96 protein-coding genes and 3 pseudogenes (1 of these 99 running past the window's edge) are annotated in these 115,343 nt (G+C 50.1%); 45 read left to right on the top strand and 54 right to left on the bottom strand.

Features of this window, described 5'->3' with window-relative positions; genetic code table 11:
• On the bottom strand, positions 1 to 2,503 hold the 5' portion of the coding sequence (locus A1332_RS05595; protein WP_064007570.1) for a type I restriction endonuclease subunit R. It extends 647 nt beyond the left edge of the window; 2,503 of the gene's 3,150 nt are visible here — the first part of the coding sequence; its start codon is at positions 2,501 to 2,503; the stop codon falls past the left edge of the window.
• Between the two features lie 77 nt (positions 2,504 to 2,580).
• Between A1332_RS05595 and A1332_RS25595 the strand changes: the two genes are divergently transcribed.
• Positions 2,581 to 2,739 (top strand): hypothetical protein, encoded by a 159-nt coding sequence (locus A1332_RS25595; RefSeq protein WP_197491401.1) that lies wholly within the window; start codon positions 2,581 to 2,583, stop codon positions 2,737 to 2,739.
• 216 nt (positions 2,740 to 2,955) lie between these two features.
• Here A1332_RS25595 and A1332_RS05590 read toward each other — a convergent pair whose 3' ends face one another.
• The 8 genes and pseudogenes from A1332_RS05590 to A1332_RS05555 all read right to left on the bottom strand — a co-directional run bounded on the left by A1332_RS05590 (position 2,956) and on the right by A1332_RS05555 (position 10,899).
• Positions 2,956 to 3,153, bottom strand: coding sequence for a hypothetical protein (locus A1332_RS05590; RefSeq protein ID WP_064007569.1), 198 nt, complete (start codon positions 3,151 to 3,153; stop codon positions 2,956 to 2,958).
• The gene (locus A1332_RS05585; RefSeq protein ID WP_419865988.1) at positions 3,150 to 3,626 is read right to left on the bottom strand and encodes a zeta toxin family protein; all 477 of its coding nucleotides are present in this window, start codon (positions 3,624 to 3,626) and stop codon (positions 3,150 to 3,152) included. Before A1332_RS05585 ends, A1332_RS05590 begins: the two co-directional genes overlap by 4 nt.
• Positions 3,627 to 3,783: 157 nt before the next feature.
• Positions 3,784 to 4,191, bottom strand: a complete 408-nt coding sequence (locus tag A1332_RS05580; protein ID WP_064007567.1) for a four helix bundle protein — start codon at positions 4,189 to 4,191, stop codon at positions 3,784 to 3,786.
• On the bottom strand, positions 4,191 to 5,612 hold the full coding sequence (locus A1332_RS05575) for a restriction endonuclease subunit S (protein WP_064007566.1): 1,422 nt from the start codon (positions 5,610 to 5,612) through the stop codon (positions 4,191 to 4,193). Before A1332_RS05575 ends, A1332_RS05580 begins: the two co-directional genes overlap by 1 nt.
• A gap of 145 nt (positions 5,613 to 5,757) precedes the next feature.
• Positions 5,758 to 6,276: pseudogene (locus A1332_RS26490) on the bottom strand (REP-associated tyrosine transposase).
• Between the two features lie 97 nt (positions 6,277 to 6,373).
• Positions 6,374 to 8,785, bottom strand: coding sequence for a type I restriction-modification system subunit M (locus A1332_RS05565; protein WP_064007565.1), 2,412 nt, complete (start codon positions 8,783 to 8,785; stop codon positions 6,374 to 6,376).
• A gap of 41 nt (positions 8,786 to 8,826) precedes the next feature.
• The gene (locus tag A1332_RS05560) at positions 8,827 to 9,066 is read right to left on the bottom strand and encodes a hypothetical protein (RefSeq protein WP_064007564.1); all 240 of its coding nucleotides are present in this window, start codon (positions 9,064 to 9,066) and stop codon (positions 8,827 to 8,829) included.
• A 294-nt stretch (positions 9,067 to 9,360) separates the two neighbouring features.
• Positions 9,361 to 10,899 (bottom strand): PAS domain S-box protein, encoded by a 1,539-nt coding sequence (locus tag A1332_RS05555; RefSeq protein WP_064007563.1) that lies wholly within the window; start codon positions 10,897 to 10,899, stop codon positions 9,361 to 9,363.
• 504 nt (positions 10,900 to 11,403) lie between these two features.
• Between A1332_RS05555 and A1332_RS05550 the strand changes: the two genes are divergently transcribed.
• The 6 genes from A1332_RS05550 to A1332_RS05525 all read left to right on the top strand — a co-directional run bounded on the left by A1332_RS05550 (position 11,404) and on the right by A1332_RS05525 (position 19,971).
• On the top strand, positions 11,404 to 11,787 hold the full coding sequence (locus A1332_RS05550) for a hypothetical protein (protein WP_064007562.1): 384 nt from the start codon (positions 11,404 to 11,406) through the stop codon (positions 11,785 to 11,787).
• A 598-nt stretch (positions 11,788 to 12,385) separates the two neighbouring features.
• Positions 12,386 to 13,039 (top strand): TetR/AcrR family transcriptional regulator, encoded by a 654-nt coding sequence (locus A1332_RS05545; protein ID WP_064007561.1) that lies wholly within the window; start codon positions 12,386 to 12,388, stop codon positions 13,037 to 13,039.
• On the top strand, positions 13,036 to 14,541 hold the full coding sequence (locus A1332_RS05540; protein WP_197491400.1) for an efflux transporter outer membrane subunit: 1,506 nt from the start codon (positions 13,036 to 13,038) through the stop codon (positions 14,539 to 14,541). The genes A1332_RS05545 and A1332_RS05540 overlap by 4 nt, the downstream gene beginning before the upstream one ends.
• The gene (locus A1332_RS05535; protein WP_064007560.1) at positions 14,538 to 15,665 is read left to right on the top strand and encodes an efflux RND transporter periplasmic adaptor subunit; all 1,128 of its coding nucleotides are present in this window, start codon (positions 14,538 to 14,540) and stop codon (positions 15,663 to 15,665) included. The genes A1332_RS05540 and A1332_RS05535 overlap by 4 nt, the downstream gene beginning before the upstream one ends.
• 137 nt (positions 15,666 to 15,802) lie before the next feature.
• Entirely contained in the window at positions 15,803 to 18,907 is a 3,105-nt protein-coding gene (locus A1332_RS05530) for an efflux RND transporter permease subunit (RefSeq protein ID WP_064007559.1), read from the top strand.
• A gap of 338 nt (positions 18,908 to 19,245) precedes the next feature.
• Positions 19,246 to 19,971 (top strand): glutathione S-transferase family protein, encoded by a 726-nt coding sequence (locus A1332_RS05525; RefSeq protein ID WP_064007558.1) that lies wholly within the window; start codon positions 19,246 to 19,248, stop codon positions 19,969 to 19,971.
• Here the strand turns inward: A1332_RS05525 and A1332_RS05520 are convergent.
• Positions 19,968 to 20,888 carry a LysR family transcriptional regulator gene (locus tag A1332_RS05520; protein WP_064007557.1) on the bottom strand — a complete coding sequence of 307 codons (921 nt, stop codon included), beginning with the start codon at positions 20,886 to 20,888 and terminating at the stop codon, positions 19,968 to 19,970. The two genes, A1332_RS05525 and A1332_RS05520, sit on opposite strands and share 4 nt — an antisense overlap.
• 305 nt (positions 20,889 to 21,193) lie before the next feature.
• On the opposite strand from A1332_RS05520, the gene A1332_RS05515 reads away from it, so the two are divergent.
• Entirely contained in the window at positions 21,194 to 21,676 is a 483-nt protein-coding gene (locus A1332_RS05515; protein WP_064007556.1) for a tautomerase family protein, read from the top strand.
• Between the two features lie 259 nt (positions 21,677 to 21,935).
• Here A1332_RS05515 and A1332_RS05510 read toward each other — a convergent pair whose 3' ends face one another.
• Entirely contained in the window at positions 21,936 to 22,856 is a 921-nt protein-coding gene (locus A1332_RS05510) for an NAD(P)-dependent methylenetetrahydromethanopterin dehydrogenase (protein WP_064007555.1), read from the bottom strand.
• Between the two features lie 274 nt (positions 22,857 to 23,130).
• Between A1332_RS05510 and A1332_RS05505 the strand changes: the two genes are divergently transcribed.
• On the top strand, positions 23,131 to 23,613 hold the full coding sequence (locus tag A1332_RS05505; protein WP_064007554.1) for a cupin domain-containing protein: 483 nt from the start codon (positions 23,131 to 23,133) through the stop codon (positions 23,611 to 23,613).
• A 106-nt stretch (positions 23,614 to 23,719) separates the two neighbouring features.
• Here the strand turns inward: A1332_RS05505 and A1332_RS05500 are convergent, their stop codons facing one another.
• Complete coding sequence (locus A1332_RS05500; RefSeq protein ID WP_064007553.1) at positions 23,720 to 25,441, bottom strand: DUF885 domain-containing protein; 1,722 nt, start codon at positions 25,439 to 25,441, stop codon at positions 23,720 to 23,722.
• A 604-nt stretch (positions 25,442 to 26,045) separates the two neighbouring features.
• On the opposite strand from A1332_RS05500, the gene A1332_RS05495 reads away from it, so the two are divergent.
• From A1332_RS05495 to A1332_RS05445, 11 genes are all read left to right on the top strand, one after another.
• On the top strand, positions 26,046 to 26,702 hold the full coding sequence (locus tag A1332_RS05495) for a thiopurine S-methyltransferase (RefSeq protein ID WP_064007552.1): 657 nt from the start codon (positions 26,046 to 26,048) through the stop codon (positions 26,700 to 26,702).
• Between the two features lie 665 nt (positions 26,703 to 27,367).
• Positions 27,368 to 27,610, top strand: a complete 243-nt coding sequence (gene cydP, locus A1332_RS05490) for a cytochrome oxidase putative small subunit CydP (RefSeq protein WP_064007551.1) — start codon at positions 27,368 to 27,370, stop codon at positions 27,608 to 27,610.
• A complete protein-coding gene (locus A1332_RS05485; RefSeq protein ID WP_064007550.1) occupies positions 27,600 to 29,156 on the top strand; it encodes a cytochrome ubiquinol oxidase subunit I in 1,557 nt (518 codons plus the stop codon). The genes cydP and A1332_RS05485 overlap by 11 nt, the downstream gene beginning before the upstream one ends.
• Positions 29,157 to 29,180: 24 nt before the next feature.
• Positions 29,181 to 30,320 (top strand): cytochrome d ubiquinol oxidase subunit II, encoded by a 1,140-nt coding sequence (gene cydB / locus A1332_RS05480; RefSeq protein WP_064007549.1) that lies wholly within the window; start codon positions 29,181 to 29,183, stop codon positions 30,318 to 30,320.
• 11 nt (positions 30,321 to 30,331) lie between these two features.
• Positions 30,332 to 30,487: a cytochrome bd-I oxidase subunit CydX gene (gene cydX, locus A1332_RS26415; RefSeq protein WP_020481307.1), complete on the top strand. Its 156-nt coding sequence runs from the start codon at positions 30,332 to 30,334 to the stop codon at positions 30,485 to 30,487.
• On the top strand, positions 30,484 to 30,696 hold the full coding sequence (locus tag A1332_RS05470; RefSeq protein WP_064007548.1) for a YgaP family membrane protein: 213 nt from the start codon (positions 30,484 to 30,486) through the stop codon (positions 30,694 to 30,696). Before cydX ends, A1332_RS05470 begins: the two co-directional genes overlap by 4 nt.
• Positions 30,697 to 30,737: 41 nt before the next feature.
• Positions 30,738 to 32,009, top strand: coding sequence for an NAD(P)/FAD-dependent oxidoreductase (locus tag A1332_RS05465; protein WP_064007547.1), 1,272 nt, complete (start codon positions 30,738 to 30,740; stop codon positions 32,007 to 32,009).
• Positions 32,010 to 32,131: 122 nt separating this feature from the next.
• Entirely contained in the window at positions 32,132 to 33,469 is a 1,338-nt protein-coding gene (locus A1332_RS05460; protein ID WP_064007546.1) for a TolC family protein, read from the top strand.
• 10 nt (positions 33,470 to 33,479) lie between these two features.
• Positions 33,480 to 34,577, top strand: a complete 1,098-nt coding sequence (locus A1332_RS05455) for an efflux RND transporter periplasmic adaptor subunit (protein ID WP_064007545.1) — start codon at positions 33,480 to 33,482, stop codon at positions 34,575 to 34,577.
• Entirely contained in the window at positions 34,574 to 37,849 is a 3,276-nt protein-coding gene (locus A1332_RS05450; protein WP_064007544.1) for an efflux RND transporter permease subunit, read from the top strand. Before A1332_RS05455 ends, A1332_RS05450 begins: the two co-directional genes overlap by 4 nt.
• A 98-nt stretch (positions 37,850 to 37,947) precedes the next feature.
• A complete protein-coding gene (locus A1332_RS05445; RefSeq protein ID WP_064007543.1) occupies positions 37,948 to 38,346 on the top strand; it encodes a cupin domain-containing protein in 399 nt (132 codons plus the stop codon).
• 183 nt (positions 38,347 to 38,529) lie between these two features.
• On the opposite strand, the gene A1332_RS05440 is transcribed toward A1332_RS05445, so the two are convergent.
• From A1332_RS05440 to A1332_RS05430, 3 genes and pseudogenes are all read right to left on the bottom strand, one after another.
• On the bottom strand, positions 38,530 to 40,092 hold the full coding sequence (locus A1332_RS05440) for a hypothetical protein (protein ID WP_064007542.1): 1,563 nt from the start codon (positions 40,090 to 40,092) through the stop codon (positions 38,530 to 38,532).
• Between the two features lie 101 nt (positions 40,093 to 40,193).
• Positions 40,194 to 40,723 (bottom strand): annotated as a pseudogene (locus A1332_RS05435) (REP-associated tyrosine transposase).
• A gap of 255 nt (positions 40,724 to 40,978) precedes the next feature.
• Positions 40,979 to 42,259 carry an NAD(P)/FAD-dependent oxidoreductase gene (locus A1332_RS05430; protein WP_064007541.1) on the bottom strand — a complete coding sequence of 427 codons (1,281 nt, stop codon included), beginning with the start codon at positions 42,257 to 42,259 and terminating at the stop codon, positions 40,979 to 40,981.
• A gap of 121 nt (positions 42,260 to 42,380) precedes the next feature.
• On the opposite strand from A1332_RS05430, the gene A1332_RS05425 reads away from it, so the two are divergent.
• The gene (locus A1332_RS05425) at positions 42,381 to 43,580 is read left to right on the top strand and encodes a cation:proton antiporter (RefSeq protein ID WP_064007540.1); all 1,200 of its coding nucleotides are present in this window, start codon (positions 42,381 to 42,383) and stop codon (positions 43,578 to 43,580) included.
• Positions 43,581 to 43,731: 151 nt separating this feature from the next.
• On the opposite strand, the gene A1332_RS05420 is transcribed toward A1332_RS05425, so the two are convergent.
• From A1332_RS05420 to A1332_RS05385, 9 genes and pseudogenes are all read right to left on the bottom strand, one after another.
• A complete protein-coding gene (locus A1332_RS05420) occupies positions 43,732 to 45,285 on the bottom strand; it encodes a phytoene desaturase family protein (RefSeq protein WP_064007539.1) in 1,554 nt (517 codons plus the stop codon).
• Between the two features lie 477 nt (positions 45,286 to 45,762).
• Positions 45,763 to 47,514 (bottom strand): diadenylate cyclase, encoded by a 1,752-nt coding sequence (locus A1332_RS05415; protein ID WP_064007538.1) that lies wholly within the window; start codon positions 47,512 to 47,514, stop codon positions 45,763 to 45,765.
• Positions 47,515 to 47,519: 5 nt separating this feature from the next.
• Positions 47,520 to 48,149 carry a hypothetical protein gene (locus A1332_RS05410; RefSeq protein ID WP_157203947.1) on the bottom strand — a complete coding sequence of 210 codons (630 nt, stop codon included), beginning with the start codon at positions 48,147 to 48,149 and terminating at the stop codon, positions 47,520 to 47,522.
• Between the two features lie 178 nt (positions 48,150 to 48,327).
• Positions 48,328 to 48,717, bottom strand: a complete 390-nt coding sequence (locus A1332_RS05405; protein WP_064007537.1) for a type II toxin-antitoxin system PemK/MazF family toxin — start codon at positions 48,715 to 48,717, stop codon at positions 48,328 to 48,330.
• Complete coding sequence (locus A1332_RS05400) at positions 48,711 to 48,965, bottom strand: AbrB/MazE/SpoVT family DNA-binding domain-containing protein (RefSeq protein WP_064007536.1); 255 nt, start codon at positions 48,963 to 48,965, stop codon at positions 48,711 to 48,713. The genes A1332_RS05405 and A1332_RS05400 overlap by 7 nt, the downstream gene beginning before the upstream one ends.
• 342 nt (positions 48,966 to 49,307) lie before the next feature.
• Positions 49,308 to 49,505 (bottom strand): annotated as a pseudogene (locus A1332_RS25915) (type II toxin-antitoxin system RelE/ParE family toxin); the annotation flags it as partial.
• Positions 49,506 to 49,600: 95 nt separating this feature from the next.
• A complete protein-coding gene (locus A1332_RS05395; protein ID WP_064007535.1) occupies positions 49,601 to 49,846 on the bottom strand; it encodes a type II toxin-antitoxin system ParD family antitoxin in 246 nt (81 codons plus the stop codon).
• A gap of 227 nt (positions 49,847 to 50,073) precedes the next feature.
• Entirely contained in the window at positions 50,074 to 51,357 is a 1,284-nt protein-coding gene (locus A1332_RS05390) for a DUF2130 domain-containing protein (RefSeq protein ID WP_064007534.1), read from the bottom strand.
• A 145-nt stretch (positions 51,358 to 51,502) separates the two neighbouring features.
• Positions 51,503 to 53,101, bottom strand: coding sequence for a SulP family inorganic anion transporter (locus A1332_RS05385; protein WP_082879545.1), 1,599 nt, complete (start codon positions 53,099 to 53,101; stop codon positions 51,503 to 51,505).
• A gap of 329 nt (positions 53,102 to 53,430) precedes the next feature.
• Here A1332_RS05385 and pgaB point away from each other — a divergent pair, with 329 nt between their 5' ends.
• The 9 genes from pgaB (at position 53,431) to A1332_RS05340 (ending at position 63,022) form a co-directional block, all read left to right on the top strand.
• Positions 53,431 to 55,350 (top strand): poly-beta-1,6-N-acetyl-D-glucosamine N-deacetylase PgaB, encoded by a 1,920-nt coding sequence (pgaB, locus tag A1332_RS05380; RefSeq protein WP_064007532.1) that lies wholly within the window; start codon positions 53,431 to 53,433, stop codon positions 55,348 to 55,350.
• Positions 55,351 to 55,357: 7 nt separating this feature from the next.
• Positions 55,358 to 56,704, top strand: coding sequence for a poly-beta-1,6-N-acetyl-D-glucosamine synthase (pgaC, locus tag A1332_RS05375; RefSeq protein WP_197491399.1), 1,347 nt, complete (start codon positions 55,358 to 55,360; stop codon positions 56,702 to 56,704).
• Positions 56,701 to 57,138 (top strand): poly-beta-1,6-N-acetyl-D-glucosamine biosynthesis protein PgaD, encoded by a 438-nt coding sequence (gene pgaD, locus A1332_RS05370; protein WP_064007531.1) that lies wholly within the window; start codon positions 56,701 to 56,703, stop codon positions 57,136 to 57,138. The genes pgaC and pgaD overlap by 4 nt, the downstream gene beginning before the upstream one ends.
• 78 nt (positions 57,139 to 57,216) lie before the next feature.
• Entirely contained in the window at positions 57,217 to 57,741 is a 525-nt protein-coding gene (locus tag A1332_RS05365; RefSeq protein WP_064007530.1) for a glycine cleavage system protein R, read from the top strand.
• 4 nt (positions 57,742 to 57,745) lie between these two features.
• Positions 57,746 to 58,216, top strand: coding sequence for a peroxiredoxin (locus A1332_RS05360; protein WP_064007529.1), 471 nt, complete (start codon positions 57,746 to 57,748; stop codon positions 58,214 to 58,216).
• A gap of 190 nt (positions 58,217 to 58,406) precedes the next feature.
• Complete coding sequence (locus A1332_RS05355; RefSeq protein ID WP_036274151.1) at positions 58,407 to 58,646, top strand: OadG family protein; 240 nt, start codon at positions 58,407 to 58,409, stop codon at positions 58,644 to 58,646.
• 53 nt (positions 58,647 to 58,699) lie between these two features.
• Positions 58,700 to 60,505 (top strand): sodium-extruding oxaloacetate decarboxylase subunit alpha, encoded by a 1,806-nt coding sequence (gene oadA / locus A1332_RS05350; protein WP_064007528.1) that lies wholly within the window; start codon positions 58,700 to 58,702, stop codon positions 60,503 to 60,505.
• A gap of 144 nt (positions 60,506 to 60,649) precedes the next feature.
• Positions 60,650 to 61,777 carry a sodium ion-translocating decarboxylase subunit beta gene (locus A1332_RS05345; RefSeq protein ID WP_064007527.1) on the top strand — a complete coding sequence of 376 codons (1,128 nt, stop codon included), beginning with the start codon at positions 60,650 to 60,652 and terminating at the stop codon, positions 61,775 to 61,777.
• Between the two features lie 24 nt (positions 61,778 to 61,801).
• A complete protein-coding gene (locus A1332_RS05340) occupies positions 61,802 to 63,022 on the top strand; it encodes a glycosyltransferase family 4 protein (RefSeq protein ID WP_064007526.1) in 1,221 nt (406 codons plus the stop codon).
• Positions 63,023 to 63,050: 28 nt separating this feature from the next.
• Here A1332_RS05340 and A1332_RS05335 read toward each other — a convergent pair whose 3' ends face one another.
• The 20 genes from A1332_RS05335 to A1332_RS05235 all read right to left on the bottom strand — a co-directional run bounded on the left by A1332_RS05335 (position 63,051) and on the right by A1332_RS05235 (position 84,420).
• On the bottom strand, positions 63,051 to 64,175 hold the full coding sequence (locus A1332_RS05335) for an FAD-dependent oxidoreductase (RefSeq protein WP_064007525.1): 1,125 nt from the start codon (positions 64,173 to 64,175) through the stop codon (positions 63,051 to 63,053).
• Complete coding sequence (locus A1332_RS05330; RefSeq protein WP_064007524.1) at positions 64,172 to 65,272, bottom strand: glycosyltransferase; 1,101 nt, start codon at positions 65,270 to 65,272, stop codon at positions 64,172 to 64,174. Before A1332_RS05330 ends, A1332_RS05335 begins: the two co-directional genes overlap by 4 nt.
• A 79-nt stretch (positions 65,273 to 65,351) precedes the next feature.
• Positions 65,352 to 65,795: a hypothetical protein gene (locus tag A1332_RS05325; protein WP_064007523.1), complete on the bottom strand. Its 444-nt coding sequence runs from the start codon at positions 65,793 to 65,795 to the stop codon at positions 65,352 to 65,354.
• Positions 65,792 to 66,076: a nucleotidyltransferase domain-containing protein gene (locus A1332_RS05320; RefSeq protein WP_064007522.1), complete on the bottom strand. Its 285-nt coding sequence runs from the start codon at positions 66,074 to 66,076 to the stop codon at positions 65,792 to 65,794. Before A1332_RS05320 ends, A1332_RS05325 begins: the two co-directional genes overlap by 4 nt.
• The gene (locus tag A1332_RS05315) at positions 66,067 to 67,446 is read right to left on the bottom strand and encodes a glycosyltransferase family 2 protein (protein ID WP_064007521.1); all 1,380 of its coding nucleotides are present in this window, start codon (positions 67,444 to 67,446) and stop codon (positions 66,067 to 66,069) included. Before A1332_RS05315 ends, A1332_RS05320 begins: the two co-directional genes overlap by 10 nt.
• Positions 67,447 to 67,453: 7 nt before the next feature.
• The gene (locus A1332_RS05310; protein WP_064007520.1) at positions 67,454 to 69,436 is read right to left on the bottom strand and encodes an HAD family hydrolase; all 1,983 of its coding nucleotides are present in this window, start codon (positions 69,434 to 69,436) and stop codon (positions 67,454 to 67,456) included.
• Positions 69,437 to 70,672, bottom strand: coding sequence for a glycosyltransferase (locus A1332_RS24655; protein WP_197491398.1), 1,236 nt, complete (start codon positions 70,670 to 70,672; stop codon positions 69,437 to 69,439).
• 5 nt (positions 70,673 to 70,677) lie between these two features.
• Positions 70,678 to 71,637: a glycosyltransferase family 2 protein gene (locus tag A1332_RS05295; protein ID WP_157203946.1), complete on the bottom strand. Its 960-nt coding sequence runs from the start codon at positions 71,635 to 71,637 to the stop codon at positions 70,678 to 70,680.
• Positions 71,638 to 71,776: 139 nt separating this feature from the next.
• Positions 71,777 to 72,949, bottom strand: a complete 1,173-nt coding sequence (locus A1332_RS05290) for a glycosyltransferase family 4 protein (protein WP_064007516.1) — start codon at positions 72,947 to 72,949, stop codon at positions 71,777 to 71,779.
• A 148-nt stretch (positions 72,950 to 73,097) separates the two neighbouring features.
• On the bottom strand, positions 73,098 to 74,180 hold the full coding sequence (locus A1332_RS05285; RefSeq protein WP_064007515.1) for a glycosyltransferase family 2 protein: 1,083 nt from the start codon (positions 74,178 to 74,180) through the stop codon (positions 73,098 to 73,100).
• The gene (locus tag A1332_RS05280) at positions 74,165 to 75,091 is read right to left on the bottom strand and encodes an alpha-1,2-fucosyltransferase (protein ID WP_082879543.1); all 927 of its coding nucleotides are present in this window, start codon (positions 75,089 to 75,091) and stop codon (positions 74,165 to 74,167) included. Before A1332_RS05280 ends, A1332_RS05285 begins: the two co-directional genes overlap by 16 nt.
• A 20-nt stretch (positions 75,092 to 75,111) precedes the next feature.
• Complete coding sequence (locus A1332_RS05275) at positions 75,112 to 75,783, bottom strand: FkbM family methyltransferase (protein WP_064007514.1); 672 nt, start codon at positions 75,781 to 75,783, stop codon at positions 75,112 to 75,114.
• Positions 75,784 to 75,791: 8 nt separating this feature from the next.
• Positions 75,792 to 77,072, bottom strand: a complete 1,281-nt coding sequence (locus A1332_RS24650) for a polysaccharide ABC transporter ATP-binding protein (protein WP_082879542.1) — start codon at positions 77,070 to 77,072, stop codon at positions 75,792 to 75,794.
• Positions 77,073 to 77,091: 19 nt separating this feature from the next.
• Positions 77,092 to 78,078, bottom strand: a complete 987-nt coding sequence (locus A1332_RS05265; protein ID WP_231890217.1) for an ABC transporter permease — start codon at positions 78,076 to 78,078, stop codon at positions 77,092 to 77,094.
• 58 nt (positions 78,079 to 78,136) lie between these two features.
• Positions 78,137 to 80,248 carry a YgiQ family radical SAM protein gene (locus tag A1332_RS05260; protein WP_064007512.1) on the bottom strand — a complete coding sequence of 704 codons (2,112 nt, stop codon included), beginning with the start codon at positions 80,246 to 80,248 and terminating at the stop codon, positions 78,137 to 78,139.
• Entirely contained in the window at positions 80,245 to 81,048 is an 804-nt protein-coding gene (locus A1332_RS05255; RefSeq protein WP_064007511.1) for a spermine synthase, read from the bottom strand. Before A1332_RS05255 ends, A1332_RS05260 begins: the two co-directional genes overlap by 4 nt.
• Positions 81,049 to 81,269: 221 nt before the next feature.
• Positions 81,270 to 81,890, bottom strand: a complete 621-nt coding sequence (locus A1332_RS05250; protein ID WP_064007510.1) for a glutathione S-transferase family protein — start codon at positions 81,888 to 81,890, stop codon at positions 81,270 to 81,272.
• 28 nt (positions 81,891 to 81,918) lie between these two features.
• The gene (locus tag A1332_RS05245) at positions 81,919 to 82,380 is read right to left on the bottom strand and encodes a hypothetical protein (RefSeq protein WP_064007509.1); all 462 of its coding nucleotides are present in this window, start codon (positions 82,378 to 82,380) and stop codon (positions 81,919 to 81,921) included.
• A gap of 16 nt (positions 82,381 to 82,396) precedes the next feature.
• Complete coding sequence (locus A1332_RS05240; protein WP_064007508.1) at positions 82,397 to 83,509, bottom strand: flavin monoamine oxidase family protein; 1,113 nt, start codon at positions 83,507 to 83,509, stop codon at positions 82,397 to 82,399.
• A complete protein-coding gene (locus A1332_RS05235) occupies positions 83,485 to 84,420 on the bottom strand; it encodes a hypothetical protein (RefSeq protein ID WP_064007575.1) in 936 nt (311 codons plus the stop codon). Before A1332_RS05235 ends, A1332_RS05240 begins: the two co-directional genes overlap by 25 nt.
• A gap of 342 nt (positions 84,421 to 84,762) precedes the next feature.
• Between A1332_RS05235 and A1332_RS05230 the strand changes: the two genes are divergently transcribed.
• The 5 genes from A1332_RS05230 (at position 84,763) to A1332_RS05210 (ending at position 88,843) form a co-directional block, all read left to right on the top strand.
• Positions 84,763 to 85,086: a hypothetical protein gene (locus tag A1332_RS05230; RefSeq protein ID WP_157203945.1), complete on the top strand. Its 324-nt coding sequence runs from the start codon at positions 84,763 to 84,765 to the stop codon at positions 85,084 to 85,086.
• Between the two features lie 107 nt (positions 85,087 to 85,193).
• Complete coding sequence (locus A1332_RS05225; protein ID WP_064007506.1) at positions 85,194 to 85,451, top strand: hypothetical protein; 258 nt, start codon at positions 85,194 to 85,196, stop codon at positions 85,449 to 85,451.
• Between the two features lie 383 nt (positions 85,452 to 85,834).
• Positions 85,835 to 86,221 carry a hypothetical protein gene (locus A1332_RS05220; RefSeq protein WP_064007505.1) on the top strand — a complete coding sequence of 129 codons (387 nt, stop codon included), beginning with the start codon at positions 85,835 to 85,837 and terminating at the stop codon, positions 86,219 to 86,221.
• A gap of 133 nt (positions 86,222 to 86,354) precedes the next feature.
• On the top strand, positions 86,355 to 86,999 hold the full coding sequence (locus tag A1332_RS05215) for a DUF2760 domain-containing protein (RefSeq protein ID WP_064007504.1): 645 nt from the start codon (positions 86,355 to 86,357) through the stop codon (positions 86,997 to 86,999).
• A complete protein-coding gene (locus A1332_RS05210) occupies positions 86,996 to 88,843 on the top strand; it encodes an Hsp70 family protein (protein WP_064007503.1) in 1,848 nt (615 codons plus the stop codon). The genes A1332_RS05215 and A1332_RS05210 overlap by 4 nt, the downstream gene beginning before the upstream one ends.
• A 47-nt stretch (positions 88,844 to 88,890) precedes the next feature.
• On the opposite strand, the gene A1332_RS05205 is transcribed toward A1332_RS05210, so the two are convergent.
• A complete protein-coding gene (locus A1332_RS05205) occupies positions 88,891 to 89,814 on the bottom strand; it encodes an OmpA family protein (protein ID WP_064007502.1) in 924 nt (307 codons plus the stop codon).
• Between the two features lie 447 nt (positions 89,815 to 90,261).
• Here A1332_RS05205 and A1332_RS05200 point away from each other — a divergent pair, with 447 nt between their 5' ends.
• The gene (locus A1332_RS05200) at positions 90,262 to 90,453 is read left to right on the top strand and encodes a hypothetical protein (RefSeq protein WP_064007501.1); all 192 of its coding nucleotides are present in this window, start codon (positions 90,262 to 90,264) and stop codon (positions 90,451 to 90,453) included.
• Positions 90,454 to 91,261: 808 nt separating this feature from the next.
• On the opposite strand, the gene A1332_RS05195 is transcribed toward A1332_RS05200, so the two are convergent.
• Positions 91,262 to 91,663: a hypothetical protein gene (locus A1332_RS05195; RefSeq protein WP_064007500.1), complete on the bottom strand. Its 402-nt coding sequence runs from the start codon at positions 91,661 to 91,663 to the stop codon at positions 91,262 to 91,264.
• A 36-nt stretch (positions 91,664 to 91,699) separates the two neighbouring features.
• Between A1332_RS05195 and A1332_RS24645 the strand changes: the two genes are divergently transcribed.
• Positions 91,700 to 93,967, top strand: coding sequence for a PAS domain S-box protein (locus A1332_RS24645; RefSeq protein ID WP_082879541.1), 2,268 nt, complete (start codon positions 91,700 to 91,702; stop codon positions 93,965 to 93,967).
• 16 nt (positions 93,968 to 93,983) lie between these two features.
• Entirely contained in the window at positions 93,984 to 96,476 is a 2,493-nt protein-coding gene (locus tag A1332_RS05185; RefSeq protein ID WP_064007499.1) for an EAL domain-containing protein, read from the top strand.
• Between the two features lie 440 nt (positions 96,477 to 96,916).
• Here the strand turns inward: A1332_RS05185 and A1332_RS05180 are convergent, their stop codons facing one another.
• From A1332_RS05180 to A1332_RS05165, 4 genes are all read right to left on the bottom strand, one after another.
• The gene (locus A1332_RS05180; RefSeq protein ID WP_064007498.1) at positions 96,917 to 99,079 is read right to left on the bottom strand and encodes a CHASE2 domain-containing protein; all 2,163 of its coding nucleotides are present in this window, start codon (positions 99,077 to 99,079) and stop codon (positions 96,917 to 96,919) included.
• 108 nt (positions 99,080 to 99,187) lie between these two features.
• The gene (locus tag A1332_RS05175) at positions 99,188 to 99,706 is read right to left on the bottom strand and encodes a hypothetical protein (RefSeq protein ID WP_064007497.1); all 519 of its coding nucleotides are present in this window, start codon (positions 99,704 to 99,706) and stop codon (positions 99,188 to 99,190) included.
• Positions 99,707 to 99,754: 48 nt separating this feature from the next.
• Entirely contained in the window at positions 99,755 to 103,135 is a 3,381-nt protein-coding gene (locus A1332_RS05170) for a FecR domain-containing protein (protein ID WP_064007496.1), read from the bottom strand.
• Positions 103,136 to 103,288: 153 nt separating this feature from the next.
• A complete protein-coding gene (locus A1332_RS05165; RefSeq protein ID WP_231890216.1) occupies positions 103,289 to 103,993 on the bottom strand; it encodes a Crp/Fnr family transcriptional regulator in 705 nt (234 codons plus the stop codon).
• 240 nt (positions 103,994 to 104,233) lie between these two features.
• On the opposite strand from A1332_RS05165, the gene A1332_RS05160 reads away from it, so the two are divergent.
• From A1332_RS05160 to A1332_RS05130, 7 genes are all read left to right on the top strand, one after another.
• Complete coding sequence (locus A1332_RS05160) at positions 104,234 to 104,674, top strand: hypothetical protein (protein WP_064007495.1); 441 nt, start codon at positions 104,234 to 104,236, stop codon at positions 104,672 to 104,674.
• A gap of 298 nt (positions 104,675 to 104,972) precedes the next feature.
• Positions 104,973 to 105,158, top strand: coding sequence for a hypothetical protein (locus A1332_RS05155; RefSeq protein WP_064007494.1), 186 nt, complete (start codon positions 104,973 to 104,975; stop codon positions 105,156 to 105,158).
• Between the two features lie 29 nt (positions 105,159 to 105,187).
• Positions 105,188 to 105,481, top strand: coding sequence for a hypothetical protein (locus A1332_RS05150; RefSeq protein WP_064007493.1), 294 nt, complete (start codon positions 105,188 to 105,190; stop codon positions 105,479 to 105,481).
• A 7-nt stretch (positions 105,482 to 105,488) separates the two neighbouring features.
• Positions 105,489 to 105,923, top strand: a complete 435-nt coding sequence (locus A1332_RS05145; RefSeq protein ID WP_064007492.1) for a hypothetical protein — start codon at positions 105,489 to 105,491, stop codon at positions 105,921 to 105,923.
• 45 nt (positions 105,924 to 105,968) lie between these two features.
• Positions 105,969 to 107,216, top strand: a complete 1,248-nt coding sequence (locus A1332_RS05140; protein WP_064007491.1) for an HlyD family secretion protein — start codon at positions 105,969 to 105,971, stop codon at positions 107,214 to 107,216.
• A 2-nt stretch (positions 107,217 to 107,218) separates the two neighbouring features.
• Entirely contained in the window at positions 107,219 to 109,348 is a 2,130-nt protein-coding gene (locus A1332_RS05135; protein ID WP_231890215.1) for a peptidase domain-containing ABC transporter, read from the top strand.
• 160 nt (positions 109,349 to 109,508) lie between these two features.
• Positions 109,509 to 109,853, top strand: a complete 345-nt coding sequence (locus A1332_RS05130; protein ID WP_064007490.1) for an FUN14 domain-containing protein — start codon at positions 109,509 to 109,511, stop codon at positions 109,851 to 109,853.
• Positions 109,854 to 110,027: 174 nt separating this feature from the next.
• Here the strand turns inward: A1332_RS05130 and A1332_RS05125 are convergent, their stop codons facing one another.
• The 4 genes from A1332_RS05125 to A1332_RS05110 all read right to left on the bottom strand — a co-directional run.
• Positions 110,028 to 110,690 carry a phage tail protein gene (locus A1332_RS05125; protein WP_197491397.1) on the bottom strand — a complete coding sequence of 221 codons (663 nt, stop codon included), beginning with the start codon at positions 110,688 to 110,690 and terminating at the stop codon, positions 110,028 to 110,030.
• 32 nt (positions 110,691 to 110,722) lie between these two features.
• Positions 110,723 to 111,673, bottom strand: coding sequence for a PEP-CTERM sorting domain-containing protein (locus tag A1332_RS05120; RefSeq protein ID WP_064007488.1), 951 nt, complete (start codon positions 111,671 to 111,673; stop codon positions 110,723 to 110,725).
• A 583-nt stretch (positions 111,674 to 112,256) separates the two neighbouring features.
• Entirely contained in the window at positions 112,257 to 113,519 is a 1,263-nt protein-coding gene (locus tag A1332_RS05115; protein WP_064007487.1) for a PepSY-associated TM helix domain-containing protein, read from the bottom strand.
• Between the two features lie 91 nt (positions 113,520 to 113,610).
• On the bottom strand, positions 113,611 to 115,343 hold a 1,733-nt coding region (locus A1332_RS05110), incomplete at its 5' end, for a TonB-dependent siderophore receptor (protein ID WP_064007486.1).

Genomic DNA, 115,343 nt, shown 5'->3' with positions numbered 1-115,343 from the left:
CACGCACTTTTTCGTAATGCGCCACTTCCGCACGAATCTGCTCGGCTTCAACACTGGTAAATCCGGCTTGCGGCAGTTCGTTAGCAATATTGGCAAACGCCCGAATCAGCTTGGCCACGTTTTGATACAGGGTTAGACGCAACGCTTCTTTCTCACTCAGCGCGTCCGGGTTAACCCCAGATTCACCGCAAAAATAATGAATGTAATCTTGGGTAGCGCGTGGCGCTTTAACCGGCTCGCACAAGGCACGAACCATTTCTAAGGCATTGTCCAAATCCAGTCGAGCCTGTTCCAGCCGGTCTTTCAGCAGTCCGGCGACATCTTCTTGGTCGTAGCCATCAAAAGCACCTTGGGTATAGTTGGTAATAGCCTTATCCAACGAACGGAACAAATCCTTGTAATCGACGATGTAACCGTATTCCTTATCATCGCCGTCCAGCCGGTTAACTCGGCAAATCGCCTGGAACAAGTTGTGATCGGCCATTTGCTTGTCGATGTACAAATAGGTCGCAGAGGGCGCATCGAAACCCGTCAGCAATTTATCCACCACAATCAGCAAACGCATTTGCCCCGGCTCTTCGATGAAGCGCTTTTTAACCGCCTTTTCAAACTCTTCAACTCGACTCGCTGCTACATCTTCCGGCTGCTCAAAGTAGTCGGCCAGCATCTTGCGATAGATGTCGTATTTGAATAACTTCTCGGTCAAACCCTCGCCGGTTTCTTCGCCACGGATACTGGTAGCGGTGGGCTGGAAGCTGGTGACAATCGCCACCTTACCGGCTAAATCCGACTGGCTGAACATTTCATAGGCCTTACACGCCTGATAGACACTGGCGCACACCAACATGGCATTGCCATAGCCGTCCATCAACCGAGGCTTGGTGTCCATGTCTAGTAAGATGTCATTGACGATCTGTTGCAAGCGCGACTTGCTGGATAACACCTTTTGCAAAGTGCCCCATTTTTGCTTGAGCTGGGTTTTGGCGATATTGGATAAGCCACGGGTTTTAGCTTCAAACCACTCATCGACTTTCTTTTGCGAGGTGATGTGCTGATCGATGTCCCGCGCCTCATAACGCAAATCCAGCACCACGCCATCGGCCACCGCCTCATCGAATTTGTAGGTGTGGATATACGGCCCGAACACCTCCACGGATTTTTTCTTGTCCTTTTTCATCAGCGGTGTACCGGTAAAGCCGATAAACAGCGCATTGGGCAAAATGGTCTTCATGGCTTCATGCAATTTGCCGGACTGGGTGCGGTGACACTCATCGACAAACACGAACAAATCACCTTTGACCTTGAAATCGTTGGGCAGGGATTTTTTCAATTCTTCGATAAAGGCATCCGTGGCACCTTCATCTTCACCTTCGGATTGCCGACCGAATTTATGTACCAACGAACACACCAGCCAGGGATTAGGCTGATTTAACGTGGCAACCAGATCAGAACCGCTTTTGCTGCGGTAAATGGCTTCATCGACACCGGTAAAGACTTTTTCAATCTGCTCATCCAGCTCGGTGCGGTCGGTGACGATCAACACCCGGCTATCTTTCACATTCTCTCGAATCCACTTCGCCAGCCACACCATGGTCAAGCTTTTACCCGAACCCTGGGTGTGCCAAATGATGCCGCCTTCTCGGCGGGCCACATGTTGCTTGGCGGCCTCGATACCAAAAAACTGGTTATGCCGACAGGTTTTCTTCACACCGGCATCAAACACCATAAAGTCGTGAATGATCTGCAAGAAGCGCTGTTTGTTGCAGATGCGGCTTAAATGAAAATCCAATTTATGTAGGTTGGGCTGAATGCAATGAAGCCCAACATTTTGATTTTGTTGGGCTTCGCTTTGCTCAGCCCAACCTACATTATTTTCTTTCCACTCCAGATAATACTTTTCCGGGGTTTCAATCGGCGCGTAACGCAAGCCCTGCGTATCGTTACCCGCCATCACCAGTTGCTGGGTGGTGAAGAAATTACGGATGAAGTCTTTTTTCTGATTGTCCAGATTCTGGCGTATGCCTTCGGCCACCGACACCGACGAGCGCTTCAGCTCCAGTATGCCCAAAGCAATGCCGTTGACGTACAACACCAAATCCGGGCGCTTTTTGTTTTCGCCCTTGAGCGACACTTCTTCGGCAATAGCAAAGTCGTTGGCTTCCGGGTTATTCCAGTCGATCAACCACACGGTTTGATTTTGCTCACCCGCACCTTCTTTGTCTTTCACGCCATAGCGCAGCAGGCGGTACACATCCTTGTTGGCGTAATACAGCTTTTTGCCTTCGCCTAGAGCCGCAGCCGTATCCAGTTGGCGGATGGCGCGGGTAATCAACGCATCACTAACACCGCGTTTTTGCAGCCAAGCGGTTAGCAAGCCGGTTTCGATGTTTTTGTTGCCTGCGCGATCTTGCCAATCGCCCAGATAACGGTAGCCCAACTCATTTTGAAAGAATGCAACGATACGGTTTTGCGTGGTGCGTTCGCGTTGTCCCACAATGCTCATTTGATACTCCCTGTTCTCATATCGTTATCAGTCCACCGAGCAGTTATAATCAAAAATCATCGTTACTGGTTTAGGTCATGGCAGCACGAAAACCCACTAAGAAAGTCAAAAAAGCCCGTATTTTCCGGGCCGTTGCCAGTTCAAGTGCCATCGAAACAGGGCAGTCTGTGCAGGCTATCGAGCAGGCGCTCAAATCCAATAATCACAAATTCCGCGACTTGGAACTAGCCGATTAAACGCTTGGTTTCCACATAGTTCAAACCAAGCAATCAAAAAACAGTTTAGTCATCAAGCAAAAACTAGAAAGTTTGTCATTTATTTTCAATGATATAACAAAATTATATTTGCTATTCGACCCCGCCAGTCAAGCAACCATCAAGCAAATTACGCCCAATGCGGAATATTGCTCATCCTCGGACTTAAAGCGCAGCTATTTTGATAAGCAACCTATTTCAAAAACTAGGACTGTTGTCTTGCTCTAATGATGGCTGAGCCAAAACAGGGTCACTTTCTGCGCCAATCAACGCTGGCTTCCCGTCTTGCCAAATCACCGCGTAGTGTCCCAAGCGCTTTTTACGCTCCAGTTCCTCGGTAACGGCAAAACGCAAAATATCCAAAATTTCTCGGGCTTGTTGACTGGCTGTAATCATGGGTTGGCCTCCTGTAAAAGCTGGCTATAGAGTGCTTCATCAATAATGACACGCTCTGCGCTGTACTGCTCGAAGACGAGTTCGGGTTGCTCTCCCGTATTGAGAAAGCAAAGGGTTTGATCGACCGCATTACTGAAATGGTAAAACAAGTTATGCAAACTGCGTGGAAATCGTCGAGTAATATCCCGCAAGGAAATAGAATGGCCGCCGTGCGAAACGCGCTCCGCGACACGTCGTTGCGACATTTCCACAGAAGGCAACGCCAGATAATACAACTCAACACGCCAACCTTCAGCCCGCATCCGTTCAATCAATCGTAAATAGATTCGACCCGACAAGGTGGTTTCAAAGGCAAAATCACGGCGGGCCTGAATATGCTGCTCAATTTCGCCCAGAAACAAGCGACTGGCGGCCATGATTTGCTGCTCTGGAGCCAATGGCGATAAACCGGCAGCAATTAAATCGGCATTCACAAAATTCAGGCATTGGGCTTTTGGCAAGAATTTTAGTGCAAAGGTGGTTTTACCCGCACCATTTGGCCCGGCAATGATTCGACAAATCGGTGCTGTTAATCCATTCATAGCAAGAGGATCAATGGAAAATTGAGAATGGAAAGTGAATAGTGGACGTTCATAATGCTGAGCGCTCCCTGGATGTTTTGACGATTGAAACCAGTAGTTTCAATAACTCCTGAATATCCGGTTTGATGGATTGATAGCTTTCCAGGGTGATTTCGCCAGATTGATATAATAACTCAATCCAATAATCGGTTTCGTTTGCTTCCTTAAGGGCAATACTCATTTTGTTGATGAAATCAGCCTTACTCTGCGCATGTTCTGCCTCACGCACCAAAGCCCCAATCGCCGTGCCACTTCGTAACACTTGTTTACTTAACACGTATTCTTTTTTATTGCTTTGCAAAAATTTCGACATCTTTACTACGCGCAAGGCGAAGGCAAAGCTTTTTTCGCTAATGGGATTGCGCTTCGTAAATGGAGAATTGACAGTTGATAATTGAGAATTTTCTTGCTCTTTCATTATCCATTCTCCACTGTCAACTTTCCACTTATTAACCGGATTCTTCCGGTTAATAACTCCTGCATCATGCCTTGTTTGATGTGGCGGGTTTTGCTCAGGCGTTGTTGCAGGGTTTGGATGTCGGCGTCCATGTCTGACAGGATGGTGGCGATGGCGGTTTGTTCTAGTTTACTAGGTAAAGGTAACAGGTAAGCTTTTAATGCCGGAAGCTCCACACCAGTTTGCCCAGATGAGCGCTGAGAAAGCATATCCATTAACGCAAATAGCTTTTCGCTCTTTAATACGTAATATAAATATTCTTGATTGATCGCTTCTTTCGGAGAGGCTTTAATCAATGCCACATTATATGCTCCCTCTATCCCTCTAAGAATTTGGAATATTGGTGGCCCATACCGACCAATCATAATATCGGTTGAATTGCATTTTTTTCTTGCAAACAGCTCAGGTATGTAGGTTTCATATTCAGATGTCTTATAGTCCCGAATTTGAATTAAGCGAATATAACCAGCTTTCGGGCTAGATATAAAAGTGCTTCTAGGTGGCTGTGAACCTCCAGAGAAGTTAGCAACGTCATCAATTGTCATGAGGTTCCAATCCTCCGGAACCTCCCCCAACTCACTCTGCTTATAGCCTTTTTTGAGTTGAGAATTGAGAGTTGACAGTTGAGAGTGGTTGGGGTTTTTTAACTCTCCATTCTCCACTTTCAACTTTCCACTAAACTCCGCCAGGCGTGTCCTGCCGGTGAGGAGTTGCTGCATGGTGGCGGTTTTGATGGCCTGTTTTTTGGCAATCAGTTTTTCCAGCTCGTTAATCAGCGCATCAACATCGGATAGGGCGTTGGCGATGGCGGTTTGTTCATGGTGCGGCGGCAAAAATAACCTGAAGTTTTTGACTAACTCGGTATCTAGTACTCCTGCACTATTTCCAGCAGAACTCACTAACTTTAAGAGTTCGCTTTCCATTCCCAGAATAAAAAATGTTAAAAATCTGGCATCTAAACCTTTAGCTGGAACTAATGCTTTTACATCTTGATTAAACGCCACTGGTTCAACGACCATTCCGGCTCTTATCTCGTTGTGGAGAGCGCTACCTCTTACTAACAATAAAATAGCACCTAATGGAGCCATTTTACTTCCAGCTGTAACTGCCACTTCACTCAGAAATTGATCTGAAGTTGAAATTTCAAAACTTTTAAGCGTTGAACCGCTGATCCACGGAATAGAACCATTCCAGAATTCATCATTGCTTCTACTGGGCGTACCGCCCGACATCCACGTCGTGTAGCTACCAATTGTTGAGAGTTCCCAATCGATTGGTATTACCCCCACTTCCGTCTGCTTATAGCCAGCAGGCAAAGTCTGCCCAGCTGCTTCCGCCAAATACTTAACACTCGCCTCAGCAACTTGATTATTGGCTGTCATGCTGCCGCCAATATCGAAGCCAGTGTAGGGTGGATAAGCGAATGCGCATCCACCAATATTGGCCTAACAATGCACGTTGGCTCGGTGGATGCGCTGGCGCTTATCCACCCTACATTTTTTCTATTTATGTTGTGGATGGAATTGGTCATTCGATCTCCATGTCGCTGATATGGCTTGGCGGTTGTGCGCCCCAATCGGCAGTGTACCAACCTTTTTTTACCGCATTGGCGAACGATGACCACGGCCAATCACTGGGTTGTTTCACCAATCCGTGTTTGACTGGATTGTAATGAATGTAATCCATGTGCCGTTGCCAATCGTGCTCATTACGGATGGTATGTTCCTAAAACCGGCGCTGCCAAATCAATCGCTCGTGTCGGGCGTTGGTGGTGGTATCGATTTGGCGGGAAACGGCTTTTTTTATATCCCTCCAGCGGGATGAATAATCCGCGTCGTTTTGCGGCATTTGCCAGATGCAATGCAGGTGGTCGGGTAACACCACGATGGCGTCGATATGAAACGGTTGTGCTTCCTTGACCTTGCGCAAGGCATCACGGAGCAGTTGAACCTTGTTGTTATCGGTAAATATTGGCTTGCGCCGCCATGTGACGACGGTAAAAAAATAACAGGCGCCGGTGAGGCGCAGGCGTTGATAGTTACTCATGGGGTGTTGAATGGGTGTTCAGTAGATACCCACCGGGGCACAAGTGCGCTGGCGCTTATCCACCCTACAACTACCTGATTGCCAATTGTCATAACGCCTACTCCAAACCCATCGCCTTCAAGTGTCCGGCCACTTTTTCACTCAACACATCAACCGATTGCGTGATGGCAGGCAACGGCTCAGCATAACGCTCTTCCAGCTCTTTTACCCGATTCGCCAATTGCTGGGTGACGCGCTCGATTTCGGCTTGGATATTGGCCTCAAGACAAGCCAGCCATTTGTTTTCGACGATCAGGGTTTTAATCTCGGCTTCGCTCAAGCTGGCGTAGTGTTTGAACACGGCCAAATCCAGTGCTTCCTGCTGTTCCTTGAGGGATTTTTTAGCGTCGGCCTCGGCATCAAAGAGTTTTTGCGCCTGTTGCAGCGCGGCTTTTTCGTCCGGGTCGGTCGCCAGCTTTAAACGGGCTTTGACGCTGGCGGCGGTGACTTTGTCTCTGTCGTTGAGAGCATCGCTGAGCAGGCCATCGTCGTCGCCGTGTTCTTCCAGATAGCTTTCCAGTTCCTGGCTGGCGGCATCCAGCTCGGTCTGGATTTGGTCGATGCGGGTTTGCTGGGCCTGAAAGTAACGCGCCACCAGCAAGGCCGGTGGAATCAGCTCGGCTTTGTATTTGGCTTTGTTGATGATGAGGTCGGGCGTTTCTTTGAGCTTTTCGCCTTTCTGCGCCACCAGTTCGCGCAGGGTTTTACCGGCTGACCAGCCGTCTTGCACCAGCACGTAGACATCGTCCTGCATGACTTCGGCCCAGTAATCCATGAGGATTTGGTAGACGTCGTATTTATTCAGCAAGGCACTGTCGGCGTAGGCTTGTAACAGGTCTTCGCTGATGCGCTGGATGATGAGTTTGGGAAGTTGGCCGATTTCAATAGCGTTTAGCGCAGCCCGGTCACGCCACGCGCTGAACGGTTGCAGGCTTTGCTGTGCAAAGGCAATGAATTCGGGGTGGTTCAATATCGTGGGTTTAACCTGTGCGGTCGAGATCAAGGCTTTGCTGTAGCCGGGGCGGAGTTCGGCAAACAGACTGTGACGCAGGCTGGGGAATACCTGCCAATAGGCTTGCAGCGCGGCGATGTCGCGGTTGGGTATGCCGCCTTGCAAATGGCCGCTTAAGTCGTGCAGGTCTTCGGGTTCGCTGCTGTCGATATAACGGGGAATATTCAGGTTGTAGTCGTTGGCAGCAATTTCGCTTAAGGCCACCATGCGGCTGTAGCGCGGCAACACCAGCTGTTTGGTAAAGGCATCGACGATTTTGTGGATGTCCTGCGCGCGCAGCCGGTTTTTGTTGCCGTCTTTCATGTAGCCTTTGCTGGCATCGATCATGAAGATCCCGCTGCGGTGCGCGGCGTTTTCTTTATCAATGACGATGATGCAGGCCGGAATACCGGTGCCGTAAAACAGGTTGGCGGGCAAGCCGATAATGCCTTTGATGTAGCCTTGCTTGAGCAGGTTTTCACGAATCCGCGCTTCGGCATTGCCACGAAACAATACGCCATGCGGCAGAATCACCGCGCCTTTGCCGGTGGATTTAAGGCTTTTGATAATGTGCAGCAAAAAGGTGTAGTCGCCGTTTTTATCCGGCGGTATGCCCCAGGTGAAGCGCTCGAATTCATCTTCCTGCGGGTTAATGCCGCTCGTCCAGTTTTTGTTGGAAAACGGCGGATTGGCGACCGCAAAGTCGAAGGTTTTGAGTTTGCCGTTGGCGTCTTTCCATTGCGGATCGGCGATGGTGTTGCCTTTCCAGATTTTGGCGGTGGCGTTGTTGTGCAGAATCATGTTCATGCGGGCCAACGCACTGGTGGCGTTATCCATTTCCTGGCCGAAGATGGTTAAGCCGCGCGGTGCTTCGTCGCTGGCTTTTAACAACAAGGAGCCGGAACCGCAGGTGGGGTCGTAAACGGATTGAGACTGATCTGTTTCTGGAGTTATGCCAATGACTTTAGCCAGAATGCGCGAGACTTCCGCCGGGGTATAAAACTGACCTTTGGATTTGCCGGACTCGGTGGCGAAGTGACGCATCAGGTATTCGTAGGCGTCGCCCAACAGGTCGTCACCATCGGCGCGATTAGCGGATAAATCGATGCCTTCAAAAATACCGACCAGCTTGGACAGGCGGTCGATCATGTCCTTGCCTTTGCCGAGCTTGTCTTCCTCGTTAAAGTCGGCAACGTCGATGACGCCTTTGAGGTCGTTTTCTTCGGCCAGCGCACTGATGATCTTGTTAAGCTTTTCTCCGATTTCTTTATCGCCTTTTAATGCCACCATGTCATCAAAGCTGGCGCCTTGCGGCACGACGATCATGCCGTAAGGGTCGCCCTTGTACTTATCGGACACGTACTTCATAAACAGTAAAGTCAGCACATAGTCTTTGTACTGGCTGGCATCCATACCGCCGCGCAGTTCGTCGCAGCCGGCCCAGAGGGAAGAGTAAAGTTCGGTTTTTTTGATAGCCATTTGTAGAAGCGTTTCCGTCGTTTTGTATTCGGTTTATTCCGTTAAAGTAGATCAGTATTGAGTCCTGCCGCTTTTAGACGTTGCGTCAGGTTACGCATCTTGCTGAACTCGGTGCCAAAGCTCTCGCGCAGACCGACCCCTTCACAAAACTCTTTGGCCGTGATGTTTTTCAATGCGTCAGCGTATTTGAGCATCTGTAAATGGAGCTCTACGGTGTACTGGTTACGCGGCGCTTCCGCCAGAGCTTGGTTTATGCGTTGGTAGATTTCACTTTCGTTCATGTTTAGGCCAAAAATGGCTGATATGTTTATATAATTTAGCTAAATTATATAAACATTCCCGATGTGCCGTGACTATTTTGGTAGTTAGAGTCGGCTCCTGGTATTGCCAATCAGAGAAAGAGAACCTGCGCTTTAGGACTAAAAGAGGGTCGATTTCTATCGCGCAGGGTTGATTCAGATTGGTCTCAGGTGAAAAGGAAAAGGTGCTGGAAGACGCTGAAGAAAAAGATTTTCTAAGCGATTACTCTATCTACCGAACGTTTTTGGTTCTGATTGGTGTGCAAGTTCGTGCAATTACGCATATTGCCGCAGCAACTCGCAATCGACCATTAGCAAGGATACGTCGTCATGGGTTTTGTTGGGATCGATAAAATCAACAAACGCTTCACAAAGCTCGGTTGATTTGCTGGGGGCTTTGCACTGGTTTTTAAATAACTCCAAAGTACGTTTCGGCCCGAATCGTTCTCCAGCGGTGTTTTGCGCATCGGTTAAGCCATCGGAATAAGAAAATAGATGTTGCGGATATTGGCTATCCCATTGCCATTCCTGTGTTTTTGCATTGAAATCGTCGGGCGACAAGACGCCTAACGCCGGATGCTCGCCACCGGCCTGTGTCTCGTCAGCGGATTCCACCGTCAAAATTATGAGCGGCGGCATGCCGCCGCTCCAGAACTCGACGCTTCTGTGATGGGTATTTATGCGCAAAATGGTGGCGGAAACGAAGCGGCCACGAGGCATTCTTTCAAACAGCATCCGATTCAGTTTGGCGGCGATAGCCCCGACCATGTGCCCTGAGTGCGCCAAAGAGTAAAACAGATCGCCCAGCGGCAATAGCGGTAAAGCGGCTACCAGGCCGTGGCCCATGGAATCGGCGTGCAATACGTAAGTATGCCCATAACTGGATGCGTGCAGTAATAGGTCGCCGGAGAAATAGCGTTTGCCGGGCAAGTTTTCGCCACGCCAGATAGTCAGGCCCGATTTGTCGGTTTTTTCGGCTTCCCAAAGGCGCTGTAACAGATCGCTAGCCAACTCTTGCTCAAAATCATTGGCGGCCTCGGCTTGCTTGCGCTGGGAAATGTCGCGGATTATGCCCGTGAATATACGCTCGCCGTCCACATCCATTTCGCTGATCGTCAACTCAACCGGGAACATCGAACCGTCCTTGCGTTTACCCATCGCTTCCCGGCCAATGCCTATCACTTTTTTAATGCCTGTTTTCAGGTAGTTATCCAAATGCTGATCATGTTGCTCGGCATGGGGGGAGGGCATCAGCAGACTGATGTTTTTGCCTTGTACCTCGATAGGGGTATAGCCGAACAGGCTGAGCGCTGCGGGGTTTAATGCCTGAATCAGGCCTTTGGCATTAATCAGCACCACGCCATCCACAATGGTCTCGAACAGTGCCCGAAAGCGGTTGTCTTTGCTCAACAAATCCGCCGCTTTACGTTCGGTAATATCCCGAATGATTTTGGCCGCGCCGATAATTTTGCCTTGCGGACACCTTATCGGCGAAACGCTGATACACGCCGGAAACTCGTCATCATTCTTTCGCAGCCGAGTCGTCTCGTAGTGTTGAATTTGATCCCCCTGCAAGATTCTGGCAAGAATCACCTGTTCTTCGTTAATCCGCTGTTTGGGGATCAGTTTTGTTATTGGCTGTCCCAGCATCTCCTGTTCCGTATAACTGAACATCCGTTCGGCCGCCGGATTCCAGCTGGCAACCCGGCCATTCAAATCCTTACCGATAATGGCATCGCCGGACGATTCGATTAGGGCCCGATACCAGCTTTCAGTGTTATTGATTTGGCTGCTTTTTGTAATGCCGCTTTCCATTATTACGACCTCCATGATCCAGTTTTTGAGATTATGATTCCCGACTAGCAAGCTGCTTCAGCTAAACCCAAAAAATCGGCCATGCCCACCGGGATACCCGCTTCCAGGCGGGCATGACAGCATCTTCTTAAATCTGACAAAGTAGAACTAATCAGGATCTTTCTTGATCGGTTAAGACGCAATATTAGATGGTATTTTTTTAAATGTCCCATCATTATCAATGTTAATCACATCGGTGAGTCAGCCTGCTTTTATCTCCGGTAGTTAAGCCGTCATAGGGTTTTCCAATTAGCGTCCCAGATTGGTTGATAGCGCTCGTAGCGTACATTTTCCCCGGCAGATAATCCTGAGCCGTAGCTTGGCGGTTCGAATTTTTGGGGTTTCACGGTAATACTACTGCCCCGGCACTTAAATGTCGCCGCTCCCGCAGTCTCGAACAATATTTATAAAACAAAGTTTTCAAACTTAAATTAAGATGCCGCGACAATTGAAACGAGGATGAATATGACTAAAACCGATGCCATTTTGCACAAAGGTCAGAAGCTCTATGAAGACGATGCCTATATTTTGCTGTGGACGAAATTTTTTGGTTTGAGCCTGCTGGCACTGACCTCTTACTACGTTTATGACAAACAAAAACAGCGGCTGATTAAGCTGATCAGCAAAGAAAAAACCTATCTGATGAGCATCAGCTACTACCTGACCCACGATTATGGCTTTAGCCCTAAAATGGTCTTGGAAGGTATCAGCCTGTTCAAGGATTTTTCGACGGCTATTGCCGATAGAGGCGGCGAGACCTGGAAGGGCTTCTTTGCGGAAACCGCCAAAGATAAAGCCAGAACCTATGCCGTGCGTGGTATCCGTAAGGATAAAAAAGCCAAGACTTGAGTTTTGGGTTTAGTTGCAGCGCTGGGTCTTACTGCCGTTAACCCAGCCTGGGGCCTTGGCGATCAGCTGCGTTTTGCCGGAAGTGGGCGACACATTTAAGAGAGCCCTGTTCACACTCCAGCCGAATGGCGCTGTCCCAATTCTTCTGCATGAGAGCGGATGTTTGCGTCGCCTCTTAAAATTTTTCCACAGTCTTGGCGCTAGTCCTAGTTGTTAAACTGGAAGTAGTGAGTCAAGCCCATCAACAAGGCCAGCAAGCTCCGGGCTGTTTCAAATTTATACCTTTCGCACTTCAAGTTTCGGCACATCTTCTCCCTCGCCCTCCGGGAGAGGGTTGGGGAGAGGGAATCAAAAAATAAAATTTGAAGTGCAACGACTACACCTCATCAGCAATCATGGCTGTTTGCGCAGCTGTAAATATCTTCCGCTTGCTTTCGCTCAGTTCCTGCCGACTAATTTTCGTCACAGCGCAGCTTAAAGCAGTGCCCGAATTTCGGGCTCTACTTTACAAACTTTTACTGTTAGGCACTTGCCTAAAAGCTATTCTTCGAGAATAATAAAAACGAAACGTTTTATTTTTATTTTCCCGGAGCAGACGATGACAGCGGAAACGCCGAACAAACCCAAAGTGGGAAGGCCGAAAGCCGGTACCGAAACCGAGCGCAACGACAATTTGCTGGATCAGGCTCTGGCACTGTTCATGCGCGAGGGTTATGCCAACACCAGCATCGCCAAGGTTGCCGCGGCGGCCGGAGTTTCCACCCGAACCATCTACGAGCGCTATAAAAACAAGGCCGAATTGATGTTGGCCTCGGTCGAACGCCTGGTGGAATCCGATATTTCCCAATTGCAAAGTATCGAGAACCTAGCGCAAATGTCTTGCCGCGACGGCTTGATCGCGCTTGGCGAAAACATGCTGGCTAAAGTCATGCAGCCCGACATGATCTCGTTTTACCGGATGGGCGTCGCCGAAGCGCTGCACTTTCCGGAACTAAGCGAACGGATGGAAACCACCGGACCCAAGCGCATTCAAAATGTGATTGCCGATTACCTGCGTCGACACGGCGCGGCGAACGGTTTGCCGGCACACGACGTCGAACGCGCGGCGGCCTTGTTTTTGGAAATGCTGTTTGCCGAACCGAGAAACAAAGCCTTGTTCGGTTGCCTGGAAGCGGACTGGGATGCTCGCGCCCATGTCTTATTTGTCGTTCAGGTGTTTTTAGACGGCGTCACCGCCCGGAGACTGTCGTGAAAGCGGCAATGTTGGCAATTCTGACCGGTAGCGGCGTTTTGGCCGGTTGCGGCGTTTTGGCCGGTTGCAGCGTGTTTCCCGACTACGTCAGGCCGGCGATCGACACCCCGGCGCAATGGCAAGCGCAACGGAAGGACGCCGGCGGCGCGACTGAATTCACCGATTGGTGGCGTCAATTCGACGACCCGGTATTGACGCGCTTGCAGCAGGCCGCCGAACAAGATAACCCTACGCTGGACCAAGCCGTGGCCAGTATTGCCTCGGCGCGCGCCAGTCTGGCCGGCGCGGAAGCCGGCGGCATGCCCAGCTTGGCCGGTAGCGGGGCTTTTAGCCGCTCCAAGGGCGGCGGCACGTCCGGGGCGAACTCGCAAACCGCTACCGGCAGTGGCACGGGCTTCGGTAGCGGCATTACCCAAATCCTGTCCGGCAGTCTGGATGCCAGTTGGGAGCTGGATTTATTCGGCAAATTCGCCTTCGGCCGGCAGGCCGAGCAAGCCCGCCTGACAGCGGCGGAATTGACTTGGCAGAACGCCAAAATCAGCTTGGCGGCGGAAGTGGCGAGCAACTATGTCAGTTACCGCGCCTGCGAACTGGCGGCGGCTGCCTATCAAAACGCCATCGCTTCGAAACAGGATGCCGCGCACTTGACCGGCGTCCTGGCCCGCGCCGGATTTTCGTCGCCGGCTGACGCGGCATTGGCCGAGGCCAGCCTGCATGCCGGCGAATCCAGTCTGATCGCCCAGCGCGCCGAATGCGACAACACCGTCAAGGCCTTGGTGGCGCTGACCGATCTGGCAGAAGCCGATTTGCGCGAGTGGTTGGCCGGCGGCAGAGGCATACCGACACCTGCGCAATTTCAAGTGGATAGCGTGCCGGCCGACTTGCTGACCCAGCGTCCGGATCTGGCCGCCGACGAGCGCAAGCTGGCGGCGGCCAGCGCCGACATCGGCAACGCGGTCGCCAAGCGCTATCCCAGCGTCAGCCTGACCGGTTCGATCGGCAAGCGCAAAACCGAAACCACCGGCTTGACCCTGAGCAGCAACACCTGGTCGATCGGCCCGACCGTGACCTTACCGATCTTCGACGGCGGCGAATTACGCTCCAAGGTCGATAGCGCCGAAGCCGCTTATGCCAGCGCGTGGGCCAGTTACCGGAGCGATATCCGCGCCGCGATCAAGGAAGTCGAACAAGCCTTGGTCAATCTGAGCGGCGCCGAGCAACGGGAAATCGCCGAAGGCCGCAGCGCCGAGCAATATCGCCAGTATTTTCAAGCGGCCGAGCTGAATTGGCGGGCCGGTGGGCTGAGTCTGCTGTCGCTGGAGGATGCGCGCGGCCAGATGATCGCGCAGCAAATCAGCCACATCACCCAACAACAAAATCGCGTGCAGTACTGGATCGCGCTTTACAAGGCACTGGGCGGCGGTTGGCGCGCCCAGGATACGCAATTGAACGCCGGAACCCCATTGAGTGACGGCAACCGCCGAAGCGAGGAGCAACTATGAACATCAGGCAAAAGTATACTTTACGAACTTGGCTGGTCGGCGTGACCCTGACGGGCCTCGGCATCGGTTTGCTGGTATTTGCCGGTAAACCGGCGCCGGCGGCTGTTGCCGTTAAATCCAAGGTGGTGCTGGCGGTCGAAACGCTGGCGCCGACCCGACAGGATTGGCCGGTGACGATCAAGGTCAACGGCGCGGTAGCGGCCTGGCAGGAAGCCAAAATCGGCGCCGAAATCGGCAGTTTGCGGATCAAGCAGATACTGGTCGACGTCGGCAGCCGGGTCAAACGCGGCCAGGATTTGGCGGTGTTGGCCGACGAAACCGTCGTTGCCGAACTGCACAAGCAACAAGCCAGCGTCGACAAGAGCCGGGCCAATCTGGCCAAGGCCCAGGCCGACGCCGCCCGCGCCCGCGAAATTCAAGACAGCGGGGCCTTGTCGTCGCAGAAAATCGACGAATATTTAATCGCCGAGCAAACCGCGCGCGCCGACTTGGCCTTGGCGCAAGCGGAGCTGGAAAACCAACGGATCCGCTTGAGTCAGACCCATATCGTCGCGCCGGACGACGGCGTCATTTCGGCGCGCGGCGCCGGCCTCGGCGATGTCGTGGCGACGGGGACCGAGTTGTTCCGGCTGGTGCGCCAGGGGCGGGTCGAGTGGCGGGCCGAGGTCAACGCCCAGCAGCTCGCGCAAATCCGCGCCGGCCAAGCGGTCGAATTGAGCTTGCCGGACGGCGGCAACGTGACCGGCACTGTGCGGATGACCGCGCCGACCGTGGACGACACCACCCGCAACGCGCTGGTTTACGTCGATATACCCAACGCCGCGGTCAAGCCGGGTATGTATTTGCAAGGCAGCATCGCCGTCGGCGCGCAAGCCGCCTTGGTCGTGCCGCAGACCGCGTTGGTCTTGCGCGACGGCCGCGATTACGTGTTCGAAATCGCCAAGCCCGCCGGCTCGGTCGAGCAAACCGCCAAGCCGGTGATTCAACGTAGCGTCGTCACCGGCCGCCGGGTGGGCGATTGGGTGGAAATTCGCGAGGGCATCGCCGGTGATGCCAGTTTGGTTGCCGGCGGCGGGGCGTTTTTGAAGGATGGCGACATCGTCAGCGTAACGCCCAAGATCTGAATCGCGCCGAAGCAATCCATTCATTAGAGCGCCCGCGGGCGCCTGCCAACGGCGGCTTTTCAACCACGATGCCGAACGCATCGCCATTTATCAGCGCTCAAGCACCACATCGCGGTCTTGGGCGCGGGAGCAAAATCATGAATTTTTCCGCATGGGCCATCCGCAAACCGGTGCCCAGTTTATTGTTGTTCGCGGTGCTGTCGATTCTGGGCGGCATGGGCTTGAAGCAATTGGGCAAACAAAACTTTCCGGACATTGAAGTGCCGACCATCACCGTCGCCGCAACCTTGGAAGGCGCGGCGCCGGCGCAGTTGGAAACCGAAGTGGCGCGTAAGATCGAAGACAAAATCGCCGCCATCGGCGGCGTCGAGCACGTGCGGACCACGATCACCGACGGCTCGGTTTCGATCAAGGTCGAGTTCAACATCGACAAAAACTCCGAAGAGGCGCTGAATCAGGTGCGCAACGCGGTGGACGGCGCCCGCTCGGAATTGCCGTCGGCGATGGCCGCGCCCATCGTCTCCAAGACCACGACGGCCGGCGGTGCGATCCTGACCTACGTGGTCAGCGCCGAAAACATGGACGAAGCGGCTTTGTCGTGGTTCGTCGATAACGACGTCAGCAAGCGGCTGTTGGCGGTGACCGGCGTCGGCAAGGTGACCCGCACCGGCGGCGTCGATCGCGAGGTGCACGTCGATCTGGACCCGGTGCGGATGGCGGGCTTGGGCGCGTTGGTCAGCGAGGTGGCGACGCAACTGAAAAAAGTACAGCAGGACGCGTCCGGCGGACGCGGCGACATCGGCGGCGGCGTGCAATCGGTACGCACCTTAGGACGAGTAGCGACAGCCGGCGAGCTGCGCAACCTGGATATTCCGCTGGCCAACGGCAGCCACATCAAACTGGACCAAATTGCCGACATCACCGATACCATCGCCGAACGTTCCACCTACGCGACCTTGGACGGCCGGCCGGTGATCGGTTTCGACATCGTTCGCAACAAAAGCACCAGCGAAGTGACCGTGGCCGAAGCGGTGCGCGCGGCGCTGGCCGAGTTTGCCGCCGCCAATCCGCAAGTGCGAATCCGCGAAGCCTTCGACACCGTGCAGCCGGTCGAAGACAACTTCACCGGCTCCATGCATTTGCTTTACGAAGGCGCTTTCCTGGCCGTCGTTGTAGTCTGGTGGTTTTTGCGGGATTGGCGGGCGACGCTGGTTGCGGCGGTGGCTCTACCCTTGTCCATTCTGCCGACCTTCGCAGCAATGTGGTATTTCGGCTTCAGCTTGAACATCATCTCGTTGCTGGCCCTGGCCTTGGTGGTGGGGATTTTGGTGGACGACGCCATTGTCGAAATCGAAAACATCGTCCGGCATTTACGGATGGGTAAGAAGCCGCTGCAAGCGGCGATGGACGCTGCCGACGAAATCGGCTTCGCGGTGATCGCCACCACTTTTACCCTAGTGGCGGTGTTCTTGCCGACCGCGTTCATGGGCGGCGTAGCGGGCAAATTCTTTCGCCAATTTGGCGTGACCGCCGCAGCGGCGGTATTGGCGTCGTTGCTGGTGGCGCGTTTGCTGACGCCGATGATGGCGGCCTATCTGCTGAGGCCGCATCCGGAACGCGATAGCGGCGACAGCGCGATGATGCGCATCTATCTGAAGGCGGTGGACTGGTGTCTGAGCCATCGCTTGGCGGTCGGCGTCGGCGTGGTGGTGTTCGTGGCCGGTTCGCTGAGTTTGATGCCCTTGTTGCCCACTGGCTTCGTGCCGGCGGCAGACAATAGTCAAACCAAGGTGGCGCTGGAATTGCCGCCCGGCAGCACGCTGGCGCAAACCCGCCATATCGCCGCCGAAGCCGAACGCCGCTTGCGCGAATTGCCGGACATCACGCAAGTGTTCGCGGCGGGCGGCGTCTCCAGTAGCGGCGGTGGCGGTGCGGATGCCGCGACCACCAACTACGAAGTGCGCAAGGCGACCTTGACCTTGAGCCTGCGCGACCGCGCCGAACGCCCGTATAAACAAGCGGCGGTCGAAGCGGCAATTCGCGAGAAACTGGCCGATTTGCCCGGCGTGCGGGTGGCCGTCGGTGCCGGCGGCAGCGGCGAAAAACTGCAATTGACGCTGGCGAGCGACGATCCACAAGCCTTGCGCCGGGCCGCCGATGCGGTCGAGCTCGAGTTGCGCCAACTGCGCGGTCTCGGGAACATTACCTCCAGCGCCAGCCTGCAACGTCCGGAGATTCAGATCTCCCCGGATTTCGGCAAGGCCGCCGAGTTGGGTGTCACGGTCGAGGCGTTGGCCGAAGTGGTGAGGGTCGCCAGTTACGGCGATTACTCCAACGTGATGGCCAAGCTGAATCTGCCGCAACGGCAAATTCCGATTCGAGTACGGCTGGCCGAGTCGGTGCGCCACAGCTTGGACGAAATCGGCCAACTGCGGGTGTCCGGACGCGGCGGCAGTGTGAGTTTGGCAACCCTGGCCGACATTCGCTTGGCCGGTGGCTTGCAGCAGATCGACCGGCTGGACCGGATGCGCAATACGACGTTTGACATCGAGTTAGGCGAGCGGGCGGTCGGCGACGTGTTGGCCGAGGCCATGCAATTACCGGCCCTGCAAAACCTGCCGGCCGGCGTGCGCACGATAGAATCAGGCGATGCGCAACGGATGAACGAGTTGTTCGGCAGCTTCGGCGGGGCCATGGCGATTGGGGTGTTGTGCATTTACCTGGTGTTGGTGCTGTTGTTCGGCGACTTCAGTCAGCCGGTGACGATCCTAGGCGCGCTGCCCTTGTCGCTGGGCGGGGCCTTCTTGGCCTTGCTGCTGACCGGCGGCAGTTTCGCGATGCCCAGCGTGATCGGATTGTTGATGCTGATGGGCGTAGTGACCAAGAACTCGATCCTGCTGGTCGAATACGCGATGATCGCCCGCCGGGAACGCGGCATGAGCCGGGTGGACGCGGTGATCGACAGTTGCCGCAAGCGGGTGCAACCGATCCTGATGACGACGATCGCGATGGGCGCCGGCATGCTGCCGATTGCGATGGGCCTAGGTGCCGATCCGAGCTTTCGGGCGCCGATGGCGACTACCGTGATCGGCGGCCTGCTGACTTCGACGGCGCTGAGCCTGGTAGTAATTCCGGTGGCCTACACCGCTATCGACGACATTTTGAGTCTTACCCGCCGTATTGTTGCTTTGGCTCGGTTTGGAAACAGCGGCGACGCGTGGCAACACAGCCTGGGGGAATAGGGCCATCTCGGTGCCATGAAAGCCGGCAATCAGGGTGGATGCGCACAGGCTTATCCACCCCGATCACCATTGCCGAATAGATACAAAAAATCTATGAAACAATGCTTGCGTTTGTTTAAACTCGCCCCACGTAGATGGACGAGAATATTTTGAACAAACTACGGGGGCGGGAATAGGTTTGTTGTCGTCATGGTCAAATCCTGTTGCAAATCAGGCCCACCAATTTAACGAGAAGTTTTTGCCATCTAGCGCTTGTGATCCTTGTTTGTGTTTCGAAAGAATGCTTTGATTCAACCACCCTAAATGCAGCACAAATTCGGCGATAAACGAAATACCAGATGATTACGTTGCATCAATTCCCCCGAGCCTGGAATATTCCCAACCCCAGTCAATTTTGCGCAAAGCTGGAAACCTATCTGCGCATGGCGGGCATTGAATATCGCATTGCCGAAACCTTGCCCATCTACGCACCCTTCGGCAAGTTGCCTTTCATAGAAGACAATGGTCAAAAGCTCGCCGATAGCCGGGTGATTATTTGTTATTTGCAACAGCATTACGGCGATAGCCTGGATGGGCATCTGTCGGCCGAGAAAAGCGCCCGATCTCTGGCATGGCAACGCCTGTTGGAAGAACATTTATATTGGGTGTGCATGTATAGCCGTTGGCAATACGGAGCGGAGAATTGGCGCATCAATAAGCGGGCGATTTTTCAGGGTCTGCCGCAGCCCTTGGCGGATTTGGTGGCCGCACGCTATCGGTTGCGGATTAAGGGACAAATGCGCGGCCACGGCATTGGCCGGCTGCCTGCCGCACAGGTTTTCGAATTGGGTCGGCGGGATGTGGCGGCTGTGTCCGCCGCGCTTCATGGCAAAACTTTTTTGTTGGGAGACCGGCCCAGCAGCGTCGATGCTTCGGCCTACGGCGTCTTGATCAATCTTTTAGCCTGTCCGGTTACGTCGCCGGTCAAGGATTATGCGTTAACCCAATCCGCGTTAGTCGATTACTGCCGGCGCATGCAGTTTCGCTATTTTCCCGAGCTGGGCGAACCGCAGTTTGGCGCTTAATGGTCCAGAGCGGCGCAGGCGGCGCGGATTTCAGCGCGTAGCCAGCAGTTGGCGGGATCCTGGTCTTGCAGCGGATGCCAGACCAGGACCATGTCGTAATGCGGTAACTCCAGCGGCAAGGGCACCAACTGTAAAGGCAAAGTCTGAGCAAATTGTTCGGCCGTGCGTTTGGGAGAAGCCATGACCATATCCGTTTGCGCCACGATCAGCGACGCGGACAGAAAATGCGAAACAGTCAGCGCCACACGCCGCTCGCGGCCGTGTTCCGCCAACCAGCTGTCGACCTGCCCGGTACTGGCTCCCGTTCTGGACACCAGAATATGCGGTAGGTCTATATAGTCTTCCAGTGTCAATCCCGCATTCACCAGCGGGTGGCCGATGCGCGCCACACAGACCATGTAATCGTCGAACAGGCGTTCGCAATGTAGATGTTTGGGGGGATTCAACATCACTTCAAATCCCAGTATCAGGTCTATCTCACCTTGTTCCAGCGCATTCAAAGGAAAATGGCTGCTGGTACGCTTGAAATGAATATCCACGCCCGGCGCCTGCCGGGCAATGTGCGGCGCCAGCTTGGGCAACAGCAGGGCTTCCACGTAATCCGTCGCCGCCAGGTTAAAGGCGCGCCGGCAGTTGGCGGGATCGAACGGCGCCGGCGCGCGAATCAAGCCTTCCACCTCTTTAAGCACCGCCGCCACGGGTGCTACCAGGGACAGGGCGCGTGGCGTCGGCGTCATACCCGCCGGGGTTTTCACTAGCAACGGGTCTTCCAGTTGTTGCCGCAAGCGTTGCAGCACATGGCTCATTGCCGATTGGCTAATGAACATTTTTTCTGCCGCCCGCGACACATTGCGTTCCTTCATCAGCAGATCGAAAGCGATCAATAGATTCAAATCAAACGTTCTTAAGTCGGCCATGGCGGGGTTTCCAAAATGTAAACGCGAGCTATGTTAACGAAAACGCCAGGGACGTTCGGCATGGATTATTTTCATAGGCGTATGAATACAAAGCATTTTACCGTTTGCCTTCCCCGGCATAGATTGACCGCCGACGCAGCCGCCGGCGTTTAATTCTCCCCAAGGAATTTGCAAGTTTACGCGGTGGCGCGTCGCCTCACTCTCAATTGTGCATCAAGTGTCGAATTTGGCGGGATGCCAACTGAGAATAACAAGGTGGCTAGTAGGAGCGCCAAAACGTAATTGCAAATTACAGGAGAATCATCATGCCTTTGTGGAAAGTCTATCATCCCAGCGGAGCGTTCAGCGTCGAAGACAAACAAGAACTGTCCGAACGCATTACCAGCATTTATGCCGGTGTGCCCATCCCCAAATTTTACGTCGTGATCGTTTACGAGGAAATTGCGCAAGGCAATTGCTTTGTCGGCGGCAAACTGCATAACAATTTCGTCCGTTTCAAGGTTGATCAGATAGCGCGCACCATCCCCGGCCCCATCCTACGCGAGTGGTGGATTAGAACGCTGGACGAAGTGGTTGCACCGTTTGTGAAAGAACGCGGTTACGACTGGGAAATCTCCATAGACGAAACCCCCTTCGATCTTTGGTCGCTACAAGGCGAATTGCCGCCACCGTTCGAATCGGTGGCGGAGAAACGCTGGGTGGCGGAGAACAAGGCCAGTCCGTACACGCTGCAAGAAAAACTCCCGGTACACATCTTGCTGACACCGGGCGTGACGGATCATCAATAGCCGACGGCCGGCCGGCTCCCAGCGAGCCGGCCAATTTGCCCGAGACCTTGAGGTTTAGTCGATGCCGTTAAGTGAAGAGTTGGACGTGCTGTAGGGTCGAACTTATTCGACCTTTGGCGCCGATAGTGCGAATAAATTCGCAGCTACAAGCGCTTAACTTAGCGGCATGCAGGGTTTAGTTTGGCGGTATTTTGCACAGCTTTGCGACCGGCGAAGTTCTGCCGGTCAGGGTGAGCCGCCAAATAGTTGAACTGACGATTTAAATCGATTTTTCCGGCTTGATCGCTTGCTGTTTCAATACCGACAGCGCAAATTCATACGCTTCGGGAAAATCGATTAACGCCGCGGTACTGCTTTTTTGGATCTGCTCATACAAGCCAAACTGGGTTTTATATTTCAAATTACCGATAGCCATGGGGCCTATGCTCAAAAAACGGGTGCCGGATACCTCCGCGACAACGCCAAGGTCGTTAAGGCCGATGCCGGCTACGCCGCTAGGTGGCACGGCATTGGTATCGGCGGCCAGGATCAGGTTGGCGGCATGCGCCAGGGAGTTCTCCAAAATGCGCACCCCGGCTCTTACCGCACTAACAATGATTTCGGCTTCCCGGACCACTATGTCTTTTTCGTCGTTAGTCTGTGCAGACACCCATTCGACTTGAGTGTTGTAGCGTTCGCAAAAGCGTTGCGCCGATCTTTCGTCGTCGTCGGCAACCAGTTGGCACAGTTTTACCTTCGCACCCTGTTGCGTAGCCAAGATAGCCGTGCATAGACCGACGGGCCCGGTGCCGAATATGGCTACTTTCTTTCCGGATAAGCCATTGCCTGTCTTGTCGTTCAGAACCTGTTCGATCAAGGCGACAATACTTGCGGACGTGGTGTAAGCGCCATTCGGATCGGCGAATACGCCAACCTTGAAAGGTCCGACCATGGCATTTTTGGCATTCTGAAACATGTCGGTCGCCATATGCACATCGCGTCCGCCGATGAAAATGCCGGTGTCGTTAAAGCGGTTGGGTGGGCGACAAAAAATGGCGTCTTGAACCATTGCCGATACTTGTTTAGGTTCGACTTTGGTAAACGGCACCACCATATCGAAGCCGGCATCAGCAGCAATGGTGACATCGAATGGGCTAATGTTGTCGCTTGGCGTTAAAAAGTACAGGATTTTTTTAGTCATGGTCGATTGGTCCGGGTTAAATTTAAGGGCCGTTTTAATATAGTAGATACCGGACTATTTACTGCGGGCTCTTAAAAACTTGTTCTTCGTAGCAAGTAAGGCGGACTCCTCCGCCAACCCAATCAGGGCCGCGAGCGGATAAGCGAAGCGTCATCCGCTGCCTTGGACCGGCGTCTCGATAACTGATGCTATCGCTTATGCGCCGAGGATTGCGTCTTGGATTGCGAATAGTCCATCATATCGACACACTAACGGCACAGAACACGGAGCCCAGATGAGAATTTATTTGATAGCTTTAATAATTGTTTCTTTCGCAAATTCTGTATTAGCTCAGGATAAAATCGATCGTATGCGTGCCGAGGCTATGGAGGCGTTTACGCCGGATACGGTTAAGTGGGCTGACGAACCGATACTTCCCAAGGGTGCTCAAAGCGTAGTTCTGGTGGGTGACCCGAATAAAGCGGGAGTGTTTATCGCTTGGTTGAAATTTCCAGCTAATTATCCAATTCCACCACATATACATCCTTTTACAGAGGTCATTACCGTCCTGCGTGGCAAGCTAGGAAACGGTATGGGCGAGAGCTTGGATACGAAGAAGGGAAAGATGTTTAAAACAGGTTCCAGCTTCGTATTACCCGCTAACCACGCGCATTATGTCTGGACAACTGACGAGGAAACAATCGTCGAGCTGATTGCCACCGGACCATGGGGTATTACTTATATCAATCCCGCCGATGACCCACGCAGGCAGAAATAGCGCTTGGGTAAATTGGCAAGGTAACGGGTATCGCTAGCGCGATTATCGGCTGTTTTTGTGCAAAAACCTCAACATCGCGCGTCTGTCAGCCGCTCTCGATAGGGCATTAAAGATCAGACCCGCTATCGCTTCCCAACATCGCCTGCCGAATCAACGGAATCGGCGGCGCACCGTAAGACAGGAAGGTATCGTGGAAGGATTTCCACGCCGTCCGGCCGCCACGGCTGGCGCTCCAGTCCTCGCGTAGTTTGCGAATCATTAGTTTTCCCAGCGTGTAATTCAGATAACCGGGGTCGAAGGTACCGCGCGCGGCTTGTTGCTTGGCCGTACCTGGGTCGCGGAAGGCCTGTTCCCGGAACATTTTTTCCGACGCTTCCACAGTCATGCCTTGGGTGTGTAAGCCCAGCGCGGACAAAAACCGCACATTGCGGAGCAAGGCATTCAACAATTGGCCGATATGGGTTTGCGCATCGCCCGCATTCAAGCCGGCTTCCCACATCAATTCTTCTGAGTAATGCGCCCAGCCTTCGGAGAACGCGTAACTGCTAAACAATTGTCCTAGCTTTGAAGCAGTGCGGTCGGCATGCAAATGCTGCAAGAAATGGCCGGGCCAGACTTCATGTGCGGAAATAAATAGCAGATTGGCCTTGCTGGGCACATAGGCAGCTTGCTCGGCGGCACTCCAGGCCGGATCGGGCGGTGCCACGTAGTAGATGGAGGGTAGGGCGTGTTCAAAAGGGCCGGGGATGTCGATGTAAGCCGAATTCCAGCGTTTGAACGGCGGCGATTCGGCGACGGTCGCGTCCTCCTGGCTGGGAATCGACAGCAGGTTTTTTTCGGTTAAAAACGCCTTCAATTGCACCAGTTGCCGGTGTGCCTCGGCGACCGCGCCATCGGCGGGCTTTTGTGCTTCGACTTTGGCGACGCACTCCGGCAGCGATGCATTCCGGGCATACTGTTTACACGCTTCTGACAGCGCGGCGAGATTTCGTTCCAGATCGGCGCGGCCCATCTTCTCAAGTGTTTCCAGCGGCACATCAACCCCTTCACTGGCCTTCAGCATCGCCCGGAAACGGTTTGCACCCAACGCAAAATCGTCGTTGGCATTGCCGCGCTGTTGTTCCAACCAGTCGGTCAGTTCCCGCATCGCTTTGGCTGCGGCCGGCACCGCAGTATCGAACTGCTGCTGCAATTCCGGATTGTCCACCGCGGCAAAGGTGGCTTTGGCATCGGTTTCATAGAAAGTCGCCAGGCCGGTGAATATAGTCTTGCCCACGTCGATATAGCTGCGCGGTAACGGCGGTTTTAGATTGGCGCGGATTTGCGCGGCGGCTTTGGGGATGTTGGTAGCGTAATTGATGAAGGCGCGCAGGCGCTGGTCGAGCGGCGCATACGGGCGGGTCAGGTAGACGTTAGGATCTAAGGCCTGCGAATAGAACAGCGGATTTTTCGCGGGCGACTTGGCCGATTGCAGCCAGAACAATTCCTCATCGATTACCGTCAGTAAATGCTTTTGTTCGAAGCGTGCGCTTGGTTTAAGTGATGCATTGGGATATTGGGCGGCTAATTCGCGCTGCACTATCAGCCATTGGCTTTGCCGGGCCAACCCTTCCGGGCTCCAATCCGGAATTTTACCGTCGAATTCATGCCGGCCGGCATTGGCGGCAAAGGCGGGGTGGAGCTGGAAGTACTGTTCGATGAATTCACCGACAAACGCTTCCCAGCTTGGGGTTGATTTGCCGGCGGCAAGCGGTTGTCCGCCGAACAGCAGTAGCGCCAGGATGGCGACAATGGCGCGCGAGCCTTGGAAATTGATGGTGCGTAACATGGTAGCCCCCGTTTTCCGAATGATGACGGCCCATCATATAGCAAGGCAAGGGTCAGTCAACCAGTTTAAACCCAGATCTTGAGGTCACTTTGGCTGAGGTGTTGTAGCAAATCCCCTGTGACAACCGGCTCCTGCCGGCGACGGAGCGGTGGTATTTAGGTCAGGGTCAATGGTGTCCAAGTAAGCGCTGTGCACGCTAAAACCGCTCGTCGGTGCCGCAAATTCCTGTGTCGGTAAAACCAAATCATTTGGCGGTGCCGCCGAGACGTTCAGCGGTGTTCACCAAGGTTTACAGCGTGCCGCCGAGCTACAGGTGAATGCCGTCAAAGCAATGCCGGGCGCAGCTAAACCATACGGCGCAGCCGCTGCATGTTTGGCAGGCGTATACGCGTCGCTTGGGAATATCGCCAGACAGTTTTTCGCACCGGTTTGAGCTGGAGTTGATGGGGGCTAGTAGTAAAATCGCCGGCACGCCCGCAAGCGAGTAAATCATGACCAATAACCTCGATCACCTGCTCTAATTCTGTTGCTAACAATGCCGAGCAGTAAACCGACAAGTCAAATAGAATGGCTATTCGTTCAAAATCAAAAGAGAGGGCAGGCTATGGATCATGATTTCTGGCATCAGCGTTGGCAGCAGAACCAAATCGGTTTTCATAAGCATGAGTTCAATCCGATTTTACAAACACATTGGCCGCGCTTGTCTATCCCGCAAAAAGCCCGGGTGTTTGTGCCGCTGTGCGGGAAGAGCAAGGACTTGCTCTGGCTGTTGGCCATGGGCTATCAAGTGGTGGGTGTGGAATTAAGTCCATTGGCTGTCGAGTCGTTTTTCGCCGATAACAATTTGCAGCCAACCGTGCGGCGCCAGGGCGATTTTTGGGTCAGCGAGGTCGATGGCTTGCAGATTTTCTGCGGGGATTTTTTTGCATTACAAACTGCCGACGTCGGCGAGTTTGATGCAGTTTACGATAGGGCGGCGCTGGTGGCCTTGCCGCCGGATATGCGCATCGATTATGTGATGAAACTGTCCTCCCTGTTGCCGACCAACGTGCAAATGTTGCTGATAGCATTCGATTATCCCCAGCACGAAATGCCGGGGCCGCCATTTAGCGTGCAAGCCGACGAAGTTGAGCGTTTATATAGCCACTGGTGTGAAGTGGAATTGCTGACCAGCGACGATGCCTTGGCGACCGAACTGCATTTTAAAGAGCGCGGCTTAACTAAAATGGTGGAGCAAACCTATAAACTTTTGGTTCGATAGTCGACGAAGCAGATAGTTGCCAGTTGCTTATCAACCCGGCTCTTAAATTTCCTGGATTCGTCATTCCCGCGAAAGTTAAAGTCCTTAGACCGCGCAGCGAAGCGATTTAAGCCGCTGGGCTCTCGCCTTCATGGGAACAGGGACATGTAAGGGCCGGGTTAATAAATCGGCAGATTGTTGCGCAATCGGCGCGACATGTTTCACCTATGTTTCAAATTACCTAATACTGTTTCAATGTTTCATTATGAAACGTCTTTTGCGCTGGATGATAGTGGTCCGGTCCTTGTCTACCTTGATTAATCGGAGAAATTACGCTTGGCACGCAAATTGATATAAAAATATTATTGATTAATTATATTTGTGAAGCGAGCATGTTTTCCTGTCAACTTTCAGAAACAGATATCCCGAGACACAACCATTCGCCGCGAGGCGGTCGCCGCCAAGATACGAGGGCGATGACAAGCGGCGTTCCGGCGCATTTGACTCATATCTCGTTAGCGCGGGTATCGGATTCAATACCAAACTACACTACAAATAAAGCTGGGTTGCCGGGCGCTGTTAACCCTTATATCCGAGCTATCCAGCAGACACTGCTCCCTCGAAATAAGCCGCAGAAGGCCTATTTACCCGCAAGCATTTCCATCACTTTAAAGAAGGAGGCGGCTATGACAGAGACTGCCGATCATTCGGTTCCTGCAAAATCCAGCTTGCTACGCTGGGAAATAGCCGTAGCGCTGTTGATAAAAGTCATCCTGCTCACCGGTCTCTGGTTTCTGATCTTCCGCTGGCAAGAGCGCCCCGCGGTTAAACCGGACATCGCCGCGCACTTTGCTTTGCCCGCCGCGCCGGTCCAAATCAATCCCGATTTTTCTTCACAACCCACCCAGGAGTCTCGCCATGTTCGGTGACGATATAGTCATGCTGTCACGCATGCAGTTCGGGCTAACCGCGCTGTATCACTTTCTATTTGTGCCCTTGACCCTGGGCATGACTTTTATCCTCGGCATTATGGAGTCGGTCTACGTGATGACCGGCAAAGAGGTGTACAAGGACATGGTCAAGTTTTGGGGCAAGCTGTTTGGGATCAACTTTGCCATGGGCGTCACCACCGGCTTGACGCTAGAGTTTCAGTTCGGCACCAATTGGGCTTATTACTCGCATTACGTCGGCGACATCTTCGGGCCAATACTGGCCGCGGAAGGCTGGATGGCATTCTTTCTGGAATCGACCTTTGTGGGTTTGTTCTTTTTCGGGTGGGATAGACTCAGCAAAGTGCAGCATCTCGCCGTCACCTGGCTGCTGGCAGTCGGTACCAGTTTATCGGCTTTGTGGATTCTGATAGCCAACGGCTGGATGCAGTATCCGGTGGGCGCCGAATTTAACTACGAAACCCTGCGCATGGAGATGACCAGCTTTGCTGATGTGTTCTTCAACCCGGTGGCGCAAGTCAAATTTGTGCATACCGTCGCGGCGGGTTATGTGACTGGCTCAATGTTCGTGCTGGGTATCAGTTCCTGGTACTTACTGAACAAACGCGACATTGGTTTCGCCAGACGCTCGTTTTCCATAGCCTCGGCTTTTGGCTTGGCCTCCATCTTATCGGTCATCGTCTTGGGCGACGAAAGCGGTTACACCTCCGGCGAAACTCAAAAAATGAAACTGGCCGCCATTGAAGCGGAGTGGGATACCCACCCGGCCCCTGCTGGTTTCACCGTGTTTGGTTTGCCCGATCAGGACAATCAGAAAACCGATATGGCGCTTAAAATTCCCTACGTATTGGGCCTGATCGCTACCCGCTCCATCGACGAGGAGGTCAAAGGTCTTAAAGATTTGCGCGAAGATAGCGTACAGCGTGTCGAGAGCGGCATGGTGGCTTACGATAATCTGCAAAAGCTGCGCGCCGGGGACAACAGCTCCAGCGTCAAACAGCACTTTGATGAGCACAAAGCCGACCTGGGCTACGGCTTATTGCTGAAAAAATATACCGACAAGGTCATTGACGCCGACGCAGCGACCATCCAAAAAGCCGCCAACGACACGATTCCTAAAGTCGCGCCGCTATTTTGGACCTTCCGCATCATGGTGGCTTGCGGTTTTATCATGCTGTTCATCTTTGCGATGACTTTTTACTACTGCGCCACCCGCGTTGCCGATCAAAAACGTTGGTTACTGCGCATGGCGGTCTGGTGCATCCCACTGCCTTGGATCGCCGCCGAGACCGGTTGGTTTGTTGCCGAAGTCGGCCGCCAACCCTGGACCATCTCGGGTGTATTGCCTACCCACATGAGCGTATCCAGCCTTAGTGCCGGGCAACTGTGGTTCAGTATCGGCGGCTTTGCGTTGTTCTACACGATATTGCTGATCATCGAGATGTATCTGATGTTGAAGTACGTCCGCCTCGGACCCAGCAGCTTGCATACCGGACGCTATTGTCTCGAACAGCAACCCGCCTAAACCATTCGTCAACAGGAGTTCATTATGTTTGATTATGAAACTATCCGCCTGATCTGGTGGGTCTTTATCGGTGTCGTCGGTATTGCGTTCGCATTGACTGAAGGCTTTGATTTCGGGGTTGGCACCTTACTGCCGTTTATCGGTAAAACCGACGTGGAGCGCCGGGTGATTATCAACACCGTCGGCGCCACCTGGGAAGGTAATCAGGTTTGGCTGGTGCTGTTGGGCGGGGCCATATTCGCGATTTGGCCGGCAGTGTATGCCACGCTGTTCTCCGGGCTATACGTGGCGATGCTGTTGGTGTTGTTTTCCTTGTTCTTTCGTCCGGCCGCGTTCGATTACCGCAGCAAGATCGAAGATCCGCGCTGGCGCAACAGTTGGGACTGGAGCCTGTTCATCGGCAGTACCTTACCGCCGGTTTTGCTCGGTGTGTTGGTGGGCAATTTGATACTGGGCCTGCCGTTTCATTTCGACCAAGATCTGCGCTCGTTTTACGACGGTTCATTCTGGGCGCTGTTGAGTCCGTTTGCCTTACTGTGTGGTGTGACGGGGCTGTTGCTAACGACCTTTCACGGCGCATTGTTTTTGAAATGGCGGAGTGAAGGCGTAATTCATCAGCGCGCCGTGAATACCGTTAATGCCTTGGGGCCGATGTTGTTAATCGCGTTAACAGCGGCAACAGTTTGGGTATTCGTCGGCATTGATCGTCCGGAAATTACCCAAATGGCGGCTACCGATGCACCGTCCAATCCCTTGCATAAAACCGTGATTGCCCATGGCGCAAGCTGGTTGCATCATTTCATGACGTATCCCTGGATGTGGCTGGCACCGCTGACTGCGTTTTCCGGTATCGCGCTGGCGTGGCTGTTAGGCAAGGGCGAGTCCAGGACGGGGGCGTTCGTACTCAGTAGCCTGGGCATTACCGGTGTGGCACTGACCGTCGGTTTTGGTTTGTTTCCCTTCCTGTTGATTTCCTCAACCGCTCCCGGTTCCAGTCTGACTTTGTGGGACGGTACCTCCAGCCACAACACCTTATTGCTGGGGTTTTGGATCACCATCATCTTTCTGCCCATCGTGCTGCTCTACACCCGCTTTGTGTACCGGGTGATGTGGGGCAGCGTTACCGAAGCCGCTGTTCTTAAAGACAGCCACACACTTTATTAAGGAGACACATCATGTGGTATTTCGCTTGGATACTCGGCGTCGGTTTCGCGGCGTCCTTTGCCATCATCAACGCCATGTGGCTGGAATCGGTGTGCGACATCGATCATCACGGCATCGATCAATCTTGCGAGAGCTTGGCGCAACGCAGCAAAGAGAGGTTGTCATGACCACAGACCGTATTGTGCGAATCGTCGCCGGCTTATTTGTGCTCCTGTCGCTGAGTCTGGGCGTTGAAGGAAGCCCGCTATTTCAGTCAAGCAACTGGCTTTGGTTTACCGCGTTCGTCGGGGCCAATTTGTTTCAAAGCGGTTTTACCCGATTCTGCCCGTTGGAAATGATTCTTAAAAAATTGGGCATTAAAGAAAGCTGCCAGTAGCGGCCGCAATAAATAATTATCTTTCAATTAGGAGTAGTCTCATGGCAAAAATTGTAATTGTAGGCGCAGGCATCGGCGGTATCCCGATGGCATTGGAAATGAAAGAAAACGCGCGGAAAGAAGACGAGGTAGTGGTGATCGCCGATACGCCGACGTTTCACTTTGTACCGTCCAATCCTTGGGTGGCGGTCAACTGGCGCAAGCCGGAAGACATCAAGGTGGAGTTGGCGCCCATGTTCAAGAAAAAGAAGATCGGCTTCATTCAACAAAAAGTCACGCGCTTTCACCCGGAAAACAATCAAGTGGAATTGGCCGATGGCTCGCAGGTCGATTACGATTTTTTAGTGATCGCCACCGGTCCTAAACTGGCATTTGACGAAGTACCGGGTTTGGGTCCCAACGGCCATACCCAATCGGTGTGCCATGTCGATCACGCCGGCGAGTCGGGTGAGTTTTGGGACAAGTTTGTCGAAGATCCGGGTCCGATCATAGTCGGCGCCGCACAGGGAGCTTCCTGCTTCGGTCCCGCTTATGAATATATGTTCATCGCCGAAACCGACCTGCGCCAGCGTAAAATCCGCGATAAAGTCAAAATGACCTATGTCACCTCCGAACCCTACATTGGCCATTTGGGTTTGGGCGGCGTGGGCGATACCAAAGGTATGCTCGAAGCCGAGATGCGCAGTAAGCACATCAATTGGATCTGCAATGCCAAAATCGACAAGATCGAAGCCGGCATGATGTATGTCACCGAAGTCGATGAAAACGGCCAGGAGAAAAAGAAACATGAATTGCCATTCAAACACAGCATGATTCTGCCGGCTTTTAAAGGTGTCGATGCATTGACTGGTATTGATAAACTGGTCAATCCACGCGGTTTTGTGATTGTTGACGAGAATCAACGCAACCCCACTTTCAAAAATATATATTCGATTGGCGTTTGTATCGCCATTCCGCCACTGGAGCAAACCCCGGTGCCTACCGGTACGCCAAAAACCGGTTACATGATCGAGTCGATGGTCACCGCCACCGCGCACAATATCCGCGCGGAACTGGATGGCAAACAGCCTAAAGAAAAAGGCACCTGGAATGCATTGTGTCTGGCGGACTTTGGCGATTCGGGTGTGGCATTCCTGGCCATGCCGCAAATTCCGCCGCGTAACGTGCAGTGGGCTTCAAGTGGTAAATGGGTGCATTTAGCTAAAATTGGTTATGAAAAATACTTCATGCGCAAAGTCCGCAAGGGAATCAGCGAGCCATACTACGAAAAACTGACCTTAAAAATGTTTGGCATTATGCGTCTGAAAGGCTGACACTGGTTTATGCCGTGCTGGTATGGAATGAAGAACACGGCTGTGCCCTTGGTCTACCAAAGGAACTAAGCGTCTAAGCTTCCATACCACCCCATTTGCCCTAATTGAATGCAGATTACTCAATGACACATCGATATTTTTGGCGGCTGGCCTTCGCACTGATGCTGGTTATAGATACGGCCTTGGCCGATGCTGAACCCAGTCACTACAGCCTGGAGCAAGCCATTGAAACCGCCTTGGCGAACAATCCCGAGCTTGGCATGATGCAAGCCCGTATCGAACAGGCCAATGCGCAGTTGGGCGAATCCTTGGCCAGTTTTTACCCGCAAATCAAAGCCAGCTTGTCTTATCAGCATAGCGATAATCCGGCCCAAGCCTTTGCAATGATCATTGCCCAGCGTCGACTCAGCTTTACGGGCAACGACTTCAATCATCCCGGCGGCGTGGATAACTATCGGCCACAAGTAACGGCGACGTACTCGTTGTTTCGTGGTGGTCAAGATTACTACCGTAAACAGGCCGCGGAACTGGGTATCGAAACCTCGGAACTGGAAAAGGCCGCGACCCGCAATCAGTTGGTCAATAACGTCACAGCGGCTTACTACGGCGAGTTGGCGGCGATGGAAGCGCACGAGATTAATCAACGCTCCATCACAGCAGTGCAAAGCGAGCTGGATCAGTCGCGAATTCGCTTTGATGCCGGCACCGTCTTAAAATCCGACGTATTGTCGCTGGAAGTGCAATTAGCGGAAGCCAAGGACGCGGAAATCCAGGCCGCTAACGCTATTGAGTTGGCGCAGAGTATGTTGAAAACCTTGCTGGGACTACCGACCAACGCCCCCTTTGCCATTAACTCGACGCAGCAAGCCGCATTACCGGCCAACCCTGCGGCTTTCGACGAATTACTCAATCAGGCGCTGAGCAACCATCCCGAATTGCAAGCGGCCGAGAAGCGCGTGGCGATGGCCGAACGTCAGCTTGATGTTGCCCAAGCAGCTCACTTACCCCGCGCTGACGCCTTTGTCAGCTATGGTTCTGATAGTAAAGATCTGGCCTTCAGCAGTAATCGCGATAACGTTACGGCGGGCGTGATGGTGGAAGTGGATGTGTTTTCCGGTTTTGCGACGCAGGAAAAAATCAAGAAAGCAGAGCACGAATTGACTGCCGCTCAAGAGGCCGCCAGGCAGACCCGCTTACGTATTGAACATCAGCTGAAATCGGCGCAAGTCAAGCTACAAGACGCGTTGAGTAGAGCGGAAGTTAGCGCCGTAGCGGTAAAAGCCGCAGAAGAAGCCTTGCGATTAGTCAATGAACAGCGCCAAGCCGGCGTGGTGACGGTGACCCGCTATATCGAAGCCGAAGTGGCGCGCGATAAGGCCCATACCCGACAAATCACCGCGCGTTTCGATGCCTTGCGGGCCGAAGCGGAACTCAAACAAGCCACCGGTTACTGGCAATAAAGGAGTCACGATGACCGAACATTTTTCTGAATCACATTCGCCGAGATGGCTTATCCCCGCGGCTGCAATTACGGCGCTGTTGCTGGTGATTTTATTTGCGCTGGGTATCTTGGGCGGCGAGAAAAAGACCGAACCAGGCAACACCGAACTGCCTGAGAGTAGCTTGCCCGCCGGTGCCCAGACCTTAAAAGTAGGCACACAGACTGCGGAGAACAATTTGTCCTGGCAAGGTGTGGTCAAATCTCGCTTGGCGGCGAAAATTGCCCCAAAGTTAAATGCGCGCATTCTGGAAATAGCTGTTAATCCTGGCGACAAAGTCAAACAAGGCCAGGTCATTGCCCGTCTCGATGATCGCGATTTGCGGGCGGCTTACAATGCTGCCAGCGCGGGGCAGGCGGCGGCTCAGGCCCAGGCGGCCCAGGCCAATGCCGAAGAAAAACGCATTATCGATCTTTACAACAAGCAAGCGGCCACCCGGCAAAACTACGAAACAGTACTGGCGCAAGCGCAAAGTGCCAGAGCCATGGCCAATCAAGCGGCCAGTTCCGCGCAACAGAGTAAAGTGATGCTCGGTGAAAACGTACTCTGCGCGCCTTTCGACGGAGTAGTCGGTGAGCGTTTGCAAGAGCCGGGCGACATGGGCTTTCCTAATCAAGCCATCGTCACTTTGCACAAACCCGATGACTTGCGCCTGGAAGCAGCCATTTCCAGCCACTGTGCCGCAGCCATCAAGTTAGGCATGGAAGTGAAGGTGCGCTTCGATACGCCGCAGCAAACGCTAGCGGCGACGGTAGACGAAATAGCGCCGGAAATCGATCCGCAAACCCGCACTCTGGCAGTAAAAGTCAAGTTGCCCAATATGCCTGGTTTGCAACACGGCCAATTCGGCTGGCTGGAACTGGCTTGCGCCAGCGCGCAGCAAGCTGTGATGATCCCGTCAGCAGCCATTTTGCATTACGGGCAACTGCAAGCGGTTAAAGTGCTGGACGGGCAACGGCTGCTTACCCGACATATTCGCACCGGCAAACAGTATGGTGATCAGGTCGAAATACTCTCCGGACTGCGCGCAGGCGAAACCATCTTGAGTAACGCTGGGTTGGGGCAATGAGTGAGTTGAACAAAACCGTGGAAGCGAAAAAGGACAGCATCACGGTTGCCATCGTCCGCTTATTCACCACTTCGCATTTATCGCTGCTGTTTTTATTGATTTCCCTGTTAGCAGGTGCGGCAGCGCTGACTTTGACGCCGCGCGAGGAAGACCCGCAAATCATCGTGCCGGTCATGGATGTGTTTGTGCATTATCCGGGGGCCAGCAGCGAAGAAGTAGAAAAGCGCGTGACCACGCCGCTGGAAGTATTACTCAAGCAAATCCAGGGGGTGGAATATGTCTATTCTGCCTCCCGGCCCGGCGAGTCGCTGGTGACGGTGCGCTATCGGGTGGGCGAGAGTATCGAAGACAGTTTGATCAAAACCCGCGATAAGCTGCAAGCCAATCTGGACATCATCCCGCCCGGCGTCAGCGATTGGGTAGTCAAGCCGGTGGAAATCGATGACGTCCCGATCTTGCTATTGAGCCTGTCCATGCCCAAGGCTGACGAAGACATTATGGCGGTGCGCCGCATCGCCGAAGAGCTGATTGAACGTTTGCGTGCCATCGACGACGTGGGCAAAAGTTGGGTTATCGGCGCGGCACCGCGCCAGATTTCGGTGTACCCCGATTCCGCCAAGTTGCAAGCCAGCGGCCTGAGCCTGCCGGAAATACAGCAAGCTTTGGCACAGAGCAACGTCAATCTGCCGACCGGGCGTTTGAATCAGCACAACAACGAAATCCTGCTGGAAGCCGGGCCCCATTACGAAACCCCCGAGCAGATTGGGGCGACGGTCTTAAAAAACGTCGCGGGCCGCTTGGTGTATTTGCGCGATGTCGCGCAAATCGTCGATGGCCCGCAAGACACTGAATACTACACCCGCATCGGCTTCGGTCCCGGCGTTGAGCAAATGAAAACGGTAGGGCACAAGGGCGGTCCTTTACCGGTGGCCGGCGAAGAGCGGCAAATGGCTACCATCGCCATTGCCAAGCGGCGCGGCAGCAATGCTGTCGGTGTGGCCGAGCAGGTGCTGGCCTTAACCGAAGAACTACATGGCACGCTGATTCCGGATGAAGTGCTAGTCACAGTCACCCGCAACTACGGTGAAACCGCCGATCACAAGGTCAACGAATTGGTGATGCACCTGAGTATCGCGATTCTGACCATCATCGTCCTGCTGGCGCTGGCGCTGGGTTTCAAGGAGTCGCTGATCGTGTCATTGGCGGTGCCGATGACTTTTGCGATTACCTTGTTATGCGATTTGATCTTCGGTTACACCATCAACCGGGTAACGCTGTTCGCGTTGATTCTGTCCTTGGGCTTATTGGTCGATGACCCGATTGTCGATGTCGAGAACATTCATCGCCATTACAAACTGCGCAAAGAGCCGCCGTTACAGGCATTGTTGACGGCGGTGGACGAAATTCGCCCGCCGACCATCTTGGCAACCTTCGCGGTGATCATGTCCTTCGTACCGATGTTTTTTATTACCGGGATGATGGGGCCGTACATGGCGCCCATGGCCTTTAACGTGCCGATTGCGATGTTGATGTCCTTGCTGATCGCCTTTACGGTGACGCCTTGGGCCAGCTACAAGTTGTTAAAAGGCGATTACGGTAAAGATCACGGACCGGAGTTTCGTCTCCAGGAAACCCGCGGTTTCAAGTTGTACCAAGCCATCATGGCGCCGCTGCTGAACCATAAATCCAAAGCCTTGTGGTTTTTGCTGGCGGTGTTTGTGGCGTTTGTCCTTTCAACCTTGATGGCCGTGACCCGCGTGGTGCCATTGAAATTGCTGCCTTTCGACAATAAAAACGAGCTGCAATTGGTGATCGATATGCCGCGCGGCTCCTCGCTGGAAGCGACCAATGAAGTGGCCACAGCTTTAGGCCAATATCTGTCCACCGTAAACGAAGTCAGCAGCTATCAGACTTATGTCGGTTTGGCATCGCCCATGGATTTTAATGGCTTGGTGCGGCATTACTATTTACGCCAGGGCGCCTATGTCGGCGACCTGCGCATCATCCTCGTTGACAAAACCCGCCGTGAGCAGCAATCCCATGCCATTGCTTTGCGGATGCGCCCGGATATAGAACGGATCGGTCAAAAATTCGGCGCCAACCTAAAAATTGTGGAAATGCCGCCGGGGCCGCCGGTGTTGTCCAGCGTGGTGGCGGAAATCTACGGACCGCCGGAAGCCGGTTATCAGGATTTGGTGAGCGTATCCAAACACGTTCGTGAACATTTGCAAACCACGGAGGGCGTGGTGGATGTGGACGATTATGTGCAAGCGCCGCAAGACCAATGGCAATTTGTGTTGAATCAGGACAAAGCGGCGCTCTTGGGCATTACCAGTCAACAGGTAGCCAGCAGCTTGAAACTGGCGGTAGAAGGCGGCGTAGCCGGGACTTTGCATATCGCCAGCGAACGGCAACCTTTGTTGATCACGCTGCAATACCCCCGAGCGGCGTGTTCCTCCGAGGCCGATTTGTTAAACCTGTCGGTTAAATCGGCGAAAGGCGATCTGATCCGCTTAAGCGAAATCGGTCGATTCAGCCACGAACTTGCCGATCAAACCATTTACCACAAAAACTTACGCCAGGTGTCGTATGTGCTAGGCGAAATGGCCGGCCGCAGCCCGGTGGAAGCAGTGTGGGATCTGCAAGACGCTTTGGAACAGCAGCCGCTACCAGCCGGTTACAGCGCGGAAATGGCCGGGGAGGGCGAATGGAAAATCACCGTCGATGTATTCCGCGACCTTGGTTTGGCGTTCGCGGCAGCGATGGTGATGATCTATATCCTGTTGGTGGGGCAGACCGGCTCCTTGGGGGTGCCGCTGATCATGATGATAGCTATTCCCCTGACGGTGATCGGCATCATGCCGGGCTTTTGGTTTATCAACTTATTTGCATCGGATGTGGGGCTATATGCCGATCCGGTATATTTCACCGCCACAGCCATGATAGGCATGATTGCCTTGGCTGGGATCGTGGTACGCAATTCGATCATTCTGATTGATTTCATCGAGAACATTTATCGTGGTAATCCGGACATCAGTTTGGCCGACGCCATCATCGAAGCCGGCGCCACGCGTCTGAATCCGATTTTTTTAACAGCGGCCTCGGCGGTGCTGGGCTCGGTGATGATCGTGCTCGATCCCATCTTCTCCGGCTTGGCCTGGAGCTTTATCTTCGGAATTATCGCTTCCACCTTGTTTTCGTTGGTGGTGATTCCCTTGGTGTATTTTTTGATCAATCGCGACATGCCCAAGCAAGTGCAAGTCGAAGAATAGTTCCCTAGCGCCCGCCGAGAAAATCCGGCGGGCGCGTTGCCGAGTGTTTTTTGTATACTCCCCACCCATAACCCATCCCTTATTTTTGAGGCCACTTTATGAAACAGCCAAACCGCGTTTGCTACTTACTTGCCGTTTTAGGATTATTGACGAGTCTATCGCCGCTGGTGCAAGCCGACGAGCCTACCAGCAAATTCTCGCGCGAATTGTTAATGACTAAACCGGTAACCTTACCCAGTAAAGAAGTGGAAAGCCATGTGCTGCGGGTGCGCTTCCCCAAAGGCTACAAAACCCCCTTGCATACCCACGAAGGACCCGGCCCGAGATATGTAGTGATGGGCAAGCTGAAAGTCGCTGACGACGGCCAAACCAAAGTCTATAGCCAAGGCGAGGTGTTCTGGGAAACCGGCGCGGAAATGACCGTGGAAAACGTCGGCAAAAGCGAAGCGGAAATCATCATATTCGAGCTTGCGGCGGCGAAGCCGACTAAGCATTAAGGCCTCAACGAATTAAGCGCACTTTGTTTTCTGGCTGATGGTTTTTCCTCTGGCATTAGCCATCATCTTTTTTTCGGATTCGCTAGAAAAGAAAACATAACACCATTGCGCGGCATTTTCGGCTAATTTCAGACCTTTGAGATTAATCTCTGAATGGTCAGTTTACGTCAAGTGATTTGGGTGTTAGCACTTTTTGTCAAACATAGTAACAACGGAATAATCGGCTTCGTATCTTTCTTCTACAATTTCTATTTCAGATAATAAGTCTTCGTTTTTGATAGAATTATCTCTTCTTGAGATTAACCGTTTCTCAATTGAAGCATTATTTGTTAACAGCTCGTAGCGTTCATTATCCAAAACTTTCACCATACCTGTTAAAACGATAATTAAACCAAAGATATGGCTTCCTATTGGAGTTGTCATTAGAAAAATACTTGCAACATTTTTGTTGGGATCAAACCCCTCACCGACTACATTAAATTCAACCCTAAAAGGGTTAGGTGAAGCATTTATTAAACTTGCCATTTGACATATTTCATTTTCATATTGAGATATTTCAGAAAATGATATATCCACAACTTCTGATACCTCAAACTCCGAAAGCAGTTTTACAGCACATTCAATGGTTTTTAGCTCTTTTGAAAAATCGAAGCGTGCATCTGTGCAGCCTACTTTGAATTCTATATTTCCCCCTCCTTCAAAAACTAATTCAGCAAAAATATTTTTTCCTGAGGAGTTCAATAAATTAAGGAGTTTTAACGCATCTCTAAATTTTTGTACTTCTAGTCGAACACCTTCTTCTAGGGAAAATGAATAATGTGCGGAACCAGTATATGGATTTAATGCCAAATCAAAAAAATCACCTTCAATTCTAATTTTTTTTAGTTCATCAGGAACCATTATATTAAATGGTGAGCTAAAATATTTCGCTTTAAATGATACTACAGGAGATAGCTTACTTTCTTTAAACCTAACTAAAATTTCCCCGTTTGGTTCAAGATTCGGCATTTCTAGTCGACCACCAATGTTCGCTATAAATGGCTTTTTAGCAACGATACCAAATCGAGTATGAGTTCCTTTAAATGTAGATAATTCCACATCATTTTCAATGCCCAAGGAAACATCTATAAGCTGCTTTAAATTCTCTTCATCGTTTACTGTAAAGTGTATTTGTGCAAAACCATCTTCAAAGCCAGTAGACTTAAGATGCGTCATTTTATTTGATACATACTTTGATAAATTTGTGCCAATATATTTGTTTAAAATACTCTTAAGACAGCTTCCATTAAGCACAGACATCTCATGCTCTGTACCATAATGAATGGTCATTGTTCTTTTATTAAAATTGTTTTCAACGTCACTTTGTTCAATTTTGTGCAAATTTCTAAGTACTTTAGAAATTAATTCATTATCAACATGAACAACAAAAGCTCTTTTTGCGGAATCAGTACCATCAAACTCAATGAAAACAAAGAATGCAGGCATTTGAGCTGTGATTAGTCGCCTTAGGTTTGATAATGTTATTGGAAGCTTTCTTTCTTGTTTATCAGTTGCTTTGACTTGAACTTTGCATTCAAACGCAGCTTTATGAAGTTCAATTGGATTTCCTTCAAGTTCCGAGTTGAAGGGAAATTCAACAAAAAAATCCCATCCTGTTTTATCTATTTGTGAACCATTTGAAATGAGTCCGGCATCAGCACACCAAAGACTGAAAGTACTTTCTCCCATTAAGCCTACGTCTCTCATATTTTCCCTATTGTGCTAACTAGTGATTAGATAGGCCTGTATATCATCGGAACCTAGGGTCGTAGGGCGGATAAGCGAAGCGTCATCCGCCGATAAAACCGTCAATTATCCGGCTCACCAACTTCCGACAATGCCAAGCCCAACCCCGCCCAATTTAACGGATAAACACCCATTTTAACTAAGTGATGAAAACTTGAATATGGCCAATCCTTAACCGCGATTGCCCAGCCATGCTTCACAGGGTTGTAATGGATGTAATCCATATGTACCGCATCGTCGGCATCATTGATAATAGTGTGCTCCCAAAAACGACGTTGCCATAACCCTCGCTCGTGGCGTTTTATTCTGATTGCAGAGCGATATTCGGTTTTTGGTATCGCTTTCGAAAAGGCTTTTTTTATCGCCCGCCATCGGTTGGAATATTGATCGTCGCCGGCCGGTAATGTCCAAATCGCATGCATATGATCAGGCAAAACCACCCAAGCATCGATATACCCAAAGGGCACTAGTGAAATGGCTGCTTTTCCCGGATCACTCGCACCGCTTCTCGTAACTCTGCAATATACTCGATCAGTAGCGACGATCTCCGTTCAAGCAAGTTAACGGTGAAAAAATAGGTGCCGCCAGGAATGCGATTGCGTCAATAGTTTGGCATTAGGAAAGTTCAACCGATTTGGCGGATGACGCTACGCTTATCCGCCCTGCAGCCAGCTTGAAACTTTGAAACCACTACTGGGATGAATTGGTTGCTGTATGGTCCAGATCAGCCGTTCACTCGAAAACCGGGTTTGCCTTCTTTGGGGTGATAACACCAATTCGCTACTTTCAAAGGCTAAAGATTTACCTGGAATTTGAAATGTCTAGTCAAAGCGGCGATTAGCCAGCCTTACGAAATCAAATAAGTCGACTCAGGCTCATCCGCCGCTTCCAGAATTTGTTGCATGCTGACTTTATCGTAGCCACCGGAGAGCAGGACAATAAAGCGTTCCCGCAGCATGGGGCTTTGCCGGGAGCGTAGGATAATGTTGTTGGCGTCTTTTTGTTCCAGGATCCGGTACCAGTTGTAAATCATCTGGAATATCCGGCCCATCGGTTCGCGGATGCGGGCTTCGTAATGACTGAAGCGCGCGGCACTAAAATCGTCGCCGTTGGCAAAACCGTCCAGCACAGCATCGGCGGCGTAAACGCCGCTGCGCATCGCCAGCGTCACCCCGGCGGAGAATACCGGATCGACAAACATCGAGGCATCGCCGACCAGTAAAAAGCCGTCGCCGTGAAAGCGTTCGTTCATATAGCCAATGGAGGAAATGGTTTTGATGTCCATGGCTTGCTCCGCGCCTGCCAGCCATTCGCGCACGCACTCGCAGCTTTGAATGGCTGTCTCGAAGCGTTGTTGCGGCGAATCGCCAAGGCTCTTCGCGAAACGGGTATCCAATACCGCGCCGACGCTGGTGATATTGTCTCGTAGCGGAATGTACCAAACCCAACCGCCGTCGATGGTGTGAATGTCGGTGGTTACCGAGCCGTCCATAACCTCGCCAAAGTTAATAAAACCGTGCGGGTCGCGGCGAAAGCCGTCTTTGAAATGGGCGAAATGGGCAATTTTGTTCAGTTCGGGCAAAGGCCGCCGCCAGTTTAATTTGCGGGCGATCAACGACTCGCGCCCGGAGGCGTCGATCACCACTGCGGCATGAATCGGCGCTGCGTCAGCGCCATTCTCGCCGGCGCTGACGCCAATTGCGCGTTCGCCGTCGAATAACACATCGGCTACCGACCATTCCCGGCGCACATCCACACCGCATTCGGCCGCATGCTCCAGCAAAATTTCATCGAATCGGGCACGCTCCACGTGATAGGTATAGGGACGTTCGAAATACCCCGGATATTCCGCCGTCAGCAGCAACACATCGGGTTTTTGATTAAACATGCCAAAGTTGGCGCCTTGCTTGACCGTAAAGCCTTGGGCTTCGATTTTTTCGGTGACGCCCAATCGCCGCCAGATTTCCCAGCACGCCGGCAATAGGGATTCGCCGATTTGAAAACGCGGAAAGCGCGAGCGTTCGAACAACACTACGCGTTTGCCCGCTCTGGCCAACATGATTGCCGCGCTGGCGCCAGCCGGGCCGCCACCGATGACGGCGGCATCGAAGCTTTCAGTTTGCGACATGCTGTTTCACCTGTACTAAAGAAAGCGGGATTAGTTTCATCGTGGATTTCATGCATCGGTTGACGGACGGTAATTTTGCAATAATACCCTCCTAACGCGACTCACTCCAAACGATTGGCCGATGAACACCACTGAAATATTTCTGATTGCCCTAACTATCATCTACAGCCTGCCGTATCTGATTTGGCGAATCGGCAGAACCGATTATTTCGCGCCCTTGGTGGTGGTGCAGATCATTACCGGGATTTTGCTGGGACCGGGCATTTTGGGTGCCGCATTTCCTGATTATTATGCTTTCGTATTTAACAAACAGGTCATACAAGCACTGAACGGCATCGCCTGGTGGTCGGTGATGCTGTTTGTCTGGGTGGCGGGTATTGAATTGGATTTGCGCCAAGCATGGCAACACCGATTGGAGACCAGTATAACTGCCGGGCTGGCGCTAGGCGTGCCCTTGGGGCTTGGGTGCCTTGCCGCTTTGGGCATGCTGATGTTCGAGGGCTGGATGGGTGCCAAGGCTATGTCCTGGCAATTTGTGCTGGGGATAGGCATGTCCTGCGCGGTAACAGCGCTGCCGATTTTGATTTTGTTGATGGAAAAATTGGAAGTTTTGCGCCAACCTATCGGCCAGCGCATCTTGCGTTACGCCAGCATGGACGATATTGCGATTTGGGCGGTGCTGGCCTTGATTCTGTTGGATTGGGAGCGGGTAGGCCGGCAGGGCGCTTTTCTATTGGGTTTTGCGATCAGCGCGTACGGGATTCGCAAACTAATGGTCTGGCTGCCGGAACGTGATCGCTGGTATGTCGGCATTATCGCCTTGGCGGCGACGGGTTTTGCCGCCGACTGGGCTGGGCTGCATTTCATGGTCGGTGCCTTTTTGGCAGGCGCCATTCTGGATGGTCATTGGTTCAATCAAACCCAAATGGACCTGTTACGCCACCACCTGCTGCTGACGGTGATGCCGGTGTATTTCATCAGTGCCGGCTTAAAAACCAATTGGGCGATGGGCGGCGCGGCGGTGCTGGTCGTCGCTGGCCTATTGTTATTGGTCTCGGTGTTTGGAAAGTTGCTGGGTATCCATCTGGCCGGAAAAATTCTGAAATGGCAGCGCGGCGAGGCCTCTTTAATCGGTTGGTTGCTGCAAACCAAGGCCTTGATCATGATTATCTTTGCCAATGTCTTGCTGGATAAAGAAATCATTAGCAGCGAAACCTTCACAGCGCTGTTATTGATGGCGGTGCTTAGTACCATGCTGACGGTACCGGTGGTGTCGCCGAAGTTGGCGCGGATCAAGTCGATTGTCTTCCGGTCCAAATAATGGCTGAAAACGGCAGTCGTAAAAGCCCATTCTCCTCGCGGGAGAGGGTTGGGGTGATGGGGAATCAATAAGCTATTGTTTTATATGTCCTAATCCTAAGCTCCTTCAATATGCCCGGCGAGAAGGTGGGCGTTAATTTTTATTGGACCACTTAATCGTCCACCCCTAAAATCTTCCAAAAATCCTCTTGCTTCGCGATACCCAATACCGCTTGCGCGGCGAGTAAGGCCGAGACACTCACGCCGGCCACACCGCCGCCTGGCCGGGTCCAATGGCCAGTGTGAAACAAGCCGGGTAGGGCACCGACCACGCTGGGCCGATTCGGGCCGATCTGATCCGGGCTGGGTGCAAAACCATAGGCTGCGCCGTGGCGGTTAAGGGTGTAGCGTTCCATGGTACGCGGCGAACCGGACTCTACTACCAACAAATGGTCGTTTAGACCGGGAAAATACTGCTCGGCTTTTTCCAGCAAGCGTTGCTGAAAGCCGCTCTTGGCTATGCGCCACGATTCACCCACGTCAAACGGACACAGCGTGGTCAGCATCATGATGCTTTGTCCGGGCGGCGCCAGCGAGGGATCGGCGAAAGAGGGTAGGGTTGCAGAAAACCAGTTGCTCTGGCCGGTTTGGCTGAGCGTATAACTGGCTTCGTGGTCGAACGATTCGTAAAAAAAGCCTTCATGGGCATGGTCTTGCTCAGAGAGAGGCAGGTCGGTCGCAATATAGCTGGCGAAGATTGACAAAGACGGCGATAGCGTTGCCAAGCCTTCGCAATAGCCGCTCGGCAAGTGTTCCTGACCGATTAACAACTCGGCGGTTTGCTGGATGTCGATATTGGATACCACCGTTTCGGCCCGGATCACCTGGCCGTTTTCCAAGACGACGCCGCAGGCCTTGCCGTGCTCGACGCAAATCCGCCGCACGCTGGCATTCAGCAAGACTTCGCCGCCTTGATTTTGGATGGCGGCGGCCAGTTGATTGGCGAAAATCTGGAAACTGCCGCGACAATAATAGCCTCCTTCGTAGGTGTAACCGGCCATCATTGAGGCCCAATACAAAAACGACAGTTGCGACGGCGGCAAACCCAAGTAAGGCCAGAGCATCGCGCAAGCGCTTTTCAGGCGGGCATCGACCAAAAATTCGTCCAGTGCCTCGGCCAACGTGGTGCGACGATAGCGGAACAAATTGCCCAGCATCTGCATGGGCGAAACCCGCGTTGCCTTACTTTGGGACAACACTTCCTCGGCCAGCATCGCTTCTTCCGCCAATACTTTGCAAAGCCGGATCAGCGCCAGAAGACGGTCTTTTTCCTGCGGAAAACGTTCGGTCAAGCCTTCCACAAAAGCTGTCTCGCCAGCCCGCAAAGGAATTTCAAAATCAGGAAACACCGCGCGGGCGTAAGATTGAACTGGAATGAAAAGCGCCTCTGGATCGATACCCACTGCACGACAGATCTTATTGATGGTGCTGCCGTTGCCGTAACCTTCCGGGCTGCAACCGCTGACCAGATGCACGCCGGAGTCGAAATGGAAATTGCGCCGTTTGAAGCCATGGGCATATCCACCAGGTCTGTCGTGCCTTTCCACCAAAAGCACCGACTTGCCGGTTTTCGCCAGCAATGCGGCTGTACTCAAGCCGCCAATGCCCGCGCCAATGACGACGACGTCGTAAACTTCTTTTTCCGATTCAGTGTGAACGCCGCGCATTGAGTGTCGTCTATGAGGATAAGTAGCGGGTTAGCTTAGGAACAAACTTAACGGAAAACAAGTGCTTGGTTTTTTGTCGGGGAAATTGCGGTGGAAAAGTTATTGATATTCAGCGTTGAGTTCTGGGTACAGGTGGTTCGTCCCATTGCCGTGATTCCGAACTTCTAAACCAATCGCGGCAACAAATATTCATTTGTCGTTAAATACAACGTTAGGCAGAGCGGTGTTTGATTAGTAAGGGGTACGAATCGCAGCAATCGCGAACGATGTGCTGCACGTTGCTCACTACATCCTCCGTGTCGCAAGAATCGCCAGGAATCCAGCACGATATTCACTGTCGCTGGGCGAATAAACAGCGGTAGCCACTGATTGACCGTTGCGGTCAGGAAGTGCGGGCTGGGATTTTGCAGGACTCGGCTGCGGCTGCGGGGCATGGGCGACGAGTAGTAAAGGAAGCTATTGATAGAATGTGCGTTATTAGTAGGTAGGAAGAAAGTAACTTTCATCCATTTCTGCGTGTGGCTCAAAATGGTTCGTAATATACCTGATTTCATATAACTCATTCGGAATGCTTTTAATACGTTGAAGCGCGTTATTCGCGCGTTCACACATATCCGCATCGAGATAAAATCTATGTTCATCAAGCCAATTTTGCGACTTGTGATAATTGTCTGTCGTCGCCAGTTCCAACGACTCAATAACCTGTATGATTTCATTGCGGTTAATTCGTGGTCGAAGCATGGGAATAATGTCGACTGTGTGATCATCAGATATAACTATAGCTAACCGCCTTGCGTGACTGGCTTTCACATAACGAATCCCAGAATTAAAGCGTGAACCACGCGACGGGGTACAATCCTCGTTTGCTGGGCCATCGAGAATTACTCCTATGGCATGACATATTCCATCAGGTGAAATAATTATCGTGCCATCTATTCCACTGACACGATAAAACAACTCTTCTGTTAGCAAGGTTGGTTTAATTACGGTTCCTTGTTGAGCCAAACGCTGCACTTCATCGATGGCATCTGTAGCCACTAAAATCATGCAGCCATGATTTTGTTGGATGGCAATATTAAAAATTCGCCAGATGTGATTTTGCTGAGCAGAAGAGGTTTGTGGAAACAAGCGCGAGTAATTATCGATAAATCTATCTTGGCTGACTGGCTCTTGTGGGAGCTTCGGCTCGCCGTATCGGCATTGAAGTAGCACTTGGTTTCCAGAGCGTAGCTGCCAATAATAATGGTCCAAGAAATCAATAATAAAAGCATCTTGCTGCGATGAATCACAATTCGCTTTAAGCTTGCCTAATCCATGAATTTTTTCGCAATCGGCGACCAACATAATGTCATCTGACGCCATTTGCAGGATTTTCCGCGCCCATCGATGCTCTCGGAATGGCACAGGGTCAACTAGGCGCAGATCATAGTCAATAGCCGGGTTTTCAGGATGAACCAGTAGTAACCGTCCTGTTCCTTTAGTGCCTTCGTACATTAGCGAAGATATGCTGTTGAATTGTTCAAAAAGATCAAAATGGTAGCCTTGATTTTTGAGAGCTAAAACGGGTGTTCGCAGAAAAATAGAGGCAGCTTGCCGGACAATTTCTTTTGCTGTTCTCGAGCCAATTGATGGCCCGCCATAACCGGGATTAGGTTGCGCTAATTCGGCAGTTGCTTCTCCAAGTAATACTGACATTGCGGCGTGAATAAAACTAGGATGGGCCGAAAAAGTGCGGTCTCCGATTTCATTTCGAAGAGGAGGATATAAACCAAAAACGAACTCGGGTACTTGTACAACAGGAACGACATAATAATCTTCAACAGGGTAAGCCATCCCACAAAATGAATGTACTTGTTGCTGGGTATCATATTCCCTCAAGGATTGCTTAACGGCTGCCCTCACCGAATCCCTGTGCATAAGTTCCGGTTTTTCTCGCATAGCTATTTCACTATTGCTATAAATTAGATTTTGATTTGGATGGCTTTTATAAATAGTTTCTATAGAATCGAGTAAGCCCGAAAACAAGTTTACCGACCATTCGCCATCCTCTGGTTCAACACACACTGGATTTCTATTATTACTTTTTGGACGGCGTGCGCCGACTACCAATACCTTGGGTTTAATATTAATACCCAGTGTCTTAATAACTTGTTCGGCGAGATACTCCAAGCCAAAGCGATAACTGTGCTGATAACTCCACATGAATAAAAATATAACTTTACCAGCCATTTTATTTACCCATTATCGATAGTTTCAAAAGCTTGTTGTGCGCCGACGAAATCAGAAAATATGCTTACCTTTCTTGACGTGGCATTGAACTCTCCCGAACTATTTCGATCTGTCCAATAGTGGCCGCTTAAAGCTGTAGGCGGATCACTAATCACAGTAAATAATATCGCCCCATAATGAATAGGACTGCGCTCCCGTACAGTAAGATTTGGTTGGCTAAGATAAACCCCGCTCACTTTATATATTCCATCTGCGGCACGCTGAATCGATGAGCTGACCAGTTCCGAATTTTGCTCGGCAGTCATCAAACGAAAACTTAGTTGAGAATAGGTTTGCCGGACTGCAAGATAGGCCTCTATTTCAGTAGATTCGTTATTTTCAGTCTTCCAATTGCTTCGAAGCGTTACCTTCCAAGTACCCCGTATATCCGGCTTCTCAACAAACCAGCCATGTAGAAGCTTCCATCTCCAAAACAAGTGTTCAAATCCCAATAGAAGCACAGAAATGACGCTAATAGTGGCAGAAACAGCGCTAAGCCAACTTATTTTAACGGCAACGCCATTCGCCAATAAAACTACCCCACCCACGAGAGCAGATATAATTAGTAGCGTAGTTAGATGAATTTTTGTGAGCATAAAGTTGTTATATTTGTCAGTAGATCCTATGGTTCCCAAACTCCAGTTTGGGAACATTATCTCGGAAGCTTTAGTTTCCTATCCACATACTAGCTGGAAGCTTGAGCTTCCAAGGTAAGGGCTCCCAAGCCGGAGCAAGCCAGAGCCCTAGCTCGGCTCGACCATGCTCAACGGCAGATCAGCCCGAACCAATCTGAATAATCTGGTTCAACCGTTCGCAAACCTGTGCGAACAAATTGTCCGGCAAGGACTTGAGCGGATGGGGTTTTGCTTTGCGCAAGCGCCAATCAAAAGATTTGGGCTGATGACAGAGTACGTAACTGGTTTGCTCTGCTTTGCGGCCACCGGCTTTCCCGGCCGCGACCGCAAACGGATTGTCGGCATTGTAGGCGGCGGTCGTCATCGGCAGGCCAATCACCAGCGAGGTCTTTTCGTTGAAAATTCGTGGCGAAAGCACTAGGAAAGGATGGATGTCGCGCATTTCCTGGCCGACTTGAGGATTGCAATCTATCCAAATAATGTCTTGCCGATTAGGCACCCAAGCCGCTTTTTCCTTTTGAATTACCAATGCTCGGCTCCGACGGTCTGTTCGCTGCTCATCGCTTCGCCGCCGTGCCGCTCGGGGTCGAAACGAGTCAAGCGCTGTTCCAACGTCAAAGCTTTGTCGTTCAGCGGGGTAATGATTACTTTGTCGTCCTCTACAGAAATCCGCACCCGTTGATGGTTGTGCAAATGGGCTGCTTTGGCAATCGCTGCCGGCAGGCGAACGCCCAGGTTATTACCCCATTGTTTGATGTCGAGTATGGCTTCGGTCATGATGGTCTCCGGGATGTTTAAACGCAAGTATAAACATGATTTTATATATGGGGCAATTTATTGAATTTTGCTGTGTCCTCAGAACCAGTAAGCCGTGCGCGTCGAGTTCTCTGGTTCCCAAGCCGGAGCTCTCGCCGTTATACACATCTATGTTGGATAATCGTCATTTCGGCAGGGATTGCCGGAGCCGCATACCGCGAAGCGAATCCAGGCTGCAAGGGTAGTTTGAAGCTACCATCCATGGCACTGGATGCCCGCGTCCTGCGGGCATGACGGCACTGTGTAAACGGTGAGAGCCGGAGCTTGGGAACCGGCTCGACTCTTCGGATGGCATTATTTAACTCATACAACATGATTAGTCACATCCATGCTTTGATGAGGAACGCCAATTATTTCTATACCGGTATTGGTGACGATGTAAAAGACTATATGTCGGCCTTCGGGAAAGCATAAATAACCGGGTTTTATATCGTCGCGCGCCTTGCCTAGCTTGGGATTTTCCGCAAGCCAGGCGAAACGGTTGAATAGGGCGCGTAGGTATCGGTCGGCTTGCTCGCCACCTCATTGCTGAAAACTATAGAGCCAAATTCGTTCCAGGTCCTCCGCCGCCAGTTGCCTGATGCGATAGTTTGGCGTCATTGGCTGTGTTTTTTTACCATCAAGGCTAGAAATTGCTCTTCGTCGAAATCCTCTTGCAACGGGCTGTCTTCGCCGGCTTGTAGTTTGGCTCTTAATGCTTGTAGCTTAAGATCCTCTTCTTCCAGCTTGCGCAAGCCGGCGCGGACGGCCTCGCTAACCGACAAGAAACGGCCTTGCTGTATTTTTTCCTGCACGAAGTTATCAAAGTGGTCACCCAGGATGACGGAAGTGCTTCTAGGCATGATTGGGCTCCCGATATGGTGTATTAGATACTAATATAGATCGCGGCTTGCGCCAAACTCAAGCGTCTTCTAGTTCCCAAACTTCAGTTTGGGAATGCTATCTCGGAAGCTCTAGCTTCCTATCAGCAACCAGACTGGAAGCTGGAGCTTCCAACACCGGGTTTCCCAAGCCGCAGCTTGGGAAACAGAGTCCGGGAGGATCGGGCTGGCGCTGACTGAACAGCCGGTCAACCCAAATCATCATCCAAGCCCAAGGCCCGCATCTCCAAACCCTCGATCTCCTGCAACGATTTGCCGGCAATCCCTTGCAGATCGCCGTACATACCCACGGTGGCATTCATCACCCGTTCGATCTGTGCCTCGCGCTTGGCCCACTGCTTGGTGATGATTTTGCGTTCCTTGTCCAGGTCTTCCTGCATGGTGGAGAAGGCTTCGACGATGGCTTCCACTCGGTGGCGGAAGCGGGGGCCGGTCAAGTATTGGTAGACCATTTCGGTTTTGCCGTGTTGGCCTTCGGCGGCGAGGCGGGCCATGCCGACTTCCAGCAGGGTGTGGCGCAACACGGTGGCGACCGGCAAGGCGGCGCGGGGGGCGGTGACCCAGATGCCGTCGACCACTTCAAAGCTTTCCACGCCTTTGGGCAGGGCGTGGCTGACCAGTACGGCGATGTCGGCCTTAGCGTTGCGCTGGTCTTCGCGCAGTTTCACCAGCCAGCCGTCGCTCCAGTTTTTGGTGCGCTTGGCTTCCCAGAGTATGCTGCCGGCGGCTTGCCCGGAGCCGCCGACCACGCGTTGCAATAGGTCGCCGCCGAATTCGCCCTTGGCCACCGGTTCGATGTTGTCGAACGGAAACTTGGCGCGCAGCAGGTTTTCCAATTCCAGTTCCTGCACTTCGCCTTGCAGTTGCTGTGAGCCTTGTTCGGCTTTTTGTTTCAGTTCTTCGATTTTTTGCTGCATGGAGGCGATGGTCTGGTCTTTCTCCATCACCCGCAGTTTCAGGCCTTCCTCGGCTTCGCGTTTGGCCTGATTGCGCACTTCGTTGAGATTGGTTTGTACGCGTTTTTCGATGGTCAGTTCCAGCTCGCGCTTGGCGTCGTCCAGTTCGCGCTGCTTTTTGATCAGCTCGGCTTGGGCTTGTTGGGCTTCTGCGAGTTTGGCGTCGCGGACTTTCAATACTTCGTTCAGTTCGGCCAACTCTCGGCTTTTATGCTCCAGTTCGGCGGCGGCCGCTTGTTTGGCTTTGCGGGTTTCTTCCTCAATGACGCGCTGGCGTTCGGCTTGCAGTTGCTTGGCGACTTGCTGCGCGACCTGATCGTCCAGGCCGCGCTTTGCCTCCGCCAGTAGCTTTTCCTGATCCTTGATGCCTTGTTCGCGCAGGGCGATGGCTTGGTCTTTTTGTTGCAGTTGCTGTTCGAATTGTTTGCGGGTGGCAGCGAGCAGCGGCGCGGCCAGCGATTCGGTCAACGGTACTTGCGTGCTGCAATTGGGGCAGATGATGGTGGCTTCGGTCATGTTAGGTGGTTTTTAGATAGTAAGAATAGGTGTAACTATTCAGCAAATCGCAAAACCCGGCAAGCCGCCGAAAGCATGTCCCCTCTCCTGATGGAGAGGATCTGCGGTCCTTTGCGCTGAAGAGATACTAATTTTTTGAGGCGCCCTATATGTATCTGCGCTGTCTAGCGGCTAAAGCATGGTCGCCCAGGGATTCCAAATCGGCCAAGCCATGAATTTCGCAACGCCCGCCGCGAGCGATGTAGTCTTCCTGGTAATGGGCGATAAACTCCATCACGGTGTGGTCGATCAAATCGGCGGCGCTTAAATCGAAGATCACGGTTTGGCCGTCGGCCAAGGTGGCAACTTGGCTTTTTAATGCCAGAAAGTTGGAGAACAAAGCCGCGCCGCTGACTTTTATGATCCAGCTGTTCGGGCCGTTGGCTTGCAGTTTGTAAGAGATGGATAGCAAGTTACCCAAGGATACGCCGCGACCGATATGCAGCAGCAGTTTTGCGGCGATGCCGATCAGCACGCCGATCAACAAATTGCTGGCCAGTATCGCGAAGATGGTAATCACGAACAAAGCCAGCTGCTCTTTGCCCAGGTCCATACTTTTGGCAAAGGCTTGCGGCGAGGCCAGTCTAAAGCCGGTATAAACCAGTAGTGCGGCCAGCGAGGCCAGCGGTATGGTCGAGATCAAGTCCGGAAACAACACCACAAACAGCAAGACGAAGCCGCCGTGAAAGAAATTGGCCCAGCTGCTGCGGCCGCCGGCGTCTATGTTGGCCGAGCTGCGGACGATTTCCGCAATCATCGGCAAGCCGCCTATCATGCCGGATACCACGTTGCCGATGCCGACCGCGCGCAGTTCCTTATTCAAATCGGAGTAGCGTTTTTCCGGATCGAGTTTATCGACGGCGGCGGCGCTGAGCAGGCTCTCCAGACTACCGACCAGGCAGATCGACACCACGCTTTCCCAAAAAGCAAACGCGGTCAGTTTGCCGAAATCCGGCAGGTAAAAACTAGCCAGCAGGCTATCCGGGAACGTCACTAGAAAGTGCGGGGCAAACAGGATGTCCTTGGGGACGATGAACGCTTCGCCCGGTTGCAGTTGCTCGAGCTGGAACAGATGGCCGAGCAGGATGCCGGAGGCGATGACGATAATCGGCGCCGGGATCTTGCACAGTAAGGGCTGTTGAATCTGCGGCCAGCCGATCAGAACCACGATGCCGGCCAGTGCAATCAGGCCGATTTGCGGCATGAAATAAATCAGACTGTGCGGCAAAGCCGCGATGCCGGACAGGATGCTGACGCCCTGGCTTTGCACGCCGGCCATTACCGGCAACTGTTTGCTGATGATGATAATGCCAATCGCCGCGAGCATGCCGTGTACTACCGAGGCCGGGAAAAACGCCGCCAGCCGGCCGGCTTTGAAGTAACCCAGCACGGTTTGCAAGGCGCCGGCGATGACGATGGCCGCCAAGGTGTAACGGTAGCCGGCTAGCGCATCGCCTTCGCCCAAGGTCTGCACCGAGGTCAGAATCACTACTATCAAACCGGCCGCCGGGCCGGTAATAGTGAGTTGCGCGCCGCCGATGCGCGACACCAGCAAGCCGCCGACGATGGCGGAAATGATGCCGGCCATGGGCGGAAATCCGGATGCAACGGCAATACCTAAACACAAGGGCAAGGCAATCAGGAATACCAAAAAGCCGGCAGTGAGGTCTTGCCGCCAATGATTTGCTAGCGAGGGTTTTTGCATGAATTCTCCAGGGAAGGTGTACTGGCCCGCCATACGCCGAATTAATCGGTTGGCGGATTGGATCAGGTTTTTTCCTCAATCATAACCAGTTTTTTCCGAACATTATGAAGTTTGTGGCGCGGATGCCGTTCGAGCTTTTTGTTAGGGGTCTCACCAAACTGGCGTTGACGGCCTTAGTCGCCGGCGTTTGAGTATGCCTGCGACAGGGTGTCGCACGGACAAATAAAACGGGTCAAGCCTTATGATTCGGGTAAAATGCCTCGTCCAATTCTGGTCTTTTTTAACACTGAGAACCAGCTGTTTCCAGTCTCTTTTCCCGCTTTAAATTAATGAATATGCACATTGTTGCTCGTGTAATTTTTGTCTTTTTCTGTTTGTTTGCCGGGCCCTTGCTGGCTGCCGATTCGGGTAACTCCAGCTTTCTGGTATTGAATTATCACGATATTCTCGAAGAAGAAGAGCGGGTGCCGCCATTTGATCGGATCGCGGTCAACAAAGACCATCTTGCCGATCATTTTGCCTGGTTGAAGCAGAACAACTATCACGTTATCAGCGTCCAGGATTTGCTGGATTGCATGAAGGGCGACAAGGTATTACCCACTAAAGCCGTGATGTTGACCTTTGATGACGGTTACCTGAGTTTTTATACCCGAGCCATGCCCTTGCTGAAAAAGTACAAGTATCCGGCTACGTTGGCGGTAGTCGGTTCTTGGCTCGAGCAGCAGAATGTGCCGGGCGTTAAACCGTTAATGACGCCGGCGCAGGTTCGTGAAGTGGCGGAAACCGGTCTGGTCGAAATTGCTTCGCATACTTTTGATTTGCATCACGGCATCGTCGCCAATCCGCAAGGCAATCAGCAAAGCGCGGTGACTTCGCGTTTGTACAGCAACGAATACGACGAATACGAGAAAGACGAGGACTATCGCAAACGGATTTTCCAGGAAGTGGATAAAAGCTCCGAGCGTTTGTTTCAGATATTGGGCAAACGGCCGCGGGTGATGGTGTGGCCTTACGGCGAATTTAACGCGATTGCGCTGGAAGCCACGAAATTGGCGGGCATGCGTCTAACCATGGGACTGAACGACGGTGCCAATACTCTGGCTGATGCGTACGTGATGAAGCGGATGATGATCACCGATGATGTGAATGCTAAACAGTTCGGTGAAATCGTCAAAAATCAGCGGGTCGGCCAAGAGTTGCGAGTCGCGCATGTGGATATGGATTACATCTACGACGATGACGAGGAGCAGACCGAGAAGAATTTGGCCCTGGTGGTAGAGAGAATTAAAGCCAGCGGCGCCAATACCGTCTATCTGCAAGCGTATTCCGACCCGGACGGCGACGGCAATGCCGACAAACTGTATTTCCCCAATCGGCATTTGCCGGTGCGCCGGGATATGTTCAATCATGTGACCTTGCAATTGCGCACGCGGGCCGGGGTCAGAGTGTACGCCTGGATGCCTATCATGGCTTACAAGGCCGATGTGCCGCTAAAGTGGTATGTAAAGGAATGGCGCGACGGCGAGCCGCAGCTATCCAGACACATCTATACCCGCTTGTCGCCGTTTAACCCGGACGCGCGGCAGTTTGTCGGCGAGATTTACGAAGACCTGGCCAAGCATTGCGACTTTAACGGCATTCTGTTTCATGACGACGGGATTTTGTCGGATTACGAAGACGTGTCGCCGCTGGCGATGGAGTTTAGCCGCAATGTGTGGGGCATGCCGGCCGAGTTCGATACTATCCACGCGTCTAGCGAGTTGCGCTTGCGTTGGGCGCAGCATAAAACCGAGTTAATCGGCCAGTTCACCGACTATTTGACCGATAAGGTCAAGTTCTATCGGCCTTATATCAAAACCGCCCGTAATTTTTACTCCCTGCCGCTGTTAAAGCCATATAGCGAAGAATGGTATGCGCAGTCTTTCCCGGCGTTTTTAAAGCATTACGACTATGTGGCGGTGGAGGCGATGCCTTTCATGGAAGAGGCTGAAAATCCCAAGCAATGGCTGATCGAGCTAGTGGAAAAAACTGCGCAATATCCGGGCGGTCTGGACAAGATGGTGTTCGAATTGCAGGCGGTTAATTGGAAAACCAAGCAGGATATTCCTATGCCCGTGTTCACCGAGCAATTCGAGTTATTGAAAAAGCACGGCGCCAAGCATATCGGCTATTACCCTGATAATGTTTTTAACGACCAGCCGAAGTTGGCGGAGCTGAAAAAATTCTTTCCGGTTTCCAAAAAGGATTAAGCGATAAATGGAGAACTTGATAGACCAAGCTTGGGTACAGCAATTTATCGACTGGTGGTTGATTACCCAGGAAAATTTGCAGGAAGTGCCATGGTGGCAATTCAACGAATGGCTTTCACGCTTCGTGTTCTATTACCCTCTGCTGATGGCCTATGTCTGGATGCTTGGCGGCATGATTTACTACATCCGTTGGGAACGCAATCGCGGCAATGTCTTGTCCGATCTGCCGGCGTTAGCCGAATACCCACCCGTATCTATCCTGATCCCCTGTTATAACGAGGGCGAGAATGTTCGGGAAACCATAGAATACTTGTTGCATCAGCAATATCCCAATTTCGAAATCATCGCGATTAATGACGGTAGCAAGGATAACACGCTGGAGATACTGCACGAGTTGGCCGACCAGCACCCGCAAATTCGGGTGGTCAATTTGGCCAGCAATCAAGGCAAGGCGGTGGGATTACGCACCGCAGCATTGTTAGCCAATAGCGAGATATTGATAGGTATCGACGGCGACGCCCTGCTGGCACCGAATGCTACTGCCTGGATTGTCCGGCATTTTCTGGAAGATCAGCATGTCGGCGCGGTGACTGGCAACCCCCGTATACGTAATCGCTCTACCTTGTTGGGCAAAATACAGGTGGGGGAGTTTTCCGCCATCGTCGGCATGATCAAGCGGGCGCAGCGCTCTTACGGGCATGTGTTTACCATTTCCGGGGTCATCGCTGGCTTCAGGAAAACCGCCTTGCACGATGTCGGCTACTGGAGTCCGGATATGGTCACCGAGGACATCGACATCAGCTGGAAGTTGCAGCTGGCCGGCTGGGCGATTCGGTTTGAGCCTAATGCCTTGTGCTGGGTATTGATGCCGGAGACGCTCAATGGTTTGTGGAAACAGCGCAGCCGCTGGGCGCAGGGCGGTGTCGAGGTCTTGCTACGTTATTTCCGGCCGCTGTTTAGCTGGCGTTCCCGCGGCATGTGGCCGCTTTATCTGGAATGCTGCATCAGTTTAGCCTGGGCGTTTTTGGTGGTGGCGATGCTGGCTATGGTGCCGTTCGAGTGGTTTAGCAACGAACCTAGGGAGGCGCTGGAGGATTTGTCGCCGCATTGGACCAGCATGTTGCTATGCGTCACCTGTTTGATTCAATTCGCGGTCAGTTTGACCATCGATTCCAGCTACGAACGCAAGAGCGGCGGCTCTGCCCAGCATTATTACTGGATGATCTGGTATCCGATCATCTATTGGCTGATTAATGTAGGCACCACGATTAACGGCTGCATCAAGGCTTTGCGTAAAAAACGCGGTCAGCGCGCGGTGTGGGTGACTTTAGACCGAGGCTTGAGGCAGAAATGAAAGACATCATCATCAACCAGCCGCATCTACAAAGTTTCCAGCAAAAATGCGGCTCGGCGTTTATGTCGGTATTAAGTTGGGTGCTTTGGCTTTACTTTTTATGGCCCTTGTTTACGCTCGGTGCCTGGCTGATGGGTTTGAAAAGCCTGTCTGACGAGATTCGCTGGTTCGGTGGTTATAAAACGCTGTTGGAATTATTGCAGTTGTACGGCGAGATAGTGGTGATCATTGCCGGCATTTGGTTGTTTTGGACTTTGTATTTGTCCTGGCTGCATTCCAGCGTGGCTCCAAAGCGTACCACGCCCGTGACGGATCAGCAGTTGGCGGTGGCGTTTAAGGTCGATGAAGCCCTGGTATCGGCGGCGCGAGCCAGCAAGAAAATAACAGTTCATTTCGATAATCACGCGGTGATTACCGATATAGAGTCGCAGTAGTCCGGATTGCTTGGTCGCGGTTCTGCTTTTCGCAGTGTTGGTGTTACACTGCGCTAGGCGTATTCAAGGACTTATTTTATGCAACTTGCAATCACAGTGTTGGGCAACAAGTCCAACGGTTTTATCGCGGAAATCCTGTCGGCGCTGAGTGCCTGTCAATGCAGCGTGGTGGAGCTGCGCACGTCCAATCTGACCCAAATTACTGCGGCTTACGTGCTGATCGCCGGCAATTGGAATCATATTGCCAAGCTGGAAGGCATGCTGGAAGTGATAAAAATTCGCTTCGAAATTCAGATGAGTTTTTTACGGCCGGATGAAATGCCGCCGGTATTGGAGGGTGTTCCATATACATTGGAAACGATCTCCATGGATAAGAACGACGTGCTGTTCGCGGTCACATCGTTTTTGTTGGATAGAGGCATCTGTATCGAAGAGGTCACGGCCAGCCGCCATCAAGCGGCGTTTTTTAACACGCCGGTGTTTTCCACAAAATATGTATTGCTGGTGCCGCCGGAAGTACGAATTTTATCGCTGCGTGAAGAATTTCTGGATTTTTGCGACAGCTTGAATATCGACGCTATTCTCGAACCCATCAAAAGGTGATCTGATGACTTTAGCCACTCTCGGCTCCGCCGTTCCCGATTTCGAAATTGCCGCTACCGGTGAAAAAACCGTCAAACTGAGCGATTATCGCGGCAAAAAAGTCGTTTTATATTTTTATCCCAAGGACAACACCCCCGGCTGTACCCAGGAAGGTCAAGGCTTTAGGGATAATATCGAACAATTCAAGCAATTAAATGCCGTTATTCTCGGCGTATCCCGCGACAGCGTGAAAATGCACGAAGGCTTTAAATGCAAACAGGAATTTCCGTTCGATTTGTTATCCGACCAGGACGAGAGTCTTTGTAGTCTATTCGATGTCATTAAAATGAAAAACATGTACGGCAAGCAAGTGCGGGGCATAGAGCGCAGCACTTTCGTCATTGACGAAGGCGGCGTATTGGTCAAGGAATGGCGCAAGGTCCAAGTCAAAACGCACATCGCCGAGGTGTTGAGCTATTTGCAGTCGGCCGCTTAATAAACCGACGCTAGTCCATCTCGATTGAGATTGCTCGTCGCATTGCTCAGGCGACGCAAAACGGCTTTCTGAGAAACCTGTTTTGCCCTACGCCGGCTAAGGCAATTAAACCCTTCAGCCCGCTCAGGATTGTTTAATCCGGCGGTTTTGGCGATAATGAGCTCAGTTTTTAATCATTTGGACGAAACACATGAACGAAATGCTGTCCTCAGGGATTGAGCTGATGTTAATAGGCATGGGTATGGTCTACGCATTTTTAGCCATGTTGATTGTGGCAATCAATGTGATGTCCCAGCTGGTGCGCCGCTATTTTCCGGAAATGCCTGCCAAGTTTTCGGATCAACCTGTCGTGGCAGGAAATGATAAGGCAGTTATTGCCGCTATCACTGCCGCTGTTCATCAATACCGCAAAAAACACAAGCACGGATAATCATACCCACAAGGTAGCAGTACTCGGCCCAAAAACGTCATTAGGAGAAAAGAGTGGAAAAGGTAAATAAGCCCCTAGGAATTACTGAGGTGGTTCTACGCGACGCCCATCAGTCAATTCTGGCGACCCGGCTACGTATCGAAGACATGCTGCCGATTTGCGGGCAGCTTGATCAAATCGGTTACTGGTCTATCGAGTCTTGGGGAGGTGCCACCTTTGATGCCTGTATTCGCTATTTGGGCGAAGATCCTTGGGAGCGTTTGCGTTTGTTGAAAAAAGCCATGCCCAACACGCCGCAGCAAATGCTGTTCCGAGGCCAAAATATTTTGGGTTACCGGCATTATGCCGATGATGTGGTGGATAAATTTGTCGAACGTTGCGTGGTCAACGGTATAGACGTATTTCGGATTTTTGATGCGATGAACGATATGCGTAATATCGAACGTGCGATTAAAGCCGTGCTACATACCGATGCCCATGCTCAAGGTACCATTTCGTACACCACCAGCCCGGTGCACACGATCAAGAAATGGGTCGAGCAAGGCAAACAAATCGAGGACATGGGGGCGCATTCTATCTGCATCAAAGACATGGCCGGATTGCTGACGCCTTACGATGCTTACGAGCTGATCAGCAAGCTAAAAAAAGCCGTGGCGATTCCGATTCATATGCAATGCCATGCCACTACCGGTTTGAGTGTGGGTACCTATATTAAGGCCATCGAAGCAGGTGTCGATAATCTCGATACCGCTATCTCGTCGCTGAGTATGACCTACGGTCACAGTCCCACCGAAACCATCGTGGCGGCCATGGCCGGTCAAAAGCGCGAAACGGGGCTGGATTTAATCAAGCTGGAAAAAATCGCGGCTTATTTCCGGGAAGTGCGCAAAAAATATGCGCAATTCGAAGGTAGCCTGAAAGGCGTCGATGGCCGGATTTTGGTCTCGCAAGTGCCGGGCGGCATGCTCACCAATATGGAAAGCCAATTAAGAGAGCAGGGCGCAGCTGATCGTTTCGACGCCGTGATGCAGGAAATTCCTTTGGTGCGAAAAGACCTGGGGTATATCCCGCTGGTCACGCCCACGTCGCAAATTGTCGGTACCCAGGCCGTGTTGAACGTACTGGCCGGCGAGCGTTATAAAACCATCAGCAAGGAAACGGCAGGCGTGCTGAAAGGCGAATACGGCGCTACGCCGGCCCCTGTCGATAAGGAATTGCAGGCCCGCGTTCTGAATGGTGCCGAGCCGATTACTTGCCGGCCTGCCGATTTGCTGGAAGCCGAGATGGACAAACTGGTTGCCGAAGTAAAAGCCAAAGCGGCCGCAGAAGGCGTGAAGCTGGCCGACAGTGTCGAGGAAGATGCGCTTATCGATGGCTTGTTTGCGCAAATAGGCTGGAAATTTATTCAAAACCGCGGTAACCCAGCGGCTTTTGAACCTAAGCCGGAGACTGAGATCGCGGCAGCGCCAATACCCGAAGTTGCCCAGAAAGCTGGTGTCGCTGAGACTTACACAGTGAATGTCGACGGTAAAAACTATCACGTAGCCGTGGCGCCGGGCGGTGCCGACTTGGTCGTTAAACCGGTTACAGTGCAGTCCGTTTTGGATAGCGGTCCAATGTTGGCAGCTACCGCGCCTATCGTTAGCGGTAGTGGCTTTGTGGAATCGCCGCTGGCCGGCGTAGTGCTTAAAGTCAATGTCAATGTCGGCTCCCATCTCTCCGAAGGCGATGTGGTTTTGATTATGGAAGCGATGAAAATGGAAACCGAGATCCGCGCTAAAGTAGCCGGCATCGTCAGCGCGGTAAACGTCCGTCAGGGCGATTCCGTCGCGGTCGGCGACGTATTGGTCACGTTGTAATAATTCTTATCGTTAAAATGTAGTCTCGGCCCGGTAGTTTGGGGCCGGGGTCTAAGTAATCCTCTGATCAGCTATTCGCACCACGCTGCTGGCGGGCGCGGGTATCAGTGATTCTGGTCAAATAACCGATTTAATACATACTCCATGGAAAATCTTAGACTGTTGTGGGAAAGCACGGGTATTTATAACGTTACCGGGCCGCAAGTAATTATGATGGCGGTCGGTTTTTTATTGCTATATCTCGCCATCAAGAAAGGCTTTGAGCCCTTACTGCTATTGCCGATTGGTTTTGGCGCAGTGCTGAGTAATATTCCGGTTGCCGGCATGATAGACGAGGGTGGCATTCTCTATTATCTGTATGGCGGTATTAAGGCCGGTATATTTCCGCTGTTGATTTTCATGGGCGTGGGCGCGATGACCGATTTCGGCCCGATGCTCGCCAATCCCAAAACCCTGTTTTTGGGTGCTGCTGCGCAATTCGGTATTTTCGCGACCCTATTCGGTGCGTTGGCGTTAAATGCGGTTCCAGGTATGGATTTTACGCTTAAGCAAGCAGCGGCCATTGCCATCATCGGCGGTGCCGACGGTCCGACAGCAATCTATGTGGCGTCCAAATTGGCCCCTGAATTGTTGGGCGCAATTGCTGTGGCGGCATACTCCTACATGGCATTGGTGCCATTGATCCAGCCACCCATTATGCGCGCATTGACCAGTGAGCAAGAGCGCCGGATAGAAATGCAGCAGCTCAGAGTAGTCAGCAAGGCGGAAAAAATCGTATTCCCGTTAATGCTGCTGGTTTTGACCGCCATGCTGCTGCCGTCGGCGGCACCGCTGGTCGGTATGTTTTGCTTGGGAAATTTGATGAACGCCAGCGGTGTGGTAGACAGGTTGAGCAAAACTGCGCAGAACGAATTGATCAATATCGTCACGATCTTCCTGGGTTTGTCGGTCGGTTCCAAGCTGAGCGCCGAGGCGTTTTTGAAAATGGAAACGCTGGGTATTTTGGGTTTGGGAGCCGTGGCATTTTCTATTGGTACGGCTAGTGGCGTAATCATGGCAAAAATTATGAATCGTTTTAGCAGTACGCCGATCAATCCTCTGATTGGTGCCGCTGGTGTTTCCGCTGTGCCTATGGCAGCCAGGGTAGCCAACAAGATCGGTCTGGAAAGTAATCCGCACAACTTCCTGTTGATGCACGCGATGGGACCAAATGTGGCGGGTGTAATTGGCTCCGCAGTCGCGGCAGGTGTGTTGTTGAGTCTGGTGCGTTAGGTCTACACACACTAAAAATTCTTTATGAGTGCTCAGTCAGCCAAGGATAAGCCGATCAAGGTACTTTGGCTGACATCAAGTTATCCACGCAGTAAAGACGACAGCGCTTCGGTCTTCTTGCGCTACTTAGCGGAAGCACTGGCCAACAAGAAAGTTAGTCTTCATATCCTCTCACCGGATCATCCGGAAGTCCAAGCAGCTACGCAACCTGACGGTATAGTCTGTCGCTACTTTCGCTATTTTTGGCCGCGTAAGCTGCAAATGTTAGCCTACGGTTCGGGGATTTTACCCAACTTGAGGGCCACGCCATGGTTGTTGTTCCAAGTGCCTTTTTTCATCCTATCCATGTTTGTTGCTGCGGCCTGGATTATGGTTGTCCAGCGGCCGTCGTTGATACACGCACATTGGATTTTTCCGCAAGGCACAGTAGCTGTATTGCTAGGCAAGCTATTCAGAATCCCGGTGTTGGTTACTGCCCATGGCGGTGATGCCTTTGCGTTGCGAGGTAGCTTTCTAGGGGCTATCAAGCGCTGGACCATAAAGCATTGCGCGGCTTGGACCAGTAACACCAATGCGACTGCCGATGCCGTAGGCCCGGATTTGCCCAAGCCGCATATCATTCCCATGGGCATTGATTATCGAAAGTTTGCCTCCGGAAATACCAAAAACCTGTTCCGATCCAACGAGCCACGAAAATTCATTCTGTTATTCGTAGGGCGGTTGGTTGAAAAAAAAGGCACCGCGAGTTTGCTGCTGGCGTTTGCCAAGCTGTCTGAAGAATTGCGCAATCGAGGGGAGTGTTGGATCATTGGGGATGGCGCTGAGCGTGATCGGCTGGAGTTATTGGCGAAGGAATTGCAAATCGCCGATAAAGTGATTTTTCACGGCAAGTTACCCAATAGCAGTTTGCCGGACTACTATGCGGCCGCTGATCTATTTATCGCACCGTCCATCACCGATTATAAAGGTGATACCGAAGGGCAGGGGGTAATTCTGTTGGAAGGTATGGCCAGCGGAACGGCGGTGATCAGTACCTTCACCGGTGGTATATCAGAGATCATTGAGCATAAAAAAAACGGCTACTTAGTCGAGCCGAATAATCCGCAACAGCTTGCTGATTCGATTGCCGAATTAATTTTGGACGAAAGGCTGCGCCAGCGTTTGGCTGAAACAGGGCGGTTGGCCGCGCAAACATATGACTGGCAGCTGATAAGCGAAAAATTTGAGAACTTATATGGCCAGTGACTGCCGTATGTGCCTGCTTAAGATGAATTTAGGCTTCGCCCAAGAATGTATGCGCAATTTTCAAACTATTGGCTACAACCTGATGCATATCGTAATAAATATATTGTCCGCAACGACCTATAAACGTGATATTTGACAGTTTTTCAGCTTCAGCACGATAGCGGCGATACAAGTTTTGCGGTGCCCCGTCCACCGTTTTAACAGGATAGTAACGCTCATAATTGTTGTCTTCGTAACTGCACGGTATTTCTTTAGTTAATAATGCTGTTTTGGCACCCAAATCACAGCCCGGATACAATCTCCAGTCTGTTTGGCGGGTATAAATACCGTCATCGGTAAAGTTGATGGTTGGTACCGGTTGTTGGTGAGTATCGAAAGTTTCGTGGATAAATTTTATTGATCGGTAGGGTAGTGCGCCAAATTGCTGATCAAAATACACATCAATGGGCATCGAATTAAAGACATGGTAGAAATCGGCTTCCATACTCTTATCAAACTCGCAACCTAGCTTGACTTCAATATCCGGATGATCCAGCAGATTGTTAAACAAGCCTAAATAGCCATGCTTGGGTAATGCTTGGATTTTGTCATTGAAGTAATTGCAATTATCGTCGTAACGGACTGGCAGTCGCTTTAAAACATCTGTTGGTAATTCCGCCAAGTCTATGCCCCACATTTTTCGGGTATAACGGCCAAAAAACAATTGAGTCAACTCCGGGCCGTACAGAGATTCCGCTACTTGTAGTGCGTTGGCCGGATTATCGTGTTGGCTACGTATCGTATCCAGAAACGCTTTCACTGCGGCTTCGTCTGTTAGTTGCTGCCGATAAATACGATTGAGCGTTAGCCGGTTAATTGGCAGAGGTACATAGCCGGTGTTTTCTATCCAAGCCTCGACTCGATGGGTATAAGTGAGCCATTCAGTAAAACGCGATAGATAGTCAAAAATCCCTTGGTCATTGGTATGGAAAATATGCGGGCCGTAGCAGTGGATGCGTAGTCTTAACTTGTCATCAATTGGATCATAAGCATTTCCGGCGATATGATCACGACGATCAATCACCTGTACCTGATAACGACCACTATCTGCTAGTTCACGGGCGATGGTCGCACCGGCAAACCCTGCACCCACAACCAAAATGCGTTTTTTCATATCTGCATCCAGGCGACTAAGCGTGCCGCTTGATCCGCCCAAGTTGGAATAAGGGCATCGACAACACAAGGTTTTTCTAACAGAACAGCCATCTTACGTTGCATATCGTGTGCGTTATCTGGCTCATACAGACATTGCGGATAATGTTTAAGGGTTTGCGCCAGCGCGCCGAGTCGTGGGGCTAAAACCGGCGTTTTACACGCCAGTATTTCGTAGGTTTTTTGCGGAAAAGCGTATCGTCCAAAATCACTATCACGTAGACAAATCATGGCCAAATCGAGAGCGTTATAAAAGGTGTTAATTTGTTGATGCGGCAATAAACCTAAATAGTGAACGCGCGGATGATTTGGTATGGGGCAGTTATCGTCGGTCGGTCCCGCTAACACCAAATGCAACGAACTGTCCGTATCGGCTAATTGCAAAAAACTGGTGTAAAGCAAATCGACACCCCGATTTTTGTCCAGCGATCCGGCTAAACCGACCAGTTTTCCATGTGCCGGTAAATTGAGCTGCTGTCTGCAAAAATTTTTTTCCTGTGGAAAGAAATCGTCGCCACCGATAGTGCTTTCCAAAGTGATGACGTTATCGTGGCTGTAACGATGCCGAATATATTGGGCAAGTGGCTCACTGACACAACTGATTCCAACGGCATTTTTTATAGCTATGCGATATAGAGGTAATAAGCCCGGTAATTTTGCCAATCCGAAACTCTCATAATTGTCGTAAAGATCGAGATAATAGGGGATATTAAATAACTTCGCGAATAACGCTGTTATCACGGCATGCAGACAGTCCGAGCTGCCCAATAAAATATCGGGCTTACAGTTTTTGATTAGTGAAAATGTTTTTTTGAAATACTTCAGTAGGCCAGGGATAATAAAAAAGCCAACATCAAAGCCATACCATTCCAATGAACTCGTATTATTTTGAATGTGTATGAAATGACCAAGGTTGCAGCGATGGTAACCAAGGCAAATTCCCCGCACATTATGCCCTTGTAATGCCAATTGGTATGGTAGTTCATAAAGCCGGGCATAACGGTCGTCGATGACGTCCTTTTGCATATAGCGGCGTTTGCACAGAAAAAAAATATTCATTTAGACTGGGCTTTCATGAATTTTTCACCTTTCTGCAAAAGAATTGAGAGAGGCTGTCTAGTAATGAAGTGTGACAAAACTATTGCCGATATTTTGAACAGTAAGTGATGGTATTTTGCATTATCTCCAATACGGATGGAGTTGCCTCAATAACATCGACAAACAAACTTTTCACATCTTCCAATACATATTCATGTACAATATCAATCCTGAGTTCCTTGATTTCTCGAAGTTTATCTGTGGGTTCGATTAAGCCTCTTTTTTCGGCATTATTCACGACATCAATCAATGTTCCCTGGTTCTCAAGCTCAACACCATCTATCGAACGAAAGACTTTTCGTATTAAATAGTCAATGCTTCTAGCAAAGCGTGAGCACAGCGTTTCCAAGGCATCCATTTCCTCCGGGGAATAATCTCTTCCTGATGGGATATGCTGACAAATTAGATAAGACCTTTCGAGCCAGGAAAATTGATTCTTTAGTGCTTGTATATTTTTCAGCAAGATACTTTTGCTATGGCTCATAGTTCAATTGCTTGTTCACGTACTTTTGTCAGGAACGGGCTGTTCATTTTCCCATCATCAATTAAAATATCCATTTTCTGTTCACCAAAATTTTGATAAAAATCCATGCGTAATTTTCGAACATCGGATTTGCTAACTTTTGAGCTGGTAATTAATAAGTCAATATCACCACCTTTCTTGCTGTCATCAAGTCTGGACCCGAAAAGATAAATCTTAGCCGATGTATCGATCTGTGCTAGGCTGAACTTTAATGTATTAATTTGCTCTTGAGTTAAACGCATATTTTATATTTATTAAAACAAGTCGTTTTTTTAAATATTCTGCGAAGCGTTAACCAATGCGATGGTGTATTAGCTAATGAGGCAAGTAAAGCAATAAAACGGATAACAAAGTCATTCACTAAATCCAGTTTCGACATATTAATAAGACTGCCATTTTTGTAACCAATGACTTTCGCAGAGAATATTGCTGACTTTAGATGATATTTTTGTCCTATAATTACAGTCGAGCAGTTTTTGTTTTTGACCAGGTAAGCGGCTGGAATATCAACAAAGCGAAAGTAATGTGATAAATATTCTGGTAAGTAAAAAGTGGTATTGGGTTTTGATTGAAGAATAGTTTTCATCAATATCAAAGCTTCACCGGGACTTTCACCTATATCGAGCAATATTTCGTCAGAATCCGCTAAACATTCTAAGTTGATTTTAACTGTAGCTGAACTAAGGCCGCTTAAGTCACGTTTGCCCATTTTTCCTAATAAAGCATCATCCCGTGCCCACAAATAGGCATGATATAAATCCTGATAACAATGCCATTTATGAAAATAAATATTATAGTTTAGGTAAAAAAGATAAATAAGGCTCGCAAAAATTCCACCCCTTCTAGGGGAATAAACAGCTAATAACGCTAGACGGTTACGCTTACGATAATATTCACGCCAGGGAATTATCGGCTTAGTAGCGCTATATTGATGACGAATTACTGAAGCAGGCACTCCCCACAGAGACCATCCAGCTTGCTTCGCCCGCAATCCCCATTCGACGTCGTCATAAAAAATAAAGAAATCACCAAAAACACCTATTTGTTCCAGGCAATTGCGCCTAATCAAAATCGAGCAAGCGGCGAGATAATCGACCTCGAATGCCGGCTCGGTGGGTGGCAATCGTTGTTGGCCGGAAAAGCATTGTTGCAATCCGCCTAGCCAATGAGTGAATTGCGCACCTATTTCCTGAATAGTATCGGGTTTGTTATATAAACAAATTTGCGAACCTGCCGCTCCGGCATTTGGGTTAGTAGCCAGGTTATACAATAAAGGAGCCAATGCATTGGATTCAACTACAATATCGTTGTCCAACAACCAAATGAACTCGCATTTTTTGCACTGCAATGCTGCTTGCATTCCCGCAGAAAAACCGCCAGCCCCACCTAGGTTTACTCCAGTTTGCAAAATGGTTACGTTGGGAAAATTCCGCCGTACAAAATCGACGCTTCCGTCCGTAGAGGCATTATCGACCAGCAATAACCCACCTCCACAACAAGCCAATTCTGTAAGAACTGATGAAATACTCGCTTGCAAGTAGGCTTTGCCGTTCCAGTTGACCATAATCGCTATGATATAGGCTTCCGACAATAGGGAGGTGGGCGCAGACATTGTTAATCTAAGGCAAAAAGCGTTGCAGTCTGCGCTTTGTAAATAATAAGCTAAAAATAATCACCTTTACTCCGGGAGATGATAGTGCTGCTGAACCTTCCAACCAATAACATCCTGACGGAGGAGAAATAGATAAGCCTAGTTCATATCCGATTAACTTCAGTAAATTCTGGATGGTGACAGGATTAGCCAGTGCGCTATTGTATTGATGGTTATGTAATTGATCGAGCATAATGGGAATCCATTTGATGGTTTCGGCATCTTCCTTTGAGGGGCGGTCAAGAAAGTTTACAGCATTACGCAAAATAGCGCTGTCCAATACCGGATTGTAATTTGTCCAAAGACCAGCCCGAATAGTGTTTTTAGAAAACTCAATACATAGTCTATGTAACTGCTCTGTGTATGCTGTCAATTTATCATCGGAAGGTGTTGCTTTAAATATTGGTTCAATACCTTTACCAGTTCTTCGATAACCTACCACAGTAGCATGATTCGCAGGTGTGAATACATGTTCGATCAAGAGACGGCGTCGACTGAATAAAGGGTATTTATGGGATAAATAAGATTTATGCCAACCCGCTTCCGATTCAGATAAATGATCACTGGCAAGCTCAAAATAAAATCCCTTGGGTTGGCATGACCATTCAAGGCTATTCAGGATAGTTTTTAAAGCCTGCTGACAATTCAGTCGCCAACCCATATCGACGATTGCCCATGATGTACCATCATTCAGTTTTTCTTGTTCAAAATAACTCGCTAAGATAGCGCGAGCAGCGCTGGCTTTTTGTTCAATGATTTGCGTGACACAGGGTGTTCTAAATAAAAATTGTTTGAATTTCTCTAACTCACCACCAATGAGTTGCTTATCATAATTGAATTCTGAAAATCCCGCTTCCGTTAGCGGTTCCTTTAAATCAGTTGGAGTAAGGTTTAGTCGGCTTAAAATATCTCGAATTGCAGTGGAGCTGCCAGGAATAGTTAACCAATGCAAATTATTTCGTGTACATTTTATTACCGATGGTAAAAACCAAGCTTGTCTGGACCCATGTAAGTATCGACACTCCGGAGCCGGAATCGCAAACTTTAGTTGCTGGGCAATGTTATATAAAATCTGCCCATCTCTGGACACAAAATATAATCGTTGTATTCCTTCAGCTTCGGCCGTTCGTAATACCCAGGCAGTAAAAGAAGTTAATAGTGGTGAGATTACGCCTGAAATCAGCGGCAATCTATTATGTTCTAATTGACTGTTTTCAATATCACTCAATCGGGTAAGACGGGTATGAGCTACCAATTTTGATATATCCAATAATTTTTTAGTTTTGGATAGAAGTCTTTGCTCGTGATGTGACAACTGTATTTCTTGAAAAGGCTGTGTTGCTATACCTATTTTACGAGGAACATTCACATCAGAATGAGGATTGTCGCCACAATGAACTAGCTCAGTTTTATTAAGACTTTCGGTTGTAAGGACATGAGTGAAAAGTGTGCCATGATATTTAGTAATGCCTAATTCACCAGAAACATAAATGCTATCCTCATCATTGGCAATTTCAAAATCGATTAAGCATTGCTTGATGAATATGGAGGGCAAATACATGTCTGAAATAAAGATTATCCTGTAACCTTGTTCGCGTAGTTTATGTATTTTATGTTTTATAGGAAAAACGGGGCGAAGAGATTCTTTCTCAAGCTGCATTTCCATATGCATGGCCCTTTCAATATCTATTGACCATGGCAATAGATATTGAAACTGGCGATAAATATCAAGTAATTGAATATCTTCATGTAAGTGCCTGAATTGGCGTCTAGCCGCATGTTCAGCACGTTGCCGCAATGAAGCAACTTTCTTGATTGTATCCGTATTAAATTTAATAGGTGAATATTCTGTTAATAATATACATGACAAGTCAAAAAACAAATCGGTTGGATAAGTGTAAACTCGAGTTATGCAAGTATCAAAGATGTCAAAAGAATATGCTTTTATCATTTATTTATAATCGCCATTCAACGCGTTTTGATAAACTCGCATATGCGCGGCTAAAAATTTTTCTTTGGTATATCTCTCCTTGACTTTATCAATGCCATAAATTCGCCATTCATTTAAAATATCCGGACGCTTGATGACGTAATTCAAACCATCGACTAAACCTTGTACGTCCCCTGTTTTTGCCAACCAACCGGTTTTACCATGTTCAATGATCTCCGGGACGCCTCCCGTGGCAAAGGCAATTGCAGGTGTACCGCATGCCATGGTTTCAATTGCAACGGTAGGCAAATTATCTGCTAATGTAGGGAAAAGGAATACGTCAGCCGCTGCATAGTACTGTGCCAAAAGTTGGTCATTGTAAATGTAACCTGTGTTATAAATGTTCAATCCTTGAAAAAGGATTGAATGGTTTTGTTCTGATTTTCCTATAGCCAAAATAAAAGGCGATGGATGTATTTTTCTTACTGCTTCAACAGCAAGATGCGAACCTTTTCTAACTTCTGACAAGCTGGTTGCTGTTAATAAAACAATAAATTGATTCTGAGGCAGGCCGAGGATAGATCTTAGTATTTTTCGGTCTAATGGTTTATAGATGTTTGTGTCAACATAATTAGGTATAACAATAGGAGCAATTTTGAAATCGATAACCCTCATTGCCTCTTCGGCTAACCATTTCGATGGGGAGATAGGTATAATAGACGATTTTTGCAATAATCGCCGTTTATACTGCTGCATATAGCCTGTTAAATCAATTGATGTCCCTAAAGGCAATAAATCTAATTGTGGACAATTATTGCAATGAGCATAGTGAGCTTTACAATCCATGGGGTATATACAGCCACCTGTAAATGGTGAGCAATCATGGAATGTCCATATAATAGGTTTGCGTTTTGCAAGCCAGGAAATAGCCAAAGGAGAAAATGTAAATGAAATATCATGAAAATGATAAAGATCATATTCGACAGTTTTGCGATTCATATGAATCAAAAACTCGGGCGTTAGAAAGTCAGGAAGCCCAATAAACCTAGATATAATTGAACAAGCGCCTTGAATTAAGGATAACCATTGACCGCCATGAAGCTTATAGGTATACCAATCAGAATTAATGCCGGGTCGGCCAGCCCAGTGATGCGCTACGTATTTAGAGTTGTTGTTTAATAATCGAACTAAGCCAGATGCTAGGCGGCTGCCTCCTCCTCCTGTTGCATCGGATTTGCTAACAATTGCGATATTCATATTTTTCATCGTTTAAATGAATAGCTTAATATTTTATAATAACTAATGAGTTTTTTATATAAATTAAATCCGATATTCTTTGAGAGATATACCAAGCTTCCTCGTCTAATTGTTCTTTCAAGTTGATTAATCTCGTGCGCAATATTTGCTGCAAAGCCAAGTCCGATAGCATTGTTATTTAAATCTTGCCTAAAAAGTTCGTTTCTGAGTATTGTGCAATATTTTGAATGTATGTTGTTTACGTCACTTTGATTGTATGAGCTGCCAATAGATTGATTGCGTCGATGGCAGTTGGCAAGATATTCTGGAATAAATCCTATATCAAATGTTCTGAAAAAACGAATGTTAAACTCCCAGTCGCCAACAACTGGATAGTCTTCACGATATAAGCCGACGGTTTCTAATGCATCACGGCAGTAAACAAATGATAAATTCGCTATATAATTTCTTTTGGTTAACTCGAATAAACTTACATACTCCAAGCCAGGCGCAAAGGGGTATGAGCAAATTGTAACTATGTTATTTTTTAAAAAGAATTCTTCTATCACTGAGGTTTTTGTGATGACACCTTTACAGGTTTTATTGCAAGGCTCTTCTAAAAAACCAATGGTTTTTTTTAAAAAATCAGGGTGCCATGTGTCGTCATCGTCCAATAACACGATATATCTGCTTGACGAGTTTGTTATGCCTATATTCGAACAAGCCTCCATTCCAACTGTTTTGTCGTTATGAACGGTGATCACATTCATGCCTATGAGCTGAGCTTCGTTTGCAATCGAGTTAACGCTAACATAATCTCCTCCATCATTTACGATAACCCATTGGTAATCTTTAAAAGATTGCTGTTTGATGCTATCAAAAGTTCTTTTTAACGTTAATGGGCGATTCTTTGTCCTAGTTATGATAGCAACAGTTTTCATAAATGAAAAATAATTATTATAGTAATCATGTGGCGTAATAGTCAAAATAAAAACTTCTACCCAAAACTCATTTATGTTCGGTAGGGTTCGCAGAATTTAAGTTTACTGAACATACATTTTGCGTAATTCATTGTATTAATTTTTTATTTGATAGTAATAATGCACTTAACACAATTGATTGAAACTATTGAAAATAAAAATATTTATTGAGTAGTAATGCTCTATAATTATTTACAAATGTGCTTTTATTGAAGTGTTTGGCTGCGTAATTGTAGCAATTATTTGAAATGTTTGATCTAAAATAATGATCACTAGATAGTTCTAGCAAAGTATTCTTAATATCCTCAATTATTTCATTTTCATTATCTTGATTTTCGACTAGAAAACCATTGCTGCCGTGTATTATAAATTCACCAATACCTCCAACATTCGTTGATATTGGTATTGCGCCAAAAGACATCGATTCCATTAGAGCTAAAGGTGAGCCTTCTCTATAAGATGTCATTACTACTACATCTAAGCTTTTATACAGATTAGCTAGTTCTTCGTCGGTTAAGACTTTACCTAAAAAAATACAATTATTCTTATCTTCATTAAATACCCAATCCTCATTGCATCCTATAAAATAAAACTCAAATCCGTAAGCATTTAAAGTAGATGCTATTTTTCCAATCAAATAAATTCGTTTTTCTGGTGAGCCTCGACCTATGTATGCAACTTTTAGTCCATATTTATTTATACGGCGAATGGGTTTTTTGTTTGGAATTTCAACATAATTGCTAATCCTTTTAAATCTCTGGTGGTATTTTGAATCCACGCCATGTTTGTCATATAAAGAATAGAATCTTCTTTGGGTATCTTCGTTTATTACTATTCTGCTATCTAAAAAATCAATGTATGCTAAACTATATATCTCGTAGCCAATATTATCCGAATCAGTAAATGCATGGGTCAAATCAATTTTATATACGGTTTTCGGTAAAAACGGTAGTATATTATAGAAATAACTTGTATTAGCTCCAAAAACTACCGATGAATCGCCAATTCCTGCTATTATCTTTGCTAAGTAATAGTATTTGTGAGCCTTGCTTTTCGCTAGTTTTCCATGGAAGTTAATAACTTTTCCAGCGAATTTAAACTCGTTTAGGTATCTTGAGTCGGCTGATAAACCCATGATATATATATATGGGTTCTGATCAGCTATTGATGAGACAATTTGTGAATGAACTTTCTCTGCACCTCCCATGTGATAAAATGGAAAAAAAAAGTGAATTCCGTTTTTTTTTCTTACACCGGTAAGTCTAAAAAAAACAGCACATATTAAAATTAAAAAATGAATTATTTTAATGTAACTCATGGTGCTTATTTGAATAATTATGCTTATCCCTTGGCAATCGAGGAGTGTGGGCTAATGACGATAGGTAAAATATGGATTTTTAAGGGTTTTCGACGCGCGGCGTCATGGCATACGGAATAGCGTGGCTACTCAATCGATACAAATTTTATCAATCATGGAAAAACCAAAGTTTTGGAATGGTACATAACAAAACTAATTTTCTATGAAAATACCGCCGAATCATTTTGGCGACAATGAAAATACTAGTAAACGGACAAGATGAGTAGCATCGATTCAAATAAATTAAAGAAACGTTTATATTGTCACTGGCTGAATGCAAGCATAAAGCTTTCCATCTGTTATTTAACTCATTTTTGAGAACTTTTGGTGGGTATATAAGTGCATTGCGATTAAAACTCTCAAGACGATCAAGCCATTTAGCGCAATCCTTAAGCGAGGGTCTCTGTGAATCTGTTGGTGAATTAGGGTATGCTAAAGTATTGTGACAGGCTATTTCCAATTCAGTAGGGTTAAGTCCTAATTTATTGATTTGTTCGCTTCTTATTTGGTTTGCACGATGAATTTGTTTTGTTAGATATGCGCTCCTATCAATAGATGGATGAGTTCTATAAATTATTAAAGCTTCATTGATGTTCGCAAAAACTATACTTCGATCTTCAGCCAGCCTGCACCATAAATCATAATCTTCGGCAGGCACGCTTGAGTCTCTATAGCTCTCGCTTGCGTGTAACACATTATTTTTTTTAAACATCACGCTAGGGTGAAAAAAACTTGTTTCAAACAATAAGCGTACTCTAATTTCGTGATTACTGAGCGGTACACATATAATATTTTCTGGAGATTCAAACACTCTTAAATGACTTCCGACCACACTTACTTCAGGATGCTGCCGCAGGAATCTCCATTGCTTTTCTAGGCGGTCAGGTATTGAAATGTCATCCGCATCCATTCTTGCAATAATAGAGGCTTTTGCCAATGTGAGTCCATAATTCAAGCTATTGGCTATTCCAAGATTCGTTTTATTTCGGTAGATTCGTATTCTTTGATCGTCCTTTTCTAACTCAGATAATATTAATTTCGTTCTATCGTAAGACGCATCATCTATAATTATTAACTCAAAATCCTTGAATGTTTGATTCAAAATACTGTCTATTGATTCTCTAAGATAAGGGGCAGCATTAAATACAGGCATTAAAGCAGAGATTAATGGTTTTTTTATAGTTGTATCCATGAGTTTGGTATCAAGTCTTGTGTTGATAATTCAGTTGCTCTGAACCATTTTGCTGGGGCAATAACGATTTTGCTTTTATTATTGTTCAACCAAGCAGCCCACCAACTAAAAGTACTATTCGCGATAATATTGTGTTTACACAAACTCATTAGTCGTAAATCTTCATGTTCACTTTCATTGTGATCAATGATGGTCAATGGATAGTCTGTCTTAATGTTTTCATGTGCCCATGCTGGTTCGTCACTAAATGCAAAGAAATGTGGTTCAATAATGGTAGTGGACATCTTTTTTATAGCCTCATTGTAGTAGCTTATTCCACATGTACCGTGATATTCGTTTGCCTGCTTACTTGATACGTAGTCGCCTCTCCTTATATGAATAGAAATTGAATTACTTGATTCAATCTTGTTAATTAATTGCAGATTTTTGCTATCAGGTATGTTATTGAACGTTAGATCTTGACGAATAATATGTTCGATATTGGTGAAATATTTTTCGCTCTGCCAGTATCCATCTAGATAAGTATTGCTAGGTTGTTTATTGAAATTAGTATCATACGTAAAGCTGTTTTCTTTATATAATAAAAATATACTGGTTTTCTTGTGGCTTGATTGGTCATGAAAAAATTTCTTAACCTCAAAGAATGGCGGTCTTATTACTTTTATTCTTGTAGGCGCGATAAAGTGTTGTTGAATATTAAATGTAGAAAGACTATATTGGCGCAATTTTTGATTATTAAAGTATGAAGTATCAAAACTTAGAATCGTATTGTGCAGATATGATAACGACTTTCCTGCCGCATATTGAAACATCTGATTGCCGAGTCCCCCTGTTAAACGTACAACTATCATAATTTTTGTTTGGCCACATTCAATTATTATATGAAAGTCATTTTCTTTCTGTTTTTTCATTTATTAAAACATTGCACCCCTTATTGATTGCTGTTTTTGATCTCCCAGTTTTCCCACACAAATTCGTACTTGTATGTTAGTCTGTGAGTTTTACTTAATTTCGATTGTATGTTTTTCATTCTAATACGCGAATCATCAAACATATTATGAAATTGAATTTGTAAATTCTCTATTATATTTACAATTCCTTCCTCAATCAAATGTTCTAGCAAGTCATATTCTGCGCCTTCAATATTAATTTTCATTAAATTAATTCTTGTGAATTCATTCTCGCTTATATATTCTGATGCTTTTACCAGCTTTATTTGCTCACAGGTCTCTTGACTGTATAGTGATGATGCATCTTCGTTACTTGACAGTCCTGCCATGCCATTATTATCTGCAAGGGCCAATTTTATAATCTTTATTTTTTTATTATTCTTGAATCTATCAGTTATAAACTTGTTATACTTAGTTGATGGTTCAAAGCAATAAATTTCACACATGTATTTTGAATAAATATCACTGGCCCACTGGCCTTTAAATGCCCCTAGGTCAAAAATTACTGAATCTTTGCATAGGCTATCATAAGTAATTCTTAGTGTATTATCTCCATCGTCCAGTCGCCAGGCTAAAAGCGCTGTGTTTGCTTTTTCTGGCACACCAGATAATCTTATTAAAAATCGCCCTAATTTGTATAAAAAAATTTTCATAAGTTAATTTAGACAGTTGACCACTTTGGAGTAAAAAAGAACAACCCATCATTCCTTGGTAAATTGCGTGTTGTTAATTTACCACCGCTTACAATTTCAAATCTGATGCATTCATTTGCATAATCATAAGTTTCATGGCTGTCCAATGTTCCAACCCATATGGATAGGATGTATTCTCCTGGGTAAAGACGAATATCTTCTATGTTAATTAACAAGCCTATTTGATCATCGAATGAGTCTATTTGAAAACTACAGTCGCTACTGATTATGTTAGCTATTTTAAGTCCGTCATTACTTCGTATCTCTAAAGCTGCTTTAATGCCGCCCATTGTTTTTTTTAATAGACCTCGTTTAATTCTAAACTTAAAATTTATAGTTTCACCGATATGGAACGTCCCGCATAAATTTTCTGATGAATTTAGTACCGACGCGTCGTTGACAAAATACTGTTTAGTTATCATCCTGAATTCTTCTTTAGATTTATAGCAAGGGTTAACAGGAGTTGATGTGGTCAAATATTTTGAAATTACTTGCTCTATATCCGAAAATAAATTGATCTGTCCATCAATCAGTAACACTCCTACTCTGCATAATTTTCTTATAGATGCAATATTGTGGCTAACGAATAAAACGGTCTTCCCTTCATTACCTGCTTTTTCCATACGGCCTAGGCATTTTTTTTGAAATTCAAAGTCGCCAACCGCCAAAACCTCATCTACTATTAGAATTTCTGGCTCCAAATGTGCCGCCACTGCGAAAGCCAACCTTACATACATTCCGCTTGAATAATGCTTGACTGGAGTATCCAAAAACTTTTCCACTTCGGCAAAATCAACGATTTCGTCAAACTTGCGTTGGATTTCTTTTTTGTGCATTCCTAATATTGCGCCATTCAGGAATATATTTTCTCTGCCCGTTAATTCAGGATGAAAGCCGGTGCCGACTTCCAGCAAACTCGATACGCGGCCATTAATGGTAATTCGTCCAGTGCTGGGATGGGTTATGCGGCTTAGTATTTTTAATAGCGTTGACTTGCCTGCACCGTTTCGACCGATGATTCCGACTCGGTCTCCCTGTTTAATTTCGAAGTTAATGTCCTTAAGCGCCCAGAATTCTTCGGCGCTTTCCGCTTTGGTATTGCTGTGAAAAGGATGCAATAAATTCTTGCCCAGAGATTTAATACCGCGACTGAGCGATTCTCCCAGGCTGTTATATTGATAACGGCTTTGCTGTTGATGTTGAATAATATATTTTTTGCCGAGGTTTTCGACTTTGATTGCGGTGCTCATCAGGATGTAATTGTGTAGGTTACAGGCTGTCGGCAAATTGCCGTTCCGTGTGCATGAAATATCGATAACCAATTAAAAATAATGCTAGTGATATTGCATTGGATAAAAAAAATCCATCCCAATATATGTTTGCACTATCACCAATAACCATCCAGCGAAACCCATCTATGACGCCAACCATAGGATTTAACGAATACCATAAACGCCATTGTTCCGGTATGACTTGGCTGCTAAAGCCGACTGGGGATATATACAGACCTATCTGTACAATAAAAGGAATGACATAACGAAAGTCACGGTATTTTACGTTGAGCGCCGATATTAGATAGCCCAAGCCTAAGGCGGTGATGGCAGCCAATAATAAGAATAAAGGCATCAACAGAATATAAATCGAAGGCTGGAAGCGATACCAAGCCATCAACGCCAGTAACAGTACGAATGAAATCAGAAAGTCGATGATATTAACCAACAATGGTGCCGTTGGGGCGATAATTCTGGGGAAATAGACTTTGCTGATCATTGCCGAATTATTAACCACCGCATTTGCGCTTTCGCTTAGCGTATTGGAAAAAAAATACCATGGCAACATCGCCGTAAACACCATGATGGCGTAAGGTGCTTCGCCTTCCGTTGGCAGTTTGGCGATTCTGCCGAAAATCACAGTAAACACTAGCATTGTCAGTAATGGTCTGATTACGGCCCAGGTCGCGCCTATTACGGTTTGTTTGTAGCGAACTTTAAAGTCCCGCCAAGCCAGAAAATAAAACAAGTCCCGGTATTCCCACAATTCACGCCCAGAGTCGCCAAGGGTTTTATAGGGAGTGATGACGATTTGTTGCCGAGTACTCATTTGATAATGTGGTTTGGCTGATAGCTTACTTGAAGTTTCACATAGGCTCAGGTCCAGTTCGGGTGAGGATTTAGAGCTTGAGCACCGAACAAGTGTAGTAGAAACGGTGCAAGGATCTGAGTTTTTTGGAGGTCTTGGCAAGGCGAGTGTTGTCAATTCCGATGCCAAACCCTCACATGGCCTTGTAGCGGTCTATTGATTCGTCGCTACAAGATTAGCGCACCGATCTTTTTTTCGGGAGTCCGGTATATTTGGTTTTGAACGGTGTGGTTTGAGATCGTGTTTTCACTGCTTGGTCATCAGTTTTCGGCTGAAAACTCGGCACCAAATGCTGCTTACCATTTCCAATCAAATCCGCCCGACCCATATCTTTCAAGGCCTCGCGCAGCAATGGCCAGTTTTTTGGATCATGGTAGCGTAAAAACGCCTTGTGCAAGCGTCGCTGTTTAATGCTCTTTGGAATCGCTATATCAGGGCTGCTGCGCGCCACTTTGTGCAGTGTGTCTTTGCCGGAATGATACATGGCGGTGGCGATAGACATCGGCGAGGGCAAGAAAGCCTGGACTTGGTCGGCGCGGAAGCCGTGGCGTTTTAGCCATAACGCCAGATTCAGCATATCCTTGTCTTCGGTGCCGGGGTGGGCGGCGATGAAGTAGGGAATCAGGTATTGTTCCTTGCCGGCTTCCTTCGAATACTTATCAAACATCTGCTTGAAGCGGTCGTACGTGCCCATGCCGGGTTTCATCATCTTCGATAGCGGGCCTTGCTCGGTGTGTTCCGGGGCGATTTTTAAATAGCCTCCGACGTGATGAGTTACCAGTTCCTTGACGTATTCCGGGGTTTCCACGGCGATGTCGTAGCGCAGGCCGGAGGCAATGAAGATTTTCTTGATGCCGGGGAGTTTTCGGGCGCGCCGGTAGAGTTTGACCAACGGCGTTTGATCGGTATTCAGATTATGGCAAATGCCCGGATACACGCAGGACGGCTTGCGACAGGATTCTTCAATTTTCGGGTCCTTGCAGGCCAATCGCCACATATTGGCGGTGGGGCCGCCCAGGTCGGAGATATGGCCGGTAAAATTGGGAGAGGTGTCGCGGATGGCTTCAATCTCGCGAATGATCGAATCTTCCGAGCGGTTTTGGATGATGCGGCCTTCGTGCTCGGTGATCGAACAAAAACTGCAACCCCCAAAGCAGCCGCGCATGATCAGTACGGAATGCTGGATCATTTCAAAAGCGGGGATATTGGCGCTACCGTAAGATTTATGGGGTAGCCTGGAGTAGGGCAGGTCGAAGACGCCATCCATTTCCGGTGTGGTTAAGGGTAATGGTGGTGGATTGATCCACACCTCGCGGTTGCCGTGGCGTTGGATCAAGGCGCGGGCGTTGCCGGGGTTGGTTTCGCCGTGCATCACTCGCGAGGCGTGCGCGTACAGAATTGGATCGTCTTTTACTGCTTCGTAATCGGGCAAGCGGATGACGGTTTGTGTGCGCTGTTTGTTGGCGATGGGTTTGAATTGGATTACCTGCTCGTTTTCAGCCAGTGCCGGTTTGTCTTCACACGCCGGTTGTTCCTGATAGGGATTGACGTGAGAAATCACCGCACCCGGTTTGTCGATGTCGGTGGAGTCTTTCTCCATCCAGCCCAGCGGAACCTGTTTTACAAAATGCACGGTGCCGCGAATGCCTTTCAGGTCGGCGATGGTTTCGCCTTTTGCCAGGCGCTGGGCGATTTCCACCACTTGCCGTTCGGCGTTGCCGTAGACTAGTAAATCGGCTTTGGAATCTAAAATGATGGATTTACGCACCTTGTCGGACCAGTAATCGTAATGAGCGATGCGGCGCAGACTGGCTTCGATACCGCCGATGACAATGGGGACGTTTTTGTAGGCTTCGCGGCAGCGGTGGGCGTAGACATTCACCGCGCGGTCCGGACGTTTGCCGGCTGCGCCATCGGCGGTATAAGCGTCGTTGGAGCGGATCTTTTTGTCCGAGGTATAACGATTCACCATCGAATCCATGTTGCCGCCGGTCACGCCGAAAAACAGCTTGGGTTGGCCCAGCCGTCTAAAATCCTCGGCGCTATGCCAATCCGGTTGCGAGATGATGCCCACTCTAAAGCCTTGCGCTTCCAACACCCGGCCGATAACCGCCATGCCAAAGCTTGGATGATCGACATAGGCATCGCCGGTTACCAGAATCACGTCGCAGGCGTCCCAGCCCAGTTGTTGCATTTCCGCCAGTGTCATCGGCAATTCCGGGGCCGGCCCGAAGCGGTGCGCCCAGTATTTTTTATAGCCGAAGATGTTGGGAGCGTTGTGTATCACGATTTTATAATCCGGTTGAAGACGTTGGGGTTGTGGCGTTTTAAATCCAGCAGATAGGTGGGAAACTCCAGCTGATATAACTGTTCAAGCTGTTTGGCTTTGTCGATCAGCTGTTTGACGCCGGGCTTTGCCATGGCTTCCCCAAAGGCAAAACCGATCACGTTACCGCGATTGCGCACCGGCAAAAACAACATGCGCCTATCGAACATGCGGCCCAGATTCCAGACCACTTGCTGGAACATGTCCTTGTCAGTGCCCCATAAGTTGATCACCAGCAGACCGTTTTTGGTCAGCAAGGTTCGGCAATTGTCGAAAAAAGTTTCGCTACTGACTTCCGGTGCCATGCCGTCATGGTCGTAAGCGTCTATCACGATCAAGTCGTGTTGCTCACTTTGCACCTGGCTGGCTTGGCGCACATGTTGCGCGCCGCAGCCGATCTTGATTTTCAGGCGCGGATCGAATGGCAAGCCGAAATGACTACGCGCCACTTTCAACACGCTGCCGCGAAACTCCACAACCTTGAGTCGACAATCGGCAAACTGATGCAACATGAATTTGGCGATGGTGCCGCCGCCTAGGCCTATCATCAGTATTTCGCGGGGGGTGTCATGAAACATCAAGCCGGCCATCATGGCTCGTGCATACAGGGAATGGAGGCGGTCGGGTTCGGCCAGCAGCATGCTGCTTTGCCGGGCATGCGAGCCAAAGTGCAAGGCCCTGACGCCCTCCTTATCAACGATTTCTATGACGCCTTCGTCGTCGTGGCTTTGGTGTACCACCAAGCCTTCATATTTGTACATGCGGTGTAGCGAACGGTAAAGATCAGGCTATTTTCCTTGAAATTCCGGCGCTTGTCTTGTTAATAGTGTGTTGGTGACAATTTAGTCACCCTGTAAAAATGAAGGGATATTGGGCTAATGCGGCTTGTTTTATGGGTATGGGTGCGAATTGTTTCGCACTGTATATCGGAGGTCTTGAGAAGGCTGTTTTGCTTATCGAGCAGATGATGCGGCGATAAAAGTCAGTCCACTCGATAACCTTCCTCCATCAGCACACGTTTAACGACCGGGCGCGACAGCATCAACCGATAGTGTTTCAAGCAGTTTTCAGGCAGCGTAACGCCGGTTTTATCCGCCCAAAACTCCACGTAAAACAAAGCGGCATCGGCGATGCTGAACGTGCCCAATGCATAGCCTTCGGCCGGTAGTAGCTGATTCAAGATTGCGAAGCCTTTATTCACAATATCCAAGCCTTGTGCCTTAACCGCGTCGTGATCGGCAGGATTGGGCGTAAATTTCTCCGTGGTAAAAATTCTAGCAAAGCCCTGGCCATGTAGCGTGCCGACCGCATAGTCCATCAACTCGATAGCTTTCGCGTCGCCATCCGCGTCGCCCGGCAATAGTTTGGCTTTAGGGTAGGTGCGTGCCAGCCAGTAAGCGATGGCTTGAAATTCGGTCAAGGCGGTACCGTCGTTACGGACCAAGGTGGGAATGGTGGCTTTGGGGTTCAGTGCCAGATATTCGGCTTGATGCTGATCGCCGGCCATTAAATTGACTAGATGAGCTTCGAAAACCAGATCTAGCTCCTCCAGTAAAATATGGATGCCGGTGGTGCAGGAGCCAGGTGTTAAGTACAGTTTCATAAATTGTCCTGTTGGAAAAACATTCGCCTTAACGGCAGTCTAGAAAGTAAGCATTAATGTCCAGCGCAAAGTTCCGCCAAAGCAAGGCGATATCGCTACGCACTGCGCTCAGGTAAACCTGATCGGGCTTATGTTCATCGGGGAAATTGGATAAGGCGCAGGAAGTGCGGTGTTTATCCACTACGATCAACAGAAATTCATCGATGAAACCGTCGAATACCGCCAGTACTGATTTGGTAAGATCCGCCAAGCCCTGATTGACAGTATTGCCGGCGTGATCAAACGGTAAGGTCTTCAATTGAGCCAGGGCGTCTTGATAGGTTTTTTCCAAGACGATCAATATATTGCGTTGAAAACAACCGTCCCATTGTTGATGCGATAGGTCATGGGCTAATAATTGATCGTACTGCTTCTTCATAGTGGCTTTCTGCTCGGTTATAAATCGGCTAAATTCGCCGATGCTGTGCGCGTTAAGTGTTTGATTGTTCATGTCAAAATCCTTTAGGTTAGAGTGTTAATGCGGTAAAAACCCGATCGCTGGCGTCCAACGCGCCTTCCAAATAGCCGCCGGATCTGCTGGCTGTTTCCGTCCCGCAGAAATACAGTTTGTCCTGCCAATGATCCAATTGCAGCGAGCGATGGCCATAGACGGGATGCGTGAACACCGGCATACGGTCTTCAGCAGTCGCGGTAAAAGCTTCCTGGCTCCAATCCTGAATCACCACACTTAGCGGATTGGCGGCGTCAGGACCGAATAGGCCGACCATTTGCCGAACGATCAGCGCCGGCAGGCTGTCACGATACTGCTGCCGAATCTCGGCTGGCAGGCCAAAGAAACCGAATAGTGCTGCTGTGTGATCATTGTCTAAACACGCGTCATAGACTTCAGCCAACACGGCACTGGGATAGGCTGAAATGGCCTTGCCGGAATAGCCTTTTTGGCGCCAGAACGGCTGTTCGTAAACCAGCACGGCCTTGGCATGTCCGGCCATCCAGGTAGGCGTGTCTTGCATCAGTGATAACAAACCAGGCGCTAATGCCGGTTTGAAGGTAATGTTGCTAGCCAGCAATCGCGGTGGCGCGGCCAGCACGACTTGGCGGGCCTGGATGGTAATCACCGAGCTATCGGTTGCGAATGTTAAATCGACATGACTGCCTTGGTCGCTCAGCGTTAGCAAACGATGCTCAAGTTGCAAAATGCGTTCCGGTATCCCTTGCAATAAACCGTCGATCAACTGCTGACAACCTCCGGCAATCCGTCTGGCATCCGCATGAGTCTGGGTATCGATGTAAGTCGCTGGCAGGGCGTCGGCTTGTACTTGATATAAGCTTTGACCGCGGTCCCACTGTGGAAATAGCGTCAATCCCAAGCGTTCTGCTAATGCCGCAATGCGCGGTTGATCGGAAGGCCAGAGCCAAGTTGGGCCCAGGTCGGCGGTAAAGTCCTGGGTAGGGCCGGATGCGGATAAAACTCTGCCGCCGCAGCGGTCGCGCGCTTCAAACACGCTGATATTGGGTTTGTGGGGAAGTAGTTTTTCAGCCAAGGACAAGCCCGACAGGCCGGCGCCAATAATCGCCACGTCTAGCATGGGCATCATGCCGTCTGTGTCGTTTGGCATAGTAAGACGTTGCTCTGCCATAAGGGTAATTTCGGCGCTTCGGTTGAGGCGCTTGGCATGATCAGTTTCTTGCGGAAAATATCCCACACGCCGTCATAGCGTTGCTGCACCCGAATACTCCAACCCCAGACGATAGGTAAATGCACCGGCACCCAAATATAAAGGTCTGGCCTGTCCGGTCCGGCGTTTTGCATGAAATACACGGTGTATTTTTCCAAAACGCTAATCGACGCGACGGCGTTACCGGCAATTTGCGATGGAATAGCTTGGGTCACGGCTTGGCTGAACAGCAGTTTTTGCTGTTGGCCTTGCTGTTGAAACGGGCCAAGCGGCATGACCGACAAATGGCTTTCTGTGCCTGACAGATACAAAACCGGGCCGCCGTTTTCAGTCTCGGTATCCAGCAATGTCATGGTCTCGCCGTCGGCAAAGTGCACCGTTCTGGTTGACTCCACCAACTGCAAGACACCGAGTTGACTGCAAAAGCCGGCGGTGCCCCATTCCAGTTTGAAACAGGGCGAAATGCTTAGCGTTGGCGTATCGTCTAGCAAGCTTACTTCCGGTGCGGCCATGCTGGCGTCTAGCAAGGTCAAACGATTGTGATTGGGCTGCTGCGGATGAGTGGCGGTAATGGGTAAGCAGTTGTTGAGCAGCGGGTTCAGTAAATCGCTGTTCCACACGAATGCTTGTATTGGCGTTTGTTTAGTATCCACGGCTATTGCCATAGCCTGTTCGATGCTTAACTGGTAGTCGCCGAGCAAACCGTTTTGCAGATTGTGCTCCAGTTCGCCAAGCCGGTCATCAGCCAATTTTTGTGCGTCGATGCTGTAACGATGGCCTGCTTGTATCACTGGAATGCTCGGTTTGGACGGCGCAGGCGTCGGGCGGGGCAGTGGAAAAATGTGTTCCATGGTTGGGCTGCTTATGGCGAATGCCATCAGACATTCAAGAATGAGGCCAATTGACCAAATCGCCGAATGACAGCGAAGGTCATTGATTAAAGAGGATTACCGCTTTAAACCAACTTGCCAAACGATGTCGCGGATCCGACAAATCCGGCGATCTTGTCACGACAACGCTCTAGCCCTGGATTTTTGCCGGCGTTATCGTGCGTGCTTGCCATCCACGAAGAAGGCTTCTACAGTTTCACGGTATCTTCATAATTTTTTTGGAAAATCATGCGAAATTTATTGATAACGATGCTTTTACTGTTCCCAACCCTTGTAGCCGCCCAAAATGATGCATTTAAAAATATGGACAAAGCGCAAATGCAGCAAGTGATGCAGCAAATGAAAGCCATGCAAGACTGCGTGAAAAACATTGATAAGGGGGACATGCAGGCCTTTCAAGCACAGGCCAAACAAATGAGTGCCGAAGTTAAAAGCTTATGCGCGGCGGGAAAACGCGATGAAGCGATGGCGAGAGCGATGGACTTCGGTAAGGACGTGTCGGCCAACAAAGCCATGCAACAAATGAAACAATGCGGCGAGGGAATAACGGAAGTTATGCCTCTATTGCCTGATGTTACTCAAGGCCAAAATCAGCCCGGTTCGCCTCGGCATGTTTGCGATCACTAATTTTTAATGCACCAATTTGGTTAGTTTTTTCTCGGTAAAATTTTACGGTTATTTGCGTCAAACCCGCGCCAGCCCTGATATAATCAAATTTTTGCGTTGGGGGTTTTATGGCTGTTGATCTGGTAGAGTTGAAAGCAGTATTGGCGCGGATGGAAGCTGCTTTGAGTAGCATCACCGAAATGGATTCTGAAGTGCTGGAATTCATCGATGCTAATTACTCGGATTTGTTGAACGATCAAAAGATGGTGCAGGTGTTTAAAAGTGTCGGTGATGCCGAGGATGAGTTGCAAAGACAGTTAAACTTCTTACGCATTCGCATAACCGCCGGTATCCCGGAGTTTAAAGAAGTTTGTGACGCGGCTTGAGCGTATTTCAGCCGTTATGATTAGTTAATCGATGTAAACAGGGGGCGATGGGTATTTTGCTTTAGTTGTCCGCAATATAGACGTCGCTCCCCCTTCCAGATAGCCCATCCCAAGTTCAGCAGTACTCCAGTTCATAATCTGTTCATTAAATAACGGGCATTCGCCCCTTATCGTCGCTTTTCGCTTGCTACCTGGTATCTTAATACTCTGGCGTTGAACCGCGAGTTTGCCCGGGGCTTGGGTGAATCAACAGCACGCCACAGCGTGCATGCAGCCTAAGCTAGACCTTTTCTGACCGCCTGCCGGTTCCGACTAATTGTTCATTTCAGCCGGCATCGCGTAAAATCGCCAGCCATTATTACGCCCCCATTGGAGAGCAAATTATGAAATACCGTTTAATTGTCGCGCTGATGATGATCACAGGTTTTGCCTGTGCGGAAGATGCCAAGGAAGAATGGAACGAAACCACATTAAAAGACGAGACCATCCAGAAAATTCAGCAAGCTCAGTACACTTATAAAAAATGTGTAGTGGATACTATGCAAAAACCCGAGTTTGCAAAAATGGAAAGCCGCAATGCCACGGATGTGATAATCAAATCTTGCGAGCCTACCTTGGCCGAAATACGTAAAGTTTATACGGACGCCGAAGTGCCGGGCGTTGTCGCTGACCGGCATTTGAAGAAAATGCGTATCCAGGTAACGCGCAACCTGCTGCAAGAATTGATGTATGCGGAAGCCGCGAAGAAAGCTGGTATGCCAGGCAACTGATCTTCTTCTTGATATTGTGTCCAATCGAATTGTCGTAAAAACTTAACGCCTCGCTGGTTTTACCCTTTTGCGACAACTCTGAACATTAGACCGTAAAGCCAATGTTTCAATTAACAACTATCACTCGATTTTCATGAATACCTACACTATCGATTTATCCTTGCGTCCGACCACCTTCGATTTGTGGCATGTGTGTTTGGCGGGCACCGCCGCGCTGTTGGCTTTGGTCCTGATTGTGGTTTTAGTCTCGGTGCTGTTGGGCATGCGCCGCTGCAAATCGGCCGTGCCGACCGTTGCCCCTATCGCGCCGCAACCCGAAGTCAAAATCGTCGAAAAGATCGTCGAAGTGGAAAAAATCGTCCAGGCGCCGGCACCGGAACCCGTGATTTTAAAAGAAGCCACTCCGGATGCAGCCTTGCAATTATTGAGCTTGTTACAAAAAGAAGCTCGCTTTATCGACTTTATCAAGGAAGACGTCAGTGCCTTTTCCGATGCCGAAATCGGCGCGGCGGCGCGGGTGGTGCATCAAGGTTGCAGCAAGGCGGTCAGCGAGCATTTCACCCTGGCCCCCGTCAGCAACGATCCCGAGGGTAATCGTGTCACCCTGAACAAAGGCTTTGATGCCGCATCTTTCCGTTTGACCGGTAATATCGTCGGCGAGGCGCCGTTTACCGGCACCTTGGTGCACAAAGGCTGGCAAGTCACCGATCTGCGTTTACCAAAATTAACCGAAGGCCATAACGCCAAAATCGTCGCGCCGGCCGAGGTGGAATTATGACGGCGCGTTATTCGGTCGGTATCGACTTGGGCACCACGCATTGCGTCTTGTCTTATGTCGATCTGGACGCTGGGGAAGATCAAGTGGTCCTGGATGTGTTGGCTATTCCGCAACTGACTGGTCCCGGCACGATAGAAGACAAGGCACAATTACCCTCATTCACCTATCTGGCGCATTCGGCAGAGATTGCCGAAGGCGCAACTGCCTTGCCTTGGACAGCCAAACCCGAATACCTGGTCGGTGAAATTGCCCGCAATCTGGGCAGCAAAACGCCCATCCGGCTGGTGTCCAGCGCCAAAAGCTGGTTGTGCCACGCCGGCGTCGATTGCAAGCAAGCGATTTTGCCAGCCGAAGCGCCGGAAGATGTAGCGCGGATTTCGCCGTTTGCCGCGACCAAAGCCTATTTGCAACATTTGCGCGATGCTTGGAATCACAGGTTTCCGGAACACAATTTACAAGATCAGGACGTCACCATCACCGTGCCGGCCTCGTTCGACCCGGCTGCGCGCGAACTAACCGTCGAAGCGGCGCGCTCCGTGGGTTTGGTGCAGGCGGTGTTGCTCGAAGAGCCGCAAGCAGCTTTGTACAGCTGGATCGAAAACAGCGAAGGCGATTGGCGTAATCATGTGCAGGTCGGCGATGTGATTTTGGTCGCCGACATCGGCGGTGGCACCACCGATTTGTCGCTGATTGCGGTTACCGAACAGGACGGCAATCTGCAACTGACCCGGGTAGCGGTCGGCGACCATATCCTGTTGGGTGGCGATAACATGGATTTGGCCCTGGCCTACACCGTGAAAGCCAAAATGGAACAAGAAAGCGGTAAGCGCCTGGAATCCTGGCAACTACAAGCCCTGACACATGCCTGCCGGGAAGCGAAAGAAAAACTGTTCAATCAACCCGAACTGGGCAGCATGCCTTTGGTCGTAGCGAGTCGCGGATCGTCCTTGATCGGCGGCACCTTGCGTACCGAATTGACCCGCGACGAGTTGAACCGCATCTTGGTCGAAGGCTTTTTACCTTGGGTACCCATTGAAGAAAGACCGGTGATCAGGCCGCGCAGCGGTTTGCGTACCGCCGGTTTGCCGTATGCGCAGGATGCCGGCATCACCCGTCATCTGGCTGCATTTTTGTCGCGGCAAAAAGAAGCGACCGGCGAGCTGTCCGATCACGTGTTGCCGGAACACGCCAGCTTTCTGCATCCCACCGCCGTATTGTTCAACGGCGGGGTGTTAAAAGCCGGTTTGATGGCCGAGCGCTTGATGCAGATTTTAAATAACTGGTTGCAGGCTGAACAAGCGGCGCCGGCCAGGCTATTGCAAGGCGCCGACTTGGATTTGGCGGTGGCGCGCGGTGCTGCATATTACGGATTTGTGCGCAAAGGTAAGGGCGTAAGAATCAAAGGTGGTACGGCGGCGGCTTATTATGTCGGCATCGAGAGTTCCATGCCGGCAGTACCTGGCTTGCCTGCGGAAATCGAAGCCTTGTGCATCGCGCCGTTTGGCATGGAAGAGGGCAGCGAGCAGGAGTTGCCCAACGACGAGTTTGGTTTGATCATCGGCGAGCCGGTACGCTTCCGCTTTTTCGGTTCAAAAACCCGACGTGACGATGCGGTAGGCGTGCGCTTGGACTATTGGCAAGACGACGAGTTGGAAGAACTGGACGAGATCGAAATTACCTTGCCGGAAGAAGGCCGCCATGCCGGCGATATCGTCCCGGTGCATTTGTCGGCGGCAGTGACCGAAGTGGGAACTTTGGAATTAAAAGCCATTTCCAAACGCGATCAACAGCGCTGGAAAATCGAGTTTGATGTCAGGGCCGGCGAGGCCTTGAAGTCTAGTTAGGCAGAGATTGAGCCATACGGCTCAATCTCCGTTAAGCCAATAGCCTTTTATTGCTGTTGATAGTAAGGCTGTTGGTACTGCTGTTGCGGGTATTGCTGATATTGCTGGTTCTGTTGCGGATACCCCTGTTGCTGCGGGTAACCTTGCTGGTATTGCTGATTCTGCTGAGGGTAACTTTGTTGTTGCGGGTAGCCCTGCTGATACGGTTGGTTTTGCTGTGGATAACCTTGTTGGGGGTAATTCTGTTGCGGATATCCGCCTTGTTGTTGAGTCGGCTGGGTTTGCTGTTGCTGCGGTTGTTGCGCGGCGCCGGCGTTTTGATTGGCGTTAATTGCGAGTTCTACCCGGCGGTTTATTGCCCGGTTGGCATCGCTGGTGTTAGCTACTTTTGGCGAGCTTTCGCCCATGCCTTGCTGCGAAATCCGTAACCGATTGACGCCGCGTTGTCCCAAAAAGTTGGCGACGCTGGTCGCCCTTGCTTCGGATAAGCGCTGATTGTCCGCATCGGAGCCGACGTCGTCGGTGTGGCCCGTCACTGAAATAGTCGATTCAGGGTAGCTGGTCAACACTCTTGCTACCGGCTCCAGAGCATTCTGGGCTTCCGGTGTTAAATCGGCCTTGCCGAACGCGAAGGTGACATCACTGGTACTGGGCATGTTCAAGGTAAGCTGATTTTGCGCGGTACGCTGTACCTCAATACCGGTGCCTTGCAGCGATTGTTGCATTTCTTCCTGTTGTTTATCCATGTAGTAACCGACACCGGCTCCAACCGCGGCACCGGCTAATGCGCCCAGGCCGGCGTTTTTCCAGTCGTTACCACCGAATAAAGTTCCGGCGCCGGCTCCGGCTGCCGCGCCGACGCCGGCACCCTTGCCTAGGTTGCTCATGCCGGACTGGCCGGTGTAAGGGTTAGTGGTACAGGCTGTTAATAAGCTGGTACCGATGGCGATAGCGAGTAATCTTTTAGTCATTATTTTTCGTCCTGGATGCTGTTCATAAATACTTTGAATCGGGCGGCGTATTAGCTCAATGGGGTGTTTCGCCAATAGAAGCCGGCCTCCGACCGCGTGGCGATTAAAACCTTAAAGTCTTAACTCGCACTTAAACCAGACTGGTAAGCGGGGAAATGGTTTCCTGAAGTTCTTAATTAGTATCAGCAGCTAACGTTGGTTTGCTATCGCTGATTTCGTCTATTCGTGCAGTTTGCCGAACTGATACGATCTGAGCACCACCTTTTGCGGCGTGGGGTTTGCACTCCGCTCTCAATGTTTGGGAAAAGCCGAAGAATATACTTATTTAAAATATTGTTTTATTAAGTAAAACAATCAATTATCGGTAATGCCTATTGTTGATTTTTAATAAGCCGATATAGTGAAAGCGAGATTTCGTTTCGACCGACAAACGGTCCTGGAGGGCAAATGAAGATCGCTAAGATAGGAAATACCGGCATCGCCATGCTGATTGTCGTTATCGCCGGCTTACTAGGCATATTACCCATGGGATTAGTCTTTTCGATATTGCTATTTGCCGCCTTGATACGCGGCAGCGTGATGTTAATTGATAAAGCCATTGACAACGGGGCGCAAGCGAAGGAAATAGATCGGCATTGATCGGGATTATATCGGCCAGACCTAAAATATTCTTGCTCCTCCCTCTCGGGAAGCTGTCGTAAAAGCCCCTTCTCCGCGCGTACCCGCAGGGCATAAATACCCATAGGGCATAAAGGAGGAGGGGTGAAGTTTAAATTTTGTAGGTGCGAATTTATTCGCACTATGGGCGCTATAGGTCGAATAAATTTGGCCTTTATATGTTCAGCTCTTAACTTAACGGCATTGTGCGGCGAGTGGGTGAAAAATCAATAAACTATTGTTTTATATGCCTTCTATTATATAACTCGTGAGTATTTATGCACTTGTAAGTACGGAAGGATAAGTGATTGTTTCAACTTTTACGACAGCCTCCGCAGATGGGAGCCCAGTTGTCATTCCAGAATTGTAAAGTTATACCTGATGTCCCAAGAGCCGTTCACTGAGGGGATCAGAAGCGAATTGACTGGCTTCGGCTGATTCGACTTCGCTGCTTACAAGTCCAGGCTAAGGTTTACCTTATCTAAGGGAATTTATGATTGGCAAGAATCTTCAGCCAGCATACCGGCACGGATGCGTAAGAGAGCGGCCATGGATGGTAGGCTAGGAGTCATCCATGAAGCCTGGATTTGTTGCGTGGTCTAAGGGCTCCGGCCGTTGCGTAAGCCGAGAGTGTCTAAACACCCCTTAGCTGGTGCAAGCTGCTTTAACTGAATGCCTCGCGCATACTCAAAATCGTCATTTCGGCATGGACTACCGAAATCCGGGCTGCACGGATAGCTCGAAGCTTGGCATCCATAGCACTGGATGCCAAGCTCATTGCATTACGCATTCACCCGGCAGCCGGAGTTTGGACACCGCCGACGCCGCTATCGCTTAATCGATCAAATCCGTTCTTGCCACGATAGAACAGGCACTCAAGGCCAATCGCGAACAAATCCGAAACCACATCAATGCTAATCCTGACCTTAAGCTGCGGTATGACATACTGATTTCCATCCCTGGGGTTCGCCATTCTAAAATCCGGTAAACTTTTTAATCCAAATTTCTTTTTTGCATAACTACTGTAAAGACGGTGCCTGCCGGAATGACGGTTTTCAGGATGCGTGAGGCATTGAACTGAAGCAGTTGCATAATCAGAGATAGCCAATCGCCTACTCAGTTGAGATGTTTGAGCTAAACTAAAGTTGTCGAGTGGCAAGAGACCGAAGACATCGGCGTAGAACAAAGGCATCAGTCATACCGGTCAATAACGATCTGAGGTGGGGGAATGTTTGATACGTTACATTCGGAACATGAAAGCCTACGTATCCAAAAGCTGCACGAATACTCAATTCTCGATACTTCGCCGGAGCAGGTCTACGACGATATAGTCTCGCTGGCAGCAATGATTTTCGGCACGCCTTACGCGTTGATAACCCTGGTTGACAGCGACCGGGAGTGGTTCAAGGCGAAAATAGGCATAAGCGCCAACGAAAATTCGCGGGACGGCGGGTTTTGTACCCAAACGATTTTGCATCAGGACGTCATGGTGGTCGCAAATGCAGACCAGGATAGACGCTTCTCGAGCAATGCCCTGGTCACTGCGGCGCCGCATATTCGTTTTTACGCCGGCGCTCCGGTGCGCGCCTATACAGGCGAAGCGCTAGGCACGATTTGTATTCTCGACAGCGTGCCGCGAGAATTAAGCGAGGAGCAGATTGCCGCTCTGGGGGCCTTAGCGCGTCAAGTCAGTGTGGCCCTGGAACTTAGACGTAAAGCAATAGCGCCGAATGATGGTGTTACCGGCGTAAGATGCCTAGAACAGTTTGCCGGTTTGGTCTTGAATGCTTTGTCTGCGCAGTTTTGTGTTCTGGATGACGCAGGAAACATCTTAGCGCTAAATCAGCCATGGCTGGATTTCGAACGTGACCATGACCGTGATGCACAGGCGCTCGACATTGGCCACAGCTATCTGGCGCTGTTGGATGCCGATCTGGTTGAAAATAGAGGCGGAGAGGCGTTTTTCGCAGGTATTCGTGCAGTCCTGGCGGGGACAATACCCCGTTTTTCGCTCGAATATTGTTATCCCGGCGCGTCCGAACCACAATGGTTTGTCGGCAAAGCGCTGCGCTTTACCGAGCCAAAACCGGGCGGCATTGTCGTAATACATGAAAATATTTCCGAACATAAACGGCTGGAGTACCGGTTTCAACAAGCGGTGGAGGCAGCGCCTAACGCGATAGTAATGGTCAATGAGTCGGGAACCATCCAGATGGTCAATTTACAAACCGAAAGGTGTTTTGGTTATTCACGCCCTGAATTAATAGGGCAACCGGTCGAAATATTAGTGCCGGAGCGGTATCGCAGTGCGCATGTCGGCTTCCGCCGCGCCTACCTTGCCGCTCCCGCGTCCCGACCGATGGGGGCGGGGCGAGACCTCTACGGCTTACGCAAGGACGGCACCGAATTTCCCGTTGAAATAGGCTTGGGCTTGATCAATGATGCCAACGGTATCGTCATCGTAAGTTCCATCGTTGACATCACCGAACGTAAACGCCTGGATCATCGCTTCCGGCAAGCGGTGGAGTCAGCCCCTAACGCAATAGTCATGGTCAATGAGTCGGGAACCATCCAGATGGTCAATTTACAAACCGAGATGTCTTTTGGTTATTCGCGGACGGAACTGCTTGGGCAAGCGGTCGAAATCTTAGTGCCGGAGCGGTTTCGCAGTGCGCATGCCGGCTTCCGCCAAGCCTACCTTGCCGCTCCTGTGTCCAGACCGATGGGCGCGGGACGAGACCTCTACGGCTTACGTAAGGACGGCACCGAATTCCCCATTGAAATAGGCCTGGGCCTTATCGATGATGAGAACGGTACTATTGTCCTCAGCTCCATCGTTGACATCTCGGCGCGCAAAAGCGCCAATGACAAGCTTAGGCAAGCCCTCAACGAGAAAGAGATGTTGCTCAAGGAAGTGTATCACCGGGTAAAAAACAATCTTCAGGTAGTATCCAGCCTTATTAACCTCCAAGCCAGAAATGTCAAAAATGCAGAGACTGTGGAACTGCTTAAGCAGAGTGCCGACCGCATCAAGGCCATGGCCTTATTACATGAGAAACTCTACCATTCCAAGGATTTGGCTCGTATCGATTTCAATGAGTATATTCGTAGTCTGGCCGACCACCTGCTATATGGCTACGGGGATCGGTCAGGCAACATCGCAATAAGCATGAGCATCGACAATGTATTTCTTGATGTCGATACTGCAATTCCCTGCGGACTGATCATTAGTGAGCTGCTATCCAACGCTCTTAAGCATGCCTTCCCGGATGATAGGTCCGGCGAAATCGGCATCAGCTTTCGCCATGATGACGGGACGTTGATCCTGGTGATCTCCGATGACGGCATCGGCTTTCCTGCTGGTCTGGATTTCAAAAAAAGCACCTCCCTAGGCTTGCAGTTGGTTAACTCGCTGACCAATCAACTCATGGGGGACATGACGCTGGATCGGCAACACGGGTCTAGGTTTACCTTGCGTTTTGCCAGCGCCATTTAGTAGGAGGAAGCAATCTATGTTTGCCAGCAAAATCATGATCGTCGAGGACGAAGCCATTATCGCGATGGATCTTCGTGGTCAATTGGAAAGTTTCGGTTACGAAGTGGTCGCGACTGCGTTTTCGGGGGGACAAGCCATTAGCCTGGCAACCGAGTATACGCCTGATCTGATAATGATGGACATCGTGCTCAAAGGCCAGATGGACGGCATCAACGCCGCTCAAATTATCAGCGACTCCCTACATATCCCGGTGATTTTTCTGACCGCGTACAGCGATCCTTCCACATTGTTACGCGCGAAAGCCACTGGCGCCTATGGCTACTTAATCAAGCCGTTTCGGCCGGATGAACTGCACGCCTCTATCGAAGTCGCGCTGTATAAGCATCAGTTGGAACGCAAGCTGAAGGATAGCGAACAATGGTTTGCGAAAACCTTGCATTGCATCAGCGACGCAGTGATTGCAACCGACGCCGAAGGCAAAATCCAGTTTATGAATCCCGTCGCCGAGTTGACGACGGGCTGGCAGCAGGAGCAAGCCCAAGGCGCGGTGGTCAGTGAACTGATGACACTGCTGAACGAATCGAATCGCACCGTCGCTGAAAACCCTATCCCCTGGGTATTAAGCAACCGCGCGGTATGCGGCATGGACAGCGGCACCATACTCGTTTCCAAATCCGGTGAGGAGCTCCCCATCGATGACGGCGCTGCCCCTATCTTGGATGATGACGGCAGCTTGTTAGGTGCGGTACTGGTATTTCGGGACATTACCACGCGGCGGCAAATGGAAAATTTACTGCGGGAAAGCGAAGAACGCTTCCACAGCGCGTTCGATCTTGCCGCCATCGGGATGGCATTGGTCGCGGTGGACGGCCGTTTTTTACAAGTGAACGGCTCGTTGTGCAAAATATTCGGCTACTCAGAAGAAGAGTTGTTGAGTTCCAATTTGCAGATGTTCACGCATAACGACGATTACCAACAAGTGCTTGGCCGCCATCTACGCCAATTGTTGACCGACGAACTGCCGTCGTTTCAAATTGAGGTTGAGTGCTATCACAAAATCGCCGGCAAGCGAGTTTGGAGCCTGCTCAGCGCATCGCTGGTGCGCAACGCGGCCAACGAACCGCAGTATTTCATTGTCCAGATCCAGGATATTACCGACCGCAAGTACGCCGAGCAGCAATTGATTTATATCGCCAATCACGATCCCTTAACCGGTCTGCTGAATCGCGTCCAATTTCACAATCATCTTACCCAGACTTTAGCTTCCGCCCAGCGCTATGAAACCCGATTAGCACTAATGTTTCTCGATCTGGACCGCTTCAAACTGATCAACGATACCTTAGGTCACCGGCTGGGCGATCTATTACTGCAAGAGGTTAGCGAACGCTTAAAAACTTCGGTGCGCACCCATGACAGTCTAGCGCGGCTGGGCGGCGATGAGTTTATCGTGCTGCTGAGCAATATCAATCTGATCGACGATGTCGCCAGGATCGCCCAAAAGACCATAGAAATACTGACCCAACCGTTTAGCATAGAGGGTAACGATATCGTGATCACTGCCAGCGTTGGGATCAGTATTTATCCGGAAGACGGAGACACTAGCCAAAACCTGCTGATGAACGCCGATACGGCGATGTATCTTGCCAAGGAACGCGGCAAGAACAATTATCAGTTTTACACCAAAGAAATGACCGCAAGATCGCTGGAGCGTATGACCATCGAGCGCGGCTTGCGCCATGCCTTGCTCAATAATGAACTGCTGCTTCACTACCAGCCGCAGATAGACTCAAGCAGCGGCTGTATCGTCAGCGCCGAAGCGCTGGTGCGTTGGCAACATCCGGAATGGGGCCTGGTGAGTCCCATCCGGTTTATTTCGGTAGCGGAAGAAACCGGTTTAATCGTCCCCATCGGCATTTGGGTGTTGCGCACGGCCTGTTTGCAAACCAAGGCTTGGCAGGAGAACCATGGGCTGCTCAGCCAGGTAGCCGTGAACTTGTCAGCCCGTCAATTTCTTGAACATGATTTGTTTGAAACCATTAAAGCGGTGCTGGAAGAGACCGGCCTCAATCCCTCTTCACTGGAGCTTGAAATCACCGAGTCGGCGGTTATGCAAGATCCGGAAAGGACGCTCTCGATTCTGCAACAACTGCAAGAACTGGGAATTCGGCTCAGCATCGATGATTTCGGCACCGGATACTCCAGTCTAACCTATCTGCGGCGCTTTCCGGTCCATAGTGTCAAAATAGACCGTTCTTTTGTTCAGGACATTCCTAACGACGAAGGCAGTATGACGTTGGTGAGAGCGATTATCGCTCTGGCGCACGAGCTTAAGCTGGACGTGACCGCCGAAGGCGTAGAAACCGAAGCGCAATTAGCCTTTCTTAAAACTCAACAATGCGATTTATTGCAAGGCTATCTTTATAGCCGGCCGGTAACGGCAGCACAACTCGAAAAGATGGGAGGAGAAATAAACGGCCAATGTGCCCCCTACCGGAAAATTTCAAGTTAGGCGTCGCCTTGGGTGGTGAGGTGACAACAATCGGGCCCGTTTTTTAAAAATACTCTCAAACCGTGTAAATCCAAACGAGCTCGGAAAAACCAACTTCTTGCTCACGGGAGAATGGCACTTGTTCGGTCCGAGTCAGCAGTCAAATGCCATGATTCATCGGGCGCTTAGCTATGATCTTTTTCGCTCATATCACTAGCCCGAATATTTCATCATCCGTTAGCAGCATGAAGCCTGGGTTCCGGCACCCGTTAGAGCGCGAAGAGAATTCCTATCGGAATGACGATCTTCTGGGCGCGAGCTGAAGATTCTTACTAATCAGGAAGAAAAGTATCCAAAAGATAGTCACCCGGGTGCTGCTTAAATCCCGCGCTTTATCCCAGCGCACTGGGAGCAATACTTGGCTTCGGTGCAGAGCTTGATTAATAGCAAAAAGTCGAAACTTATTTGCCGTCCAATACGACAATCCCATCCCATTCCAACGGCGCTAATTCGCTAGATGCCAAAGTTTTTTGCAGATAAAAATGGCTTGGGCCGTCGTTGGCGTCGATAGCGAGTGCCGCTTGAAATAGTCGGGCTGCTTCCGTCCATAAACCTTGCTGGAAGGCTGCCAGGCCGTCGGCAAAGATGCGGTGTACTTTGTTCGATTTGGCATCGCTGCCGTGCTTCAGGTCGACGATTTCCACCAGCGTCACCGGCTCAGTGCGGCCGACCACGCGAAACGTACCCACCGGCCGGGAGACGATGTCGTCCAGATCGGCGGCGATGCTGTGCGATGCCAAAATCCGCGTGCCTAAATACTTGTTCACTCCTTGAATTCGCGAGGCGGTGTTGACCGTATCGCCGATGGCCCGGTAATGGCTGGATGCACCCGTATCCAGGCTGCCCAGCGTGAGTTCGCCTTCATGTAAGCCGATGCGAGTGGCGAGCGGTGCCAAACTAGAGGATAGATTGAAGGATTCCACTGCCGTGGCCATGTCCAGTGCGGCCAAACAGGCGGCGCGGCGTTGGTTGCTTACCGGCGCATCGAACCACACCGCCATCATCGCGTCTCCGGTGACATCAGCGATGACGCCGTCGTGCGACACTACCGGATGGCCTAGCACTTGGTAATAGGTATTCAATAACTCCCACATTTCCCGAGGCGAGTGTTGGGCGGCGATGGTGGTATAGCCTTCGATGTCGGTAGCCAGACATAAACCGGAAACATCTTTTTCACTTCTAGCGCTGCCGGCGTTAGCGGTTTCCGTCCATTGCCCCGGCGCTGCGGGCAGCATGCCAACCCATTGCGGAAACACTCTACTGACGAATTCAAGTATCCGCCCGCGTTCGCACATTAAGTCGTAGCGCGACCAGGCCAAGCTCAGCAGCCAGGAAAGCGGCAATTGTATTAATAACGGCCCGGCGACCGGCAACCACCAATGGTGCTGGCCGAACAACCAGACAGCCGAGCCCGCATAAGCCGAGGCAAAGACCAGACTGAGAGCAATGCCGGGCCAACCGGCAAAACCGACCAGCAACAGAGCGATAAGTAAGCCAAATACGCTCGATAGAAACCAGCCCGGCGCGGGTATTTCGATAAAACTGTCTTCCAGCAAGTTGGCGAATTGCGTGGCCATGATCTCTACGCCGGCCATTTTGCCGGTGCGCGAGTCGGAATAGGGGGTTTGGAAAAAGTCGGATTTGCCGGGTGAAAACTGGCGATTGGCGCGGCCGACGAATATCACTTTACCTTGTAAATCTTCAACCTTGCCTTCGTAAACATCTGCGTACGATTCCATTCTCAGTGTGCGCGGCGGGCCGTAGTAATTGAGATAGCGGCTGTCGCCTGCGCAGATCAATTGCTTGGCGCGGTGGTCCAGATTGGGTGAGTTTGCACACGCTCGGCGCTGCGCTGTCAACCAAGCCGACAAAGGCTGTTCTTCGGGATTTGCGCTGCTTGCTTGTTGGTAATAAAACCAGGCCAAGACCGGTAGACTGGGTGCTTCGGCGAGCGCATCGTAAAAGGTCCAGGACTCGCGAATGCTGGCGTTTTCCGAGTCGTTTATTAGAAAAAACGGTGCACTATCCAGCGCCGCCTGGGCAATTGCCGGTGTTGGCGACAGTTTGCGCATCACTACCAGTTGCTCGGATAAGGTTGTCTCTGGTGCGCCTTCGCGGGAAATGGCTGGCATTTTATTGCGGTCCGAACATTCTTCCCGTCCGTAAAAGTCCTCGACACCTCGGCGAAATTTTTGCACACATTCATTGATCAAGACCTTGCCGGCAGCGCGCATCGCATCAGCCAGCATAGGGTCTACGCTGGGATTCGAGGTGATAAATTGTAGATCGAACACGATCAAACTCGCGCCTTGGCGGTTCAAGTGGTCAAGTAATTTTGCATGAAACTCGCGCCAGCGGGTCAAGTCTTGACCCACGCTAAAGCGAGTCTCGGACGCTTCGTCCATCGCGACAATTACCACTTGATCGGGTGGTGTTTGCGGGCCGCGGATTTTGAATAAGGTGTCCAAACCCAGTCTACTTTCTGTATCGAAAGCTAAAACTACCAGCGTGCTTAGCAAAAACCCCAGAACGGTGATAACGGCAATGCGTAACAGACGGACCATAAGGAGTTTGCCTGTCGTGGATTAGGCATTAAACGATTATGAATTTGGTGGACTGCATAGGCGAGTCCACCAACAATGATTTGCAGCGCCTCTCGTTAGAGCGGTTATTTATTGAAAAGCAGCGTCGATTTCTTCTTGTGAATAACAGATTTCATATTGATCGCCATTAACGTAATAGGTGTTGCAGTAGGAGCCTTCGAATACCGCTTTTACAGATACAAAAAACTTGGCTTTAACTTCTTTATTATTTTTTAAAATTACACCGTCGACAGGACCAGTAATTTTCATCGCGTTCAATACGGCTTCGTCCACGCTAAGAATTTGGCTTTGGCAGTCTCCGGTAATTGGTCCAGTTTTTTGATTACTTTGTCTAGTATCTTTGCTGGCACCCTCTTTGCCGGGCGTAGGTGCTTTGGTGCAAGGTTTGACTTCCTTGCCAGTCAGAGCATCAATTACAACAGATTGATTAGTTTTAAAATTAATACCTTCCGCCATTATCGCTGTTTGTTTTAGCAGTGTGGGTACTGCGGAACTTTGTTTTACCGGTGGGTTGTGTTCGGTTTTTTTGTCACACGCAATGATTAAGGTGCTCATCAATAGGAAGGTTGCCGCTTGCATTTTTTTCATTATATTTCTCCTGTTTTTAAAAAATCCTGATCGAAAATAGTCGTCAAATTAATAAAACAAACTCAGTTTGACGAACAATTGCCGCTCAGGGATAAAAGGGCTAAGTTGGGGGCCGCTGGCGTCGAATACGCTTTGGTAAACAAAGTTATTGTCGAATAAATTACGGCCTTCCAACGCTAGCGTGCCTAACCTATTTGGAAGCCGATAGCCCAACAGGGCATCGAAAACCCAGAAGCTTTCGCTGTCTCCTGTAAAGGCGGGGGTGCTGCGGGGAAGGCCGGTTAAAGACCTAACGGATGTGACATGCTGATCTACAAAGGTGCCGGACAATTTGGCGAAAAGACCGGAGTTATGAAACAGATTAATGGACAAGGGTACCTGATGGGAGGCGACACTGCGCGGATTTGCTCGGTCCACGTTATTTACAACAAATTCCCGTTTGAATTTTTCGAAACGATATTCACTCTTTAAGGTTAACCAATCGCTCGGCGACCAATAAAGATAAGCCATGTGCGTTGCTTCATTCCGGCTAAATTGCGAGGAAATATTGTTGATAGACTGCTGACTGTCACGCCATATAATTTCTCCACCCATAAATAAATTATGTGTAGGTTTGTAATCTAAACCAGCTGCATATTGCCAGGCGGCAGCGCCATTATTCTCGTCGTAAAATTGATTAAAACCGGCAACTTGCGTAGGTTCTATGGTCTGATTGTTGGTTAGCGGTCTTTTGACGGTGCGGAAAGCTGCACTGCGTAAGGTCAGATTTTGAGTGGGATTCCAAATGATGCCGAATTTAGGATTTAACTGATACTTCTTGAATGTGGCATCTTCATAGGAGTCATAACTCAGGCCTAAAGTAGTATTTAAGTCAGACGATAATTTATATTTTAAATAACTATAAATATTAAAATATTCCGTTTGTCGCTCAGTTTGACGAGAGGGGCCGTTGAGTGCAATCCTGCCTCGCCTTAAAAAACTTTTCGATAGAGTATCATTGTCAGAGTTGATATAACCAGCTCCGCTAGTAATGTCGTAATGTTCATTATTGAAAATATGCTGCAACTCGGTTTGGTAACTTTTGATATCGGATGTTATATCGGTAAGTGTATCGAAGAAACCGGGTGTATTTTCGCTTACAATGTACTTCCTAGTGGTATAGAAAGAAGAGAATAACAAATCCTGCTGACTATTAATCCGGTAATGTGTTCCAAGTCGCGCAGTATCTTGCTCAACCACTTGCTCTTGGATAGGGTGAAAGCGGTTTAAACGAAAAGCCGTATCCCCACTTCGAACATCCTCGGTTTTTAACTCCACCTGCACATTCAAATCCTGGGTGATGGCATACTGGGCAAACGCATCGTAAATGTCTTGTTTGTAATCGTCGTTTTGCCGAAAGCCGTCGGTTTGATAATGAAATTGCCCAAAACTCATCGACAGTTTGTCGTACACGCCTGAGACGATGGCATTATCGGTAAGGGTGTTGCGGCTGCCGTAGGCGCCGTTTAAAACCATATGCGCGCCGTTGCCGGTGTACAAGGAATCGTACTCGTTGACCGATAAGCTGCCTGGCCCGGTACTGTTCAGAATGCCGATATTTTCCCCGGTCAGTTGCGGCTGTACCGGCGTAATATTAATGGGTTGCAGCAACTGAGCCTGCAACAGTTCACTGGCACGGGCGACGCGGTAGCGCGGTTGACCGACGTAAGCATCCGAGAGAAAGCGATGCGCGGACGGATCGGTAGCATCGTGCCCCAAGGATTTCCAGGCTTCCTTTAACGCCACCCGGCCAAAACCCAGATCGTTATATATACGTGCCAGATTGGCGGTGCGGGCCGCCGCGTCTTCGTCCAGCAGCAGTTTCGAACGGTATACGCCACGGTTTTCGTTCAGTTCTATCGACTGTTGCATATCCCGCAGCGCTTCGACCGGACGATTCAAGGATTGCTTGCGTAGTGCATCGTAAAAATAAGGCGTGGGGTCTTTCGGATCGTGTTGTTTCGCCAGGTCGAATTGATCGCCGGCCAACGCTGGGCGTTTTTCTTCGTAATAGGCTTTGCCCAGATAGCTGCGTAACAAGGAATTGTTCGGGTCGAGAATAGCGGCAATTTCCAGATCGCGGCGGCCGGCTTCCAGGTCGCCGCTGCGGATTTTCGTTAGACCTAAACCCAGTCTCGGTAGTGGCGCGGTAGAATCCAGCTGCACGGCTGCTTCGAAATGCCGTAATGCTAGGGCAGTATCCACTCTGAATAATTGCGAAAAGCCCTGCACGGTTTGGGTTCTTTCCAGATTGGGGTCCAACATAAAAGCCTTGGTTGCCGATTCTGCGCTTTCGGTGCGCAAGCCCAGCGCCAATTGCAGTTCGGACAACCGCGCCCAGGTCATGGCGTCATTCGGTGATAGTTCACTGGCATGCTGCGCCGCTGCCAAGGCTTTTTCCAGTTCGAATCCAGCTTGTTGGCTATACGATAATGCTGAGTAAGCAGTCGCCGATTGCGGATTTGCCGTCACCGCGCGTTCGGCCAGATTCAGCGCGTCGGCTTTGCGGTTTTGGGTCAGCGCCAGAATACTTTCCAGTGCTAAAGCGTCCGCGTCATTCGGATTGCCGGAGCGCAAGGCTTGAATATCCTGCATCGCCAACTGGCTTTGCCCGGCTGACAGTCTGATTGCCGCGCGGGATTTCAAAAACGCTGAAGACTGTTCAGCCGGCGGCGTCCGGTCCAAAGCGCTTAGGGCCAAATCGACCCGGCCTTGCCGATAATTCTGAATCGCTGCGCGTAGAGCAGGGGTTATAGCTGGCTCGGACTCTGAGTAGGGCAATAGTGGCGGGTAATACAAGGCCCAATTCACCGCATCGGCGGGTTTAAGGTCGATTTGCGCACGCGGGGCCTGACCCAATAAAGTTTGTCCGGCTTCTCCGGCCTTTAGGTGAAGGTCCCCATAGGTATTGAAAAAGCGCACGGCGCCTTCGTAGACCCATAATTGGGCGCTGCTATCGTCGGCGCGCAACGCAAACTCGGTGCCCTCCGGACCGGCGTTAGCGATGGGCGTGGTAATTTGTAATTGCTTGGGGGTGCGGCTGATGAAATGGACAAAGCCTTTCAGCAAATCCACCAAGGTGGCTTGGTTGGGGGCGATGCCATTTAAAGTGAGTACTGTGCCTTCAGCAAGGCGCAGGGTGATGCCGTTGGGTAGCAACAAGGATGCGCGGCTGTAGGCTTCGACCCGGATTCGACTACCTTCGCAAAGGGTTTGCTCGAGCTGCGCAGGCTGCCATTGTCCCTTGGCGCTGGCGTCGTAAAACAAGCTGCCTTGCAGCGATACCAGCCTGGCGGCCTTTTCCACGCTACAGCTTGCCGCAGTCGCATCGGTTTCCGCCAAACACATTGGCGTAAATAAAACCATGAAGCAAATCACAAGGCAGCGCATTTTATCTCCGAAAGGTGTTTTTTTTCGGATGATAAAGTCTGAAACCCTAACTGATCAAGGTAATAATTAACTTTACTCGGGATTTTCTTATTTTTGTCAATTGGCCCAACGTGCAGTAGCGATGATGCGTTGTCGACAATCGCTATACACAGCTCACCATGAGGCCGGCGGGGTGGTTTCGATTCTGAGGGTTTTTTCGTCGACGCTGATGTAACCGCCTTTGGTCAATTCTTTCATTACCTTGTTAATCATTTCCCGAGACGAACCTACCATCGTCGCCAGCTCTTGCTGGGTCGGGCGGTTATGAATGACATACACGTCGCCGTCCTTTTCGGCCATGTCTTGCAGCACCTTAATGGTACGTTCGTAAACATTCGACAAAGCCATTTGTTTGACTTTCTCGGTCAGGAATCTGACTTTTTCTGACAATACTTTAAGCAGGGCAATCGCCGCATCAGGGTGCTGTTTCAACCAGTGGATGAAATCGGTTTTGGCGATGACCGCGCAGACGGTTTTTTCCTGGGCTTCCACGGCGGCGGAGCGGGGTTCGTCGCTCAGCAGGGCCAGTTCGCCGAAATACGAGCCGGCTTCCTGGATCAATAAGGTTACTTCCTTGTCTTTGTCGTTACTGCCGAACACGCGTACCTTGCCGGACAAAATAACGTACAGTGAACTGGTCTGGTCGCCCTCGGCGATGATCATGGCCTTTTTCGGAAATTTAATGACCTTGGCCCTAGATGCCAAGGCTTGCAGGGCGTCCTCAGGCAAATCGGCGAGAAAAGGGATATGGTTCAGACTGGCGATGACTTCTGCTTGCATGATGAGGCTATAACCGCTGGGTTTAGTAAAGTGCCGCATTTCGATAACGGTCTGTTATGTTTGCAACGCCTCTCGCACTGAGCTTGCGTGCCGAAGGTGAAGTATTTCACACATTGCCAGTCAATTAAATCACAGACCTGCAACTTTTGCGGGAATAGACTGCGTAAGGTTCCTATGCATGGAGTTTACGCGGGTTTCCGCACGCCAACCCGCCGCCAACCGGTTATGCCACCCCAATATATTTCGTGACATTTGCTTGCCCCTGATTTTGAGGCCGATATGTTTAACTTCCTTGTTCATCGTCAAGTCCTGTTCATGATGCTGGTGTTTCTTTGCGGCATCTGGATTGGGCGAATTGGCTTGCTTGAGTCATGGCCGGCGGCTAGCTACTCTGAAAGAGGTGTTTCCGATAAGCCGCAAAATGCAGTTGCAGGTAGTGTTGCGTCGTCTGTGGGGAAAGCGAATACCGACGAATCCGCCGGCAATAGCGTTGCCGAACTGCGGCGGAAAACCCTTGAACGAACGGATATGCTCGAAGCCGGGCAACAGTCGCCGGCCCCATCGTTGCTGGAAGCCGTCGCGACGCATGTCTTATGGCAAGCGCCGGTTCAGAACGTTGATGGCGACATTGTCATTTCCCTGGAAGCCGCCGGTGTGCCCCAAACAGAGGCGCAAAGCCCGACGGAAAATATCTTGGGTTTGATCGTTGAGGCCAACTAACCTGTCCGGTCCTTGTTCCTAGCCCATCAATAAGCTACCCACGTTGCTGAAGTCAAGTCTTTCCTGCCCAGGCAGCATGCAGCAGTCACACGTTTCAAACCACACCGAATGAAAAACTACCCCCTTTCGCAGTGGAATTTGTCACAGCTTTCCAGGGTGGCGAACGCCTAAAGTATCAATACCCGCTCACGTTCACAAACCGGTAGATGGGGATGCGGCTGGCAAGCAATTTTGTCGGTATCGCAGTCGTTGGGCCGGCGGCGTGCCGGCTTCATAACTTTAATTAAGGAGAAAGACAATGTCTCAAAAATCCAAATTCGATCAAGACCTGAAAGTCTTGCAAACAGAGGATTTAAATCGGGTGTCCGGCGGCTTGATTGGTCCGGATCAAGATTTAAGCCAATTTCCGCGCAAATTTTGGCCGGTCATCAATCCCGGCGCGTTCAACGTCAAAACCGTCGTGGCCAATCTCGTCGTGAGATAAGGCTTTTTAAATTATTTAGGAGAACTGTCATGTCAAACAAAACCACTCGAATTTCTGCCGATGAATTATCCAACTTTGCGGCGCAAGGTATCGAACGCGCTTTGGAAGCCCGCGAGGCCGCAGGCGTGGAATTGAATCAGGAGCAACTCGATCAAGTCAGCGGAGGGGCCTCGTTAAGCTTGGTGCTTAATAAAGGCATTATCGCCGGTGGCCCCTGGTTCGATCAGTTTAGAGGATTGAATAGTGTCATTACCAATCCGGGTGCCGGCGGTTTGGCCGGTGGCTTAGCGGGCGGTCTGCAAGGAGCAACCCGGCTGGGTTGATAGGGCCATGACCTCGGATAACCCAGTGTTATGCCCCAGCGCGCAGCCGGAATGGGCTGGTGCCCAAGTCATCGGCGTGATGACCGGCACCGCGGATAAGCCGGAAATGGCTTATCTGAATGTCCCGCAACCGGTGACCGAGCAATTGCTCGAATTGGCAGGTCCCGTCAGTCCGGCGGAAGTGTTTCGCTTCTCCGCGCCGTGTGCCTGCAACGGTTGCGGGCACTATGCGGAGGCGGAATCCAAATGCCGGCTGGCTGAAAAAGTCGTGCGTTTTACGCCGACGGTAACCGAGCAATTGCCGGTTTGCGCGATTCGTGCCGATTGTCGTTGGTGGCAACAGGAAGGCCGCTCGGCGTGTTTTAGATGTCCGCAAGTGGTGACCAATAACCTCAAGCCGACCGAAGACATGCGGCGGGCGGCCGACTACGGCGTTCTCTGAGGATTTTGGTCACAATGTCAAAAATGGTGAGAAGGAAATGGCGTTATGAAACATGAGTTATTTCGACAACAAGCCTTGGACTTTAAAAGAGACAAGCCCTTAGGGGAGGTTATTCACGTGGAATCCTTGTCGTTTTCCTTTCTCACCGCTTTAGCCGTCAGCAGCGCTTTGCTGCTAGTTGCCTTTGCCTTTTGGGGCGAATATACCCGCAAATCTCATGTAAACGGTTATTTGTCGCCGAGCATGGGTTTGATTAAGGTCTATGCGCCGCAGGCCGGCACCTTGATCGAAAAGCACGTACGCGAAGGGCAGGCCGTTAAAGCGGGCGACACTTTGTTCGTGTTATCGACAGAGATCAGTTCGCGGGAAACCCCGCAAGCCCAGGCGGCGGCGATTGAGCAATTGAAACAGCGCCGGGAAAGCCTGGAAACCGAGCTGGTGAAACAGGAGCAAATCGACCAGATTCAATACCGTTCCGTACTCGATAGGCTGCATGGGATGCAGCGAGAGTTACAACAGGTGAATAGCGAGATAGACACTCAACAACAGCGCCTGGCCGGCGCCGCCGCGACTTCGCAGCGCTATCAGCAGTTGCTAAGCACGAAATTCGTTTCGGCAGTGCAAGCGCAACAAAAACAAGACGAATGGCTGGATCACCAAGCCAAATTACAAGCTCTGCAACGCGTGCAAATGACTTTGCAGCGCGACATCCGCTCCGCACAGCTGGAAGCGGACAGCAGCCAGATGAAATTCAAAAACCAGCGCGCCGCCATCGAGCGCAATATTTCGACCTTGGCGCAAAATATTACCGAATCCGAATCGCGCCGCAACATTGTGATCACTGCACCCCATGACGGTACGGTCACCACTATCCTAGCCGAGCAGGGGCAAAACGCCACGACCGCCAATCCCTTACTGTCCATCCTGCCGCTAGGCGCCAAGTTGCAAGCTCAGCTACTGGTGCCGTCCAGTGCGGTGGGTTTTGTCGAGCAGGGGCAGACCGTGTCGGTGCGTTATCAAGCCTTTCCCTATCAACGTTTCGGCAGTCATCAAGGCCGTATCGTCGAAATCGCCAAAACCTTGATTACCCCCAAGGAAGCCGATTTACCGGTGACTTTGCAAGAGCCGGTTTATCGGGTGACCGTGGAAATCGATAAACAAGCGGTGCAAGCCTATCGCCAGGATATTCCGCTGCAATCCGGCATGCTGCTGGACGCGGACATCTGGCTGGATCATCGTCGCTTGATCGAATGGGTGTTCGATCCCCTTTACAGCATTTTAGGACGGGTTTAACCATGGCTATGCAACATATCCTCGACTTTTCCGGCCGCAGAAAAACCCCGCTGATTCTGCAAACCGAAGCGGCCGAATGCGGCTTGGCCTGCCTGGCGATGGTGGCCAATTTTCATGGGCACCGGGTGGATTTGGCTAGCCTGCGGCAGAAGTTTTCCCTGTCGCTGAAAGGCTCGACACTGAATCATCTGATCCAGATCGCCAACCAATTGCATCTGGGCTCGCGCCCGGTACGGGTGGATTTGAACGAACTGAGCAGACTCAGCCTGCCGGCTATTTTGCATTGGGATTTTAACCATTTCGTGGTGTTGACCCAGGTCAAGCGCGGCGTGGCGACGATACTCGATCCGGCCAAAGGCACCGTCCATATACCCTATACCGAAGTCTCCAAACATTTCACCGGTATTGCCCTGGAATTGCAGCCCACCCAAGCGTTTACCGCAAAAACCGAACGTCAACAAATCAAGCTATCCCGCCTGATAGGCCAGTTGAATGGTGCCTCCAGCGCTACCTTACAAATCATTTTATTGGCTGCGGCCATAGAAGTGTTTGCAATCGTAGCGCCTTTTTTTATGCAACTGGTAGTCGATAACGCGGTGGTTGCCAAGGACACCAATCTTTTGACCGTACTGGGCTTGGGGTTCTTATTGTTGGCTTTGATCCAGATAGCCATTACCGCGCTGCGCTCCTGGGTGGTGTTGGTGCTGAGTACCTCGGTAAATTTGCAGATGATGAGCAATCTGTTCGGGCATTTATTGCAATTGCCGATGAATTTTTTCGAGAAGCGCCATCTGGGCGACATTGTCTCGCGCTTCGAATCGTTGAACGTGATTCAAAGAACCTTAACCACCAGTTTTCTGGAAGCCTTTATCGACGGCGTGATGGCGTTGGTTACCTTGGGCATGATGTTAGTGTACAGCTGGAAACTGGCGGCCATCGTCAGCCTGGCCGCGCTGCTGTACGGTATTCTACGCTTGGTATCGTTCGCGCCGCTGCGCAGTGCCAGCGAAGAACAAATCCTGCGCGCCGCCAAGCAGCAAACCAATTTATTGGAAACGGTGCGCGGCATGCAGAGTGTGAAATTATTCAACAGGCAGTTGCAACGACGGCATGGTTATCAAAACTTGATGGTCGATCATTTCAACGCCGGCATTCGCGTGCAAAAGCTGAATATCATCTACCGGGCGCTGAACAGCTTATTGTTCGGCGTGGAAAACATTGCGGTGATTTGGCTCGGCGCTTTGTTTATTCTGGATGGCGGCTTTTCGGTGGGGATGTTGTTTGCCTTCATGTCTTTTAAAGATCAATTCACGCACCGGGTGGGCAGCTTCATCGAAAAAGGTATCGAATTCAAAATGCTGGGTTTGCATACCGAAAGGGTTGCCGATATTGCATTGGCAGAACCTGAGCAAGAGTATTGCAGCGGTGCCAGACAAGATCAGCTCCCGGCATCGATCCAAATCCGCAATCTGGATTTCAGTTACGCCCCGTCCGAGCCGCCGGTACTAAAAAATCTTAACCTGGATTTTGCCGCAGGCGAGTCGGTGGCGATCATCGGTCCTTCGGGTTACGGCAAAACAACGCTGGCTAAATTGATTCTGGGTTTGTTACAGCCTAGCGCCGGCGAGATCCTGATCGGCGGCGTGCGATTAAACCGCATTGACAGTCACGATTACCGGAACATGGTGGCGGCGGTGATGCAAGAAGATCAATTATTCGCCGGCTCGATTGCCGACAATATCTGTTTTTTCGATCCGGAACCGGATCAAGCCTGGATCGAAACCTGCGCGCAACTGGCAGCGGTACATCAGGATGTCATGGCTATGCCCATGGCCTATAACACGCTGATCGGTGACATGGGGACGGTACTGTCCGGCGGCCAAAAACAACGGGTGTTGCTGGCTCGGGCTTTATACAAACGCCCAAAAATTCTGGTGCTGGACGAAGCTACCAGCCACTTGGATGTGGCCCGCGAAAAATTGGTGAACGGCGCGGTGCAGCAGCTAAAACTGACCCGTATCATTATCGCCCATCGCCCGGAAACCATCGCGTCGGTGGATAGGGTGATTGATTTACAAGTCATCGCGGACGCCGCGCTTGGCGAAACTCGCTACGTGTCGCAAGCTGCTTAGTATGCAATCTGGCCAAGCCAAACGCCTGGGTGCCTGTATTCGGGTTCGTGATATTGGAGCAAGAGACTTCTCGGGTGCCGACTGGTAAGCCTGGTCCCTGATCAGACAGATTCGTTATAAAATCAATAGTGAATTTTTATCTATTTTTATGACGGGATTTATGAACAACGCTATCGAAACCCACGCTGCCAACGATATTTTTTCCGAAGCTTTCTTATTGGGTAATTTAGGCGCACCGTTTATTTTGGGAATGGCGGTCGGCTATTTCGCCAAAAAAATGTTGCGGACGGCCTTATTCGTCGGCGGGGCGATTGTGTCGATTCTGTTCGTTGCCGAATATTACGACCTGATCAACATCAACAATCTGGCTTTGGAAAATGCGGCCAGTTCCGCCGCAGAGGCCGCGAAGGAATCCGGTGGTTTCTTGCTGGATCGTTTAGCGGTATTTAGCGCTCGGGGCGTTAGTGGTGCAGGCGGTTTTTTTGTGGGATTTAAACTCGGCTAAAGCGGTTTGTATTTGTTTTGCAGCGCGATTAACCAGGGTTGTTCCCATCAAGAATTTTATATCGGGCTTCATAGTTCCCACGACCTAAAGTGGGAACTATGAGTCAAGGAAATCTCTAGTCAAACTATTCGCCAACCAACCGGGCAATGCGCTCTGACCTTTCGATTCCAGCCGTTAATTTCGGCTAGGAAAAATGCCTTGTGTGGCTACACAGTATTTGACACCCAAAACAGGCGAGCGGATATACAGGGGCTGGCTTCCACCCGAAATGCCAACCGTGGTCGTTGCCGATGCGGAAGTGCTGATGGCACCTGGGTCTAGCGACACATTAGGTGTAGCGTTCGAATAAAGGTTATCTCTGGATGCCGAAGTCGCCAATACTTTTCCGGAGGGATTGGTGGTGTTGCCGGCAGTGCTCACCGCATTAATCGAAGCAGAGACAGTGACGTTGGTTTGTGCTGCGTGGTTGTGCGCGGGCATTTGATTTGGGAGTATGGTGACAAACTCCGAGCCGGTTTCTTCGCCGACCTGGATAGGCGATAGCCCCGGACCTTGCCCGTCACCAATCGGCGAACGGCCGCGCAGATCGGGCAACGCGAATGTCTGCACCCCATCGCCGCCATACTGCGTGCCTAATAAGGAAAACAAGGCGGTATTTTGCTGAATGCTCAGGGTCTGGCCGGCGGCTTCCAAATAACCGCGGGGGCAGAAATTATAGGTAAACGTGCAAATCTCTCCCAGAAAGGGGTCGGTGCCGCAAGCCGAGGCTGATACCGGCAATCCGGTGATAGCGATCATAGCCAGTTTCAAGAGTGGTTTGTTGAATGATTTTGACATGTTGAGTACCTTTAAATTGAATTGAATTGAATTTAATTGAAAGCGTGGTTACGACGTCTGCTGCTGATGACTGAGACCAAGCCGATAGCCAGTAGCCAAAGCGTTTCCGGTTCCGGTACCGTGTTGTTAGTTTGTTTGGTGACCGAATCGACTGTAATCAGGCTGGAAGCGTTTATCGAAAATCTGCCGGAATCCGCACCACCAAATATTTTTAGATCGGGGTTGCTGTCGCCAAAGTTGATTAAATCGCCTGGGTTCAGCAGAAAGGACAACAGTAGGGTGCCGACGTCGGATACAAGGCCGCCTTTACCAGTACCTATATCGGTATTCGGATCGCTAGGTATGCGTTTTTCGTTACCGCGAAAGGGATCCGAGATAATTTTAGAAAATGCTAGTTCGGTGCCATCCGCTTTGTAAAAAGCAATCAAGGATTGCGCGAATTCAGCATCATTGTTTAACGGCGGTGTGTCAGTGGCTTCGACCTGATGGCTGAATTGGAATTGCAGGTTCACTACAAAACTATCCACAGCCGACTTGTTTTCAATCGAAAAGGTATAGTCGCCGAACAAGGGGCTGATACCCGACGGTTCGGTGCCGCCAGTGCCGCTAGCACTTAAGTTGATGCCAAAGCCGTCGCCAATTTGGCTTAAGGTGCCCGATAACGGATCGGGGCCGGTGACAGTGGAGCCAACTAGGGTGGTTATAGACGTGGAACCGGCAATGATACTGGTCAGAGATCCGGTTTGCGTAGCGTTTATCGGACTGCCTGGGGAGCCGATACTATCAAACTCCGCAGAGCCGCGGATCACAATATTGCTATCAAAAGCCGCCGCCCATGCAGACCCCGACTGCGCGCCCAGTAACAACGTCATTGCCAATGCAGCACTGGTAAGCCTGCCGCCATGGTTTATCGATTTAGACGTGATTGAGGGTACGGTCTTAAAATCGCTATCGAACCGCTTTTTAAATTTAATTGATTCCATCTTGATACCTCTTTATTTGATTAGATTTGGCGGATTATTAATTTCATTAATTATTAAAAAAATATTTATACTTAATAGTTTGTCGCGTAACAAATTACAGGCGTCTAGTAACTATTTAACGGCAGACAATTGAAAGATTCTTTCTCTGTATACCAAATGCCATTTGCTGAGTTTTGAAATTAAGTTAATTAACTGCTTTCTGTTTTTGTTTAAAAAATGTATTACAAAAATTAATAGCCAATTCTTATGCCAGTTATTGATGGCATCCGCAAAATTAACGTATCATTATGTTTTTTAATAAGTTTTATGGAGGTATGTGTCGGCGAGCGACAACATGCATGAGTGCCATGGAATCGTTTCGGCACGATATGTCGCGTGAATTACGAAATATCGTTTTTATGTCGAGAAGGGTTATGACTTATTGGATAGCTCGATAGAGCTAGGGTTTGAAAGGTGTAGAAAAAACTTTGTTTCCCGCTGGCCCGAATATAGTTTGTTGAGTTTGCAGCAGGGACGATGAGGTAGCCACCGGTTGCTGCAAATCCTGTTCGGCCTATTCAACGATTGGACTATCAAACCGGCGTTAGCCGCGTAATTTTATAGCTTGTTTTGCGTGCCGTTTTTGCAGCCAACGAATCACGCCGGTGATATACAACACCGGGCAAGCCAAACCCGCCAGCAATACCAAAATCCGTCCCGGCCAGCCGAAAGCGTGGCCGCTATGCAAGGGCCATTGCCAATCGTAAAAAACATCGGCGTTCGAGCCGGTGCCGGAGTCGTAGACTTTTAGAATTTCGCCGCTGTACTGATCGACGGCAAAATCCCGATAGCCGACAAATTGGCTCAATTCAGTGATGTCACGTTTCATTACCCTAAACACATCCAGTCGGTCCTTCGGTGCATTCAGCATCCACAGTCGGCCGGCAGGGTAGCTTTGCTGCACTATCGTTTCCACTTGCCCCAAGCTAATCGTCTGTTGTCCCGCTTTGGGTGGGGCGCTATCAATCGTTTCCGGAATGCCGTTGTACGCATTCGGGCGGGTGATAGCCGAGAACGGCTTGAGCAACACGTCTATACGGTCCGGCATCGTCATGTAGATACCGGAAAACAATACCGGTATTAACACGATACCGGAATAGAAACCGACTATTTTATGCAGATCGAAGTTGAACCTGACTGATCCCGCGCGCCGCTTGAAGGTCAGGGCTTGCCTAAATTTACCGGTCAACGGCCACCAGACGATTAACCCGGTCAATACCGATAAAATGGAAAAGGCGCCGAGAATCGAGACGATAGTGCCGCCGGTTTTACCCAGCAGCAAACACCAATGTAACTGCATGATGAAACTGACCAAAGGCCGGCCCCAATATTGATCTTTGGGATGCCAAAGCTGTAAACCCTTGACTTGCGCGGTATAAGGGTCGACGAAGATATAGTAGCCGTCGCCACTGTTGGTTTTGCTGTCGTCCCTGACAAAATACAAAAATTTGTAAGCCACTTCGGCGTTTCGTGGGTAGTACACCTTAAAAAAAAGACTATCTGGCGGTTTGGCGTTTTCGGCCGCGGCGACGATGTCATCTAAAGAGCGTAAATGTCGTTGTTCTTCGGCAGCTAAAGAAACGACGGCCAGCTCCGGATTCAATATTTCCTGCATTTCCAGATAAAACACCAATAGTCCGCCGGTTAGGCCGACGACAGCCAAAAGCATTCCGGCGCTTAAACCTAAATACAGATGTACGGCCAACCATCGTTTGCGGCGGGTTTTTAGACTCGTTAAGCGTCGAGCCGAGCGTGGTGGGGCGTTAAACTTTGTCCGACAGGACAAATTCACTAGGGCTTGTTTCATGGCTACTTATAAAAATCACTTAGGCAATGGAATACGCGGCGAATTTGTAGGATAGAGCGGGAAGGCATCCCGCCCGTTTCGAGCCGCATGGTTAGAATTCAACCTTCACCGACCCCAAAAACGAGCGGGGCGTACCCCAGGTTGCGCGCATGCCGGACACCAACGCGAAACCGTCGTGGACATATTCTTTATCCAGCAAATTGGTGACATTCAGCTGTAAAGTGACATTGGTCTTTGCCACTTTGCGGGTATAGCTGGCCAGCAGGTCCACGACGCCATAGCCATCGAAGTTGAAATCGTGGAAATCGAAAGTCGCCTTTCTGTCACTCGCCAGTTCCAGGCCGGCACCGACTTTTAAACCGCGTAAGTCTTCCTGCTGAAAGTCGTATGTTGTCCAGAAAGTGGCGGTATGATCCGGAATGCCTCTCAATCTGCTGCCGACAGGAATATTATTCGGATTGTTTTCTTTCAACACTTCGGTATTGGTGTAGGCATAAGTGGCGATGGCATTCCATCCGGGCAGAATTTCCCCTTTTATATCGACCTCGACGCCCCGGCTGCGCGCTTCACCGGTAGCAACGCTAAAATTTAAATTGGTTAAATCGGTGGTGGGAATGTTCTGTTTGGTTAAATCGTAGTAAGCGATGGTGCTGGTCAATCTATCGTCGAAAAATGCGGTTTTGAATCCCACTTCCCATTGCTGCGCGGTCTGTGGCGGTAAAAAGGTATTGCCTTGTCCCAAGCCATTGGTCGTGCCGAAATTCTCGACATAATTACCGTAAATGCTCAGCCATTTTTCCGGTTGCCACAGCACGCCCACCTGAGGCGTCACCGCATCGGCCCTTTGCCCAACCAGTTGAGACAATACATTGAATTGCTCGACATTTTGATAACGAAAACCGCCCATGACATGAACGTTATAAGGCAGTTTGATTTGATCCTGAAGATAGATGCCGTATAGGTCGGTAATGGTATGAAACGAATTGGCGGCTCGCGTCGTTGGATTGATGGGCGGATTACCGGTATGAACCGGATTGTAAATATCGATAGTGCTGGCAACCGTGCTACTGTAACCGACGGTATTTTCATCTTGCAGATAATAATCGCCGCCGATCAGTAAGGTATGTTGCAATCCCCAGGTATCGAAGTGGCCCGTTAAATTGGTGGTCGTAAAATAACTTTCGTTACTGTAAAAGTCACTGGTGGCCAAACGCCGGTTCAGTGTGCGTTGATCCGCTTGCAATGTGGTAGGCAACAGCGCGGTTCGGGTTCTATCCAACAGGTTGATGCCGAGTTGCTCGCTGATTTCCCAACGGTCGTTGAATTGGTGCTTCAAGTTGAAGCCGACGAATTTGTTTTCGACGGGATTAGGGTTAGCCTCCATTAAATTTCGTTCGCGTGGAATATCGACTAAGCGCGGGTTTATCCAGCTGCCGTCGGCTCTAGTGCCGTCAATCAGTAAAGGTCTGGAATGCAGGTCGTAATCGTTATTTTCGTGACGGTATTCCATTTCCAATAGGGCCGTTGTTTGCGAACTGATGTTCCATTGCAAAACCGGCGCTACGAATACTTTTTCATAGTCCACCAACTCGCGAAACGATCCGCTGTTCTCGTAGGAAACATTCATTCGGTACAACAGGTCGCGATTTTCGGTCAACGGTCCGGTCGCATCAATGCTGGTACGATATAAATCGTAGGAACCAAATTGTTGTTGTAGTGCGTAATAGGCAGTATCCAGAGGTTTTTTGGTCACGACGTTAACCATCCCGCCTGGTTCGACACGTCCGTATAGCATGGCCGCAGGCCGAGAAATAGTCAAATCTG

Origin of the sequence: Methylomonas methanica, from assembly GCF_001644035.1 — a bacterium.
GTDB classification, from domain to species: Bacteria; Pseudomonadota; Gammaproteobacteria; order Methylococcales; family Methylomonadaceae; genus Methylomonas; species Methylomonas methanica_A.
This window is presented reverse-complemented; position numbering and strand designations above follow the sequence as displayed.

Excerpts from the sequence above, each read along its gene's own strand:
- A1332_RS05495 (WP_064007552.1), top strand. The coding sequence starts at position 26,046 with ATGGATCATGATTTCTGGCATCAGCGTTGGCAGCAGAACCAAATCGGT.
- A1332_RS05360 (WP_064007529.1), top strand. The coding sequence starts at position 57,746 with ATGACTTTAGCCACTCTCGGCTCCGCCGTTCCCGATTTCGAAATTGCC.
- A1332_RS05555 (WP_064007563.1), bottom strand. The coding sequence starts at position 10,899 with ATGGAAAGCGGCATTACAAAAAGCAGCCAAATCAATAACACTGAAAGC.
- A1332_RS05120 (WP_064007488.1), bottom strand. The coding sequence starts at position 111,673 with ATGGAATCAATTAAATTTAAAAAGCGGTTCGATAGCGATTTTAAGACC.
- A1332_RS05205 (WP_064007502.1), bottom strand. The coding sequence starts at position 89,814 with ATGACTAAAAGATTACTCGCTATCGCCATCGGTACCAGCTTATTAACA.
- A1332_RS05115 (WP_064007487.1), bottom strand. The coding sequence starts at position 113,519 with ATGAAACAAGCCCTAGTGAATTTGTCCTGTCGGACAAAGTTTAACGCC.
- A1332_RS05150 (WP_064007493.1), top strand. The coding sequence starts at position 105,188 with ATGTCAAACAAAACCACTCGAATTTCTGCCGATGAATTATCCAACTTT.
- A1332_RS05275 (WP_064007514.1), bottom strand. The coding sequence starts at position 75,783 with ATGAAAATTTTTTTATACAAATTAGGGCGATTTTTAATAAGATTATCT.
- A1332_RS05315 (WP_064007521.1), bottom strand. The coding sequence starts at position 67,446 with ATGTCTGCGCCCACCTCCCTATTGTCGGAAGCCTATATCATAGCGATT.
- A1332_RS05470 (WP_064007548.1), top strand. The coding sequence starts at position 30,484 with ATGACCACAGACCGTATTGTGCGAATCGTCGCCGGCTTATTTGTGCTC.
- A1332_RS05170 (WP_064007496.1), bottom strand. The coding sequence starts at position 103,135 with ATGCGCTGCCTTGTGATTTGCTTCATGGTTTTATTTACGCCAATGTGT.
- A1332_RS05485 (WP_064007550.1), top strand. The coding sequence starts at position 27,600 with ATGTTCGGTGACGATATAGTCATGCTGTCACGCATGCAGTTCGGGCTA.
- A1332_RS05160 (WP_064007495.1), top strand. The coding sequence starts at position 104,234 with ATGTTTAACTTCCTTGTTCATCGTCAAGTCCTGTTCATGATGCTGGTG.
- A1332_RS05425 (WP_064007540.1), top strand. The coding sequence starts at position 42,381 with ATGAACACCACTGAAATATTTCTGATTGCCCTAACTATCATCTACAGC.
- A1332_RS05560 (WP_064007564.1), bottom strand. The coding sequence starts at position 9,066 with ATGAACGAAAGTGAAATCTACCAACGCATAAACCAAGCTCTGGCGGAA.
- A1332_RS05535 (WP_064007560.1), top strand. The coding sequence starts at position 14,538 with ATGAACATCAGGCAAAAGTATACTTTACGAACTTGGCTGGTCGGCGTG.
- A1332_RS05210 (WP_064007503.1), top strand. The coding sequence starts at position 86,996 with ATGACGGCGCGTTATTCGGTCGGTATCGACTTGGGCACCACGCATTGC.
- pgaD (WP_064007531.1), top strand. The coding sequence starts at position 56,701 with ATGAAAGACATCATCATCAACCAGCCGCATCTACAAAGTTTCCAGCAA.
- A1332_RS05520 (WP_064007557.1), bottom strand. The coding sequence starts at position 20,888 with ATGGCCGACTTAAGAACGTTTGATTTGAATCTATTGATCGCTTTCGAT.
- A1332_RS05510 (WP_064007555.1), bottom strand. The coding sequence starts at position 22,856 with ATGACTAAAAAAATCCTGTACTTTTTAACGCCAAGCGACAACATTAGC.
- A1332_RS24655 (WP_197491398.1), bottom strand. The coding sequence starts at position 70,672 with ATGAATATCGCAATTGTTAGCAAATCCGATGCAACAGGAGGAGGAGGC.
- A1332_RS05185 (WP_064007499.1), top strand. The coding sequence starts at position 93,984 with ATGTTTGCCAGCAAAATCATGATCGTCGAGGACGAAGCCATTATCGCG.
- A1332_RS05285 (WP_064007515.1), bottom strand. The coding sequence starts at position 74,180 with ATGGATACAACTATAAAAAAACCATTAATCTCTGCTTTAATGCCTGTA.
- A1332_RS05175 (WP_064007497.1), bottom strand. The coding sequence starts at position 99,706 with ATGAAAAAAATGCAAGCGGCAACCTTCCTATTGATGAGCACCTTAATC.
- A1332_RS05280 (WP_082879543.1), bottom strand. The coding sequence starts at position 75,091 with ATGAAAAAACAGAAAGAAAATGACTTTCATATAATAATTGAATGTGGC.
- A1332_RS05320 (WP_064007522.1), bottom strand. The coding sequence starts at position 66,076 with ATGCGTTTAACTCAAGAGCAAATTAATACATTAAAGTTCAGCCTAGCA.
- A1332_RS05125 (WP_197491397.1), bottom strand. The coding sequence starts at position 110,690 with ATGTCAAAATCATTCAACAAACCACTCTTGAAACTGGCTATGATCGCT.
- A1332_RS05195 (WP_064007500.1), bottom strand. The coding sequence starts at position 91,663 with ATGCCTTTGTTCTACGCCGATGTCTTCGGTCTCTTGCCACTCGACAAC.
- A1332_RS05140 (WP_064007491.1), top strand. The coding sequence starts at position 105,969 with ATGAAACATGAGTTATTTCGACAACAAGCCTTGGACTTTAAAAGAGAC.
- A1332_RS05455 (WP_064007545.1), top strand. The coding sequence starts at position 33,480 with ATGACCGAACATTTTTCTGAATCACATTCGCCGAGATGGCTTATCCCC.
- A1332_RS05420 (WP_064007539.1), bottom strand. The coding sequence starts at position 45,285 with ATGCGCGGCGTTCACACTGAATCGGAAAAAGAAGTTTACGACGTCGTC.
- A1332_RS05290 (WP_064007516.1), bottom strand. The coding sequence starts at position 72,949 with ATGAGTTACATTAAAATAATTCATTTTTTAATTTTAATATGTGCTGTT.
- pgaB (WP_064007532.1), top strand. The coding sequence starts at position 53,431 with ATGAATATGCACATTGTTGCTCGTGTAATTTTTGTCTTTTTCTGTTTG.
- A1332_RS05460 (WP_064007546.1), top strand. The coding sequence starts at position 32,132 with ATGACACATCGATATTTTTGGCGGCTGGCCTTCGCACTGATGCTGGTT.
- A1332_RS05130 (WP_064007490.1), top strand. The coding sequence starts at position 109,509 with ATGAACAACGCTATCGAAACCCACGCTGCCAACGATATTTTTTCCGAA.
- A1332_RS05335 (WP_064007525.1), bottom strand. The coding sequence starts at position 64,175 with ATGAAAAAACGCATTTTGGTTGTGGGTGCAGGGTTTGCCGGTGCGACC.
- A1332_RS05545 (WP_064007561.1), top strand. The coding sequence starts at position 12,386 with ATGACAGCGGAAACGCCGAACAAACCCAAAGTGGGAAGGCCGAAAGCC.
- A1332_RS24645 (WP_082879541.1), top strand. The coding sequence starts at position 91,700 with ATGTTTGATACGTTACATTCGGAACATGAAAGCCTACGTATCCAAAAG.
- A1332_RS05385 (WP_082879545.1), bottom strand. The coding sequence starts at position 53,101 with ATGCAAAAACCCTCGCTAGCAAATCATTGGCGGCAAGACCTCACTGCC.
- A1332_RS05200 (WP_064007501.1), top strand. The coding sequence starts at position 90,262 with ATGAAGATCGCTAAGATAGGAAATACCGGCATCGCCATGCTGATTGTC.
- A1332_RS05465 (WP_064007547.1), top strand. The coding sequence starts at position 30,738 with ATGGCAAAAATTGTAATTGTAGGCGCAGGCATCGGCGGTATCCCGATG.
- A1332_RS05165 (WP_231890216.1), bottom strand. The coding sequence starts at position 103,993 with ATGCGGCACTTTACTAAACCCAGCGGTTATAGCCTCATCATGCAAGCA.
- A1332_RS05400 (WP_064007536.1), bottom strand. The coding sequence starts at position 48,965 with ATGACCGAAGCCATACTCGACATCAAACAATGGGGTAATAACCTGGGC.
- A1332_RS05230 (WP_157203945.1), top strand. The coding sequence starts at position 84,763 with ATGGACAAAGCGCAAATGCAGCAAGTGATGCAGCAAATGAAAGCCATG.
- A1332_RS05330 (WP_064007524.1), bottom strand. The coding sequence starts at position 65,272 with ATGAATATTTTTTTTCTGTGCAAACGCCGCTATATGCAAAAGGACGTC.
- A1332_RS05525 (WP_064007558.1), top strand. The coding sequence starts at position 19,246 with ATGATTACGTTGCATCAATTCCCCCGAGCCTGGAATATTCCCAACCCC.
- A1332_RS05410 (WP_157203947.1), bottom strand. The coding sequence starts at position 48,149 with ATGCTCACAAAAATTCATCTAACTACGCTACTAATTATATCTGCTCTC.
- A1332_RS05355 (WP_036274151.1), top strand. The coding sequence starts at position 58,407 with ATGAACGAAATGCTGTCCTCAGGGATTGAGCTGATGTTAATAGGCATG.
- A1332_RS05250 (WP_064007510.1), bottom strand. The coding sequence starts at position 81,890 with ATGAAACTGTACTTAACACCTGGCTCCTGCACCACCGGCATCCATATT.
- A1332_RS05135 (WP_231890215.1), top strand. The coding sequence starts at position 107,219 with ATGGCTATGCAACATATCCTCGACTTTTCCGGCCGCAGAAAAACCCCG.
- A1332_RS05245 (WP_064007509.1), bottom strand. The coding sequence starts at position 82,380 with ATGAACAATCAAACACTTAACGCGCACAGCATCGGCGAATTTAGCCGA.
- A1332_RS05515 (WP_064007556.1), top strand. The coding sequence starts at position 21,194 with ATGCCTTTGTGGAAAGTCTATCATCCCAGCGGAGCGTTCAGCGTCGAA.
- cydX (WP_020481307.1), top strand. The coding sequence starts at position 30,332 with ATGTGGTATTTCGCTTGGATACTCGGCGTCGGTTTCGCGGCGTCCTTT.
- A1332_RS05240 (WP_064007508.1), bottom strand. The coding sequence starts at position 83,509 with ATGCCAAACGACACAGACGGCATGATGCCCATGCTAGACGTGGCGATT.
- A1332_RS05500 (WP_064007553.1), bottom strand. The coding sequence starts at position 25,441 with ATGTTACGCACCATCAATTTCCAAGGCTCGCGCGCCATTGTCGCCATC.
- A1332_RS05390 (WP_064007534.1), bottom strand. The coding sequence starts at position 51,357 with ATGACCGAAGCCACCATCATCTGCCCCAATTGCAGCACGCAAGTACCG.
- A1332_RS05310 (WP_064007520.1), bottom strand. The coding sequence starts at position 69,436 with ATGATAAAAGCATATTCTTTTGACATCTTTGATACTTGCATAACTCGA.
- A1332_RS24650 (WP_082879542.1), bottom strand. The coding sequence starts at position 77,072 with ATGAGCACCGCAATCAAAGTCGAAAACCTCGGCAAAAAATATATTATT.
- A1332_RS05180 (WP_064007498.1), bottom strand. The coding sequence starts at position 99,079 with ATGGTCCGTCTGTTACGCATTGCCGTTATCACCGTTCTGGGGTTTTTG.
- A1332_RS05550 (WP_064007562.1), top strand. The coding sequence starts at position 11,404 with ATGACTAAAACCGATGCCATTTTGCACAAAGGTCAGAAGCTCTATGAA.
- A1332_RS05440 (WP_064007542.1), bottom strand. The coding sequence starts at position 40,092 with ATGAGAGACGTAGGCTTAATGGGAGAAAGTACTTTCAGTCTTTGGTGT.
- A1332_RS05220 (WP_064007505.1), top strand. The coding sequence starts at position 85,835 with ATGAAATACCGTTTAATTGTCGCGCTGATGATGATCACAGGTTTTGCC.
- A1332_RS05575 (WP_064007566.1), bottom strand. The coding sequence starts at position 5,612 with ATGACAGCCAATAATCAAGTTGCTGAGGCGAGTGTTAAGTATTTGGCG.
- cydB (WP_064007549.1), top strand. The coding sequence starts at position 29,181 with ATGTTTGATTATGAAACTATCCGCCTGATCTGGTGGGTCTTTATCGGT.
- A1332_RS05395 (WP_064007535.1), bottom strand. The coding sequence starts at position 49,846 with ATGCCTAGAAGCACTTCCGTCATCCTGGGTGACCACTTTGATAACTTC.
- A1332_RS05565 (WP_064007565.1), bottom strand. The coding sequence starts at position 8,785 with ATGGCTATCAAAAAAACCGAACTTTACTCTTCCCTCTGGGCCGGCTGC.
- A1332_RS05225 (WP_064007506.1), top strand. The coding sequence starts at position 85,194 with ATGGCTGTTGATCTGGTAGAGTTGAAAGCAGTATTGGCGCGGATGGAA.
- pgaC (WP_197491399.1), top strand. The coding sequence starts at position 55,358 with ATGGAGAACTTGATAGACCAAGCTTGGGTACAGCAATTTATCGACTGG.
- A1332_RS05145 (WP_064007492.1), top strand. The coding sequence starts at position 105,489 with ATGACCTCGGATAACCCAGTGTTATGCCCCAGCGCGCAGCCGGAATGG.
- A1332_RS05445 (WP_064007543.1), top strand. The coding sequence starts at position 37,948 with ATGAAACAGCCAAACCGCGTTTGCTACTTACTTGCCGTTTTAGGATTA.
- A1332_RS05325 (WP_064007523.1), bottom strand. The coding sequence starts at position 65,795 with ATGAGCCATAGCAAAAGTATCTTGCTGAAAAATATACAAGCACTAAAG.
- A1332_RS05155 (WP_064007494.1), top strand. The coding sequence starts at position 104,973 with ATGTCTCAAAAATCCAAATTCGATCAAGACCTGAAAGTCTTGCAAACA.
- A1332_RS05505 (WP_064007554.1), top strand. The coding sequence starts at position 23,131 with ATGAGAATTTATTTGATAGCTTTAATAATTGTTTCTTTCGCAAATTCT.
- A1332_RS05235 (WP_064007575.1), bottom strand. The coding sequence starts at position 84,420 with ATGGAACACATTTTTCCACTGCCCCGCCCGACGCCTGCGCCGTCCAAA.
- A1332_RS05365 (WP_064007530.1), top strand. The coding sequence starts at position 57,217 with ATGCAACTTGCAATCACAGTGTTGGGCAACAAGTCCAACGGTTTTATC.
- A1332_RS05430 (WP_064007541.1), bottom strand. The coding sequence starts at position 42,259 with ATGTCGCAAACTGAAAGCTTCGATGCCGCCGTCATCGGTGGCGGCCCG.
- A1332_RS05590 (WP_064007569.1), bottom strand. The coding sequence starts at position 3,153 with ATGATTACAGCCAGTCAACAAGCCCGAGAAATTTTGGATATTTTGCGT.
- cydP (WP_064007551.1), top strand. The coding sequence starts at position 27,368 with ATGACAGAGACTGCCGATCATTCGGTTCCTGCAAAATCCAGCTTGCTA.
- A1332_RS05415 (WP_064007538.1), bottom strand. The coding sequence starts at position 47,514 with ATGGCTGGTAAAGTTATATTTTTATTCATGTGGAGTTATCAGCACAGT.
- A1332_RS05450 (WP_064007544.1), top strand. The coding sequence starts at position 34,574 with ATGAGTGAGTTGAACAAAACCGTGGAAGCGAAAAAGGACAGCATCACG.
- A1332_RS05215 (WP_064007504.1), top strand. The coding sequence starts at position 86,355 with ATGAATACCTACACTATCGATTTATCCTTGCGTCCGACCACCTTCGAT.
- A1332_RS05340 (WP_064007526.1), top strand. The coding sequence starts at position 61,802 with ATGAGTGCTCAGTCAGCCAAGGATAAGCCGATCAAGGTACTTTGGCTG.
- A1332_RS05530 (WP_064007559.1), top strand. The coding sequence starts at position 15,803 with ATGAATTTTTCCGCATGGGCCATCCGCAAACCGGTGCCCAGTTTATTG.
- A1332_RS05255 (WP_064007511.1), bottom strand. The coding sequence starts at position 81,048 with ATGTACAAATATGAAGGCTTGGTGGTACACCAAAGCCACGACGACGAA.
- A1332_RS05580 (WP_064007567.1), bottom strand. The coding sequence starts at position 4,191 with ATGAAAGAGCAAGAAAATTCTCAATTATCAACTGTCAATTCTCCATTT.
- A1332_RS25595 (WP_197491401.1), top strand. The coding sequence starts at position 2,581 with ATGGCAGCACGAAAACCCACTAAGAAAGTCAAAAAAGCCCGTATTTTC.
- A1332_RS05345 (WP_064007527.1), top strand. The coding sequence starts at position 60,650 with ATGGAAAATCTTAGACTGTTGTGGGAAAGCACGGGTATTTATAACGTT.